The sequence below is a fragment of the Pedobacter heparinus genome, from assembly GCF_032678725.1.
GTDB classification, from domain to species: Bacteria; Bacteroidota; Bacteroidia; order Sphingobacteriales; family Sphingobacteriaceae; genus Pedobacter; species Pedobacter heparinus_A.
This window is the reverse complement of sequence record NZ_JAVTSC010000010.1, coordinates 57,672-173,014: the sequence shown is the minus strand read 5'-3', so window position 1 is coordinate 173,014 and position 115,343 is coordinate 57,672. Positions and strand designations below refer to the sequence as shown.

98 protein-coding genes (2 of these 98 cut by a window edge) are annotated in these 115,343 nt (G+C 43.7%); 74 read left to right on the top strand and 24 right to left on the bottom strand.

Translation table 11 applies throughout. The annotated features are described in order from the left end of the window. From R2Q85_RS15995 to R2Q85_RS15980, 4 genes are all read left to right on the top strand, one after another. Window positions 1-394, top strand: the 3' portion of a protein-coding gene (locus R2Q85_RS15995) for a 4'-phosphopantetheinyl transferase family protein (protein ID WP_316812808.1). It extends 248 nt beyond the left edge of the window; 394 of the gene's 642 nt are visible here — the last part of the coding sequence; its start codon lies beyond the left edge, outside the window; its stop codon occupies window positions 392-394. A gap of 10 nt (window positions 395-404) precedes the next feature. Beyond that, window positions 405-1,100, top strand: coding sequence for a lipoyl(octanoyl) transferase LipB (gene lipB, locus R2Q85_RS15990; RefSeq protein WP_316812807.1), 696 nt, complete (start codon window positions 405-407; stop codon window positions 1,098-1,100). Window positions 1,101-1,182: 82 nt separating this feature from the next. After that, the gene (locus tag R2Q85_RS15985; protein ID WP_316812806.1) at window positions 1,183-1,668 is read left to right on the top strand and encodes a DUF5684 domain-containing protein; all 486 of its coding nucleotides are present in this window, start codon (window positions 1,183-1,185) and stop codon (window positions 1,666-1,668) included. Next, window positions 1,669-2,010, top strand: a complete 342-nt coding sequence (locus tag R2Q85_RS15980) for a DUF2752 domain-containing protein (protein ID WP_316812805.1) — start codon at window positions 1,669-1,671, stop codon at window positions 2,008-2,010. 12 nt (window positions 2,011-2,022) lie between these two features. Here the strand turns inward: R2Q85_RS15980 and R2Q85_RS15975 are convergent, their stop codons facing one another. Continuing rightward, window positions 2,023-2,766, bottom strand: a complete 744-nt coding sequence (locus R2Q85_RS15975; RefSeq protein ID WP_316812804.1) for an RDD family protein — start codon at window positions 2,764-2,766, stop codon at window positions 2,023-2,025. Window positions 2,767-2,859: 93 nt separating this feature from the next. Here R2Q85_RS15975 and R2Q85_RS15970 point away from each other — a divergent pair, with 93 nt between their 5' ends. The 6 genes from R2Q85_RS15970 to R2Q85_RS15945 are packed head-to-tail and all read left to right on the top strand — an operon-like array spanning window position 2,860 to window position 8,932. Further along, entirely contained in the window at window positions 2,860-3,810 is a 951-nt protein-coding gene (locus R2Q85_RS15970; protein WP_316812803.1) for a stage II sporulation protein M, read from the top strand. 1 nt (window position 3,811) lies between these two features. Further along, window positions 3,812-4,684, top strand: coding sequence for a hypothetical protein (locus R2Q85_RS15965; RefSeq protein WP_316812802.1), 873 nt, complete (start codon window positions 3,812-3,814; stop codon window positions 4,682-4,684). Between the two features lies 1 nt (window position 4,685). Further along, window positions 4,686-5,414 carry a DUF4129 domain-containing protein gene (locus R2Q85_RS15960; RefSeq protein WP_316812801.1) on the top strand — a complete coding sequence of 243 codons (729 nt, stop codon included), beginning with the start codon at window positions 4,686-4,688 and terminating at the stop codon, window positions 5,412-5,414. After that, on the top strand, window positions 5,411-6,592 hold the full coding sequence (locus R2Q85_RS15955; protein ID WP_316812800.1) for a DUF4350 domain-containing protein: 1,182 nt from the start codon (window positions 5,411-5,413) through the stop codon (window positions 6,590-6,592). Before R2Q85_RS15960 ends, R2Q85_RS15955 begins: the two co-directional genes overlap by 4 nt. Before the next feature lie 3 nt (window positions 6,593-6,595). Next, window positions 6,596-7,573 carry a MoxR family ATPase gene (locus R2Q85_RS15950; protein WP_316812799.1) on the top strand — a complete coding sequence of 326 codons (978 nt, stop codon included), beginning with the start codon at window positions 6,596-6,598 and terminating at the stop codon, window positions 7,571-7,573. Between the two features lie 12 nt (window positions 7,574-7,585). Continuing rightward, window positions 7,586-8,932: a DUF58 domain-containing protein gene (locus R2Q85_RS15945; protein WP_316812798.1), complete on the top strand. Its 1,347-nt coding sequence runs from the start codon at window positions 7,586-7,588 to the stop codon at window positions 8,930-8,932. Here the strand turns inward: R2Q85_RS15945 and R2Q85_RS15940 are convergent. The 11 genes from R2Q85_RS15940 to R2Q85_RS15890 all read right to left on the bottom strand — a co-directional run bounded on the left by R2Q85_RS15940 (window position 8,929) and on the right by R2Q85_RS15890 (window position 25,206). Then, window positions 8,929-10,356, bottom strand: coding sequence for an L-serine ammonia-lyase (locus R2Q85_RS15940; protein ID WP_316812797.1), 1,428 nt, complete (start codon window positions 10,354-10,356; stop codon window positions 8,929-8,931). The genes R2Q85_RS15945 and R2Q85_RS15940 overlap by 4 nt on opposite strands. Window positions 10,357-10,372: 16 nt before the next feature. Next, on the bottom strand, window positions 10,373-11,029 hold the full coding sequence (locus R2Q85_RS15935) for an MgtC/SapB family protein (protein WP_316812796.1): 657 nt from the start codon (window positions 11,027-11,029) through the stop codon (window positions 10,373-10,375). Between the two features lie 55 nt (window positions 11,030-11,084). After that, window positions 11,085-12,113, bottom strand: coding sequence for a PorP/SprF family type IX secretion system membrane protein (locus R2Q85_RS15930; RefSeq protein ID WP_316812795.1), 1,029 nt, complete (start codon window positions 12,111-12,113; stop codon window positions 11,085-11,087). A gap of 2 nt (window positions 12,114-12,115) precedes the next feature. Beyond that, entirely contained in the window at window positions 12,116-18,091 is a 5,976-nt protein-coding gene (locus tag R2Q85_RS15925; protein WP_316812794.1) for a PKD domain-containing protein, read from the bottom strand. A gap of 127 nt (window positions 18,092-18,218) precedes the next feature. After that, window positions 18,219-19,859 (bottom strand): chaperonin GroEL, encoded by a 1,641-nt coding sequence (gene groL, locus R2Q85_RS15920; RefSeq protein ID WP_316812793.1) that lies wholly within the window; start codon window positions 19,857-19,859, stop codon window positions 18,219-18,221. Window positions 19,860-19,902: 43 nt separating this feature from the next. Then, window positions 19,903-20,193 (bottom strand): co-chaperone GroES, encoded by a 291-nt coding sequence (groES, locus tag R2Q85_RS15915; RefSeq protein ID WP_012780423.1) that lies wholly within the window; start codon window positions 20,191-20,193, stop codon window positions 19,903-19,905. Window positions 20,194-20,406: 213 nt separating this feature from the next. Continuing rightward, entirely contained in the window at window positions 20,407-20,751 is a 345-nt protein-coding gene (secG, locus tag R2Q85_RS15910) for a preprotein translocase subunit SecG (protein ID WP_316812792.1), read from the bottom strand. Window positions 20,752-20,765: 14 nt separating this feature from the next. Continuing rightward, on the bottom strand, window positions 20,766-21,872 hold the full coding sequence (locus tag R2Q85_RS15905) for a hypothetical protein (RefSeq protein ID WP_316812791.1): 1,107 nt from the start codon (window positions 21,870-21,872) through the stop codon (window positions 20,766-20,768). A gap of 33 nt (window positions 21,873-21,905) precedes the next feature. Then, window positions 21,906-22,412, bottom strand: a complete 507-nt coding sequence (locus R2Q85_RS15900; RefSeq protein WP_316812790.1) for an LptE family protein — start codon at window positions 22,410-22,412, stop codon at window positions 21,906-21,908. A gap of 2 nt (window positions 22,413-22,414) precedes the next feature. Continuing rightward, window positions 22,415-23,650 carry a sigma-54 interaction domain-containing protein gene (locus tag R2Q85_RS15895; protein WP_316812789.1) on the bottom strand — a complete coding sequence of 412 codons (1,236 nt, stop codon included), beginning with the start codon at window positions 23,648-23,650 and terminating at the stop codon, window positions 22,415-22,417. A gap of 20 nt (window positions 23,651-23,670) precedes the next feature. Next, window positions 23,671-25,206 carry a MiaB/RimO family radical SAM methylthiotransferase gene (locus tag R2Q85_RS15890; RefSeq protein WP_316812788.1) on the bottom strand — a complete coding sequence of 512 codons (1,536 nt, stop codon included), beginning with the start codon at window positions 25,204-25,206 and terminating at the stop codon, window positions 23,671-23,673. A gap of 197 nt (window positions 25,207-25,403) precedes the next feature. On the opposite strand from R2Q85_RS15890, the gene R2Q85_RS15885 reads away from it, so the two are divergent. From R2Q85_RS15885 to R2Q85_RS15840, 10 genes are read left to right on the top strand one after another with little or no spacing between them, the layout of a single operon-like run. Then, window positions 25,404-26,411, top strand: coding sequence for a glycosyl transferase (locus R2Q85_RS15885; protein WP_316812787.1), 1,008 nt, complete (start codon window positions 25,404-25,406; stop codon window positions 26,409-26,411). Further along, complete coding sequence (locus R2Q85_RS15880) at window positions 26,395-26,778, top strand: FdtA/QdtA family cupin domain-containing protein (protein ID WP_316812786.1); 384 nt, start codon at window positions 26,395-26,397, stop codon at window positions 26,776-26,778. The genes R2Q85_RS15885 and R2Q85_RS15880 overlap by 17 nt, the downstream gene beginning before the upstream one ends. Further along, window positions 26,775-26,948: a hypothetical protein gene (locus R2Q85_RS15875; protein ID WP_316812785.1), complete on the top strand. Its 174-nt coding sequence runs from the start codon at window positions 26,775-26,777 to the stop codon at window positions 26,946-26,948. Before R2Q85_RS15880 ends, R2Q85_RS15875 begins: the two co-directional genes overlap by 4 nt. 55 nt (window positions 26,949-27,003) lie before the next feature. After that, window positions 27,004-27,486: a CHRD domain-containing protein gene (locus tag R2Q85_RS15870; protein ID WP_316812784.1), complete on the top strand. Its 483-nt coding sequence runs from the start codon at window positions 27,004-27,006 to the stop codon at window positions 27,484-27,486. Between the two features lie 7 nt (window positions 27,487-27,493). Next, a complete protein-coding gene (locus R2Q85_RS15865) occupies window positions 27,494-28,102 on the top strand; it encodes an RNA polymerase sigma-70 factor (protein WP_316812783.1) in 609 nt (202 codons plus the stop codon). Window positions 28,103-28,112: 10 nt separating this feature from the next. After that, a complete protein-coding gene (locus R2Q85_RS15860) occupies window positions 28,113-29,111 on the top strand; it encodes a FecR family protein (protein ID WP_316812782.1) in 999 nt (332 codons plus the stop codon). Further along, window positions 29,092-31,650 (top strand): TonB-dependent receptor, encoded by a 2,559-nt coding sequence (locus R2Q85_RS15855; protein ID WP_316812781.1) that lies wholly within the window; start codon window positions 29,092-29,094, stop codon window positions 31,648-31,650. Before R2Q85_RS15860 ends, R2Q85_RS15855 begins: the two co-directional genes overlap by 20 nt. 1 nt (window position 31,651) lies before the next feature. Next, window positions 31,652-32,488 (top strand): hypothetical protein, encoded by an 837-nt coding sequence (locus R2Q85_RS15850; protein ID WP_316812780.1) that lies wholly within the window; start codon window positions 31,652-31,654, stop codon window positions 32,486-32,488. Between the two features lie 49 nt (window positions 32,489-32,537). After that, on the top strand, window positions 32,538-34,331 hold the full coding sequence (locus R2Q85_RS15845; RefSeq protein ID WP_316812779.1) for a hypothetical protein: 1,794 nt from the start codon (window positions 32,538-32,540) through the stop codon (window positions 34,329-34,331). A gap of 33 nt (window positions 34,332-34,364) precedes the next feature. Continuing rightward, entirely contained in the window at window positions 34,365-36,155 is a 1,791-nt protein-coding gene (locus R2Q85_RS15840) for a hypothetical protein (RefSeq protein WP_316812778.1), read from the top strand. 57 nt (window positions 36,156-36,212) lie between these two features. Here the strand turns inward: R2Q85_RS15840 and R2Q85_RS15835 are convergent, their stop codons facing one another. The 3 genes from R2Q85_RS15835 to R2Q85_RS15825 all read right to left on the bottom strand — a co-directional run bounded on the left by R2Q85_RS15835 (window position 36,213) and on the right by R2Q85_RS15825 (window position 39,702). Then, the gene (locus R2Q85_RS15835) at window positions 36,213-37,277 is read right to left on the bottom strand and encodes a branched-chain amino acid aminotransferase (protein ID WP_316812777.1); all 1,065 of its coding nucleotides are present in this window, start codon (window positions 37,275-37,277) and stop codon (window positions 36,213-36,215) included. A gap of 68 nt (window positions 37,278-37,345) precedes the next feature. Further along, entirely contained in the window at window positions 37,346-38,644 is a 1,299-nt protein-coding gene (locus R2Q85_RS15830; RefSeq protein ID WP_316812776.1) for an HAD-IB family phosphatase, read from the bottom strand. A 68-nt stretch (window positions 38,645-38,712) separates the two neighbouring features. Then, complete coding sequence (locus R2Q85_RS15825; protein ID WP_316812775.1) at window positions 38,713-39,702, bottom strand: NAD-dependent epimerase/dehydratase family protein; 990 nt, start codon at window positions 39,700-39,702, stop codon at window positions 38,713-38,715. A 121-nt stretch (window positions 39,703-39,823) separates the two neighbouring features. On the opposite strand from R2Q85_RS15825, the gene R2Q85_RS15820 reads away from it, so the two are divergent. The 3 genes from R2Q85_RS15820 to R2Q85_RS15810 all read left to right on the top strand — a co-directional run bounded on the left by R2Q85_RS15820 (window position 39,824) and on the right by R2Q85_RS15810 (window position 42,955). Continuing rightward, on the top strand, window positions 39,824-41,005 hold the full coding sequence (locus R2Q85_RS15820; protein ID WP_316812774.1) for a formimidoylglutamase: 1,182 nt from the start codon (window positions 39,824-39,826) through the stop codon (window positions 41,003-41,005). Window positions 41,006-41,100: 95 nt separating this feature from the next. Further along, a complete protein-coding gene (locus R2Q85_RS15815) occupies window positions 41,101-42,249 on the top strand; it encodes a TlpA disulfide reductase family protein (RefSeq protein WP_316812773.1) in 1,149 nt (382 codons plus the stop codon). Between the two features lie 211 nt (window positions 42,250-42,460). Further along, window positions 42,461-42,955 carry a DinB family protein gene (locus R2Q85_RS15810; RefSeq protein WP_316812772.1) on the top strand — a complete coding sequence of 165 codons (495 nt, stop codon included), beginning with the start codon at window positions 42,461-42,463 and terminating at the stop codon, window positions 42,953-42,955. 76 nt (window positions 42,956-43,031) lie between these two features. Here R2Q85_RS15810 and purD read toward each other — a convergent pair whose 3' ends face one another. The 3 genes from purD to R2Q85_RS15795 form a co-directional block, all read right to left on the bottom strand. Next, window positions 43,032-44,306 carry a phosphoribosylamine--glycine ligase gene (gene purD, locus R2Q85_RS15805; RefSeq protein ID WP_316812771.1) on the bottom strand — a complete coding sequence of 425 codons (1,275 nt, stop codon included), beginning with the start codon at window positions 44,304-44,306 and terminating at the stop codon, window positions 43,032-43,034. Window positions 44,307-44,734: 428 nt separating this feature from the next. Next, window positions 44,735-45,676 carry a YeiH family protein gene (locus tag R2Q85_RS15800; RefSeq protein WP_316812770.1) on the bottom strand — a complete coding sequence of 314 codons (942 nt, stop codon included), beginning with the start codon at window positions 45,674-45,676 and terminating at the stop codon, window positions 44,735-44,737. Between the two features lie 68 nt (window positions 45,677-45,744). Then, complete coding sequence (locus tag R2Q85_RS15795; RefSeq protein WP_316812769.1) at window positions 45,745-46,641, bottom strand: LysR family transcriptional regulator; 897 nt, start codon at window positions 46,639-46,641, stop codon at window positions 45,745-45,747. A gap of 165 nt (window positions 46,642-46,806) precedes the next feature. Here R2Q85_RS15795 and R2Q85_RS15790 point away from each other — a divergent pair, with 165 nt between their 5' ends. The 9 genes from R2Q85_RS15790 (at window position 46,807) to R2Q85_RS15750 (ending at window position 57,376) form a co-directional block, all read left to right on the top strand. Next, window positions 46,807-47,106, top strand: coding sequence for a hypothetical protein (locus R2Q85_RS15790; protein ID WP_316812768.1), 300 nt, complete (start codon window positions 46,807-46,809; stop codon window positions 47,104-47,106). Between the two features lie 129 nt (window positions 47,107-47,235). Beyond that, window positions 47,236-50,544 (top strand): preprotein translocase subunit SecA, encoded by a 3,309-nt coding sequence (secA, locus tag R2Q85_RS15785; protein ID WP_316812767.1) that lies wholly within the window; start codon window positions 47,236-47,238, stop codon window positions 50,542-50,544. Between the two features lie 65 nt (window positions 50,545-50,609). Then, window positions 50,610-51,056, top strand: a complete 447-nt coding sequence (locus R2Q85_RS15780; RefSeq protein WP_316812766.1) for an SPOR domain-containing protein — start codon at window positions 50,610-50,612, stop codon at window positions 51,054-51,056. Beyond that, window positions 51,053-52,240 (top strand): M20 family metallopeptidase, encoded by a 1,188-nt coding sequence (locus tag R2Q85_RS15775; protein WP_316812765.1) that lies wholly within the window; start codon window positions 51,053-51,055, stop codon window positions 52,238-52,240. The genes R2Q85_RS15780 and R2Q85_RS15775 overlap by 4 nt, the downstream gene beginning before the upstream one ends. Before the next feature lie 10 nt (window positions 52,241-52,250). Further along, window positions 52,251-53,198, top strand: coding sequence for a hypothetical protein (locus tag R2Q85_RS15770; RefSeq protein WP_316812764.1), 948 nt, complete (start codon window positions 52,251-52,253; stop codon window positions 53,196-53,198). A 41-nt stretch (window positions 53,199-53,239) separates the two neighbouring features. Further along, a complete protein-coding gene (locus R2Q85_RS15765; RefSeq protein ID WP_316812763.1) occupies window positions 53,240-53,902 on the top strand; it encodes an SGNH/GDSL hydrolase family protein in 663 nt (220 codons plus the stop codon). Window positions 53,903-53,951: 49 nt separating this feature from the next. After that, complete coding sequence (gene dnaG / locus R2Q85_RS15760) at window positions 53,952-55,937, top strand: DNA primase (protein ID WP_316812762.1); 1,986 nt, start codon at window positions 53,952-53,954, stop codon at window positions 55,935-55,937. Between the two features lies 1 nt (window position 55,938). Then, on the top strand, window positions 55,939-56,301 hold the full coding sequence (locus tag R2Q85_RS15755) for a YraN family protein (RefSeq protein ID WP_316812761.1): 363 nt from the start codon (window positions 55,939-55,941) through the stop codon (window positions 56,299-56,301). After that, entirely contained in the window at window positions 56,282-57,376 is a 1,095-nt protein-coding gene (locus R2Q85_RS15750; RefSeq protein ID WP_316812760.1) for a glutaminyl-peptide cyclotransferase, read from the top strand. The genes R2Q85_RS15755 and R2Q85_RS15750 overlap by 20 nt, the downstream gene beginning before the upstream one ends. A gap of 41 nt (window positions 57,377-57,417) precedes the next feature. Here R2Q85_RS15750 and R2Q85_RS15745 read toward each other — a convergent pair whose 3' ends face one another. After that, complete coding sequence (locus R2Q85_RS15745) at window positions 57,418-57,945, bottom strand: DUF4251 domain-containing protein (RefSeq protein ID WP_316812759.1); 528 nt, start codon at window positions 57,943-57,945, stop codon at window positions 57,418-57,420. 106 nt (window positions 57,946-58,051) lie between these two features. Further along, on the bottom strand, window positions 58,052-59,698 hold the full coding sequence (gene pgi / locus R2Q85_RS15740; RefSeq protein ID WP_316812758.1) for a glucose-6-phosphate isomerase: 1,647 nt from the start codon (window positions 59,696-59,698) through the stop codon (window positions 58,052-58,054). A gap of 59 nt (window positions 59,699-59,757) precedes the next feature. Here pgi and R2Q85_RS15735 point away from each other — a divergent pair, with 59 nt between their 5' ends. The 3 genes from R2Q85_RS15735 to R2Q85_RS15725 all read left to right on the top strand — a co-directional run bounded on the left by R2Q85_RS15735 (window position 59,758) and on the right by R2Q85_RS15725 (window position 62,364). Continuing rightward, entirely contained in the window at window positions 59,758-60,261 is a 504-nt protein-coding gene (locus tag R2Q85_RS15735) for a hypothetical protein (protein ID WP_316812757.1), read from the top strand. Between the two features lie 115 nt (window positions 60,262-60,376). Then, a protein-coding gene (gene prfB / locus R2Q85_RS15730; RefSeq protein ID WP_316812756.1) for a peptide chain release factor 2 occupies window positions 60,377-61,451 on the top strand; the annotation gives its coding sequence in 2 pieces (ribosomal slippage) (window positions 60,377-60,436 and window positions 60,438-61,451; 1,074 coding nt in all). Between the two features lies 1 nt (window position 61,452). Beyond that, window positions 61,453-62,364, top strand: coding sequence for an alpha/beta hydrolase (locus R2Q85_RS15725; protein WP_316812755.1), 912 nt, complete (start codon window positions 61,453-61,455; stop codon window positions 62,362-62,364). Here R2Q85_RS15725 and R2Q85_RS15720 read toward each other — a convergent pair. Beyond that, window positions 62,359-63,228 (bottom strand): transglutaminase-like domain-containing protein, encoded by an 870-nt coding sequence (locus tag R2Q85_RS15720; RefSeq protein ID WP_316812754.1) that lies wholly within the window; start codon window positions 63,226-63,228, stop codon window positions 62,359-62,361. The genes R2Q85_RS15725 and R2Q85_RS15720 overlap by 6 nt on opposite strands. A 34-nt stretch (window positions 63,229-63,262) precedes the next feature. Between R2Q85_RS15720 and R2Q85_RS15715 the strand changes: the two genes are divergently transcribed. Beyond that, window positions 63,263-64,045 (top strand): O-methyltransferase, encoded by a 783-nt coding sequence (locus tag R2Q85_RS15715; protein WP_316812753.1) that lies wholly within the window; start codon window positions 63,263-63,265, stop codon window positions 64,043-64,045. Between the two features lie 12 nt (window positions 64,046-64,057). Here R2Q85_RS15715 and R2Q85_RS15710 read toward each other — a convergent pair whose 3' ends face one another. Next, window positions 64,058-65,188 (bottom strand): polymerase, encoded by a 1,131-nt coding sequence (locus R2Q85_RS15710; RefSeq protein ID WP_316812752.1) that lies wholly within the window; start codon window positions 65,186-65,188, stop codon window positions 64,058-64,060. 112 nt (window positions 65,189-65,300) lie between these two features. Between R2Q85_RS15710 and R2Q85_RS15705 the strand changes: the two genes are divergently transcribed. From R2Q85_RS15705 to R2Q85_RS15630, 16 genes are all read left to right on the top strand, one after another. Then, window positions 65,301-66,281, top strand: coding sequence for a deoxyhypusine synthase family protein (locus R2Q85_RS15705; RefSeq protein ID WP_316812751.1), 981 nt, complete (start codon window positions 65,301-65,303; stop codon window positions 66,279-66,281). A gap of 253 nt (window positions 66,282-66,534) precedes the next feature. Then, a complete protein-coding gene (locus R2Q85_RS15700; protein WP_316812750.1) occupies window positions 66,535-67,833 on the top strand; it encodes a c-type cytochrome in 1,299 nt (432 codons plus the stop codon). 46 nt (window positions 67,834-67,879) lie between these two features. Next, window positions 67,880-70,963, top strand: coding sequence for a TAT-variant-translocated molybdopterin oxidoreductase (locus R2Q85_RS15695; RefSeq protein WP_316812749.1), 3,084 nt, complete (start codon window positions 67,880-67,882; stop codon window positions 70,961-70,963). Window positions 70,964-70,987: 24 nt separating this feature from the next. After that, entirely contained in the window at window positions 70,988-72,460 is a 1,473-nt protein-coding gene (gene nrfD / locus R2Q85_RS15690) for an NrfD/PsrC family molybdoenzyme membrane anchor subunit (protein ID WP_316812748.1), read from the top strand. A 2-nt stretch (window positions 72,461-72,462) separates the two neighbouring features. Beyond that, window positions 72,463-72,999 carry a DUF3341 domain-containing protein gene (locus R2Q85_RS15685; RefSeq protein ID WP_316812747.1) on the top strand — a complete coding sequence of 179 codons (537 nt, stop codon included), beginning with the start codon at window positions 72,463-72,465 and terminating at the stop codon, window positions 72,997-72,999. Beyond that, complete coding sequence (locus tag R2Q85_RS15680) at window positions 72,983-73,594, top strand: cytochrome c (protein ID WP_316812746.1); 612 nt, start codon at window positions 72,983-72,985, stop codon at window positions 73,592-73,594. Before R2Q85_RS15685 ends, R2Q85_RS15680 begins: the two co-directional genes overlap by 17 nt. A 15-nt stretch (window positions 73,595-73,609) precedes the next feature. Further along, entirely contained in the window at window positions 73,610-74,824 is a 1,215-nt protein-coding gene (locus tag R2Q85_RS15675; RefSeq protein WP_316812745.1) for a quinol:cytochrome C oxidoreductase, read from the top strand. A gap of 68 nt (window positions 74,825-74,892) precedes the next feature. Next, window positions 74,893-76,119 (top strand): cytochrome c oxidase subunit II, encoded by a 1,227-nt coding sequence (locus R2Q85_RS15670; RefSeq protein ID WP_316812744.1) that lies wholly within the window; start codon window positions 74,893-74,895, stop codon window positions 76,117-76,119. A 20-nt stretch (window positions 76,120-76,139) separates the two neighbouring features. After that, entirely contained in the window at window positions 76,140-78,029 is a 1,890-nt protein-coding gene (locus tag R2Q85_RS15665; RefSeq protein WP_316812743.1) for a cbb3-type cytochrome c oxidase subunit I, read from the top strand. A gap of 85 nt (window positions 78,030-78,114) precedes the next feature. Next, a complete protein-coding gene (locus R2Q85_RS15660) occupies window positions 78,115-79,179 on the top strand; it encodes a COX15/CtaA family protein (RefSeq protein ID WP_316812742.1) in 1,065 nt (354 codons plus the stop codon). Between the two features lie 11 nt (window positions 79,180-79,190). Further along, window positions 79,191-80,090: a heme o synthase gene (gene cyoE, locus R2Q85_RS15655; protein WP_316812741.1), complete on the top strand. Its 900-nt coding sequence runs from the start codon at window positions 79,191-79,193 to the stop codon at window positions 80,088-80,090. A 20-nt stretch (window positions 80,091-80,110) separates the two neighbouring features. Then, complete coding sequence (locus tag R2Q85_RS15650; protein WP_316812740.1) at window positions 80,111-80,689, top strand: cytochrome c oxidase subunit 3; 579 nt, start codon at window positions 80,111-80,113, stop codon at window positions 80,687-80,689. Between the two features lie 30 nt (window positions 80,690-80,719). Next, on the top strand, window positions 80,720-81,427 hold the full coding sequence (locus R2Q85_RS15645; protein WP_316812739.1) for a cytochrome c oxidase subunit 3: 708 nt from the start codon (window positions 80,720-80,722) through the stop codon (window positions 81,425-81,427). Between the two features lie 19 nt (window positions 81,428-81,446). After that, window positions 81,447-81,806: a cytochrome C oxidase subunit IV family protein gene (locus tag R2Q85_RS15640; RefSeq protein WP_316812738.1), complete on the top strand. Its 360-nt coding sequence runs from the start codon at window positions 81,447-81,449 to the stop codon at window positions 81,804-81,806. After that, window positions 81,806-82,513, top strand: coding sequence for an SCO family protein (locus R2Q85_RS15635; RefSeq protein WP_316812737.1), 708 nt, complete (start codon window positions 81,806-81,808; stop codon window positions 82,511-82,513). Before R2Q85_RS15640 ends, R2Q85_RS15635 begins: the two co-directional genes overlap by 1 nt. 12 nt (window positions 82,514-82,525) lie before the next feature. Further along, window positions 82,526-83,062: a DUF420 domain-containing protein gene (locus R2Q85_RS15630; RefSeq protein WP_316812736.1), complete on the top strand. Its 537-nt coding sequence runs from the start codon at window positions 82,526-82,528 to the stop codon at window positions 83,060-83,062. A gap of 121 nt (window positions 83,063-83,183) precedes the next feature. Here the strand turns inward: R2Q85_RS15630 and R2Q85_RS15625 are convergent, their stop codons facing one another. Both R2Q85_RS15625 and R2Q85_RS15620 read right to left on the bottom strand, forming a co-directional pair. Then, entirely contained in the window at window positions 83,184-83,627 is a 444-nt protein-coding gene (locus R2Q85_RS15625) for a hypothetical protein (RefSeq protein ID WP_316812735.1), read from the bottom strand. A 64-nt stretch (window positions 83,628-83,691) separates the two neighbouring features. Next, window positions 83,692-84,459 carry a helix-turn-helix transcriptional regulator gene (locus tag R2Q85_RS15620; RefSeq protein WP_316812734.1) on the bottom strand — a complete coding sequence of 256 codons (768 nt, stop codon included), beginning with the start codon at window positions 84,457-84,459 and terminating at the stop codon, window positions 83,692-83,694. Window positions 84,460-84,669: 210 nt separating this feature from the next. Between R2Q85_RS15620 and R2Q85_RS15615 the strand changes: the two genes are divergently transcribed. The 22 genes from R2Q85_RS15615 to R2Q85_RS15510 form a co-directional block, all read left to right on the top strand. Then, window positions 84,670-84,924: a hypothetical protein gene (locus R2Q85_RS15615; RefSeq protein WP_316812733.1), complete on the top strand. Its 255-nt coding sequence runs from the start codon at window positions 84,670-84,672 to the stop codon at window positions 84,922-84,924. Continuing rightward, the gene (locus R2Q85_RS15610) at window positions 84,908-85,306 is read left to right on the top strand and encodes a DUF983 domain-containing protein (RefSeq protein ID WP_316812732.1); all 399 of its coding nucleotides are present in this window, start codon (window positions 84,908-84,910) and stop codon (window positions 85,304-85,306) included. Before R2Q85_RS15615 ends, R2Q85_RS15610 begins: the two co-directional genes overlap by 17 nt. Continuing rightward, window positions 85,303-85,965 carry a DUF2461 domain-containing protein gene (locus R2Q85_RS15605; protein WP_316812731.1) on the top strand — a complete coding sequence of 221 codons (663 nt, stop codon included), beginning with the start codon at window positions 85,303-85,305 and terminating at the stop codon, window positions 85,963-85,965. The genes R2Q85_RS15610 and R2Q85_RS15605 overlap by 4 nt, the downstream gene beginning before the upstream one ends. Window positions 85,966-85,985: 20 nt before the next feature. After that, entirely contained in the window at window positions 85,986-86,828 is an 843-nt protein-coding gene (locus tag R2Q85_RS15600; protein WP_316812730.1) for a flagellar motor protein MotB, read from the top strand. Between the two features lie 109 nt (window positions 86,829-86,937). Further along, the gene (locus tag R2Q85_RS15595) at window positions 86,938-87,513 is read left to right on the top strand and encodes a sigma-70 family RNA polymerase sigma factor (RefSeq protein WP_316812729.1); all 576 of its coding nucleotides are present in this window, start codon (window positions 86,938-86,940) and stop codon (window positions 87,511-87,513) included. 81 nt (window positions 87,514-87,594) lie between these two features. Further along, window positions 87,595-88,764: a FecR family protein gene (locus R2Q85_RS15590; protein ID WP_316812728.1), complete on the top strand. Its 1,170-nt coding sequence runs from the start codon at window positions 87,595-87,597 to the stop codon at window positions 88,762-88,764. Between the two features lie 113 nt (window positions 88,765-88,877). Continuing rightward, the gene (locus R2Q85_RS15585; protein WP_316812727.1) at window positions 88,878-92,243 is read left to right on the top strand and encodes a TonB-dependent receptor; all 3,366 of its coding nucleotides are present in this window, start codon (window positions 88,878-88,880) and stop codon (window positions 92,241-92,243) included. 11 nt (window positions 92,244-92,254) lie between these two features. Then, the gene (locus R2Q85_RS15580) at window positions 92,255-93,727 is read left to right on the top strand and encodes a RagB/SusD family nutrient uptake outer membrane protein (RefSeq protein WP_316812726.1); all 1,473 of its coding nucleotides are present in this window, start codon (window positions 92,255-92,257) and stop codon (window positions 93,725-93,727) included. A 55-nt stretch (window positions 93,728-93,782) separates the two neighbouring features. Beyond that, window positions 93,783-97,166: a SusC/RagA family TonB-linked outer membrane protein gene (locus R2Q85_RS15575; protein ID WP_316812725.1), complete on the top strand. Its 3,384-nt coding sequence runs from the start codon at window positions 93,783-93,785 to the stop codon at window positions 97,164-97,166. Window positions 97,167-97,195: 29 nt separating this feature from the next. Further along, on the top strand, window positions 97,196-98,797 hold the full coding sequence (locus R2Q85_RS15570) for a SusD/RagB family nutrient-binding outer membrane lipoprotein (RefSeq protein ID WP_316812724.1): 1,602 nt from the start codon (window positions 97,196-97,198) through the stop codon (window positions 98,795-98,797). 11 nt (window positions 98,798-98,808) lie between these two features. Next, entirely contained in the window at window positions 98,809-101,016 is a 2,208-nt protein-coding gene (locus R2Q85_RS15565; protein ID WP_316812723.1) for a VCBS repeat-containing protein, read from the top strand. Window positions 101,017-101,241: 225 nt separating this feature from the next. Beyond that, on the top strand, window positions 101,242-104,250 hold the full coding sequence (locus tag R2Q85_RS15560) for a heparinase II/III family protein (protein ID WP_316812722.1): 3,009 nt from the start codon (window positions 101,242-101,244) through the stop codon (window positions 104,248-104,250). A gap of 173 nt (window positions 104,251-104,423) precedes the next feature. Further along, window positions 104,424-106,535 carry a PVC-type heme-binding CxxCH protein gene (locus tag R2Q85_RS15555; RefSeq protein WP_316812721.1) on the top strand — a complete coding sequence of 704 codons (2,112 nt, stop codon included), beginning with the start codon at window positions 104,424-104,426 and terminating at the stop codon, window positions 106,533-106,535. Between the two features lie 63 nt (window positions 106,536-106,598). Continuing rightward, a complete protein-coding gene (locus tag R2Q85_RS15550) occupies window positions 106,599-106,967 on the top strand; it encodes a high-potential iron-sulfur protein (protein ID WP_316812720.1) in 369 nt (122 codons plus the stop codon). Window positions 106,968-106,979: 12 nt separating this feature from the next. Beyond that, window positions 106,980-108,212 carry a RidA family protein gene (locus tag R2Q85_RS15545; protein ID WP_316812719.1) on the top strand — a complete coding sequence of 411 codons (1,233 nt, stop codon included), beginning with the start codon at window positions 106,980-106,982 and terminating at the stop codon, window positions 108,210-108,212. Then, the gene (locus R2Q85_RS15540; RefSeq protein ID WP_316812718.1) at window positions 108,203-109,348 is read left to right on the top strand and encodes a plastocyanin/azurin family copper-binding protein; all 1,146 of its coding nucleotides are present in this window, start codon (window positions 108,203-108,205) and stop codon (window positions 109,346-109,348) included. Before R2Q85_RS15545 ends, R2Q85_RS15540 begins: the two co-directional genes overlap by 10 nt. A gap of 4 nt (window positions 109,349-109,352) precedes the next feature. After that, window positions 109,353-110,861, top strand: a complete 1,509-nt coding sequence (locus tag R2Q85_RS15535) for a hypothetical protein (RefSeq protein ID WP_316812717.1) — start codon at window positions 109,353-109,355, stop codon at window positions 110,859-110,861. Further along, window positions 110,858-111,787: an amidohydrolase family protein gene (locus R2Q85_RS15530; protein ID WP_316812716.1), complete on the top strand. Its 930-nt coding sequence runs from the start codon at window positions 110,858-110,860 to the stop codon at window positions 111,785-111,787. The genes R2Q85_RS15535 and R2Q85_RS15530 overlap by 4 nt, the downstream gene beginning before the upstream one ends. 18 nt (window positions 111,788-111,805) lie before the next feature. Beyond that, entirely contained in the window at window positions 111,806-112,741 is a 936-nt protein-coding gene (locus tag R2Q85_RS15525) for an amidohydrolase family protein (RefSeq protein WP_316812715.1), read from the top strand. 15 nt (window positions 112,742-112,756) lie between these two features. Continuing rightward, complete coding sequence (locus R2Q85_RS15520) at window positions 112,757-113,731, top strand: amidohydrolase family protein (RefSeq protein ID WP_316812714.1); 975 nt, start codon at window positions 112,757-112,759, stop codon at window positions 113,729-113,731. Continuing rightward, window positions 113,721-114,527: an amidohydrolase family protein gene (locus R2Q85_RS15515; RefSeq protein ID WP_316812713.1), complete on the top strand. Its 807-nt coding sequence runs from the start codon at window positions 113,721-113,723 to the stop codon at window positions 114,525-114,527. Before R2Q85_RS15520 ends, R2Q85_RS15515 begins: the two co-directional genes overlap by 11 nt. A gap of 9 nt (window positions 114,528-114,536) precedes the next feature. Further along, window positions 114,537-115,343: the 5' portion of a hypothetical protein gene (locus tag R2Q85_RS15510; protein WP_316812712.1), read on the top strand. 1,188 nt of this gene lie beyond the right edge of the window; the window shows 807 of its 1,995 coding nt (coding positions 1-807); its start codon is at window positions 114,537-114,539; the stop codon falls past the right edge of the window.

Sequence of the window (115,343 nt, the reverse complement as noted above, 5' to 3'; positions counted from 1 at the left end):
TAATTTTGATTACCACATTTCTTTAAGCCATTCTTACGATTATGCTGCTGTGATTATCGGAAAGAAGAAAAAGGTTGGGGTGGATATTGAACTGATCAAACATAAAATAAGGAGCATTAAGCATAAGTTTTTATCTGATATTGAACTGGCCCAAAAACAGATCGGGGATAACATCAACGGCCTGTATGTTTGCTGGTGTGCCAAGGAGGCTATTTATAAGTGGAACGGCAGGAAAGGTTTGGAGTTTAAGCAGGACATCCATATCAAGCCTTTCAGATTAAAAGCAGATGGAAAGTTAAATGCGCTGGTTGATTTGCCGGAAGGCAGTTTGGAACTTACCGTTCATTATTTTAAAATGGACGATGGATATATGCTGGGCTATGTAGTTGCTTAATTTTCGCAAAATGAACAAGAAAGTAGAATTTTTGGATTGGGGCCTTACGGATTACCAGGAGGCATGGAATAGGCAGGAGGCTATTTTTGAAGGCACTGTTGCGTTAAAAACACAGAACCGGACTAATAATACCCAGCTGGAAACCCCCAACTATCTTGTGTTTTGCGAACACCCGCATGTATATACCCTGGGAAAAAGCGGGCATCCTGAAAACCTGTTGCTGGATGAGCAGGGCCTGGCCGATAAAAAGGCAAGGTATTATAAGATTAACCGGGGTGGCGACATTACCTATCACGGGCCCGGACAGCTGGTGGGCTACCCTATTCTTGACCTGGACAATTTTTTTACGGATATACACCTTTACCTGCGCACACTGGAGGAGGCTGTTATTTTAACCCTGGCGGATTTTGGGATTGAGGCGGGGCGCTATGAAGGTTTTACCGGGGTGTGGCTTGATGCAGACAACGATAAGGCCCGCAAAATTTGTGCTATGGGCGTAAGGTGCAGCCGCTGGGTAACCATGCATGGCTTTGCCTTCAATGTAAATGCTGACCTTGACTACTTCGGGAACATTGTGCCTTGTGGGATTGACGATAAGGACGTGACCTCTATGCAACGGGAGCTGGGTTATGAAGTTGATATGGAGCAGGTTAAAGAGAAATTAAAATTTCATATCGCTGTGTTGTTTAAAATGGAAATCCAGTAAGCTTAAACAAAAAAACATCCTTGCGTAATTCTTGTTTTTTATAATTAGTACTATATTTATATAAACTACTAAAAAACAAACTATGGATTACAACTCAGAGTACGCGGCAGCCGGTGCCGGAATTGGAGCCGGTATGGTAATTTTTTGGCTGGCAGTTTTGGTGCTGGTATATGCTTCATTATGGAAAATCTTTGTCAAAGCCGGAAAGCCGGGCTGGGCGGCCATCATTCCAATTTATAATGCGATAGTATTAATTGAAATTGTAGGTAAACCTACCATTTGGATACTTTGGCTGATCATCCCATGTGTGAATATCGTATTTGGTATCTGGCTGACGAACCTGCTGAGCAAAAGCTTTGGCAAAACTGAAGGTTATACCGTAGGCTTGATTTTACTGCCCATTGTATTTTATCCTTTGCTTGGTTTTGGAGATGCCAGGTATTTAGGGCCATCAGCTGCTGAGGCACAACAGGGCTTTAACAATCCGAACAATCCGTTTGGCGCAAATAACCCTTTTAAAAATCCTAATGATCCGTTCAATCAACCACCTACAACACCAGGAGTTTAATTGCTGATCATTAACCTATATATACTATCCGCCTGGTCTGCTTTTGCTGGTCAGGCGGATATTTTTTTGCTGCCCTGTCCTTTTAAATGCCTTACGGGCTTTGATTGCCCAGGTTGCGGTTTCCAGCGCTCCTTGCTGGCACTTTTAAGGGGAGATTTGCAGGAGAGCTTTCGGCTGTACCCACCTGCCATTCCTATCCTGATTACACTTGTAGTGGCACTTTCTGCCCGATATTTAAGCCAGAGAGATCAGCCTTTGCTGATTAAGACTTTATTTTTAATTACCGGCTCCATCATTATGGGAAGTTACCTGGTTAAGGTTTTCCATCCGCAGGCACATTGACCTGGGTTTGTGTTAATATACCAGGGAGGTCTGGTGGTTGTAATCTTTAACCACTGTTTTCAGGAAATCCATTTCGTTCATGCCGGCAGGTATGCTTACGGAAAGCAATGCGGACACCTTTCCTGACATCACATAGATCAGTTCTGGATTGTACGTTTTATAATAGGTGGAGATGACTTCATGGATCAGTTCTACGTCCCTGTCGTTGAGCAGGCTGGTATTGTTAAATACAGGAGTGTATGCTTCATCTGCCGGATGAAAGGCAATGTGTTCAAAATCTGTGCGCGGAACGGTTTTGATAACTGTTGTTCCGGCTACAATATCGCCGATCCTTTGTTTTTTTTCTGATACCGCAATACAGATCAATCCTCCAACCTGGGCTGTCAGGAGGAAATCGACCAGGCGGAACAGCCAGCGGATGAAGTACTGACCTATGGTTGGCTGGCCACCGTCCAGGCTGATTACTTTTATTTTCATGATGCGTTTACCCACACACTGTCCGTTCATAAAAATCTCGCAGATGAGATTATAGAAGACATAACTGACGGCATAGATACCGATCACTATGGGGATAAGATAGGTGGTGCTTTTTATCATACCGGAAATACCTGTTACCGCAACAAGCAGGACAAAAATGATATATAAACCAAAGAATATCCCCAGATCTATGAGCCTCGCTGCAATGCGCTCGCCCAGACCGGCAACCGGATAGTCAATGTCTACGTGCTGACTTGTATTTACCTTTATTGTTTCCATAGCTATTCAAATATAATACTGATGTTGAATTAATTGTTGTAAAATGTTTTTTTGTCGCTATTTTAACAGAAAATTACATTCTTACCAAAATTTATGAGAGAGGCGTTGTTTGTTAAACAGAATTCTGGGAAGTGGAAGTCCTATGAGCAGTTGAAAACAAGCAATCCTGACGAACTGGCTGCGCGTTTTATAGATATTACCAATGATCTGGCTTATGCCAAAACGTTTTATCCGACGTCTAAAACCACGGCTTATTTAAATGGACTGGCATCGGTACTGCATCAATCTATCTATAAGAATAAAAAAGAAGATGCCGGACGCTTTATCAGGTTCTGGAAATTTGAACTGCCGGTTTTGTGCTATACCTATCGCCGGCAATTGCTGTATTCGCTCCTGTTTTTTGTGATCTCCTGTGCCATCGGCGTCTTGTCGGCTAAATATGATGATGCCTTTGTAAGACTGATTATGGGAGATAGTTATGTAAATATGACCAATGAAAACATTGCAAAAGGCGATCCTTTCGGCGTTTACAAACAACAGGGCCCCGTATCTATGTTTCTGCAGATTGGCGCCAATAACATTTATGTTTCTTTACTGATGTTTGTAAGTGGAATATTTCTTGGTATTGGTCCTGTTTTTATGCTGTTGAGAAATGGGATTATGCTGGGCTCATTTCAATATTACTTTTTTAGCAAAGGTCTTGGTGCTGCATCTGTGCTGGTGATCTGGATCCATGGAACTCTTGAAATATCCTCCATAATTATGGCGGGGGCTGCAGGACTTGTGCTTGGTCATGGCTTGCTTTTCCCCAGGACCTATACCCGTTTGCAGGCTTTTAAAAACAGTGCAAAAGACGGCACCAAGATGGCGCTGGGCATTGTACCCATTCTTGTTGCAGCCGCATTTTTTGAGGGTTTTGTTACCCGTTATACCAGTATGCCGTTGTGGCTAAGCATAAGTATTTTAAGTGGATCTTTGCTCTTTGTCATCTGGTACGTAGTTATTTATCCATCACAATTAATTAAACGCAATCCAATCATTTAAGATGTCAGGAAAAATCGAATTTAAAAAACTTAGGGATTTCGGTGAGGTTATCAACGACACCTTCCTTTTCATCAGGGAAAATTTCAGGCCGTTAATAAAGATGTTTATTTACCTGTGCGGGTTCTTTATCCTGGCAGGTATCATCGCCGCTGTGATGCAGCAGCTGAACTTACAGGCTATAGGTGCAAACCCAAACAATCCATTTGCGGGAGGTATCAATAATCTGTTCACCTGGAATTATTTCCTGGTAATTTTTATTTCTATGGGAACCTATACCGCAATTACAGTGTCAACGCTGAGTTTTATTGCGCTGTACATTCAAAAAGGTAAGGTTGCTCCCAATCCGGAAGAAGTATGGGCCTACTTTAAATATTATTTCTTCAGGGCGTTCTTTAGCAGCATCGGTGTAGGGTTATTTCTGACTTTTGCTTTTATACTTTGTTTGTTGCCAGGGATTTATGTGTTCCCGGCAATGTCTTTGTTCTTCCCTGTCATGATTTTAGAAAATGCCGGTTTTATATATACGTTTAACCGGTCGTTTAAGCTGCTTAAAAACCAGTGGTGGTTAACTGCCGGCGTAATACTGGTGATCTGGGTGATCGCCTATTCCTGTATGATGTTTGCTTCAGCTCCCGGGTTTATTTTAACCATGGTTGGTACTTTTATACCGGGTGCGAAAGAATGGAGTAAAGTGATGGTGATTGTGGGCACGATCCTGCAGTACATCAGCTATGCATTTATGATGATTCCGGTAATTGGCGTTGCCTTATGCTATTTTAACCTGGTAGAGGTGCAGGAAAGTTCAGGTTTGATGGACCGTATCAATCAATTTGGTGAAGAAAAGAACGGGGATACCAGTTTAGAGGAATATTAGCATGCAAAGAGCGCTCATTGTATTCTTCCTTACTGTTCTTTCTCTCCATTGCTTTTCAGCCTTTTCGCAGGGGCCTGCCACGATCTTAAAAAAGGCCCCGCTTAAAAATGACAGTTCAGCTGTAGTACAGAGGAACTTTGACCTGCAGAAAATAAAGGATTACAGTGTACAGAAGGACTTTCAATACGATGAACAGGCACCAATAAATACCAGTTGGTGGGACAGGTTCTGGAGATGGTTCTGGGATTTACTGAACGGGGCTTTAACAAACAAATATTCTGGTGGTTTTATCAAATACCTGGTTATCGTAATTGTGGCTGCCTTAGTGATCTTTGCTGTGGTTAAGCTGATTGGACTTGACCTGAAGATCTTTGCCCGGAAATCCAAGGCTGTTGATGTACCCTATGATGAGTCATTGGAGAATATTCATGAGATCAATTTTAATGAGGAGATTGAAAAAGCCGTTGCAAATGGCAATTACAGGCTTGCGGTACGCCTGCTTTACCTGCGTTCCCTTAAACTTCTGAGCGATAGGGAGCTGATCAGCTGGCAGCCTGAAAAAACCAATCAGGCTTATATAGATGAACTTATTGATCTGGAAAGAAAGCAGCAATTTACGGTGCTTACCTTACAGTTTGAATATATATGGTACGGTGATTTTTCTATTGATAAAGAAAGTTTCAAGGGGCTTAAAGGCAGTTTTGAAAGATTTAATGTGAAAGCGCTATGAAGGGACTGAGATTATACCTGATAGGGAGCGCTGTAGTGATGCTGGTATATTTAATTGCGCAGTACTATAAACCCAAGCCTACAGACTGGACGGCGACTTATTTAAAAGAAGATAAAATCCCAATGGGGACCTATATCCTGTACCAGGAGCTGGGAAGTATCTTTCCTGAAGCAATGATCAGTCCCTCAAGATTACCTGTTTACAATACCTTAAAGGATAAGGAGTTCAGGCATAGCATTTACCTGTTTATTGCGGGTGAGGTAAAAATGGATGAATATGATTACCAGGAACTGGTTAAATATATGGAAAAGGGAAACAGTGTGCTGATTGCAGCTTATCAATTGAGTGAGCTCTTAACGGATACACTGAATTTGAGAATGAACTCTGTACTTAACTATGCGGGTAAGAAAGCCACCAGGATTAATTTTGTAGCCCCGGCTTTAAAGGATAGAAAAGGTTATGCCTTTAACAAGGGCCTGGGCGATCAGTACTTTAGCAGGGTTGATACATCAAGGGCAAGTGCTTTGGGAAGAAATGCAAATGGAGATGTTAATTTTGTAAAATATACTTATGGCAAGGGAGCACTGTATATCTTGCCAAGTCCGCAATTGTTAAGTAATTACAATCTGTTGAATCCTGTTGGGGCCAATTATATGGCTAAGGCACTTTCCTGCTTGCCTCCTGCGGAAAAAGTGATCTGGGATGAAAATAACACTAAAGGGAATGTTGATGACGCATCGGTTCTGCGCGTTTTGTTCAGGAACGACCGGTTGCGATGGGCTTACTACCTGGCCCTGACAGGATTATTGGTATTTGTGTTTTTTGAAATGAAACGCCGTCAGCGTATCATTCCTGTCATAGACCCGTTAAAAAATACTTCTGTTGATTTTGTTAAGGTTGTGGGTAAGGTTTATTACCAGCAGCGGGACAACCGGGACATTGTACAAAAGAAGATTATTTATTTTTTAGAACATGTGCGGACCAATTACCGCCTGAAGACCACAAAGCTGGATGAAATGTTCGTATCAGACCTCGTGCTTAAGTCTGGAGTAACCGAAGAAGTGACACGACACCTGATAGAACTGATAAACAAGCTTAATAATGCGGTTGTGATCAATGACAATGAGCTCATTAAGCTGAATAAATTAATAGAGAAATTTTACAAACAAGCCCAATAAATTATGGAAGCGGAAATGTTTAACCAAAGAACCGACCTTACACAGCTAAATACTGCGGTAACGCAGATCAGAGAAACGCTAGGCAGTATTATTGTTGGCCAGAAAGATACCATTGATTTTTTAATTGCAGGTTTACTGGCGGATGGGCACGTTCTTTTGGAAGGGGTACCAGGGGTAGCCAAGACGTTAAGTGCAAAGCTGGTTGCCAAAAGCATTGCAGCTTCATTTTCACGTATTCAGTTTACACCGGATCTGATGCCTTCAGATGTAATTGGTACTTCTGTTTTTGATCCTCGCTCAGCCACTTTTGAATACCGGAAAGGCCCCATATTCGGGCATATTGTATTGGTTGACGAGATTAACCGCGCGCCGGCAAAAACGCAATCGGCCTTGTTTGAGGTAATGGAGGAACGACAGATTACGGTTGATGGACATACTTACCTGATGGATGAACCGTTTATGGTGCTGGCCACCCAGAATCCGATAGAACAGGAAGGAACTTATAGATTGCCTGAAGCGCAATTGGACCGTTTTCTGTTTAAGATAGAGGTTAAGTATCCAACGCTTGAGGAGGAAACAACCATTTTGCTAAATCAGCACCACCGCAAACTGGAAGATGAACTGAATGCGGTTAAGGCGGTGTTGAGCATTGAACAGATCAAGGCTTGCCGGGGCATTATAAAAGCATTACATGTAGAACCGAAGCTGATTGAATACGTGGCAAAGATTACGCATGAAACACGCCATAATAAATCACTTTATCTGGGGGCATCTCCACGTGCTTCGCTGGCAATGATAAACGGGGCTAAAGCGTTTGCTGCCATGCAGGGGCGTGATTTTGTAACACCTGAAGACATTATTAAAGTGGCGCCACCAGTTTTGTCGCACCGGATCATGCTGACCCCGGATAAGGAAATGGAAGGCCTGACTACCAGTGATATTGTAGGGCAGATCATTCAAAAAATAGAAGTACCCAGATAAACAGCAGAAATATTGAGACCATTCTTTATAAAATATTACAAAGACCTTTTTCTGGGCAAAAGATTTTTTGCCGGAATTGGCCTTTGTGTAAGTTTATTTCTTTTTTCTTTCTTTCTGCCCTGGCTTGGAGACCTGCCTTATATTGCTTTTTGGATATTCATTTTATTGGTACTGATTGACGGGATTTTATTGTACCGGACAGAGCGGGATGTTTTTTTGCGCAGGGCTGTACCGGAACGGCTGAGCAATGGAGATGACAACGAATTGCAGATTTATGTAGAGAACTTCTATTCCTTTGGTATTCACATCGGCATTATTGACGAAATCCCTTTTCAGTTTCAGAAAAGAGACCTTTGGTTCAAAAGCAGTTTAAAGCCAGGTGAGCGAAAAACCATAACTTATAGCTTAAGGCCAACTAAGAGGGGAACATACGTTTTTGGCCTGGTACGTTTGTATGTACAGTCCCCATTGGGGTTGATTATCCGAAGATTTAATTTGGGCGAAGAAACTACGGTCTCGGTTTATCCTTCTTTTTTGCAGTTGCGGAAGTATGAGCTGATGGCGATATCGAACCGGCTGAGTGAATTTGGTATTAAGAAGATCAGACGGGTGGGACATAGTATGGAGTTTGATCAGGTTAAAAGTTATGTACAGGGAGATGATTACCGTACGGTAAACTGGAAAGCGACAGCCCGCAAAGCTGAACTGATGGTGAACTCATTTACTGATGAAAAGGCACAACATGTGTACTGCATCATTGATAAATCGAGGGCTATGAAAATGCCCTTTGAAGGCTTAAGTTTATTGGATTATGCGATTAACGCAAGTCTGGTACTGTCGAATGTGGCATTGGTAAAGCAGGATAAAGCAGGGCTGATTACCATCGCTGAAAAAATCGGGAGTGTGGTTCCTGCCGATCGCCGGCCCGCACAGCTCGGTAAGATAATGGAAGTGCTGTACAAAGAAAAAACACGCTACCTGGAACTGAATATGGAAGCTTTGTATACGAGTGTCCGGGGTACATTAAGACAACGCAGCCTGGTGGTATTGTTTACCAATTTCGAAAGCATGTCTGCTTTAAACAGGCAGTTGCCTTTTTTAAAACGTATCGCTAAATTTCATTTATTGCTGGTCGTGTTTTTTGAGAATACAGAACTGAAAACGATTACTGAAAAACCGGTGCAGGATGTGGAAGATATCTATATCCAGACCATTGCCACCAAATTTGCTTACGAAAAGAAACTGATGGTTAGGGAACTGGCAAAAAATGGCATTCTCAGCATACTTACCCCGCCCGAAAAACTAACTGTAAATGTGGTGAACAGGTATCTTGCCATTAAAGCCCAGCAAAAAATTTAGCATTCCGGCAGGCTGATCGGGATATTGGTAGCCAGGCCGCCATCAGACGTTTCCTTGTACTTGGAGTTCATGTCCAGGGCCGTTTCCCACATGGTATTGACTACGGCATCCAGGCTCACTTTCGCCTTGTCAGGATTGCTTTGTAAGGCCAGCTGACTGGCTGTTATGGCTTTGATGGCGCCCATGGTATTCCGTTCTATGCAGGGGATTTGAACCAGACCACCGATGGGATCGCAGGTTAAGCCCAGGTGGTGTTCCATGGCAATCTCTGCGGCCATTAATACCTGACGTTGTGAGCCACCCAGGCATTCTGTTAAAGCGGCTGCTGCCATTGCTGAGGATACCCCGATCTCTGCCTGACATCCGCCCATGGCCGCCGATATGGTAGCCCCTTTTTTAAAGATGCTCCCTATTTCGGAAGCACAGGCGATAAAGCGGGTAATCTGCTCTTCTGCAAAACCATCGCAAAAAGTGATATAATATTGCAGCACCGCAGGGATCACACCGGCTGCACCATTGGTTGGGGCTGTTACCACCCGGCCAAACGAGGCATTTTCTTCGTTAACGGCCAGCGCAAAACAGCTTACCCAGTCTAAGATATAGTTAAAACTATTGCCTCCCGCCCTGATGGCCGTTACCCAGCTGGCATAGTCATTGTAAGTACGGTCTTTGATCAGTCTTTTATTTAAAGCGGAAGCTCTCCTGGCTACATTTAAGCCCCCCGGTAAAAAACCTGCGGTATGGCAACCCCTGTAAATGCAATCCTTCATGACGATATAATGTTGCATAATGCCTTTGCGGGTTTCTTCTTCCCTGCGCCAGGCCAGCTCATTTTCGAGGACGATCTCGGATACCTTTAAGCCGGTAGATAAACACCAGTGCAACAGTTCGCTGGCTTTTTCTATCGGGAAGGGCAGGTCTACCTGATCCTTTTCCTTGCCGGAATCGCCTTCTTTTACCACAAAGCCACCGCCTATAGAATAATAGGTTTCGGACACGGCCTTGCCATCGTTTAGAAATGCCTGAAAAGTCACGGCATTGGGATGAAAAGGCAGACTTTCAAAGAAAAGAAAGACCATGTCGTCGTTGTAATTAAAACTGATCAACCTTTCGCCGGAAAGAGACAATGCCTGCTCATTCTTTATTGCTGCAATGGTCGTATCGATGGCATTTACATCAAATGTAACCGGGTCTGCGCCGCTAAGGCCCAGCACAATGGCCACATCGGTTCCATGGCCTTTTCCCGTTTTGGCCAGCGAACCGTATAAAAGCACTTTTACCTGGATCACCTGCTCCAGTACATTTCTTTGCTTAAGCGAAGCTGTAAATTGCTGTGCTGCCCTCCAGGGCCCCAATGTATGTGAGCTGGAGGGGCCTATGCCTATTTTAAAAATATCGAATACCGAGATCTGTTCCCTTTGCATAAAACAAAGCTAAACACTAAAAATCAAAAGCGATGATGTTTTTATCCTGAAGCATGCGGTCTACAAATGATTTGTGGTTTTTGGGGCTGCCGATGGCGATCCAGGTACCGCTGATGATGCCGTTTGCGAGTTCCTGTTTCCCCCTGGATAGTTTTAATTTAGAGGTTTTGATGTCTTGCTCGTATTTTTCGAGACTCTCGCCTTCATAGCGTTTTACAATCCGGTATACTCTTTTGGTGAAGCGGCGTTCGGCCATGTCTTCCAGGAAGGGAAAGATCAAAAGGGCCAGCAATACCACCAGGGTTACGCCAACCGCCTGTTCATAATAGCCCGAACCAATGGCCATGCCGATGGCAGCAACAATCCAGATCACACAGGCGGTAGTAAGGCCTTTAACCTGGTTGTCTTCTTTAAAAATAACTCCTGCACCAAGAAAACCGATGCCGGTAACAATGTTGGAAGCAATACGGTCATGACTGCTTAAGCCTATTTTAATGGAGAGGATGGTAAAAAGGGTGGAACCCAGGCCAATCATGATCATGGTTTTTAAACCCGCCTGCTTACTTCTGAACTCCCGTTCTGCACCGATCAGGCCACAAAGGAGGGTGGCCAGTAAAAACTTGTTCACTTCACTTTGGGTAAGGAAGTGGTTGCTGTCAATAATATTCTCCATGGGTAATTAAATGATCTAATATAACAAAGATTTCCTTTGGATTGTTATTTAGTCATCAATAGAAATCGTAACACCTGAGACCGTTGAATTTGTTGTATCCGGAGCTGTTGGGGAAATATTTTTCATAGCCGATGCTGGCTTCGGTTGTACCACTGGTATTGGTATAGTTAATTTTTGAAGTGGTGGCGTCATGGCTGATGCCCAAACGTAGCTTTTCTCCATTTTTGCTGCCTTTAAAAAGATCGAATATCAGGGAAACCACGATGGCATCTGGTCCGCCCTGGCTGGCGCTGCGGTACCAGAGCCCGGTATTTAAACCCCTGTATTTGAACTGGGCGCCCGCACTGATAGAGCTAGAGCTGGCCTGTTTGTAATAAACCACCGAAGGGATCAGCGCAGCACCTTCATCCTGGTTATAATCGTAATAGGAGCTTAAAGGGATCTTATAGCTTGCGTTTGCGGTGATCCGCATGGGCAGTTTGGCTACGGTGCCACTAAAAGATTCGTCCGGTTTATTGATGTGGTGAACAGAAACACCTACCATCAGGTTGCGGAACACCATATTGGTGCCTGCCGCGGCATCAAAAAAGAATTTGCTGTCCTGGTCTGGAGGTTGTGCCGCGGATACACTTCCGGGGATATAACCCAGGCGCATGTCGATCTGGTCTGCAAATACCAGCTTGCTCCAGTCGATCTGCCTGTTGGTAAAGCCTGCCTGTATGCCAAATGAGGCTACGAAATCATCGCCGCCTACGCTATAAGAGTACGTTGCTGCTGCATTATTCTTAACCAGGTAAGCGGTTCCTTCGCTGCTGCGTGTAAACATCAGGCCAACTCCGCCTGCAAACTTAGAAATGTTCAGGTCTGCTGAAGCGGTAATATAAGTCAGATCGCCGCTCAATCCGGTCCACTGGTTCCGGTAAATGAGGTTCATCCTGATATCGCCCTCAAACTGGCCGGTTAAGGATGGGTTCAGGTAAATGGGCGCATTAAAAAACTGGGAATAGATGTGGTCCTGTCCGAAAGCCCCAAGGCTTACCAGCATGATTAACAACACAATTATTGGTCTTTTTCTCCCGCGCATAACTATCTGATTAAATGTATTGGTCCTGTTCGTTTAGGTGGAGATTTGTCGTAGGTCATGCCTTTCCATTCCGAGCCGTTTACCAGCTGCACGTCGATTTTCCAGAAATAAACACCCTGTGGCATGGGTTGTCCTTTAAAACTGCCGTCCCAGCCTTCGGCAGGTCTTCCTTCTTCCAGCTTGGTGGTTTCCCATAGCAACTGCCCCCATTTGTTAAAGATACTGAACCTCCAGGTTGCAATTCCAGATCCCTTGGCTCGGAATTCCCGCAGCTCCGGACGGGTATCGCCCGGTATAAAGGAATTGGGCACAAATAAATAACCTGGCACACCTTTAATGGTTACATCTTTAAATGTAGTACTAAAACAACCCTGCTGGTTAATGGTTTTTAGCGTTACCCTGTAAGTTCCCGTATCCAGATAAGTATGGCTTGGGTTTCTTAATGCGGAACCCGTGCCATCGCCGAAATCCCATTCCCAGATGGTGGGGGTGTTGGTGCTCTGGTCTTCGAAATTAAAGGTATAATCAGGGATATTGATGACTGTTGAAGGGTTAACGTTAAAGGCGGCAACAGGAGGTTGTACGATGTGGATGAAATTGGTTTTGGTAACCGTCATTGGGCAACCCAGGTTATTGGTTGCGGTGAGGGTTACGGTATAATATTCCTGTGTTGCGGTATAGGTATGTGTGGGTTCAAATTCGCTGGAAGTTGGAGAGCCATCGCCAAAATCCCATAGGTAGCTAACCCCGTTTTGCGTGTTGTTGGTAAATTTAACAGCCAGGCCGGTACAACCGAGTCTGGTTAGGGCGTCAAAATCGGTGAGGGGTTGTGCGCGTACAACGATGGTTTCAGAAGTGGTATCTGTTGAGCAGCCATTGGTTGCGGTTAACAGTACTTTGTAAGTTCCAGGATTTGTAAAGGTATATTGGAACCTTTCTGGCGAGATGATAGATTGTCTGGGCTGGGTACCATCGTTAAAATCTATGATATAACTCGTTGCGCCTGTGGTATTGTTATCGAAAGTTACGGTATGCGGTGCACAGCCCACCAATTGGTTGCCATCATTTACCACCAGCTCTGCATTTACTGTGTTTGGCCGGACGATAATGGTATACGGGGTGGTGGTAACGGTGCTGCATTCATTTACAGCTGTAAGTGTTGCGTAATAAGTTTGTACTGTTGTCCTGATTGGATAAATATGGGTCACCGGACTCCTGTCATTAGTTGTTTCCTGGGTGCCATCACCAAAATTAAAAGTATAAGTAACGCCGGCCTGCAATGGAGAATTGTTGGTAAACGTAATAGGAGTAGGTGAACATACATTGGTAGCACTTGGTGAGAATACCGGTCTTGGGGGTGATTTTACAAGGATATTGACTTTTGCCGAATCGGTTCCGCAACCGGTGATGGAATATAGGGTGACCACATAGGTGGTATCTTTCCCTGAGGCATCTGGCTGGAAGGTAACGGTTGGGGGATTGGTATCGTTTGAAGTTTGTCCGTTTCCAAAGTTCCACCTGAATGTGGCGCCGGCATAAAGATTGGATGTATTTACAAAATTGGCAGACACAGGCCCGCAGTTACTTGAAGTACTGTGCGTAAATGAAGCCGGAACTGCCTGGTTGGTGCTGAACACATGCTGTAAGGAGTCGCTGGCACAACCGAAGCTGCTGGTTACTACTAATTTAATGGTAACCGACTGGTTGCTGGCATTTATGGCATAACCCGGGAACGTTGCTCCTGTACCAATCTGAACATTGTTTGCATACCAGGTATAAATCCCGTTCCTTTCCGGATGTTCAACTACAGTAATCGGTAAACTGAAAGGAAAACAGTCGATATCGTGCGTCCATGTAAATTCTGCATGTGCATTGGGGTTAACGGTTATTTTTACACTGTTGCTGTAAATATAAGCAGACCCACAGTCTGCAGTGGTTACGCCTCTTCTGTAAAAAGTGGCAGCAGTAAGTGCTGGGGGCTGGTAGCCAGGGGTATTGGTTGCTGGAATGTTTGTCCATGTTGCATTGTCGGGACTAGATTGCCATTGGTAGGTAAATGATCCATCACCACCTGTTGGGACAGGACCTGTGAGTGCCACAGGTGTGCTGTCATTACAGATGGTCTGGTCTGCGGTAATGGAATTACCGGTTATTGCCGGGCGAACGGTAATCGGGTACACATTGCTGGTATCTATACATCCACCACTGGTTACAATCCTGCGGAAGTTTACTGTTCCCTCAGTGTTCAGGGTTATGGTAAGGGTTTCTTCATCTCCGTCACTCAATTGTGGCAACCAGGCCCCACCATTTACCTGGCTTTCCCATTGGTAGGCGTATGTTCCACCCCCACCCGTAGGAGCAGCTACGCTGGTAAGTATTACGTCCTGGCCGTTGCAAACCACGACACTGGTGCTGGTGATGCTTTGATTGATGGGTGCGTTGTTGGTGACAATAACAGTATCTGTAGTTGGCCCGCAGGCGCCGGTTCCTGTAATTGTCCATACGAAGCGATAGGTTTGACCGGCAATTAAATTTCTGATCTCGGTTGTTGCGCTGTTTGCATTAACAAAATCAGCAGATGGTGCTCCGGCAGGAATGGACCATAGGCCGGTTTCGTTTTTAGCCGGGTCTGGCATGTTGCCTGCTAACATTGAAGTTCTTTCATCGCACAACACCTGATCAGGGCCGGCAGCAGCGATAGTCGATGCAGGAGAAACGGTAATCATTGTTGCAGTGGATGGCATGTCATTACATTGCCCATTCTGAACTATGGCCCTATAGTAGGTAGATGTAGTGAGGTTGCTAAATGTATAAGTGGTACCTGTATTTGTTCCTGGCACTGCTGTCCAGTTGGTTGTTCCATCGAGGCTGTATTCCCACCTGATCACTGATCCCAGATAACCGCTAAGGGTGATCGTACCTGAATTGGTTCCGGCACATACTGTAGTAGGTGTTCCTGCGGTGGTACCAGGTACAGTAGGTTCGTTAACAGTGACAGTCACTGATGACGAGGAAGAATTACATACTCCCGGTGCAGAAATTGTCCAGGTGAATACATAAGCCTGCCCTGCAACCAGGCCTTCTGCTATAGCATTTGGCGAATTTGGATTCTGAATCGTTACCCCACTTTGTCCGCTGCCGGGTACCCAGGCCCAGGTACCGGTTTCATTTGATTTGGGTTGATTGCCCCCTAATGTATAAGTGCCGGTATTACATATGTTGGCAGCAGGGCCCGCTATTGAGGAAGTTATTGCAGGATCAACAGTTATGGTAACGGGTACCGGTATTCCAGGACATCCTGCAGGAGAATAAGGCGTGATGGTATAGGTTACGCTGACTGGAGCCGTGCCGGTATTGGTCAATACATCGTTTATTGAGGTAATTGCTATTTGCGTTGCATTGTTAGTATTGCCATGTACGCCTGGCGCTGGCGTACTGGTCCAGGTATAGGTTGTGGCGCCCGTAGTATTAGTAACAGAAAGTGCAATTCCTGATGATTGACCACTACAAATAGTTGTGGCTGCAGCTGTTGCAGTAAGTATTGGTAGTGGGTTGACTGTAACAGTGAATTTGAACGGTACCCCATCACATCCATTTGCTTCCGGTATTATTGTATATTCTACAATGGCTGGTTGAGTAGTGCTATTATTGGTTAAAGCCTCATTGATACTACCTGTTCCCGAAGGGCTGAATCCTGAGGCGCTTCCCGATGTGTTTACAGCAGTCCATCTGAAAGTACTTCCATTAACACTTGATGTAGGGTTGAATATCGCATTATCTCCTGAACATATACTTTGAGAGCGTGACGAAATAGGATTCGTCCCGGTATTATTTGGATATATTGTTACGGCGATATTAGCAAAAATTACAGCGCAGGTTCCGGTAATGCCTGTTGATACACGAAGCCTGATGTTGGCTACGCCAGCAGTTCTTTCAGCCGGGGTGGGTGTATAGATTGTGATCAGATCGTTGGTTGGTAAGAAAGACCCTGCTCCCAACCATTCAAATGTGGTACCGGGAGTAGGATTATTGATTACTCCTGTCAGGTTAATGTTGTCGTTATAGCAAATAGCGTTTGGAGTCGCTGATATGCTGGCTGTTGGAGATTGGGTGAAGGTTAATACTTGTGAATCACTTACTGTAGTACAATTATTCTTATGTGTCAGTGTAATGGTATATGTGCCGAAGTCTTGAAAATTAATGGTAGGATATTGTGAATTTGGTGTGCTTGGTGATACAAATGTATACCCACCAGGGCCTGAGACCGTCCAGGTATAGGTGTCCGCTAAAATTTCTGTTGTTCCGCTAACGGTGGTATTTGTTGCTGAGCCATTTGGGCCAAATGTATAATCGCCCCGGGCACATAAATTTATATCGTCTGATAAGGATGCCTGTGGAGGGCTGTTTACCACTACCCTTTGTGGTGCTGTGGTAACGGAACAGGTACCGGTTTGAATGGATAATGTGATATTATATATTCCTGTTTGCGCAAATGTGAAATCAGGGTTTAGGTCATTTCTGTTAAATGTAACTCCGGCTGACGGCGTTACAGCCCAGGTATAAACGGGCGTATTCGGGCAGGTGTTGTCTAGTACAGAAGTCGAACTGTTCGCATTAATTGTGGGAGAAGATAAACAGACCAGGTTATTTGAAACTGTGAATGCTGGCCGCGGCGGATCCTGCACACAGACAATATGCTCTATGGGGTCAGCCTGGCACTCTCCATCGCTGTTAGATGTTAGACGAACGACATGGTTTCCTTTTGTTAGGAAGGTGTATGTGAAGATAAAACTTCTCGGTACATCTATTGCGGAAGGAACGGCGACACCATCAACCCACCAGGTATAAGTAACTTGATTATCCGTGCAACCATTACTGGTTGAATTAGGTCTGTCCCCCGCTATAGATTCATTCACAAAACTTGCCTGGTCGCCCAGACAAACGATAGGAGGATAAGTAAAAATATTAATCGGTCTTCCTACAACACGGGCATTTGCAAATAAAGGAGATCCAATTTCCCCGCAGTTAGGGAAAGGGCTTAATGCCTGTACATTGACTTGAAAGGCATTATATATCGAACCGTTAGAAACACCACAGGAAGATCTGTCATAAGTATGACTGACTTTATTGTTTAACTTGATGATATCACAGAATGTGTAGAGGTCTTCCCGTCCATCTCCCCATCTTATTCTATATAGGTTACCGGGAAAGTTTACAGCGATACTATTAGGCCCATCAACTGTAACTGCATACTCAAACGTCCCCGTTGGAAAGCAAACAATTTCAGATCCGGTTGTCGCAAATGCTGTAACAACTCTATTATTTACGAGAAAATAGGCTCGGGTGCCCACAGTACCATCTGGCATTTGGGCTTTTACAAAAATCGTATAATGTGCAAGTCCGGCAGGAAAACTTTTTAGTTCACCTATGGTGCTGTAGGTTAATGTAGCTGCGGTTTCTGAATTGAGCTGATTATTAATGACTGCCGATACATTTCCAGTATTTGAAGCATTCGTGAAATTATATGATCCCTGAACGCCATTACATCTTCCAAAAGTTAAAGGGTTATTGTTTATGACTGTACTACTTGATAGGGCTGCATTAGCAGGGGTCGTTCCAGGCGATATTATAAAAGGAGTAGAGAGACCGGTTTCAAATACCGGGCTGCTAGATCGGATTTTAACGCTATAAGTACCAGGAGCTGTACCTGCCGGAATCGTACCATTTACAAAAGCAGCATAAAAGCCAGTATAAGAGCCAATAGGAGTTTCAACATTGCTGGGAGAAACTAAAATCAGATCGAAAACATTATTCTGGGCAATACAATTACCTGTAGTGCCAATCGAAAACATTGCCGCAATGCTCGACCCCGGCGTATACGGCCCGGCGTCAACAGTACCAATGTTTATCTGAGAAAATACCTCAGATATCTGGAAAAAAACGAGAGCAACTGTAAAAATGAGTAAACGTTTTACCATATACGCGGGATGCTGTATAAAAGTAAATAATTTTTTGATTTAATTAATTATTTTGTAGTAAAACGGTCTAAAATAAAAAAAGCCCCAGGAACACTCCTGGGGCTCTATATTGTTATGGACTAATGAATTACATCATTCCGCCCATGCCGCCGCCGCCCATTGGAGGCATACCGCCACCAGCAGGAGCTTCTTCAGGATCGTCAGCCAATACAACTTCTGTTGTTAACAACATCGCTGCGATAGAAGCTGCGTTCTCTAATGCTACACGACCAACTTTAGTAGGGTCGATTACACCAGCTGCAATTAAGTTTTCATAAACATCTGTACGTGCATTGTAGCCAAAGTCAGCTTTACCTTCTTTAACTTTCTGTACCACGATAGAACCTTCGATTCCAGCATTCTGGCAGATCTGACGTAAAGGCTCTTCGATAGCACGACGAATGATCTGGATACCAGTAGTTTCATCATCGTTAGCGCCTTTCATGCCTTCCAATGCCTCAATGGCACGGATGAAAGCAACACCACCACCAGCAACAATACCTTCTTCAACCGCTGCGCGAGTTGCATGTAAAGCATCATCAACACGGTCTTTTTTCTCTTTCATCTCTACCTCAGAAGCCGCACCTACATAAAGAACCGCAACACCGCCAGCTAATTTGGCCAAACGTTCCTGTAATTTTTCTTTATCGTAATCAGAGGTAGTCGTCTCGATCTGAGCTTTGATCTGGTTCACGCGCGCTTTGATATCTTCAGACTGACCAGCACCATTGATGATGGTAGTATTGTCTTTGTCAACCAAAACTTTCTCAGCAGTACCTAAATAACTAAGATCAGCATTTTCTAATTTAAAACCTCTTTCTTCGGAGATCACAGTTCCACCAGTTAAAATGGCGATGTCTTCCAGCATTGCTTTACGACGGTCACCAAAACCTGGAGCTTTAACCGCAACAACTTTCAGTGATCCACGGATCTTATTAACTACCAAAGTAGCCAATGCTTCACCGTCTAAATCTTCAGCAATGATCAATAATGGCTTACCAGTTTGAACTTGTTTTTCCAAAACAGGCAGCAATTCTTTCATGTTGCTGATTTTTTTGTCATAGATCAAAATGTAAGGGTTTTCTAATTCCGCTTCCATTTTGTCAGCATTGGTTACAAAGTATGGAGATAAATAACCACGGTCAAACTGCATACCTTCCACTGTTTTTACTTCAGTTTCAGTACCTTTTGCTTCTTCAACAGTAATTACACCATCTTTACCAACTTTACCCATTGCTTCTGCAATTAAAGCACCAATAACTTCATCATTGTTAGCCGAAATAGAAGCTACCTGTTTGATTTTGTTATTGTCCTCACCTACAGTTTGCGATTGGGTTTTTAAATTCTCAACAATTGCAGTAACCGCTTTGTCGATGCCACGTTTCAAATCCATTGGATTTGCACCAGCAGCTACGTTTTTAATACCAGCGGTAACAATTGCCTGCGCCAATACAGTTGCAGTAGTAGTTCCGTCACCTGCAATGTCTGCAGTTTTAGAAGCCACTTCTTTAACCATTTGAGCACCCATATTTTCAATCGGGTCTTTCAACTCAATTTCTTTTGCTACAGTTACACCATCTTTAGTGATCACTGGTGAGCCAAATTTTTTATCGATAATTACGTTACGGCCTTTAGGACCTAAAGTTACTTTTACTGCATTGGCCAACGTATCAACCCCTCTTTTCAGGGCATCACGGGCTTCTACGTTATATTTTACTTGTTTTGCCATTTCTTAAATGTGATTAAGTTTTAATGTTTAAATGTTACTCCAATTATCCTACGATTGCGTAGATGTCGCTTTCGCGCATGATCAAATAGTCTTTGCCATCGATAGGAAGTTCAGTGCCGCCATATTTACCATAAAGCACTACATCACCAACTTTAACTGCTGGTTTCTTACCTTCTGAATCTTCTTCTGAAACCGAAACAACAGTTCCTTTTGATGGTTTTTCTTTTGCAGTGTCAGGGATATAAATTCCTGAAGCTGTTTTTTCTTCTGCCGCAGCAGGTTCAACAATAACTCTGTTTGCTGTACCTGAAATTGGTTTAAGGTTTAAAGCCATAACTTGATATTAATTTATTTTTTAAGTTAAAATTTAAATTCGTATTGTACCTCAGTAACTACATCAGTTTTTATGCCAATGCAAAGATGCTTGACAAATTTGCACTGCATTGTCAGCTAAGGGATTTTGCGGAAGTATTTTTGTGTCAGAGTGGCAGAACATGAAAAAGCCCGGTACGTTTGTACCAGGCTTTTCTGTATAAACCATGAGGTTTTATTTCTTTGTGGTATCGGCAGGTGCAGGCACAGCAGCTGGAGCAGTTCCGTTACCTATTGGAGATGGTGTCGGGGTTTTGTCCAGGTGTTCCTGTATTTTTGAAGCGCCACCGGTAGCTGAACCACCGGATTTGGCAATTGTGGTGATAGATAAGGTTATGACAACAATTAACGTTAATAAAACCCAGGTGCCTTTTTCCAGCACATCACCTGTACGCTGAACACCGAACATGTTACTGCCAGCGCCACCGGTAGCCAAACCACCACCTTTAGGGTTTTGTATCAAAACAAACAGGCCTAAAGCAACGCAAATAATGATCAATAAAATAATTAAAAAAAGCATAATATGTTATATCGTTAAATTTTCTTTTCTATAGATTGGATAAGGTCGGCAAAGTAACGGCTTTTTTCTGGAAACTTCAAACTTAATTTTTCGTAGGTCTCAATAGCTTTGTCGTACAGCATCTGCTCGATGTAAATTTTAGCTAAAGTTTCTGATACCAGGTCGTTATGGTCTTCTGCACTCTTTTTGGCTTTGTTCTCATTGTCGATCTGCTCGGGTTTTGGCGGACTGATCTGTGGATCATTCTTAATAAAGCTTTCTATAATTTCGGCACCCTTGGCAGGCTTCCTGAAACCTTCGGTTGTATATTCCTCCCCTTCATCAAAGGGGCTTTGGATATGAAATATGTGCTCTACGTATTGGTGTTGGAGTTCACTCGGTCTGTGTTGTCTGCCGGGTTGATCAGATTCATCAGTTTCCTTTTTTTTTGGCGAGGCGTAAGGCTGGAAAATCTGCTGATGCTCTTTTCTGGTCTTGGCCAGCCACCATAAGAAAGTATAAGGCAACTGATCATCATCATATTTGCTGACCACTACAGGCTCTTCCTGTTTTACAGTTTCAACAGGTTGCGCTGCGGCCGGTGCTTCATCTTCTTCCGTTGAAGGTTCTACCTTAAAATTATCCTGGAAAGCAAAAAAGTCGGATGAAACGATATTTTCTATCACAAAATCATCTTCCGGTTTTGGGGAAGGATCAGGCTGTTTAAACTCCTTGATGTCTACCTCTCCGATCTCTTCGAAAACTTCCTGCTCATCTGTATCAGTTAATTGCTCCTCTGGATCTGCGGGTACTTCATCAAGGGTATCCGCATCAATCAATTCGGGCTGGCTCCCTGTCGGATCAACAAGGTTTACCACCGTAAATTCTTTTTGGATCAGTTGTTCAGGAGTATGGAGTAAGTGATGAAGTACAGCGCCATTGGTATATAAAGCAGCGGTGGCCAGGTTACTGTGCTGTTCCGGGCTTTCCAGCGTTGCTTTGGCAAGCAACAAATGCAAGGGCTGGAAATAGGGGTAGCGCACTGTTAAATCTTTTAACAGGACTGCATTTTCCCCGCTTACCTTTTCAGGCGCTGCAAGCCATGCTGCCAGTTGTTGTTTGATATCTAGTTCCTGCTCCACGTTGCTAAGTTAATCATTGAAACGCCAAATTGGCTACCAATTTGCAAATGCCCGGTTAAAAATGTCTTCTGTAAGCTGTGCGGTAACATCTTTAATCAAACCCTGCTCAATACTTTGCAGGCTTTGTCCCTGCAATTTGAAATCTTTAAAGCGTTCAAAAGATTCTTCAAAACTTAATTTAGGGTTCAGGTTATTGGTATATTTTACATTGATCCTGATGCTCAGTCTGTTGGCGCCTGCTGTAGCCTGGCTGTTACTCTCCTGTAAAGCCACCGGGGTGATGGAGTAGCCGGAAATGTTACCGGAAAAAACAGCATGCGCATCATTCTGGGTAATGCTCAGGCTGGTCTGGTTCCTGATCCTGGTTTTCAGTTCCTCAGTAAACTGCGAACTTAAATAAGGAACAACCAGGGGGGCATTGTTTTCAAAAATAAGTACATTAACCGTTTTCATTTCTGGAGGTATGGAAGCCCCGTTTAAAGCGATTTTACACCCGCTCAGTACAAAGGGCAACAGTACAAGTATCAATAGTTTCTTCATCACTAATTTAAGTTCAGTTCCTTAATTTTCCTGTATAATGTGCGTTCCGAGATGCCGAGTTCCTGTGCCGCAAATTTACGTTTGCCCTTATGCTTTTTTAACGCTTTTTTGATCAGGTCGGATTCCTTGTCAATTAACGACAATGATTCTTCAACTTCCTCTACATCCTGGGTGTAATTGTATTCTGTCTGAGAATTTTGTGAAGGGTTTTTAATGGTAAGGGTCGCATCGTGGTTCAGTGTCTGGTCTACATCCTGGTAAAGTTGGTTGATGTAATGCGGATTATCTGCAATCACATGTGAGGTATTGCCGCCGCTCTGGATGATCTCGGCAACTAGCTTTTTCAGGTCCATCATGTCCTTTTTCATGTCAAAAAGTACTTTGTACAGAATATCCCTTTCAGAAAAGTCTTCTTTACCGTTGCCATTGTTAATGGCCATGGGCAAATTGCTCCCGCTTTCGTTCGGAATGTAATTCAATAAAGCTGATGCAGTTACATTCCGGTCTTTTTCAAGTACGCAAATCTGTTCTGCTATATTTTTCAATTGTCTTACGTTTCCAGGCCAGCTGTAATTGCTCAGCATCTGTATGGCATCAGGTTCCAGTTGAATGCCCGGACTCCGGTATTTGTCGCTAAAATCGGCAGAGAATTTTCTGAACAACAGGTAAATGTCCTCCTTACGCTCGTGCAAGGCCGGAATACGCAAAGGAACAGTGTTTAGCCGGTAATACAGGTCTTCACGAAATTTGCCGGATTTTACCCTGTTGTAAACATCCACATTGGTGGCTGCAATGATCCGCACATCTGTTTTTTGCACTTTAGATGAGCCCACCCTTAGGTATTCACCACTTTCCAGTATGCGCAGTAAACGCGCCTGGGTGCCCAGCGGCAATTCGGCCACTTCATCCAAAAAGATCGTACCGCCATTGGCCACTTCAAAATAACCCTTGCGGGCCTCATGGGCGCCGGTAAAAGATCCTTTTTCATGACCGAATAATTCCGAGTCAATAGTGCCTTCTGGTATGGCACCGCAGTTTACGGCAATAAAGGCGCCGTGTTTGCGGGTACTCAGCTGGTGGATAATATGAGAAAAAACTTCTTTACCACTGCCGCTCTCGCCGGTAATCAGCACAGACATATCGGTTGGTGCAACTTGTCTGGCAATATCTATCGCCCGGTTCAGCAGCGGAGAGCCCCCTATAATCCCGAAACGGTTTTTAATGTCTTGTATATCCATTGGTAGGTATTCTTTAATGCTTAAACCACGTGTCCTATTAAAGTTGCCGATGTACAGCGCGCTATATAAACATTTGCATATGCGCCCGGTTTCACCTGATCGCTTACGGGGAAAACCACCATCGCGTTTTCGTCGTTACGTCCCCTGTATTCCTGGTCAGATTTTTTAGAGAAGCCCTCGATCAGGACCCTCACGGTCTTGCCTACAAATTCTTCCAGGCAGGCCAGCGAATCTTCCTGTTGTTTTTTGAAGATCTCTGCAAGTCGTCTGGCTTTTACCTCTTCCGGAACATCATCTTTGTATTTACGCGCAGCCAAGGTGCCGGGCCGTTCCGAATAGGAGAAGGTATAAGCGAAATTGTACCTGGCATAATCCATAATGCTCAGCGTATCCTGGTGTTCTTCCTCAGTCTCGGTGCAGAAACCGGCAATGATATCGGCCGAGATGGCACAGCCGGGGATGATGCGCCTGATGGCATCGATCCTGTTCATATACCACTCACGGGTATAGGTGCGGTTCATCAGGGCCAGGATTCTCGAGTTTCCGGATTGTACCGGAAGGTGTATGTAATTACAAATGTTGTCGTATTTCTTAATGGTGTACAATACCTCATCGGTAATGTCTTTCGGGTGCGAAGTGGAAAAGCGGATCCTCAGTTCAGGACTGATCTCTGCAACCATGGCCAGCAATTGTGCAAAATTAACACCGGTATTGTCTAATCCGGCTTTTAACCGGTGCGTAGGTAATTCGCTTTCCCTGCTCAAAGCATCCAGTAGGGCATCACCGGTCAGGGTATTTATATCGTCGCTGAGGCTGTCATTTTTCGGGTCTTCACCTTTGGCAGCGCTCCAGTGGTAAGAATCTACATTCTGCCCCAGCAGCGTCACTTCCCTGTAGCCCCGGTCAAATAAGTCCCGTGCCTCTGCAAGTATGGAATGCGGATCGCGGCTTCTTTCGCGGCCTCTTGTAAAAGGTACCACACAAAAAGAGCACATGTTATCGCAGCCCCGCATGATGGAAATAAATGCAGTAATGCCATTTCCGTTTAAGCGTACCGGACTGATGTCGGCATAGGTTTCCTCGCGTGATAAAAGCACGTTAATTGCCTTTTGGCCACTTTCTACCTCAGTTAGCAACTGTGGAAGCTCGCGGTAGGCATCCGGGCCAACAACAACGTCTACCAGCTTTTCTTCTTCGAGGAATTTCGACTTCAGCCTTTCAGCCATACAGCCCAGCACCCCAACAATAAGTTTTGGATTTCTACGCTTCTCCACACCAAACTGCGAAAGCCTGTTGCGGACCCTTTGTTCGGCATTTTCCCGGATAGAGCAGGTATTGATGAACACCACGTCAGCTTCTTTATAGTCTCCCGTAGTTTCAAATCCCTGGTCTAACAAAATAGAGGCAACAATCTCACTATCTGCAAAATTCATCTGGCAGCCATAACTTTCAATGTACAGCTTCCGGCCATTGCGCACTAAAGGTGCATCAATAACCAAAGCCTCACCCTGGCGCTCTTCATCATGTTTCTTGTCTGTCAGCTGTAAATCAATCATAAATATTAAACTTTTAAGGGGCTTCAAAAATACGGAATAATATTTACAAATGACAAATTGGCAGAAATATTAATTGAAATAGCGTTGAAGGGGATTTAAAAAAAAATACTTAACCCTATAGGACCTTTTTGATAAAGTCTTGTCTTGTATCAAAAGATTAGTTAAAAGGGGTTTTTACTTGGTTAATTTCTTGGTGTATGCTTAAATTTTGCACTTTATTTAATTCCGCCTATTTATCACGTGGCCTGGCTATGTACCATTCGCTGGCAAAACACTGTGATGATTTTCACTTATACATTGTGGCCTTCGATGAAGACTGCTGCGATGCGCTCCTGGCACTTCAGTTGAAGCACGTAAGTGTAATCGCGCTCAAAGATTTTGAAAATGAAGCCTTGCTGGCTGTAAAAATGGGCAGAACACCTACAGAATATTGCTGGACCTGTTCCTCATCCACGATTAAGTATTGCATAGAAACCTATCAGCTTGATCATTGCACTTATGTTGATGCGGACCTGTTATTTTTTAACAATCCTAAGGTTTTGTATGAGGAGATGGGCGATCAGTCTGTGCTGATTACCAGTCATAGATTCACGCCCTGCTTTGACCAGTCGGCAACCAGTGGTATCTATTGCGTACAATACCTTACGTTTAAAAACACGGCAGAGGGCATGACCGCCTTAAACTGGTGGGTTGATGCCTGCCTGGAATGGTGTTTTTGTAAAATGGAAGACAATAAGTTTGGTGATCAGAAATACCTCGACGACTGGACTACAAGATTTAAAGGCGTTCACGTTCTGGAACACCTGGGCGGTGGGGTTGCACCATGGAACATCCAGCAATATTCCTTTAAACTGAAGGGGGGGAAGGTACGCGGAACAGCGCTTTCCGGCAAAACTGATTTTGACCTCATTTTTTACCATTATCATGCCTTTGCCTATACCTGGAACAACAGTTACAGGTTAACCGATGAAACTTATCCCCTAACCAAAAGCCAGATCAAGCTGATCTACAAGCCTTTTGTGCTTGCGCTTTTAAAAGCTGAAACGGAAGTAGAGGCTTTGGGAGAGCATGTAAGAGCGTATAAAAGAACTGAAGAAGGAATATGGATCAACCGGGTGATTGGCCGGGCGCTGGTGTTTTTCCTCAGAGGGTTTTATAAACAATATTATTCTAAACGCTTTTTTCAATATGGCATCTTTAATTAACTTAAAAACGTTTACCGATAAACGCGGTAATCTTACAGTTATCGAAAAGGCAGTGCCTTTTGATATCAAGCGGATCTTTTACATTTACGGGGTCGACGATTCTGAACGCGGTGGCCATCGCCACCATAAAACCATTCAGGCGGCCATTTGTATTCGCGGAAATTGTACCATCTATAATGACAATGGCCGCGATGAACGTACTTTTGTGCTGGATTCACCAGATAAATGCCTGCTTATCGGGCCGGAAGACTGGCATACCATGTATGATTTTAGTGAAGATGCCATTTTAATGGTGCTGGCTTCAGAATATTTTGATGCAAATGATTATATCAGCACCCCGTATTGCTATGAATACAGTCGCGTATGAAAACCGCTTACCCGGTTCCGCCACATCATCAAAATGTACTAAAGACCAGGCTAAAAGGGGCCTTTCCAATCTCAGAACGCATTCACGAAACTACTTTAAGCCTGCCGGTTCGTACAACCATATCCCCCTGGCAAATTGAGCCGGTGGTTGAAGTAATGAATGCTTTTTAACTAAACGTAAAAAAAGCGTAGAATTTAGTATTTTAGTCCTGGTTAAAATACGGAAATGGGCAAAAATATAATCAGGGGATTAACATCAGGAATAATAGCTGTCTGCGTACTGTTTTGCGGTCTGGGCTGCAAAAAAGTAGACGGTATAGCGGATACAAAGATTAAGCCCCCGATCAGAACATATATTGTAACGGCAAGAATTGACAAGAAAGGCACCAACAGTAATTCTGAAGGTACGGCAGTGCTGAAAGGCACTTATGATGAAGGGACAAAGGCTTTGAGCTATACGCTGGAGTATAAAAACCTGGAACCCCTGCTCATTACCCTTAGAAGCGGAGCTAAAGGATCTGTAGGGGCGTTGATCAGTGAAATTTATAAAAAAAGTGATGCAAAGGCGGGTACATCACCAATAAAAGGCGGTTTTACCTTAAATCCTTTACAGGAGCGCTACTTGCTGAAGGGACAGTGGTTTGTTGCGATTGCAACTTTAACGTTAAATCCTGAAATTTCAGGAATACTTACACTAAAGCAAAAATAGCAGCTTAATGGACCGGGGCAATACACACCTTAACGAGGAGGATTTAAAGCTGGTTAATGCCATTGTGCAGCGCGATAAAAAGCTGTTTGAAGTACTTTATAAGAAATATTACCAGCAGCTGTTTGCTGTAGCCTATCGTTACGTAGGGCAGGCAGAAATTGCAGAAGAGATTGTTCATGATGTGTTTATAACCATATGGAATAAGGCAGATCAGTTAAATATTCAACATTCAATGAAAAGTTACTTATTTAAATCGATTGTGAATTCATCACTGAACTTTATAAAAAAAGAGAAAGTTCAGGCAGAAAAGCAGCAGGTATATATGGCTGTGCTGGATAAGGCGCCTGCTGATGAAGCAGATACCGATGCTGATGAAGCTTTACTGAAGGTTCTTGAAGAGGCACTTGAACTGCTGCCTGCAAAATGCAGACAAGTAATGTACCTGAGCCGTTTTGGAAAACTGAAACAGCAGGAGATTGCGGCACAAATGGACATCTCTATCAAAACAGTAAAGAACCACCTGACCTACGGTTTTCAAAAGTTAAGGGAACATCTTGAAAAACGAAAACATATAGCGACTGTCCTGTTCCTGCTTTTAAATTTTTTAACACCTTAATTCTCTCCATATGAAACAGTTTGAAACCAATGAAGAATTGATATACGCCCTGATCATCGATGATCTGGACGGATCAATTACACCCGAAAATAAGGAGCTCCTGGAACAATGGAGAGCAACAGGACCAGACCAGGAAAAAACGTACCAGGATTTTTTAAGTGTCCAGGTAAGTATGGATAAGCTGTACCATAAAAATGGGTACGACCCGCAGGTATCCTGGGATTCACTCGACAGTAAAATAACAAGGCAGGACAATGAATCCCTTCCAGCTGTTAAGCCTATGCGCAATCCGGGCCTGTGGTATAAGGTTGCAGCTGCGGTGCTCATTACCTGTGCATTGGGCTATTATTTTATAGACCAGTCCAGGTATGTGCTGATCTCGACAGCAGACAATGCTGCCATAACGCGTGTTGTGCTGCCCGACGGAACCGAGGTAAACCTGAATGCAGCAACAAAGATAAGGTACAGGAAGAATGATTTTGAAGAGAACAGGAAACTCGAACTGTTAACCGGTGAAGTGTTTATTCAGGTTACAAAGCATACCTCATCGCAGTTCAGGGTTGAATTAGGAGACATTGAGGCAGAGGATATAGGAACCAGTTTTAATGTGAATAGAAATGAGGAGAAAATAACCGTTGTTGTTGAAGAAGGAAAAGTAGCTTTAAAGCACCTGGATCTCCATCAGGAAATTTTGTTAACAGCTGGAAAGCAGGGGGTATACGATACCAAGAGAAAACACCTGCTTGCTGCCGATAATTTAAATGTCAATTATAAAGCCTGGCTGGATAAAGACTTTGTTTTTCAGGAGATCCCGGTAAGCCAGGTAGCTGAACAATTACAGCAGGCATACCAGTTTCCTATTGATATTAAAGGAGCCCGGTTGAAAGACCGGAAGTTAACCGCCAGGCTGCATTACCAGACGCTGGATAGTGCGCTCGCTGTAATTTCTGCATCCCTGCAATGCAAAGTAACCAAGGAGAAGGACACTTATGTTTTATCGGATAACTAAAAAACAGTTTTTTTTATTAGTTCTTTTTTTATGTTTAGTACCCCTGAAAAGCGTATTTGCCCAACAGAGAAAACTGCTTGAAACTCAGGTTACGATAAATCTGCCTGCAGATTCGCTGATAAAGAACCTGCTGAGGCTGGAACAGAAAACCAGGAGCAATTTTGCATTTGATCCCGATCAGCTCCGCTCCGTAAAAACACCTGCCCTGCACTTTGTACAAACTGCTTTAGGTACTGTACTTGAAAAAATACTATCAGGCACCAGGCTGGGATTTAGCCAGATTGGCAATGACATTGTAATTGCTCCCAGAAAAGAACTGACCTGGACCATCCACGGACATGTACGCGATAAATCAACGGGAGAAGAATTGATTGGCGCAACCCTGCAGATCGAGGCCCTGGAAGTCGGGGTAAATACCAACCAGTACGGTTTTTATTCCATTTCTGTTCCGGAAGGAGCGTATGTGATCCAGGTTTCTAATCCCGGCTATCAGAATTTTGAACAGCGGGTGATATTAAACGGAGACCGGCAGGAAGAAATAGAATTGTCGCTTAAAGAACGGCAGCTGGAAGAGGTGGTCATCAGACAATCTGTCCTAAGCCCCAATCCCATCTTGAGGAATGAATTGAACTTTGCCGCTAAACACCTGAACAATGCCACTTATTATGCCGGTGAGACTGATGTATTGAAAAGGCTGCAAATGGAAAATGGGATTAAAGCCCTAACCGAAGGTAGTTCGGGCCTGTTTGTAAGAGGGGGCAATGCCGATCAGAACCTGATCCTGCTGGATGAGGCCATAGTTTACAACCCTTCACATTTGTACGGCCTGGTTTCTGTTTTTAATGCAGATGCCGTTAACAGTCTGCAGGTTTACAGAGATTATATGCCGGCCAATTTTGGTGGCAGGCTTTCCTCTGTAATTGTAAACAGGATGGCAGAGGGGAACAGCAAAGAATTTCATGTAAACGGGGGGCTGAACCTGATGTCGGCACGAATAGCCGTTGAAGGGCCAATTGTGAAAGATAAAGGTTCATTTATTGTCGCTTACCGCCGCAGTTTGCTGGATGTTTTTCACAGTAAGTTTAAGCTGTTTAACCCAAATTCCGTCTATTACGACATCAATGCAAAGGCAAATTATAAGTTGGATAAAAGCAATAGCGTATTCTACTCTGTTTACCTGGGTAAAGATCACCTGCTTTCGGAAAATTCGTATACCAATGACTGGGGCAACTTAACCTCTACATTGCGCTGGAACCATATTTTTAATTCCAGGGTATTTTTGAATGTTTCGGCCATTTACAGCAATTACAGTAACCTGCTAGACCTGAATGCCGATACCTTATCGCAGAAAAGCCAGTGGAGTACCGGGGTAAAGGACCTTACGGTTAAGGCGGATTATACCTATTACCGGACCCCAGCCAACCAGATTAAATTCGGCCTTTCCAGCATTTATCATCAGTTCTCGCCTGGAGAGATGTTTAATCAGGAGGGTTTTGAGTTTAATATATCCAGGGATAAATCCTTTGAGTCTGCGCTTTATTATTCCCAGCAGATCTCTTTGAATAAATCATTTGAGCTGAACTATGGTTTAAGGCTCGGGTTTTTCAGGAATTCTGAAGAAAAAAGGAATATTTTTGACGAGCAGGGAAATCCGCTAAAGCAGTATGACCATGAATTTTTTGTGAAGCCCGAGCCAAGGCTGAACATCAGCTACCTGCCCTCGGTAAATCAACGTGTTTTCCTTACCTATAACCTCAATTACCAATACTTGCAACTGATCCAGAACAGTACCCTGGCTTTTTCTTCCCTTGAACCCTGGGTTCCCGCTTCAGCCATGATCAAACCCCAGCGCTCCAATCACTTTGCATTGGGCTACCGCTATTCGCCTGCCAACTACCTTTTTACCGCAAATGTTTATTATAAAAAGCTGGATAACCAGCTGGACCTGATCGGTCATGCACAGATCATCAGGAACCCCGAAGTAAGGAGCCAGTTGAGGGCGGGAACATCCAGTGCTTATGGCATGGAAGTGGAGCTGAACAAAACAGCAGGTAAATTTTCAGGAACCATGGCTTACAGTTATTCCAGGGCCTACCGGAAAATTGCAGATATCAATTTTGGGGAACGCTTTGTGGCCAATTATGACATCCCCCATGAGCTAAAGGTAAAGGCCCGGTACGAGTTTAACAATAGTTTTTCGTTCCAGTCGTTTTTTACCTATTCTACCGGACGGCCACTTACCCTCCCAGTAGGCTATTACCAGCATGATGGCTTAAATGTACCCATCTTCGAAGGCCGGAATACCTCCCGTTTCCCCGACTTTAGCCGCCTGGATATTTCCGCACAATATCGGCTGACCAGCCGTTTATCGGACAGCCGCAGCCTGCACCATACCATTTCAATTGGTGCTTATAATTTATATAACCGAAAAAACCCCTTATATTACCATTTAAATTCATCTTCGTTTGAACCAAAGAAGGGTACCGTTGAGTATGGATTTGGCTTTTATCCCTGGATAGCTTATAGTTTTAAAATTTAATATGAACTCTTTTAGGCTTAGTTTAATGGTGCTGATGTGTTTGCTGTCCCTTACTGGCTGCAATAAAAGTTCAATGGAAAATGATGCCTTTTTAAAACCCCGACGTATTTATGATCTGGCTGTTGAAGGCGGTTTCAATACCCAGGGCTCCGCACAGTACATCAGGCTCACCAAACCGGCACTTCATCCTGATTCGTTACCTTCGCCTATTGTAAAAGCATCAGTAGTGGTAAACGACAGCCGGGTAAATATTGTATTTAAAGAAACTTCACCAGGCATTTATATGGGGCTTAATAAGAGTGATCCCAACTATAACAAGGCATATACCCTGACAATTAAATACAATGATAAAACGTATACTGCAGTGGATACCTTAAGACAGGTCGTAAATATCGTAGACGATTTTTTACCCCTGTCTACGCGGTCCAAGGCCGATAAGGTCATCGAGGGAACCATTCCGAAGCATACATTCGGGTACCTTAATCCCAATAAATGGTTCATTTCTTACCTGGATATCCCAGCCTGGAACCCCGCTAAGTTTGATCAGACCAAATATTATAGCTATACACACCTTTTGGGCTCACCAAATTCGCTTTATCCGCTCAATAACCTGAAAAGGACGTTCAGTATTGGGCAGGATGATTTTATCACCATCTATAAAATCTCCCTCTCCGAAAATTATGCACGTTATTTGTATTCTGTATTTATGGAAACCGATTGGAGCGGACTGTTTTCAAGTGTACCGGTAAATGTAGCAGGCAATATTTCCGGGAATGCCCAGGGATATTTTTCTGTAAGTGACGTGGATGTCAGGAGATACAGAGCTAAAGAATTGTAAATTTGAACATTGTAGCCCTGCTTTTGTTATTATTTAATATCTCAATTGGATGACAGATCATAAACCCCGAAAATATAAAGCCTTGAAATGGACTGCCGGCATTTTAGCCGTGCTGTTGCTCATCGGTACAGGCGCCGGTTTGTACCTGAGCGCAAGATGGAAACCCATCTTATCGGAGAAATTAAAAGACGCAGTCAGCAACCGCAGTTACCACTTGTATAAGCTTGATTTTAAAGATATCAGTTTAAACCTGCTAACGGGGAGCGCTGCATTGCACGAAGTGTTGCTAAGCCCTGATACCGCTGTTTACAATCAAATGAAAACTGCAGGCCTGGCCCCTGCAAATATTTTCCAGGTAAAACTGAAAAAACTGCAATTGAGCAGGATCGCACTTTTAACCGCCTATTTTAAAAGAAAAATAGAAATGAATGCGATTATACTGGAAAACCCTTCCATCAACATGATCCATTACCAGGTGAAGCCCAGGCCCGAGCTGGAACAAGAAAAGCCTACATTGTATGAAATGATCTCCAACCGCGTACGGGCTATCGATGTTAAATCCATCAGGATCATTGATGCTGATTTTGATTACATCAACGGAGAAACATCAAAAAAAATGAACTCCGTTAAACACCTGAGTGTTCATGTGCAGCATTTTCTGGTCGATTCCCTGTCGCAGTTTGATACGACACGCTATTATTATGCAAAGGACATTGGTTTTGAATTAACCGGGTACCGCTCCCTGAGCAAGGATAAAATGTATACCATGAAAGTGGATTCCGTAAAAGGTTCAGTCGCAGCGCAAGCTATCGCGATTACAGGTTTTCAGATGATCCCCATGTACCCTGATCTTCAATTTTCCCGTAAGTACACTTATGGAAAAGACCGTTATGACCTGCTCTTCAATAAGATCAGCTTTACCGGTGTTGATTTTACCCGGCTTGACGATAAAGGGGAGCTTCATGTCAAAGCCCTGAAGATCGGCCCTGCAAAAGTGGATATTTTTGTGAACCGGGAATTGCCACCACCTCCGAATTTCGATAAAGTGAGAAATTTTCCGCATATCGCTTTAAAGCGGCTGCCGCTACCAACCCTCATCGATACGGTACTGTTAAAGAACATTGATCTGGCCTATACGGAGTACAATCCCATCAGCCAGAAGCGGGGTACTGTGTATTTTAAAAATCTTGGAGGCGATATGCTTAACCTGACCAATGATTCTGTACGGCTCGCTAAAAATAACCATGCAGTAGCTAACCTGCATGCCCTGGTCATGAAGACCAGCAAAATCGCCGTCCGGATCGATTTTAACCTGACAGATAAAAATGCTGCCTTTCATTATAAAGGAAATGTTGGGCCGATGAACATGAAAGTATTAAACCCTATGGCCAGGGATATGGGGCTGGTAGAAATTGAAAGCGGGCAGATGCAAAGTGCTGGTTTTGATATCTATGCAAATGCTAAAGGTTCTTCCGGCAGCGTAAACTTTCTTTACAGCAACCTGAAAATAAAATTACTGAAAGAAGGGGAAAACGGTGAGCCGGCCAAGAAAAAAGGATTGCTTTCTTTCCTCGCCAATAGTTTGCTGATCAAGAACGATAACCCTGCAAAGGGAGAAGCCCCGCGTACAGCGAAGGTTAATTTTCAAAGAACGCCTGCCGCTTCTTTCTTTAACCTGATGTGGAAAAGCTTTTTTGTGGGCATGCGTGAAATTGTCGGCATTGGTGTAGTGCCGGTAAAAACACCCGAAGAGGCCATGGAAAAAGTAAAGGACAAAAAACAGGAACGCAGGGAAAAAAGAGCGGAAAGAAAAAAGGAGAAAGCAAAGAAAGCTAGCCAATAAAAATGTATATTAGGCTAAACTACGTTATTGCCTATGACCTTGAAAGTCAGCAAAAAGTTCATGATCCTGAAATGGTTCGGCATCGCAACACTTTTTAGCGCCTTGCTGCTGGCGGGCATAACCTGGTACCTTAGCGTTAAGTTGAAGCCCATTCTTACTGCAGAAATAAAGGAACTGGTACTGGAATCAACCGATAGCCTGTACCGCATAGAGTTCAGCTCCATCCGCACCAATGTATTAACTGGTATATCTGCGCTTGAAGATGTAAAAATCAGTCCGGATACCACTATTTATCATAAACTGATTGCCTTAAAAAAGGCACCGAATAACCTTTACAAAATAAAACTTAAAAAACTTGCGGTCAGAAATTTTCATCCTTTCAGGATGTGGCGGCACAAGAAGCTGAACATAGACCTGCTGTTGTTTGATAACCCTTGCGTGGTGATGACCAACAGGCAGTTCGATTTTAATGAGGATAAACCTCCTTTTCCGAAACAATCACCTTATGACTACATTTCCAGGTACCTGAAGGAGTTGCGCATAAAGACGATAGAATTTAAAAATGCGAGTTTTAAGTACATCGATAACAATGCCTCAAAACCAGAAATAGACTCGGTAGCCAACCTGAACGTGACCTTGAAAGACTGGCTGATCGACCCTACCTCGGCTGACGATAAAAGCCGGCTTTATTTATTAAAGGACGTGGTGATCAACCTGAATAACTATCGTTTCGCCACACCAGACAGCCTGTATGACCTGAACCTGAACCAGCTGGATTTTTCGGCTTCATCCGGCAAGCTCAACATTAAAAGTTTTAACCTGACACCCCGTTATGAGGAGATGAAATTTGCCGACACTGCGGGTTACGCCAAAGACAGGTATAACATCCAGATGAGCAACATCAATTTATCGGGCATCAATTTACCGTTGTACATTTTAAAGCAGGAGCTTTTTGCGAAGGAAATGAACATTGCAAATGGAACTTTATCAGTATCGAGTAATAATGCATTCCCTAAAAAAGTAGAAGAAAAAACAGGACAATATCCGCATCAGTTGTTACAGAAATTAAATGCACAGCTCCATATTGAAAAATTAAACCTAACTAACGTGGACATCAGTTATGCAGAGTTTAATCCAAACAGCGGGCAGAAAGGCATCATTACCTTTGAACAAACCTCGGGCTCGGTTAGCAACGTAACCAATGTGGAAAAAGCAAAGGCAAAAAACCCATTGATGGTTGCAGGTTTAACTTCCAATATGATGGGTGCAGGGAAGCTGGATGTTAATTTTAAGTTTAACCTGGCGGCAAAAGATGGCTCCTTCTCTTATTCCGGAAGCCTGGGAAAAATGGATGGAAAGGTTTTAAACCGGATTACCAAGCCTCTGGGAATGGTTCGGGTAAACAGTGGCGATATCAGGAAACTGGAGTTTAACATTGAAGCTAACGATGAGCTGGCAAAGGGCCAGGTCAATTTTGCCTATAATGACCTTTCGGTGGCCCTACTTAAGCGGGTAAAAGGAGAGGATCGGCTGGTAAAAAAGGGACTGATGTCATTTTTAGCCAATGCACTGATCATCAATTCGGACAACCCAAATGCGGCGGGGGTATTTATCACTGCCCCTGTTAACCGTAAGCGGGTTAAGACCGCTTCATTTTTCAATTTCATTTGGAAAACCCTGTTCGAGGGGGTAAAATACAGTGTGGGCCTTACTCCTGAAAAAGAACAGAAAGTGAAGGATCAGATTGCCAAATTTGAAAAGATGAAAACAGACAGGGAAGAGCGGATCAAAAGGCGGGCTGAACGTTCAAAACGCAAAAAATAAAAAGGGCACCCGATGAGGGTGCCCTTTGCTATAAATTTCCTGGCTTTTCTGTATACATTAAACGATCCAGTTCCAGCCGAATTCGTCCGGAGCAAGACCGTAACGGATATCGTTCAGGGTTTTGGCGATGCCCGCAGAAATACTGCGGGTTGCGGGATCACTCAGCTGGTAAGTTTTACCCTGATAACCAATTTCTCCAATCGGGGTAACTGTTGCTGCGGTACCCGCTGCAAAAGCATCAGTAAGGCTTCCATTTTCAATACCTTCAATGATTTCCTTTACGCTGATGCGTCTTTCTTCTACCTCAATCCCGGCTTTTTTAGCCAGCTGGATAATGGTGTCACGGGTTACACCGTCCAAAACCGTACTTCTTACAGATGGGGTAACCAGTTTACCATTGATCACAAAGATCAGGTTTGCTGTTCCCGCTTCTTCAATGAACTCGTGAGTAGCCGAATCTGTCCAGATCAGCTGGTCAAACCCTTCTTTCTGCGCTTCTGCAAAAGGGTATAAGGAACGGGCATAGTTTCCGGCGGTTTTGGCATAGCCAACACCACCATCATCTGCACGGGTATATTCAGTCTCGATCTTTACTTTTAAAGCGCCGCTGTAATAAGGGCCTGTGGGCGTAGTTAATAACGCAAAAATATATTTGTCTGATGGCCTAACGCCCAGATACGGATCGGTAGCGAACATTACCGGGCGGATATATAAAGAGTAACCATCCTGTGCAGGTATCCATTTTTCATCAATTTCAATCAGCGCCGCAATCCCCTGCATAAAGATCTCTTTAGAGATCTCTGGCATAGACATCCGCACAGCGGATTTATTGAAACGTTCAAAGTTTTTTTCTGGTCTGAAAACACTGATTTTTCCATTTGCCTGACGATAGGCTTTCATCCCCTCAAAAATTGCCTGTCCGTAATGCAGTGCAGAAATTGCCGGGCTCATTGGAATAGGTCCGTAAGGAATGACCTGCAGGTTACCCCATGTTCCATTATCATATTCCGCAATAAACATATGGTCAGAAAATACCTTCCCAAATGGCAACTGAGAAAAATCAGTTACCGTAAGCCTGCTCTGTTCGGCCTTAGTGATCGTCATATCAAGTGTATCATTCATTGTAGTAATAATTACCTGCAGCAAATTTACGATAAATATCTATGTTGTAGGTAAGATGAGGGCAAATATTAATACAATACCCTGAATTTTATCGTGTGTTCAATTTTTTTCAAAGACTTGAACAGCTGCTTGTCGTATTGTGCGTTGATGTCGGTAATTACGTAGCCAATGCTAGGATTGGTCATCAAAAACTGGCCTACAATATTGATGTCATGCTTGGCGAAAATGGTATTTACCTTAGCCATAATGCCCGGCACATTTTTGTGAATGTGTATCAGGCGGTGCGATTTGTCGATCCTTGGCAGTTGCAGATTCGGGAAATTGCTGCTCAGGTAAGTGGTGCCGGTATTCATGAAATCGATCATCCTTTTGGGGATAAAATTCAGGTTTCTGGGGTTGTGCTTTACATCGTCAAACACCACTATGCCCTGTTCAGTACAGGTATTGATGTCCACTTTTCCTTTTGCATTGCCCAGGTAACCCAGCGTTTTTAGCTTTACTGCCCTTTTTAGTTTTTCCAGCTCCAGCTTTTCTCCATCGGCCAGCAGCATCATGTGCACATCAGCAACATATTTCTCTTCAAAAGTAGTTTTGTGGCGGATAGAAAAACCGTCTTTTTTAAGCAGTTCGATACTCTGCGCATCCACCTCACCAATAACCAGGCACAGGATCCTGTTTTTTGGATAGGATATCGCCCTTGGCAGGTTGTTTACATATAAAAACTCGTCAAAACTTGGGGTAACGTGATCGGCCTTGAGTACGATGCTTTCTCTCGAAATGTTTTCTGTAAAGGCGTAAAACTTCTTGATCAGGCCACTTTCCCGCAGCTGAAAATCAGAATAACCATCACCAATACCATAAAGGTCTCCTTCAAGATTCATCTGCTGCATCAGTTTTACTTTTCCACCTTCTTCACTCAGCGGATTGGAATGGTCATAATCTATAATTTTGCCATCTCCCGTAGTGACAAAGGTATTGGCATAAATGTTCTCTTTTTTGATGTGGTACTGGCTCACCACCGGGGTGATAAATTCCTTAAATCCTCCCGAAACAATCAAAACCTCGTCGGCATGCTTCTTAAAAAATGCCGCGTTACGTGAAAATGAAGCCGATACTTTTTTCTTTAAAACCTTTATCAGCTGCTTCAAATGGTCTTCACTGGCTTCCAGCAATTTTACCCTTTGGGCCAGACTTTCACCAAAAGAAAGCTTACCTTCCATAGCAAGGTTGGTATAATCTTCAATTTTCTGGAAAATAGCCTCTTTCTCAGGGTGTTTTTTCAGGGAAATACGGGCCAGCTCATCTAAAGCTTCAACTTGTGTAAAGGTGCTGTCAAAATCAATGATGTAAAAGTTCTTTTGCTTCATCCTTGTAGGAGTAATGGTATTTTTAGGTGGTGTTCAGGTTGTCAATAATTGGGTCAAAGATATAAAATTCAATATTGCCGTTTGCAGATTTCTTCAATACTTTGTTTCAGGGGTTTAAAGCTGATGTCTATTGCCTTTTTTATCTTTTCATTGCTGTACAAACTCTCGTTTAAACTGCTTCTGGCAGCGTCACTGGTTAATGAAGCCGGTTTCCCGGTAAATATGGAAGCCAGTTTGGCGGCCCTCCAGGCAATACCCAGCATCCAGGGTTTGGCCTCTTTTGCGGGTGCCTTTATCCCATAACCTTTGGCTATTTCGGCAAAAAACTGCTGGTAATGGTAATTTTCTGAGGATAGGATAAAACGCTCGGCTGTTTCGGTACTGTTCATTAAAGCGATCATACTTTTCGCTACATCTTCGACATCCACCAGGCCGGTAGCGCCCCTGGTGTAAAACGATAAGCCCTCTTTAACCAGTTTGAAAATCGCCCCGCTGCCTTCAAAGCCTGCAGCTGCACCTATGATGACCGAGGGATTTACGATTACCGCATCCAGGCCTTCTGCAATGCCCCGCCATACTTCCATTTCTCCTTCATATTTAGAAATGGCATAAGCATGCGCTTTCGCATCATATTCCCAAAAATCCTTCTCCGTAATCAGGGCGCCTTTTTTGGCATTGCCCAGGGCTGCCACCGAACTTACGTGCAGCAATCTTGTGCCAAATGCGGCACAAAGGTTTACGATGTTGCTGGTGCCCTCGATGTTGATGCGTAGAAGTTTTTGCTTGTCTTTAGGGTTGAAAGAAACCAGGGCTGCGCAATGGTACACCTGTTCAATTCCTTCAAAGGCATCTTCCAGCGCAGAAATGTTGTTGATATCGGCAATAACCCATTCCACAAGGGCATTATCTTTGATCAAATCAGGAACAACGGAAGCCTCCCGTTTCAATGCCCTGAGCTTTCTGCCTTGCCTGGTTAGCTGGTTTATCAATGTTGAGCCTAAAAAACCAGTGGCACCCGTAACCAATATCATTTCATCTGTTTTTTTTTTTGTTGCCATTTTTCAGATGGAGCTTACCATGTTTAAAAAAATTAAACACGGACGGTTCATTTTTTTTAGGATGTTCATTAAAATATGCGCTCAAAAATAGATATTTGATGGCATACATTTACATTACAATATGTCTTTATCAGATTTTTTTTCTCCGGTCAGTGCTGACAAATTTACGCCAAAACAGGGATTTTATACCAGTCAGCTAGGTTTAAAGGCAGGGTTTTTTACAGATAAGTTCCCTGATCTGGAAGATAAACAATACGATATTGCCATTTTTGGCGTGCAGGATGACAGGGCTGCAGTAAACAATGAGGGCTGCGCACTGGCCCCTGATTATTTCAGAAGCCAGTTTTACAGCTTAAATGAAGGCGCTTTCCATACCAGGATTGTTGACCTGGGTAACATCAGGGCAGGAGCATCTATTTCAGACACCTATGTTGCGGTTAAAACTGTTGTTTCTGAACTGATCAAACTTGGTATGCTGCCGGTAATTATTGGTGGCGGACAAGACCTTACCTATGCCCAGTACCTGGCTTATGAACACCTGGAGCAAAAGGTAGACCTGGTGGTAGTGGACAGCAAGTTCGACCTTGATGAGGAAGATGAGGAAGGGCTGGCCGCTAAATCTGATACCTATCTGAACAAGATCCTGCTGCACCAGCCCAATTACCTCTTCAATTTCAGTAATGTTGGCTATCAGACCTATTTTGTAAACCAGGACAGCCTGAAGGTAATGAGCAAACTCTATTTTGATGCGCACCGTTTGGGTGAATTTGCTGATGACATTACTTTAACCGAGCCCATCATCCGCAACGCGAGCATGATCAGCTTTGATATCGGGGCCATCCGCTCCTCAGATGCCGGTGCCAATGCGAATGCCAGCCCGAACGGTTTTTATGGTGAGCAGGCCTGTGCCATTACGCGTTATGCAGGAATGAGTGATAAGTTAAGCTCTATAGGTTTCTACGAATTCAATCCTGCATTTGATCAGAACGGGCAAACTGCCATGTTGCTGGCCCAGATGGTATGGTACTTTGTGGATGGTTATTATAACCGCAAGAAAGATTTTCCACTGAGCCCGAAATCGCAATACCTGATTTACAGGGCCAGCTTAAGCGATGGCTCTGCAGAAATGCTTTTTGTAAAGAGCAAAAAATCAGACCGCTGGTGGATGCAGGTGCCTTATCCAACAGGAATTTCCAAAAATGAACGCTATCACCTGGTGCCTTGCCGTTACGATGATTATACCACAGCTGTGAATGGTGAAATGCCCGATCTGTGGTGGCGTACCTTCCAAAAGCTTTTATAATATTACATTCCTCCCTGCGTTATAATTTGGGCAATTGGTACATTTGGAGCGGAATAACCATTTGTAAAAATTATTCTATAAAAAAAACGGAAATTATGAAGAAGATCATGCTGATCGTGTGCTGTTTGTTGCCTGTAGCTGTTATGGCACAGCGTAAGTTTACCATTAAAGGCAGGCTGAATAAGCTGGACAGTACAGCAAAAGCTTACCTTTATTATGCTGCAGGGGGTGAAAAAATAACTGATTCTACAAACATTATTGCTGGTAAGTTCGCCTTTTCCGCTGTACTGGATGAAATTACTCAGGCTACGATAAGCATACAACATGACAATGCCCCTGTTAAACCGGGTATTGCACCTGATCTGCTGGTCGTATTCCTGGAGCCGGGTAAAACGCTGAGCCTGAGGGCGGCAGGTGATTCTGTAAAATATGCCCTAGTCAAAGGATCTAAGGTAAATAGGGATAATGCAAAGTTCAAATCGCTTACTAAAGCTGTAAATGAGAAAAATATGGCTTTAATGAAGGAATATTACAGCAAATCTCCTGAGCAGCGTAACGATGAGGCTTACATGCAAACGGTAATGAGCCGGGATGCGGAAATCAGGGAAGAGATGGCTGCACTGAGCAAACAGTTCTATACTGCCAATCCTGATTCTTACATCAGCCTGCTGGTTTTTGGAAGTGTTATGAACGTCGATCGTGATCCTGAAGGTACCGAGGCTCAGTTCAATAATTTTTCATCCGCGGTAAAAGCTACAGAGATGGGTAAAGCGATTGCCCAGAAAATCAATGCGGGTAAAGTAAACGGGATCGGCCAGCTCGCCCTGGATTTTACGCAGAATGATGTCAATGATAAACCGGTTAAATTGTCTGATTTTCGTGGAAAATATGTATTGCTTGATTTCTGGGCGTCCTGGTGCGGACCGTGCCGTGCTGAAAACCCGAATGTGGTAAAAGCATATCAGACTTATAAAGACAAGAACTTTACCGTACTTGGTGTTTCCTTAGATCAGCCTGGAAAAAAAGCCGACTGGCTTGCCGCTATCGAGAAAGACGGTTTAACCTGGACACAGGTATCGGACCTGAAAGGCTGGGAAAATGCGGCTTCAAAAATGTACGGTATACGGGGTATCCCGGCAAATTACCTGATCGACCCTTCTGGTAAGATCATTGCTAAAAACGTGCGGGGCGAAGAATTGCAGCAAAAGCTTGCGGAAGTTTTGGGCTCAGGAGCGAGTAAATGAAAAATTATTGATCTGTTTTCGGGCTGCATTAATCCCGGTGAAGAACCGGGAAGAACGCTATGCCCTCTTCCAGACAATGAATTTTGTTTGTCGGGATTGGCCCCTTAAAATGGCGTTATGACACCCTGTTTGCCGGTGGATATATGCTTAACTTTAATTACGGATAAACCGGCGCAGCTGAATGGATTGGCTGCCTTTAAATTAAAAGCATATGGAAACGAAAACAGTTAGCAGCAAGATGCATTCCCTGGTGATCTTATACGACATGCATACGGATTTTTTTATCAGGGCTTTGGATGGGATTTCTGATGAAGATGCCCACAACCGTTTAAATACAAAGGCCAATCATGTGGCCTGGCTTACCGGAAGTCTGGTGCAGCAACGCTATGAAATGGCAAAGGATTTCGACATTAAACAGCAGCAAAGTGCAGATGAGTTGTTTAAAGACCATAAGGGCATTCAGGATGGAGTAAATTACCCTTCGCTGGAAGTCTTCAAAAAAGACTGGAAAAGCATCAGCCCCCTGTTGAGGGATGCGCTGGTCAATGCAACAGAAGAAAAGCTGAGTACGATGGTGGAGATGCCGGGCATGAAATACAGTCTGTACGAGTTCATTAATTTTTTAATCTACAGGGAAGCAAATTGCATTGGTCAGATTGCCTTATGGAGACGCTTACTGGGTTATGAGGCTTTAAAATATGAATAAAAAGGCAAAAGAGGGACCATACCTATGGTCCCTCTTTTGCCTTTTTTTATAGGAACAGCTGTTCCTTTGAAGAAACTTAGGAAATCAGATCGAAACCGATATCTTCCCTGAAATATTTCCCATCGAAATAGATGCGCGCAGCATCGGCTGTTGCCGATTGTAAAGCCTCAAACTGGCTGTCCTGTAAACTGGATACGGCAAGTACACGGCCACCGTTGGTTTTGATTACCCCGCCTTCCAGCGTGGTACCGGCGTGGAATACTAAAGATTGGCGTACATTTTCTATACCAGTAATGGTTTTGCCTTTTTCATAGTCACCTGGATAGCCACCCGCAACGATCATTACAGTGGCCGCATTTTTATCACTGATGTTTAATTTGTAATCTTTCAGTTTTTTCTTTGACGCAGCGATGAAAAGATCTACCAGGTCATTCTCCACCCTTGGGATCACGCTCTCCGTTTCCGGATCGCCCATGCGGCAGTTGTATTCGATGACCAATGGTTTTTCATTTACTTTGATCAGTCCGAAAAAGATGAAGCCTGTATAATCGATGTTGTCTTTCTTTAGGCCCTGGATCGTTGGGATAATGATGTCACGTTCTACTTCCGCTAAAAATGCTTTGCTGGCAAAAGGAACAGGAGATACCGAGCCCATGCCACCAGTGTTCAGTCCGGTATCGCCTTGCCCGATACGCTTGTAATCTTTCGCCTCTGGCAGAATCACATAGTTGTCACCGTCAGTAAGTACAAATACGGATAGCTCTATGCCACTTAAAAACTCTTCTACCACAACGGTTGTTCCGGCATCGCCAAATTTGCCGCTCAGCATCAGTTTAAGCTCTTCCTGTGCTTCGGCGGTCTGGTCTAAGATCAACACGCCTTTACCTGCTGCAAGTCCGTCTGCCTTTAACACAATAGGAAGTGCATGCGATGCCAGATAAGCCAGACCTTCTTCCAGTGTTTCTTTGGTAAAAGAACGGGAACCTGCAGTAGGGATGCCATGACGGGCCATAAACTGCTTCGAGAAATCTTTGCTGCCTTCCAGGATGGCGCCTTCTTTTTTAGGGCCGATAACTGGTATGCCGGCAAGTTCTTCGTCGCTGACAAAAAAATCGTGTATGCCGTTTACCAGAGGTTCTTCAGGGCCAACAACAACCAGTGTTATATTTTCTTTAAGTACCAGGGCTTTTACAGCCTCAAAGTTATTGGGATTAATGTTTACATTTTTGCCGTAAGCATTTGTACCGCCATTACCCGGTGCGATAAACAGTTGCGAGCATTGCGAAGATTGACTGATCTTCCAGGCAAAAGCACTTTCTCTGCCACCGGAACCTAATAGTAAAATGTTCATCTATGTTTGATTTCTTGTTTTGATTGTGGGATGGAATCTCCATCGTCAGCAAATATACCGCTTTAGCTAAATTATACACAGGAAAAATGACCATTCTCCTCTGCGGCTGCATAATAGTGAAAAATAACTGTTCTCTTCAGCGTCTGCATATTTTTAGTTTTTTCTGCTGAAAAAACTAAAAAGACGCTATGCCGCCTCAGAGAAGGTAATTTTTCTTTCAAGTGGGGGGCATCAGAGGAGGTAATCTTCTTTCCAGGGGATCTATTGTGGACGAATTTCAGTATAGGACAGTTGAAGAATGCACCGGTATTAGGCAGGCGTTGAGTAAGGGTTGGTAAGGCTAAAGGATATACCAAGGGTTAACCAACCCCTATCCAATACCCTACCAACCCCTAATCAACCTCGTGTGCACTATGGCTATCTTCAACTCAGGTCAGTGTCACAATGGCATAAAGACTTAAAACTGATATGATCATCCACAGGGCGGTTCCCTGGATCAAGGGGCCTGGACCTACACTTTTCAGGCTTTTAAAGGAGAGACTGGAGCCGATGAGAAATAAGGTTAAGCTTAAACCACCCTTAGCCAGGGTAGTCATGTGATGGCTGTTTTTTGAGATAAACGGAATATAGGTGCTGGCCAGCATCGCCAGTACAAACAGCATAATGAAATAGGGAAACTGTAATTGGTTTTTGCTGGTTTTGAAAAAATAAGCTGTGGCAATAGACACAGGGATGATCCAGAGCGCGCGGGCAAGTTTTACGGTTGTGGCAATTTGCAGTGCCTGATCGCCATATTTACTGGCTGCACCCACCACAGAGCTGGTATCGTGTATGGCGATGGCGCACCATAGTCCAAATTGCTGCTGTGTGAGGTGGAACCAGTGGCCGATAGCTGGAAAAAGAAATAAAGCAAGGGAGTTCAGGATAAAGACGGTGCCCAGGGCAACGGAAATCTGTTTTTCGCTGGCTTTCATAACGGGAGACAATGCGGCGATGGCACTTCCGCCACAGATGGCAGTGCCGGCAGAAATGAGTGAGGCGGTTTTAAAGTCTATTTTGAGTCGCCTGCCAATGAAGTAACCCAGGGTTAAAACCCCGAATATTGAAGCGATGGTAAATAGCAGGCCTTCTTTGCCGGCCTGGATAGCGCTGAATGCATTCATGCCAAAACCCAGACCAATAACGGATAGCTTAAGCAGGATGTGGGTAGCCTTTTGGCTGGATTGGGGATAAGGATGTGCTATTGATTGAGCCAGGACAATTCCGATCAATAAGGCAGTGGGTGCTGCGGAAATTAAGGCAAAGGCAGCGGCGGTTAAAAAAATAACTTTACGGACAATAAGATGGGTTTGCTGACTGTACATGATCATTGATGTATTTCTAATACAAAACTACCTGGTCAGAGCCGCCGATTCTTATTCCGGATGTTTATCAGTCATTACTTCAGGTTATAATGTAGTTTGGCAAAGCGCATTAGTTTCTCTGATAACGGGTCTGGTTGACCCTGAAGGTGAATGAAATAGAAACTTCTGGTTATGCTAAGTCCTTTAACATCGATCACCCTGAGCTCGCCGTTCATCAGCTCTTTGTTAATGGAATGTATGGATAAAAAGGCGATAGCTGCGGAGTGCATCAGGTAAGATTTGATGCTTTCTGTATTGCCCAGTTGAATTTCGACCGGGAGGTCTGCTATTTTAAGGTCCACCGTTCTTAAGGCATGGTCGATCACCTGCCTGGTGCCCGATCCCTGTTCGCGTACCACGAATTGATGATTGCCGAGTGTGTGCGGATCAATTTCTGCTGTTTTGGCTAATGCATGATTTTTATTGCAGACCAGTACGATCTCATCCTGTATAAAATCAGAATAGCTGATCTCCTGGTTTTTAGAACGGCCTTCTACAATGCCCAGCTCAATTTCTTTAGCTATCAATGCTTTTTCCATCTGTTCGGTGTTCCCGGTAACCAGTTTCAATTCGATTTCATTAAATTTCTTTTTGAAACCTGCAAGAATAGGCGCAATGAGGTATTGCGAGATGGTGGTGCTGGCACCAAGATGCAGCAAGCCTTTGTGTTTTTGGAGCAGGGCGTTCATGTCAAAATCTATGGCCCTGTAAGTGCTAAGGAGCGCTTCGGTATGGTTCAACAAAACCTGGCCCGCAGGGGTAAGCTGTATCTTGTTTCCATTGCGGTCGAACAGTTTGCTGTTGTATTGCTGTTCCAGTTCGCGGATGTGTTTGGTAACAGCGGGCTGGCTGATGTATAATTCTTCGGCGGCTTTGGTAAAGCTGAGTCTTTTGGCTACCGTATAAAAAACATTTAAGCGAAAGTCGGCCATAGGTATTTGGGTTTTTACAGCAATTTAAGGGCAATATCTGCAATATTTATGCTAATTGTAAGGTTTCTTCTCAGAATTTAACGGCCCTGGATTTCTTTATGTAAAAGATTAAATTTAGCTTTGGCCTCTTTAGTATTGCATGTTAAAAGATTTTTGCAGCCAAAAATGAGACATATTGTTACCTTATCGTTAGTTTTTTTTAGTCTGACCCACCTTGCAAAGGCGGAGCGGATGGAAAGCCTGCGCGAGGTGACGAAGTACTGCAACACGCAGCAGTTGGATAAGAAAACTGCCGCTGTCCGGCTCATGCAGCCAGATGACCAGCATCATCCTTTCTTTTTGTCTTACAGTGCATTGACCGCTATAGGTTTATTGCCAGAGAAAGGTATCGAGAAACATAGGATCAATAACTATGTGATTGTCGACCTCACCATAAAGGAGCAGACAAAGAACAACAGCCCTTAAAGCTTCCATCTTACAAATAGACCCGGTATAGCATACCAACCGCAACTGCCATTGTGGCTTATATAGCCATGTGGCCTGGTTGTTGTAATTTCATCATTTTTATTAAGAATATAAACACAATAATAGTATATGTTAGGATTTTTAACCAAGGTATTTGGAAGCAAATCAGAAAGAGATATCAAGGCTTTACAGCCTATAGTTGTCAAGATAAACCAGGAATACGAGAAGTTAGCTGCATTGAGCAATGACGAGCTGCGTAATAAAACAGTATATTTTAAAGATGTTATCGCTAAAGCGTTAGCCGATATTGACGCTAAGATCAGCGGGCTGAAAGCCGATGGCGAAAGCCAGAGCTTATCCCTGCCGGAAAAAACAGCTTTATATGATCAGATTGATGCTTTGATCAAAGATCGGGACAAGGAACTGGAAGCAGTTTTACAGGAGATTTTGCCACAGGCTTTTGCCGTGGTGAAGGAAACTTCGAGACGTTTTTCTGAAAACGAAAGCCTGGAAGTTACGGCAACAGCTTTTGACCGTGATTATGCGGCACGTAAGAAAAATGTAGAGATCAAAGGTGACAAGGCTTACTGGGCCAATCGCTGGGAAGCTGCCGGGGTAGAAGTGTTGTGGAACATGGTACACTATGACGTACAGCTGATCGGTGGTATGGTATTACACAGCGGTAAAATTGCCGAAATGGCTACAGGTGAGGGTAAAACATTGGTGAGTACCTTGCCTGCTTACCTGAACGCTTTGGCCGGACAGGGGGTGCACATTGTAACGGTGAACGACTACCTGGCCAGACGTGACTCGGAATGGAACGGACCGTTATTTGAGTTCCATGGCATTTCTGTGGATTGTATTGATAAACATGAGCCAAACTCCCAGGAGCGCAGAGATGCTTACCTGGCCGATATTACTTATGGTACCAATAATGAGTTTGGTTTCGATTACCTGCGTGACAACATGTCGCAGACCCCTGACCAGCTGGTACAGCGCAAATTGCATTTTGCGATGGTGGATGAGGTCGATTCGGTTTTAATTGATGATGCCCGTACCCCATTGATCATTTCAGGGCCGGTCCCTTTTGGAGATCAGCATGAATTCCATGAATTGAAACCAAGGATTGAACGTTTGGTGACCGCGCAGAAAGACTATGTGAGCAGGGCTTTAAATGAAGCCAAAAAACTGATCAACGATGGTAAGGCAGGAACAGAAGAAGGCGAAGGCGGTTTGGCCTTATTGCGTGCACACCGTGGCTTGCCTAAAAACAAGGCCCTGATCAAGTTTTTAAGTGAGGGCAGCGTAAAGCAGACCTTATTGAAAACGGAAAACCATTATATGGCAGATCAGTCGAAAAATATGCCTAAGGTGGATGCAGAGTTGTTTTTCTATATCGATGAAAAAAATAACCAGGTCGAGCTGACAGAGAAAGGTATTGAGCTGATCACCAAATCGGGTGAAGATCCGCATTTCTTTGTGTTGCCTGATGTGGGTACTGAGATTGCTGATATTGAAAAATCAGCCTTGAGCAGTGAAGAAAAGATTGCGCAGAAAGATGCACTGATGCGTGACTATTCGATCAAAGCGGAACGCATCCACTCTGTGAACCAGTTGCTGAAAGCTTATACCTTATTTGAGATTGATGTGGAGTACATCATTGATGAAGGAAAGATCAAGATTGTAGATGAGCAGACGGGCCGTATCATGGATGGCCGCCGTTATTCGGATGGCTTACACCAGGCGATCGAGGCTAAGGAAAATGTAAAAGTGGAGGATGCTTCGCAGACTTATGCTACAGTTACTTTACAGAACTTTTTCAGGATGTACCACAAGCTGTGTGGTATGACGGGTACCGCGACTACTGAAGCGGGTGAGTTCTGGTCCATCTATAAACTGGATGTGGTAGAAATTCCGACCAACAGGGTGATCACGAGGAAAGACCAGCAGGATTATGTATACCGGACCATCCGTGAAAAATACAATGCGGTAGCAGAAGAGATCGTATCCCTGACGCAGGCCGGAAGACCGGTACTGGTGGGTACAACTTCAGTAGAGATCTCGGAATTGCTGAGCAGGATGCTGAAACTGCGCGGGATCAAGCACAACGTACTGAATGCGAAGATGCACCAGAAAGAAGCGGATATTGTGGCGGAAGCCGGACAGGCAGGCCAGGTAACCATTGCCACCAATATGGCAGGTCGTGGTACGGATATTAAATTGGGCCCTGGTGTGAAAGAAGCCGGAGGTCTGGCCATTGTAGGTACGGAGCGTCATGAGTCTCGCCGGGTAGACAGGCAGCTGCGCGGTCGTGCAGGTCGTCAGGGTGATCCGGGTTCTTCTCAGTTTTTCGTGTCGCTGGAGGATAACCTGATGCGTTTGTTTGGATCGGAAAGGATCTCTAACATCATGGTGAAAATGGGTATCGAGGATGGGGAGGTGATCCAGCATTCGATGATCACCAAATCCATTGAGCGTGCCCAGAAAAAAGTAGAAGAGAACAACTTTGGTATCCGTAAGCGTTTGCTGGAATACGATGATGTGATGAACTCCCAGCGTTCTGTGATCTATGCCAAACGGAGAAACGCCTTGTTTGGCGACCGTCTGGATGTGGACATGAGCAATATGGTGTTTGATGTTGCCGAAGATATTGTTACAGAATACAAGGAAGAAGGCAATTACGAAGGCTTTAAGCTGGAAGTGATCAAGAATTTCTCGGCTGATACGGCAATTGATGAAGCGGAATTTACTTCGAAGGGCATTCATCATTTAACCGATAAACTGTTTGAAGAAGTGACGGCATTTTATGCCAGGAAATCGGATGCCATTGTGGCACAGGCAATGCCGGTACTGAACCAGGTATATGCAGAGCGTGGTGCGCAGATTGAACAGATTGTGGTGCCGTTTACAGATGGCCTGCGTAGCATCCAGGTGCCTGTCGGCTTGAAAAAAGCGATAGACAATGGTGGCCGTGAGATCAATAAATCATTTGAGAAAACAATAGTGCTGGCCCTGATCGATGAATCCTGGAAAGAGCATTTGCGGGAGATGGACGAGTTGAAGCAATCGGTACAGAATGCGGTTTATGAGCAGAAAGATCCGCTGATCATTTATAAAATGGAAGCCTTTAACCTGTTTAAGAACATGCTCAATGCGGTAAACAAAGAGGTGGTCAGTTTCTTATATAAAGGTGGGATTCCGGTACAAACGGACCCTAACGATGTAAGGGAAGCTCAGGCACCCAGACCAGCACCGAGCCGGTTAAAAATGTCTAAACCGGAGTTCGGTCAACAAAGCAGCAGTGCGGATGTGATGGAGGATACACGTGAACTTGCACCTCAGCAACCCATCCGTAAAGAGGTAAATGTAGGCAGAAATGAGCCTTGTCCATGCGGCAGCGGCAAGAAATTTAAAAATTGTCATGGCGCAGGATTGTAATTTGTAATAAACATATAGAATGCCGAGTTTTGTAAAAAATTCGGCATTCTTTTTTTTACCCTTTCATGAAGAAGTTATTAACTGTTGTATGGTGTTGTTGTTCTGCTGTTGCATTTGCCCAGAAAAAGGGGATGGTATCAGTAATAAAAGACCCTATGATAGACAGTTTAATTGCCAAACGTATTGAACTGAGTACAAAAGCTGCGGTTAGCCCTGCGGTAAGTACAGGAAAACCGGGTACAGCCATTGTATCACAAATGGGCTACCGGGTACAGGTTTTTTACGGATCGGACAGGCGGGAGGTTTTTAATGAACAGAGCAAGTTTAATTCCAGCTTCCCGGAATACAATACCTACATTACTTATAAGCAACCAAATTATTATTTACGGGTTGGCGATTTCAGAACGCGGCTGGAAGCCCAGCGGTTTCTGAATGAGCTCAAACCAATTTTCCCTACTTTATTTATTTTCAGGGAAAAGATTAATGCACCTAATTTAGAACCACAGCAATGATAACCAAAGACAAGATCCAGGCACTTTCCGGTAATATATTTGAGCAGATTGTTGGCTACCGCCAGCATTTACACGCCAATCCGGAACTTTCTTTTAAGGAATACCAGACTTCTGCTTTTATAAAAGGCATCTTAACTGAATGGGGCATCCCTTTTACCGAGATGGCGGATACGGGAGTGGTGGGGCTGATCCAGGGAGGACAACCTTCAGATAAGGTTATTGCCCTGCGGGCGGATATGGATGCTTTACCGATTATGGAAGCCAATGTGAAGCCTTATACTTCAAAAAATCCGGGTGTGATGCACGCCTGCGGACATGATGTGCACAGTTCTTCTTTGCTGGGTACGGCTTATATTTTAAATCATTTAAAAGCAGAGTTTGGGGGTACGGTAAAACTGATATTCCAGCCTGCTGAGGAAATTTTGCCAGGCGGGGCAAGCATTATGATCAGGGAGGGTGTGCTGGAAAATCCAAAGCCACAGCATATTATCGGGCAGCATGTGATGCCCCTGATTGATGCAGGCAAGGTGGGCTTCCGTTCGGGCATTTATATGGCTTCTACAGATGAACTTTATGTAACGGTGCGTGGTAAGGGCGGGCATGGTGCGCAGCCGCATCAGAATATCGATCCTGTACTGATCACTTCACACATCATTGTGGCTTTGCAGCAGATTGTAAGCAGGAATGCAGATCCGCGTTTGCCTTCGGTACTTTCCTTTGGAAAGGTTATTGCCAATGGGGCTACGAACATCATTCCAAATGAGGTGAAGCTGGAAGGTACCTTCAGGACATTGAACGAGGACTGGCGTAAGGAAGCCAAGCGCCTGATGAAAAAGATGGCCGAAGGTATTGCGGAAAGCATGGGTGGAAGCTGTGAGTTTACCATTATGGATGGTTATCCTTACCTGATCAATGAAGAAAAGCTAACGGCAAATACGCGTGCTTTTGCAGAAGATTACCTGGGCAGGGAAAATGTACTTGACCTGGACATCTGGATGGCAGCCGAGGATTTTGCCTATTATTCGCAGGTTACAGATGCCTGCTTTTATCGTTTGGGTACGGGCAGTAAAGAAAAAGACACCTGTTACTCGGTGCATACACCTAATTTTGATATTGATGAAGATGCCCTGAAGGTATCGACGGGCTTAATGGCTTATGTGGCCTTGAAGCAGCTGGGCAATTAAGTTAATTTTAATGAGGAAGACGGTAAGCTTGCTGATCCTGTTGCTGCTGTTTTTGAATGGCTTTACACAGGAGATCCAACGTTTTAATCCCGATACGATCAGGACCATTCAACTGGATTCGACGGTAAACATCAGGGCACAGAGATTTGGGGTGGAAACCTTTATCAATGCAATTATTACGGATAAAAGCTTTTACCAGGCCTTCCGGAATATGAAACGTTATAACTTTATTGCCGAGAACCGCATTTATACCTATAACAAAAAAAACAAAGTAGAGGGCAGGATTTACCGGAAGATCAGGCACCATAATGCAGGGCCGGACAAAATGGTTTTCCTGGCCAGGCAGGATACCGGAAAGGTGTATAAGAAGAATGGCAAATATCAGCTTTATACCATTGAGATGTTCGATTACATCTTTATGAATGCCTATAAGACGGACTTTGTGAAGGAGGGCGAAATGACTGCAGGAAAAGCCGGGGATAGCAACGAGAGCTATAAGGATAAACTAAAAACCTTAATTTTTGCACCGGGAAGGCCGATTAAGGGTTTGCCTTTTATTGGCAGTAAGACCCAGATATTTACCGCAAACATGCGCCAGTATTACGACTATGCTTACCATAGTGGCACTTACCTGGATTCCATACCTGTTTACCGGTTTAAAGTTACGGTGAAGAAGGACCTGAGTAACGGCACCAAAGATGGCCTGATGATCAAAGAGCTGACCACCATTTTTGATAAGCGTAATTTCGAGATCCTGGGTCGTTATGTGGATATGAAATACAGCAATATGCTGTTTGATTTTAATGTGCAGATGAATATTGAAACCAGCTATTTCGGGGAAGACAAACTACCTACAAAGATCAGTTATCAGGGAAACTGGGATTATCCGTTTAAGAAAGAGGAGCGGGCCAGCTTTCTGATTGTGCATAAAGACTATCAGCTTGAAAAGGGCAAGTAATTTTTTAACTTAGTTGTCATAAAACACAAACAATGAATAGGATGAAAAGAATTAAATTATTATTGCTGTTACCGGTATTGATGATGGTAATGTTGTTCTCTGCCATGAAAATTAAACCTAAAAGAATTATTTTTTTTGGAGATTCCATTACCCAGGCCGGTATAAAACCGGGAGGTTATGTTGATCTGTTAAAAAAAGACCTGGATCCTGGTAAATACGAAGTGATCGGTGCCGGGATAGGCGGAAATAAAGTATATGATCTGTACCTGAGGATGGAGGATGATGTGCTGAAGAAGCAGCCAGACCTGGTGGTGATTTATATCGGTGTAAATGATGTTTGGCATAAACTATCGTCTAAAACGGGTACAGATTACGATAAGTTTATTAAGTTTTACCAGGCCCTGATCAATAAAATTCAGGCTAACGGAGCTAAAATAGTGCTTTGTACACCTGCTGTAATAGGAGAAAAAAAGAATGGTGCCAATGAAATGGATGCAGAGCTGGATAAGTATTCGGGGGCTATAAGAGACCTGGCGGCAAGAAATAATCTTCCGCTTGCTGACCTGAGGAAATTGTTTATAGCTTATGATCTGGCCAATAATCCTGACGATTTAGCGAAGGGTATTTTAACAACGGATGGCGTGCATTTAAATGAAAAAGGGAATCGTACACTGGCAGACACTTTGCTGCCATTTGTAAAATAAGGATCTGAAATGCTGAAGGCAAGGTAAAACAGGATAGGGAAAAGAAGAAATGATTAATCAGGATACCATAAACAAGATAATGGACACCGCCCGGATTGAAGAGGTGGTGGGTGATTTTGTTGCGTTAAAAAAGCGGGGTACCAGTTTGATCGGTAACTGTCCTTTTCACAATGAGAAAACGCCTTCCTTTAATGTTTCGGTAACCAAAGGGATTTATAAGTGCTTTGGCTGTGGCAAGGGCGGGGATGCGGTCCATTTTATTATGGATCACGAAAAGTATTCTTATCCGGAGGCGCTGAAATACCTGGCCCAGAAGTACAATATTGAAGTCGAGGAAACGGTACAGTCGCCCCAGAACATGGAGGCCCAGAATGCCCGTGAAAGCTTGTACATTGTATCAGAATATGCGGCGGATTATTTTGCCAATGAACTTTGGACCGGTAATGACGGCAGGGCCATAGGCTTGAGCTATTTTAAGGAACGGGGTTTCAGGGAGGATATTTTAAAGAAGTTCCAGCTGGGCTATTCACCTGATGTATGGGATGCCCTGATCCAGCATGCGGTTGGCGCCGGGCATAAGGAAGAATACCTGGAAAAGACCGGTCTGGCCATCAGGAATGATAAAGGCAAGCTGTATGACCGTTTCAGGGGCCGGGTAATGTTCCCGATCCATAACTTTACCGGAAGGGTAATTGGTTTTGGGGGAAGAACACTTAAAACAGATAAAAATGTCCCTAAATATGTAAACTCACCGGAGAGTGACATTTACCATAAATCCAATGTGCTGTATGGCTTATACCATGCCAAGAAAGCCATCAGGGATTTGGATAATTGTTACCTGGTAGAGGGTTATGCAGATGTGCTGGCCGTACACCAGGCGGGGATTGAGAATGTAGTGGCTTCTTCAGGTACTTCATTAACCACAGAGCAGATCCGGCTGATCGGAAGGTTTACGCAGCATGTGACCATTCTTTATGATGGAGATGCTGCGGGGATTAAAGCTTCGCTGCGTGGACTGGACATGATCCTGGAAGAAGGGCTGAATGTGAAGGTGGTACTGTTCCCGGACGGCCATGATCCGGATTCCTATATGCACCATGTCGGTTCGGGCGGGTTCAGGAAATACATAGAGGAAAACCGAAGGGATTTCATTTTATATAAAGCCACTATTTTACTGCAGGAGGCTGGTACTGACCCGATAAAAAGGGCTGGTATCATCAGGGACATTATAGAAAGTATTGCGAAGATCCCGGATGACATCAAAGCCGCGGTATTTATCAGGGAATGCAGCAACCTGTTGCAGGTTGAAGAAAGGATTTTACTTTCTGAACTCCATAAAATGCGTGCCGCGAAGCTTAAAAAAGCTGCTGGTGCCAATCCAAGCCCACAGTCCGCTTCTTTTCAGCAGCACCAGCAGGCCCGGCCATTTGATGCAGATGGTCCTCCGGATAACCTGTTTGAGAATCCGGGCCCCTATGAAGAGCCGGGGCCGGAAAGTACGGGCAACAGTGATTTAATACAAGAGCAGGAAATCGTGCGCTTATTGCTGGCATTTGGACATGAGCTGGTGAACTGGGATGGTATAGATAACATGTACATCGGTTCATTTATCATCCAGAACCTGACAGATGTGGTATTTGAAGATGAGCTGTGCAGCAGCATTATAGAAAATTACAGGGAAGAAATTGAGAACGGGCATTTGCCGGTGGCCAGTCAGTTTATCAAAAGCCCTGACCGTAAGATTTCCGAACTGGCGATTACGTTGTCTACATCGCCTTATATTTTGAGTGAAAACTGGGAAAACAAGCACAATATTTATGTAAGGGATGAGACGGTGAACCTGAAGGCGACCATTTTGGGCGGACTGTTCCATTTAAAGAAAACGAAGATCGCGGGGATACTGTCCAGTATTGCCAGCGAGATCAAAACGGAAGGAGATCCGGTGAACCTGGAGATCCTGATGCAGCGCTTTGTAATGATGAAAGGGGTGGAAAAGGAAATATCCAGACACCTGGGCATAACAATTTTAAAATAGAATGGCTACACACAATGACCTGGGCTGGCGCGGAGAACAGATCGCCGTTGATTATCTGGAAAACCTGGGTTACCGCATTTTAAACCGGAACTGGAAATGTGCCCGGGCAGAGGTGGATGTGATTGCAGACCAGCAGGGGACGCTCATTTTTGTAGAAGTGAAAACCCGCAGTTCTGTCGATTACGGACAACCTGAAGAATTTGTAAGTTATCAAAAGGAACGGCAACTGGAATTTGCTTCTTCCGCTTATATTGAGCTAAAGAACCACCAGGGCGAGATCAGGTTCGATATTATTGCAATTGTTTTTGAAAATAAGGACATTTATAAAATTAATCATATAGAAGATGCATTTTGGCCAAGTTAAAAATACAGCGGGCAAGGCGGTACTGCCGCTTTTTCTGCTGTTTAGTTTAGTGTTTGTTATTTCCTGTAAGGATAAGGCATCCTCGCCCGGATTTGGATTTAAGTTTCCTGATCAGGGCCAGGCTTTTGGGCTTGGAGAGGAAGTGAAAATTGGACTCGAGGTTCCTGAAGGGACCTCAGTTGCTACTGCTACTTATTTACTGGATGGCAAAGAAGTTGCGGTAAAATCCAATGCTGATGCGGTTTCTGTTAGTACCAGTGGCCTCTCTCTGGGCTACAAGCTGATTACAGCAGTGGTGGATGACGGCAGTAAAAAAGACACGCTGACCATCAATATAGAACTGAAATCGGCCGTTAAGCCTGAATTGTATGGTTATGAAGTGATAAAAACTATGCCACATGATACGGCTGCGTATACCCAGGGCCTGGAATACCATAACGGGCGGTTTCTGGAAAGTACGGGCCAGGAGCAGCATTCTACTCTAAGGTGGGTTGATGTGGCGTCTGGAAAGGTTTTACAGCAGATTAAACTGGAAGATCAATATTTCGGAGAGGGCTCCAGTCTGGTTGGGGATAAAATCGTCATGCTGACCTGGCAAAATAAGCTTGGGCTTATATTTGATGCAAAATCATTTAAGCAATTGTCTACGTTTCCTTATCAGGCGAGTATGGAGGGTTGGGGCTTGTGTTTTGATGGAACACAGCTGATCAAATCGGACGGCACCAATAAAATCTGGTTCCTGAATAAAGACAATTATAAAGAAGAGCGTTCGATAGAAGTTTATGACAACAATGGGCCTGTAGATTCACTGAATGAGCTGGAGTACATTGACGGAAAGATCTATGCGAATGTATATACCAAGAACATTATCGTAGTGATTGACCCTAAATCAGGAGTGATAGAAAAACAGATTGATTTTTCAGGCCTGCTGCCCGCAGGTTATTTTAAAACAGAGGACGAGCGTGGCAACAATGTCCTGAACGGAATTGCCTGGGATAAGACAGGTAGGCGCTTGTTTGTGACGGGTAAAAAATGGCCGCACCTGTTTGAGGTGAAACTGGTTGCTAAGAAATAGGCATAAAAAAAGCCTGGCAACATGCCAGGCTTTTTTTATGCCTATTTCTTTTTCTCTTTAGGTTCGCTTATGGTACCGTTAAAAGATATGGGCTGCCTGTTGTTGCTGTTTACATTTAAGGTTGCATAACCGTTCTCAGAAACATTGAGGGTCAGCGACTGGACATCTTTGGCATCTTTAGGTTGAATGGTAATCATCCAGCCTTTTTTCTTTTGCTCTGCTTTATATTTAAAATCCTTAGACTTGAATTTAATGCCCGAGTCATCAGGGTTCATGGTGGCGGTATAGGCCCTGCCGTAATAAGGCAGGTAGGCTTCCACACTGTCTTTGCTAACCTGGAGCTGATATTGGGAACCCGTGAGCTGTATCACACCCGAACTGCTGCCCCCGGGCATTCTGCTCAGGACTTTGTTGACATCCATATTGGCCATAGGCATAGCTGAGCTGGCATTAAATACATAATGCTGTGCATTGATGATTTTAAGGGTTGTTTCCTTATCGGTCTGGGCACTCAGCTGTGTTGTGATGAGCAAGGCAGCGAATACCAGCATGTTTTTAATTGTTTTCATCAGCGTATTGTTTTTAGCGTTTTAAAATTTTAAAGCTATGATGCGGACATCAGCTGTTTTCCATAAACAACATACTTAAAGATAAGAAAATCAAAGGACAATACGGCTACCTCCAGCTTTTATATTGATTGATGAGCCCGTTGGTGGAGCCATCATGTGAAGAGACTTCCTTATCTCCGTCCAGTTCCGGTAATATGCTTTTGGCCAGCTGCTTGCCGAGTTCTACACCCCATTGGTCAAAACTAAAAATGTTCCAGATGATGCCCTGAACAAAGATCTTATGCTCGTATATCGCAATGAGGCTGCCCAGGCTGAAAGGTGTAACCTTTTTTAGCAGGATAGAGTTGGTTGGCCTGTTTCCTTCAAATACTTTAAACGGGGCAAGTTTTTCGATCTCTTCAGCGGTTTTGCCTTCTTTTTTAAGTTCTTCTGTTACCTGAGCTTTGGTTTTGCCATTCATTAAGGCTTCAGTTTGTGCAAAAAAATTGGACAAAAGGATGGGGTGGTGATTGCCTATTGGGTTTAAGCTTTGGGCCGGGGCAATAAAATCACATGGGATGATGCGGGTTCCCTGGTGGATGAGCTGGTAAAATGCATGCTGTCCGTTGGTACCCGGCTCGCCCCAGATGATCGGGCCGGTTTCATAGGCCACATCGTTTCCGTTACGGTCTACATGCTTGCCATTGCTTTCCATATCGCCTTGCTGAAAATAGGCCGCAAAGCGGTGCATGTATTGATCGTATGGTAAAATGGCCTGTGTTTCTGCATCGAAGAAATTGATATACCATATGCCGATTAAGGCCAGTATAACAGGTACATTGATCTCAAATTCTGCCTGTTCAAAATGTTCATCGGCTGCATGTGCGCCTGCAAGTAATTGTTTGAAGTTGTCGTAGCCTATGCTCAAAGCGATGGGCAGGCCTATCGCACTCCATAAAGAATACCTGCCACCCACCCAGTCCCAGAACTCAAACATGTTATCGGTATTTATACCAAAGGCAGAAACGTCTTTGGCGTTGGTAGATAGTGCTGCAAAATGTTTGGCAATGTCTGCCTGCACAGCGCCGTTTTCCAGGAACCATTCCCGCGCTGTATTGGCATTGGTCATGGTTTCCTGCGTGGTAAAAGTTTTGGATGCAATCAGGAACAGTGTGGTTTCCGGATCAACTTTTTTTAAGGTTTCTGCAATATGTGTTCCGTCGATATTGGACACAAAATGCATATTCAGGTGATTTTTATAGGCTTTCAATGCTTCGGTAACCATTACCGGTCCAAGATCTGATCCCCCGATACCAATATTGACCACATCGGTGATGGCTTTACCGGTATATCCTTTCCAGCTACCCGAGATGATCTGGCTGCTGAATTTTTCCATTTTATCGAGAACCCTGTTTACCTCTGGCATTACATCTTTGCCTTCCACGAGGATCTCTTTGTTACCTTGGTTGCGCAGGGCGATGTGCAATACTGGTCTGCCTTCGGTCTGGTTGATGGTGTCACCGCTAAACATGGCTTTGATGGCCTCGTCAAGCTTGCATTCCCGGGCCAGCTGGATCAGCAGGGCAATGGTGGTATCATCGATCCTGTTTTTGGAATAATCTACCAGGATGTCCTCAAATAAAAGGGAGAATTTCTCGAAACGGGACTCGTCTTCTGCAAAAAGTTCTTTCAGGTTTTTGTTATTGATGTCGATGAAGTGATCGGCAAGATATTTATACGCAGTGGTTTCGGTGAAATTTATTGTAGGAAGCATAATTAAAATGTTATATTTATTCAACGATACAAGATAGTAAAACCTTTAAAAAAACACCTATGTTAGAAAATTTAAATCAACTGGTAAAGGAAAATGTTCAGGATACTATTGTGAACAATAGTGAGGTGCCTAACGAACAAAATGAAGCCGCCATCAGTGCCGCTTCAGGCTCAATTATTGACGCGCTTAAACATCAACTGTCATCAGGGAATATTGGCAGCCTGGTAGATGCTTTTAAGGGCGGGAACGCAGAGGGGAGTACTGTTGCTCAGGAGGCGACTACGGGATTTTCCGAGAAACTGGCTGCAATGGGTATCAATATGGAGACCGCAAAAAACATTGCAGCATCAGTCATTCCGTCGATTGTAGGGAAGTTTGTGAACAAGACGAATGATCCCGGCGACAGTTCTTTTAATATTCAGGATGTGATTTCCAAGGTTTCAGGACCGGATGGAAAATTTGATCTTTCTGATGTGACCAGGATGTTTACAGAAAAGACGGATGTAAACGGAGATGGTAAGGATGATGGTATTATTGATAAATTAAAGGGACTTTTTAGCTAGGGTAACCGCATAATTTTTTAAAAGGGGGCTATTTGACAGTGTTGAGTAGCTCTTTTTGCAGGTATAATTTCCTGGTGTTCATGGATACTTGCATAAAATAATTAAGTTTGTGCTTATGACAAAAGAACAAATTCAGGATTTAAGGGACAGGGTAACGTCGCTGAGGAGGTATCTTTGACGTCGAAAACCGACTAGAAGACATCCGTATTGAACAGGAATTAACCTTGCAGCCGAATTTTTGGGATGACCCCAAAAAGGCAGAAAAACACATCGCAGAGATCAATTCGAAAAAGGTGTGGACAGACGCCTGGCAACAAGCCAACAGCTTGCTGGAGGATACACTGGTGCTTTTTGATTTTTTGCAGAGCGGAGATGCTACTGAAGAAGAAATGCAGGAACAGTATGATGCTTGTCTGAAGGCGATAGAGGATCTGGAGCTGAAGAACATGCTGAAAAATAAGGAAGACCAATTGCCTGCGGTGATGCAGATCACGGCTGGTGCAGGAGGTACGGAGAGTTGCGACTGGGCCTACATGCTGATGCGGATGTACATGATGTGGGGAGAGAAGAACGGGTATAAACTGACGGAACAGGATTATCAGGAAGGGGAGATTGCAGGAGTTAAATCGGTTACGCTACAGTTTTCGGGTGATTTTGCTTATGGTTATTTGAAGGGGGAAAATGGCGTGCACCGCCTGGTGAGGATTTCTCCTTTTGATTCCAATGCGCGCCGGCATACTTCTTTTGCTTCGGTTTATGTTTATCCCCTGGTGGATGATACCATAGAAATAGAGATTAAGGATGCTGATATCGAGTTTGAAACCTTCAGGTCTGGTGGTGCGGGCGGGCAGAACGTAAATAAAGTGGAAACTGCTGTGCGTTTGTACCATAAGCCATCGGGCATTATCATCAAGAACCAGGAGTCGAGATCACAGTTGCAGAATAAGGAAAATGCGATCCGTTTGTTGAAATCGCAGTTATATGAAGCGGAAATGCGCAAACGCATGGAAGCGACAGCATTGATAGAAGGCAATAAAAAGAAAATAGAATGGGGTTCCCAGATCAGGAGTTATGTGCTGGACGACAGGAGAGTAAAAGATCACCGGACCAATTTCCAGTCTTCAAATCCTCAGGCGGTACTGGATGGGGATTTGAACGACTTTTTGAAAGCATATTTAATGGAATTTTAAAATGAAATATTTAAGCGGATTATTCATGACAGCAGTATTGTCGGCCAGCAATCTTATGGCACAGGAAGTATTACCTGTTTATCCCGGCGCTGTTCCCGGGGCAAAACCAACTCCTGCAACTTACCAGGAAACGACGGTGATGCGCGAAGGCAGAGGAGCGAGCATCACCAAGGTTTCGGTACCTACACTTACGGTTTACCGGGCGGCGAAAGATAAGGCAAATGGTACAGCAGTGATCGTTTGTCCGGGGGGTGGTTATTCCGGACTGGCTATAGGCCATGAAGGTTATCCGGTTGCGGAGAAATTTGCCGCAATGGGCGTTACCGCATTTGTGTTGAAATACCGTTTGCCAAGCGATGAGATTATGACCGACCGCTCGGTTGGTCCTTTGCAGGACGTGGAGCAGGCGATTTATAACGTTAGAAAGGATGCAGCGAAATGGGGGATTAACCCCTCAAAAATAGGCATTATGGGCTTTTCAGCAGGTGGACACCTGGCTTCCAGTTTAACTGTACACTATAAAGACGTAAAAATTGAAAACAAAGAAGGATTGAGCTTACGTCCTGATTTTTCTATTTTAATTTATCCTGTAATTTCATTTACAGATTCGGAGCATAAGGGATCTGCACAGAACCTGGCAGGCACTGATGCGAAGCTGCGCGAATATTTCTCTAATGACAAATCTGTAAATGCGGAAACCCCGCCTACATTTTTAATTCATGCCAATGACGATAAGACGGTTCCGGTACAGAACAGCATTTTGTTTAACCAGGCCCTGGTGAAGGCAAATGTAAAAGCGGAAATGCACATTTACCAGGCCGGCGGACATGGCTTTGGTTTAAAAAATAAGACCACGGCGGAAGATTGGTTTAAAACCCTTGAAAACTGGATGCGAGGCAACCAGTTGCTATAGGTTATCGCTGCTCAGGATGTCCTGCAGTTGCTTTAGCTCTGCTACTTTCTCTGCAGAACCAAGATTTTCGTAGGCGGATATCAGGTTACGGATGATGCGCCTGATGATTTCAACATTACTGCAGGGGGCGTAAAACCCAGGCAATGGGTCCAGGTTTAACTGGCGCAGGAACTGGTCTACATCATGTTTGCCAAAAATGGCACCTTTGTTAAAGGCATTGATGTAAAAAAGTACACCAAACTCCTGCTCTTCACGCTTGCTTTCGTCTATATAGCCCAGGATAAAATGCTGGGGCAGGTTTACGCCATAAACCGGGACGTCAAGTTTCTGGGCAAGTGTAGCATAAATGATGGCCAGTGAGATCTGGTTTCCCTTTTTGCTTTCCAACACCTGGCTGATATAGGAGTTTTGAGGGTCATGGTGGTTCTTGGTATTTCCGCTAAAGCCATATACATTGTAAAATACATGGTTAATGAGCTTGATTTTTTCAATGGAACTCATTTCGTATTGCAGGCCCAGCCAGATCTCTCTTTTTATTTCCTCTATCTGCAGGATCATCTTTTCTTCATCCAGATCGGGATATTGGTAGCGGTTAATGACCAGGGCGCCTTGCAAAAGGTCAAAAGCACCGCTCTGGTACCATAGGTTAAGATCTTCTTTTACGGTACGGAACTGGATCTTGTGTACGATGTTTTCAATGCGTTCCTGGAGTAAAGTGTCTAAGGAGTGTTCCCATTCGCTTTCCAGAAAGCTGACCACTTCCGTTCCGTATTCCAGCAGGCGTTTCTCCACGTGTTCATAAATTTCCAGATCAGGATCATCCAGTAATTTAACCAATGCACTTATTTCTTTACTATTTTCCATTAAACATGCCAATTGAAAGCCTATTTTTGCGGCTATGGTTTTTAATTTTATCCGTGATTATTTAAAGCACCGTTTCACTGCAAAAAGCAGGCATGGCACGCATTCCCCATTTGTATACAAACTTACTGATGAGGTAATTTACGATTTTAACTCCAAAACTGATTACAAAAGTATTGAAGCACAGCGAAAAAAACTTTTCAATGACGAATCATTCCTCACTGTAACGGATCTGGGCGCAGGTTCTCATCTGAACAAGAACAGGACCAGGCAGGTAAAACAGATTGCTAAAAATGCATTAAAAAGTCCGGCGCTGGCCCAATTGATCTACCGTCTGGCTAAGGAGAGCCATCCTTCCAATATCATTGAGCTGGGTACCTGTTTGGGTATCACCACTGCTTACTTTTCAAAGGCTTGTCCGGATGCAGATGTGATCACTGTTGAAGGCTGCCCGGAGACCGCCAAGGTTGCTCATCGGAATTTTCAGGAACTGGGGTTGGATAATGTAGAACTACAGGTAGGGAATTTTGATGTGTTGTTGCCAGCCATTATTGCCGGCCAGGAAAAACTGGATTTTGTTTATATAGATGGTAACCATAGAAAAGACGCAACGCTGAACTATTTTAACTGGTGTTTGCCTAAAGTACATGAGGGTTCCTTGCTGATCTTTGATGACATTTACTGGAGCAAGGGGATGAAGGAAGCCTGGGAGGAAATAAAAAACCACCCGGACGTAACAGTAACGGTTGATCTCTTTTGGATAGGACTGGTATACTTTAGAAAAGGCCAGGCTAAAGAACATTTTAAGCTAAAGTTTTAAAATTCCTGGGACTTAAAATGCTTCGGCCAGGCTGATGTAAAAGCCGCTCTGGCGTTTTTCATTGGGCCGTTTTTCGCCAATGCCATAATCTAAACGTACGCTCAGACCTTTTTCAGGGTCGAAGAAATACCGCCCTCCGGCACCATAGGATGGTTTGAAGTTTTTGACTTCAAAGCCCCCGTTCTCAAAAACCTGGCCGGTGCCGGCAAACAGCACTGCACCGAAGCGGTTATTGTAACGGTACCTGAGTTCGGCCTGAGCGGCCAGCAGGTTCCTGTCTCGGTAACGACCGGTATAATAGCCCCGCATCATTTCATCATTTCCCAGCTGCGGTAACAAGTAGAAAGGGGTGTTTTTGCCTTGTATGGTATGGAAGAGGCCGTTTACCCCAATAACAAATTTAGGAGAAAGCGACCAGAAGTTACGGATGTTGGCTTTGATCAGGCTGCCTGTAAAATTTTCCTTTCCCCAGAAATCGGGGGCATACTGGAAGGAAATTTTTGCCATCATTCCTTTTGTGGTGTAATTGTTGGAGTTCCTGGTGTCGTAAGTCTGGGATATTCCGGCATAAATTACTGAGCCCCCTGTTTTGTCCAGAATAGAGGGATCGGTTGTAAATATACCCCCAGCTTCCTTATCGGTAAAATGATAATTTTCAAATCCAACAGAAAAACCGGTATACATGTTTGGCCAGAACCTCTTTTCTGCTTCCATCATTACTTTTACATAGCCTTGAACAAGTCTGTCCTTATCGGCTTCATCTGTTTGGTTGCCTATGCCGTAGAAATTAAAGGGCATGCGTTTGAAGCGGACCTCCGAAATGTAATGGTGTGTATTTTTTTTGGTCCAGATGTCGCCTTTTAAAGATACATTGTACTGGCCTTTGGTAGATGCTGAAACCACACCCGAGAAATTGGAACTGCGGTTGCTGAGGTCTTTTCTGTCTAAATAGGTAGAATAAAGCAGCCCGGCGCCAAATTCAAGACCTATTTCCTGGGTGTACCGGAAAATGGGTACAGGCATAAAACTGGGCCGTCTGGAGGAATCTGTTTTGTTGGATAAATAACGTTCTATCAATTTTTTTTGTGCTAAAGCATTTGCAGTGATCAATACAAAAAGGGTACAAATGGACAGTTTCTTCATCGGCCTAAAATAGGGGAAAGGATTTAATTCCCGGTGTCTTTATCAACTTTAAGGCCAAATGGCTTTAAATAATAATATTTGCCTATTTTTGCCGCAACAAAATTAGATCAAGATGAGTACTACAAGAGGACCGATATCTCAGTTTATGGAGCGCAATTACCTCCATTTTAATGCGGCGGCCATGATGGATGCAGCAAAAGGATATGAAACACATTTGGACGAAGGGGGTAAGATGATGATTACCCTTGCGGGTGCAATGAGTACAGCAGAGCTGGGCATTTCACTGGCAGAGATGATCCGTCAGGATAAAGTTTCCATCATTTCATGCACAGGAGCTAACCTGGAAGAGGATATTATGAACCTTGTTGCGCATTCACATTATAAACGTGTGCCTAACTACCGTGACCTGAGCCCGCAGGACGAATGGGGCCTGTTGGAAAATCATTACAACAGGGTAACAGATACCTGTATCCCGGAAGAAGAGGCTTTCAGAAGATTGCAGAAGCACATCAATAAAATCTGGAAAGATGCAGAAGAGGCCGGTGAACGTTATTTTCCGCATGAGTTTATGTATAAGATGTTGCTGAGTGGCGACCTGGAACAATATTATGAAATTGATCCTAAAAATTCATGGATGCTGGCGGCAGCTGAAAAGAACCTGCCGATTGTAGTGCCGGGATGGGAAGATTCGACCATGGGGAACATCTTTGCTTCCTATGTAATGAAAGGTGAAGTTACTGCGACTACGGTTAAAGGTGGTATAGAGTATATGGGCTATTTAGCCGACTGGTATATCAGGAACAGCGAAGGTAAAGGGATTGGCTTTTTTCAGATTGGTGGTGGCATAGCAGGTGATTTCCCGATCTGTGTGGTACCGATGCTTTACCAGGACATGGAGATGCCCAATATCCCTTTCTGGAGTTATTTCTGCCAGATCTCGGACTCGACGACTTCTTATGGTTCTTATTCAGGTGCGGTACCGAATGAAAAGATTACCTGGGGTAAACTGGACATCCATACCCCTAAATTTATTGTAGAATCTGATGCAACAATAGTAGCTCCGCTGATGTTTGCATGGATATTAAAAATGTAATTTAAAATAACAAATCCGGCAGGAAGATGTCGCCGGTAGAGGGTCACCAATTTTTTATAAAAATTGGTGATTTTCTTTGTTTAAAGCATCAAAATGACATTATTTAGATTGATTATAAATTGTATTTACTGTCATTTCTTTGTCATTGGTACGTTAATAAATTTTACTTTTGTGGACGTTTTGGTCAAGGACTCAAGTTTAAACATCAATTACGTTTATAAAGTTTTTTAAAAAATAGCATAAAATACTCATTATGAGGGATATCTCATTGATCATTAGAAGAGTTTGGAAGTCGGCGTTCATGTTTACGGCTCTATCTGTTTTAATCGTTTCTGCAACACAAGCGCAAGATGTAGTGGAGGGAAGAAAAATATTTAAGGATAAATGTGCTTCTTGTCACCAATTAGACCGCAACAGTACAGGTCCTGCTTTAACACCTAAGCTGACCGAACTGGATGAAGCCTTTGCCATCAAATGGATCAGGAACTGGAAGGCCCTGGTTGACGCGGGTGATCCAACTGCGGTTGAAGCTGCAAAGTTCTCTCCGGCAGAAATGACCACTTTCCCTACTTTGACTGATGAGCAGATCAAAAGTGTGATTGCCTATGCAAAAGCAGGCGAGCCAAAAAAAGCGGAAGATCCGAATGCAGTTAAAGCAGGTGCAGGTTCTGACGAAGTTTCCAATTTCTCTATTACAGGTATTGCTTTAATTATTCTGATCTCTATAGCGGTATTGGTTGTTTTAGGGCGTGCAGTGAAAATGCTGGAGCGTCTGATCCTGCAGAAACAAGGTGTGGAGATTGTTGAAGAAGACAGTGTGTCTTTCGGAGTTGGTATCCGCAGGTTGTTTAAAAACAAAAAATTCATTTTGTTCTTTATCCTGTGTATCGTTGTCGCTTTAGGTTCGTTTGGATGGATGGGTATGTGGAATACAGGTGTGCATACAGGTTACCAGCCGGTGCAGCCAATCAAGTTCTCGCACGAACTGCATGCTGGTGTAAACCAGATTGATTGCCAGTATTGCCATGCCGGAGCGTTTAAATCGAAAAACGCAACAATCCCGTCTGTGAACGTTTGTATGAACTGTCACAAATCTGTACAGGCTACAGAAAAATATAACGGGGAGATTTCTCCGGAGATTCAGAAGATCTATACCGCTATCGGTTATGACCCGAATACAATGACTTACGATAAATCGAAAGAAAAACCGGTAGAGTGGGTTCGTGTACACAACTTGCCTGACTTTGCTTACTTCAACCACTCGCAGCACGTTGTTGTTGGTGAGGAAGCGATCAGAAAAGAAAAAGGTTTGCAGCCAAACGAGCCGGTATGTTTTGCTTGTCACGGCCCGGTTGATACCATGGAAGAAATTTATCAATATTCTCCGCTAACCATGAAATGGTGTATCAATTGCCATAAGGACGCAGAGATTTCGGGTAAAGACAATGCATTCTATGCCAAAGTGATTGAAGCCCATGAGAAAATCAAAAAAGGGGAAAAAATCACGCCTGCATTGTTAGGTGGATTAGAGTGTGGTAAATGCCACTATTAATAGAGTTTAATAACAAAGAACGTTCGATAACAGTAATATAGCTTAAATGGAAAGCAATAAAAAATACTGGAAAGGCTTAGAAGAGTATAACAATACTCCGGATTTTGTTGAAAACAACAAGAACGAATTTGCTGAGCCTCTTCCAATAGAAGATGTTTTAAATGAAGCAGGGTTAAGTACAGTAACTCCACGTCGTGACTTTTTAAAGGCTTTAGGCTTTGGGTTAGGCGCGGTAACACTTGCGGCTTGTCAGACTGCCCCTGTTCATAAGGCAATTCCTTATGTAATTAAACCTGAAGAGGTTGTTCCGGGTATCCCTAATTATTATGTGTCTAGTTTTAACGGACAGCCGGTACTGGTTAAAACCAGGGAAGGAAGGCCAATTAAAATAGATGCAAACCCTAATGCTGGTGTATTTAACCGGGGTACTGATGCACAGGCACAGGCTTCGGTATTGGACCTTTATGATGTATCTAAACTTAAATCTCCTGTATTAAAAGAGAACGAGACTACCTGGGCAAAAGTAGATGAGTTTGTAAAGGGAGAGTTGAACAAGGCGCAGGCTTCGGGTAAAAAGATCAGGATCGTTTCCTCTTCTGTAAACAGCCCTTCAACTAAAGCTGTTGTCGCTGATTTTACTGCGGCTTATCCAAATACCAAACATGTACAATATGATGCGGTTTCTTATACTGGTATCATTAAAGCAAACGAAAGTACCTTTGGTAAGGCGGTTGTTCCAAAATATAAATTTGACAAGGCTGAACTGATCGTAAGTTTTGGTGCAGACTTTTTAGGTACCTGGATCAGTGGGGAGGAGTTCACATCCCAGTATGTAGCTAACAGGAACCACACTTCGCTGAAAAGCGGGAAAATGTCCCGTCACTTCCAGTTTGAGGCGGGAATGAGTTTGACCGGTACCAATGCAGATACCCGGATCCCGGTTAAATTATCGGAAGAAGGACCAGCATTGATTACCTTATATAATGCGATCACTGGAGCCAATTTAGCTGGCGGGGCGTTGCCAAACAACGTAACTGCGGATAAGGCGTTGAAATTGGTTGGTAAAGAGTTATTGCAGAACAAAGGAAAATCTTTGGTAATTTCTGGTTCCAATGATATTTCTACCCAGATCCTGGTAAATGCAATCAACGCGGCAATTGGCAGCTACGGCACTACAATTGATTTGGATAATCCTAACAGACGTTATGCAGGTAATGATGCAGAATTTGCGGAGTTCATTAATGAAATGAGCAGAGGCGAAGTTGCTGCAGTGTTTTTCCTGGACAGCAATCCAGCTTATGATGTAGCAAACACCAAAGCGTTTACTGAGGCTTTGGCTAAAGTTGCTTTAAAGGTATCTTTCTCTGACCGTAAGGACGAAACTTCGACTTTGTGTGATGTTATTGCGATCAATCACAATTACCTGGAATCATGGGGTGATGCCAGTATATACGAAGGATATTACTCTATCGTACAACCTACTATTAACCCGGTATTCAATTCACGTCAGGCAGAAGAAAGTTTATTGACCTGGTCTGATGGCCCGGTTAAAGAGTATTACCAGTATGTACGCAACAACTGGGAGAAAAATATCCTGCCTGCTTTTGGTAAAGGATGGAAAGATGTATTGCAATCAGGTGTATTTGCTGCGGCAGAGAAACCAGCAGGCGCCTATAGTGTAGGTTTGTCACTGGATGCAGCGGTAGCAGCCATATTGAACAACAGCAAATCGCTGGCTAAAAATAAAGTAGAGCTGCAGGTATATGAGAGCATCCCGATGCGTGACGGTAAACATGCAAACAATGCCTTTTTACAGGAGCTGCCTGATCCGGTATCTAAAGTTACCTGGGACAACTACATTGCCCTGGCGCCTAAATATGCAGAAAAGCTTGGGTTCAAAGAGTTTGATATTGTTACGGTAAAAGGCGAGAATGGTTATTCCATTGATCTTCCGGTATTGATCCAACCTGGACAAGCTATAGGAACCGCTTCTATTGCTTTGGGATACGGACGTACCAAGGTTGGTAAAGCTGGTGATAATGTGGGAAAAAATGCTTTTCCTTTTGTAAGTATCGTTAATGGAACTGCGAAATATACGACTACTGCAGAGCTTACCGCAACCGGTGGAAGAGAGGAACTGGCACAGACCCAGACACATTATTCTTTTGAAGGCAGAAATGTGATCCGCGAGGCTACTTTTACAGAATATAAGAAGAATCCTGCGGCCGGTTCTGGTAATGAACACGGGAAACATAAAACTTACGATTTATGGGATAAGTTTGAGAAACCAGGTAACAACTGGGTGATGGCAATCGATCTGAATGCCTGTACAGGTTGTGGTTCTTGTGTTGTGGCCTGTAACGTAGAAAATAACATTCCTGTTGTAGGTAAAGACGAAGTACGCAGACGCAGGGAGATGCACTGGATCCGTATTGACCGTTATTACAGCTTCAACCAGGAAGGTGATGCACATGCAGAACATGGCGCACATGATGGTCATGGCAATGGCATCAACGCGGTAACGAAAGAGAAAGAGATTGCACACCTGGAAGAGAACCAGATGAACAATGTTTCTGTGGTACATCAGCCAATGCTTTGTCAGCATTGCGACCATGCACCTTGTGAGACAGTTTGTCCGGTACTGGCAACGGTACACTCTTCGGATGGGTTAAACCACATGGCTTATAACCGTTGCGTAGGTACCCGTTATTGTGCAAACAACTGTCCATATAAAGTACGTCGTTTCAACTGGTTCAATTACTGGAATGACTCACGTTTTGACAACTACCTGAACAATGAATTTACACAGCTGGTACTTAACCCTGATGTAACTACCCGTTCAAGAGGGGTGATGGAAAAATGCTCGATGTGTATTCAGCGTATCCAGGCAGGTAAACTGCAGGCCAAAATTGAAAAACGTCCGTTGAAAGATGGCGATATCAAAATGGCATGTCAGCAAGCTTGTTCGGCAAATGCCATCATATTTGGTGATTCCAATGATCCGGAATCGGAAGTTTCCAAAGCACTACGTAGTGAGCGTATTTACTATGTTTTAGAGGAGATCAACGTTCAGCCGGGTATAGGTTATATGACGAAAATTAGAAATACAGATACAACAGTACAAGCGTAAGCTGATATTAAAGAAATATAAATTATGTCAGGACATAACGAATCAATATTAAGAGAACCATTAATCACCGGCAAGGATATCACGTATGCAAAGATTACGGATGATATTTTAATGCCGGTTGAGAACAAGCCGAACAGGGCATGGTGGATAGGATTTACCGTTGCACTTTGCGGAGCCTTACTTTGGGTAGTAGCAGTTAGTTACACCTTCTGGTTTGGTATAGGTGCCTGGGGGTTAAATAAAACAGTTGGATGGGCATGGGACATCACCGGTTTCGTATGGTGGGTAGGTATTGGTCACGCAGGAACACTGATCTCTGCGGTACTGCTGCTTTTCCGTCAGAACTGGCGGAACTCCATTAACCGTTCGGCAGAGGCGATGACGATCTTTGCGGTTATTTGCGCAGCAACCTATGTTGTTTCCCACATGGGCAGGCCATGGCTGGCTTACTGGGTACTTCCATTGCCAAATCAATTCGGGTCTTTATGGGTTAACTTTAACTCCCCGCTGGTTTGGGATATGTTTGCGATCTCTACTTACTTCTCCGTATCACTGTTGTTCTGGTATACAGGTTTACTGCCTGATATTGCAACCATCCGCGACCGTGCTACAGGCGTGAAAAGAAGAGTATATTCTATATTGTCATTTGGATGGGCGGGAAATGTGAAAACATGGCAGCGTTTTGAAGCGGTCTCGCTGATCCTTGCTGGTATTTCTACTCCACTGGTACTTTCAGTGCACACGATTGTATCCATGGACTTTGCGACCTCGGTTATACCGGGATGGCATACGACGATCTTTCCTCCATATTTCGTGGCCGGGGCGATTTTTTCTGGGTTTGCGATGGTACTGACGCTATTGTTGGTAGCGCGTAAGGTACTGGGCCTGGAAAATTACATCACAATGTTCCACATTGAGTCGATGAACAAGATCATCATCTTAACAGGATCAATCGTAGGTGTGGCTTATCTGACAGAATTTTTTATTGCCTGGTACTCAGGTTCAGAATATGAGCAATATGCTTTCATCAACCGTTCAACCGGCCCTTACTGGTGGGCATACTGGATGATGATGACCTGTAACGTGATCTCTCCGCAGCTGCTGTGGTTTAAAAAGATCCGTACCAGTATTCCGGCTACCTGGATCCTGTCTATCGTAGTAAACATCGGTATGTGGTTTGAGCGCTTTGTAATTATCGTAACTTCATTACACCGTGATTATATTCCTTCAAGCTGGGCCATGTTCTATCCGTCATGGGTTGATGTGAGCGTGTTTGTGGGATCGATAGGTCTGTTCTTTACTTTGTTCTTATTGTTCTTAAGGGTTTTACCTTCAATTGCCATTGCTGAGGTTAAACTGTTGCTGAAAAGTGCAAGTGAGCAGGCTAAACTGGAGCAGATTAAAGATGGACATCTGGATAAAGAACATGTATCGGAATACATAGAGTCTTTAGAAAAATTTGATAGTGTTAAACAAGAAGAATACGCAAAAATATAACAATGAATAATATCAAATATATTTTAGGCAGTTTTGGTGATCCTGACGAAATGATGCATGGCATCGATAAATTGCAGGAAAATAACATTAAGATACATGATGTGTATACACCAATGCCTATTCACGGCATAGAAGCTAAATTAGGGGTTAAACGTTCAAGATTAGATATTGCTGCTTTCTTTTTTGGGATAACAGGTACTTGTACGATGCTGACCTTTGTATATTTTGCAGCCGCTTACGATTGGCCGATCAATATTGGGGGCAAGCCACATTTTGCCCTTCCGGACTTTATTCCGATCACATTTGAGTTAACCATATTGTTTTGTGCTTTTGGTTTGGTGGGTTCTTATTATGCATCATCTCATTTATTTCCGGGAAGAGCACCAAGGGTAATGGATTTAAGGGCAACGAATGACAGGTTTGTCATTGCGATTGATGCAAAGGAAAATACCGAGCACGGTAAGATTGATGATTTATTAAAGCAAGCGGGTGCTTTGGAAGTAAAGCATAATGAAAGGAAGTATGTTAGCTATGAATAAGAATAAAGTAGTTTTAGCCTCATTTTGTATTCTTGCGGGTGCTGTGATCTTCTCAGCATGTAAGGACAAAACAAGTACGGGTTTAGAATACGCCAGGAATATGTACGATCCGATTGCGCTTAATCCGGATCAGCCAGTTTCGACCACGAATGACTATTTAAAGAGTTTTAAAGGTCAGACAGCCCAGACACCACCAGCGCATACAAGTCCGGTAGGATTTGATAAGTATGATTATCCGAACACTAAGGAGGGCTATGAAGCTGCCGGTGCGGCTTTGGTAAACCCGCTGGAAGCTTCGGAAAAGAACCTGGAAGCAGGTAAGCACTATTTCAAGGTATTTTGTTCTCCATGTCATGGAGAACAAGGTGACGGACAAGGCCACCTGGTAAAAATTGAAAAAATCAGTGGAATTCCCTCTTATCACGGTGATGCAGCATCTTCGCGCGGAGGTCTGATGAAAGACCTGACAGCAGGAAAAATTTATCATACGATTATGTATGGTTTAAATAATATGGGATCACATGCCTCTCAGCTATCTCCTGAAGAAAGGTGGAAAGTTGTGATGTATGTTCAACAATTACAAAAAATACAATAGAAAAGCACAATATAAATGGGAACTCACAATTATAATTTAACTGAGCAGTTTGAGTTTACAGGTAAAGCTAAAACTTTAAGCATAATTGCTATTGTAATAGGCATAGCAGCTATAGTTTATGGTTTTTCAGCGAAGGAGCTTCATGAGCGTACCTTTGCAAACTTGTTGCTGATGGCTTATTACTTCGCATGTGTATGCATGTCGGGCGCATTTTTCCTTGCTGTTCAATTTGTAGCACAGGCGGGTTGGTCTGCTTCTATACTACGTGTACCACAGGCCATGGCAAAGGTTTTGCCGATTGCCGTAATCATCTTGCTTGCCATAATCGGTGCAGGTTTATACACACACAATTTATATCATCACTGGCATGCGGATGGATTAACAGATCCTAACAGCGCCAACTATGATAAACTGATAGATGGTAAATCATCTTTCCTGAATGTTCCTTTCTTTATGGGACGTCAGGTGATCTTTTTAGCGATCTATAGCGCTTTTGCTTTTTACCTTGCAAAATGGTCAAATAATGAGGATCTGGAAGGTGGTTTGAATTCTTACAGAAAGAGCTTTAAATACTCTTGTATCTTCCTTGTAATTTATGGTTTTACAACCCCGATCTTTGCTTTCGATACGGTAATGTCTTTAGAGGCACACTGGTTCTCGACCATGTTTGGCTGGTATAACTTTGCCGCCATGTGGGTAAGCAGTCTGGCTACCATTGCGATCATCATTATCCTGTTGAGAAAAGCAGGTTATATGAGCTGGGTGAATAACAGTCACCTCCATAACCTTGGACAGTTTATCTTTGGGTTCTCTATTTTCTGGACTTACGTATGGTTTGCACAATTCCTGTTGATCTACTATGCGAATATGCCGGAGGAAACCGTATATTTCTACAAAAGGTTTGAACACTATGAATTCTGGTTCTACCTGAATTTGATACTGAACTTTTTAGCTCCTGTATTGCTATTGATGGACAGGGACAACAAAAGACAGGAGAATATATTATTGATCGTATCAATCGTAGTATTGTGTGGCCATTGGGTAGATTATTACCAGATGATCATGCCAGGTACAGTGGAAGAGCATCACGGATTTGGCCCGATTGAGATTGGTACTGCAATAGGTTTTGTAGGTTTGTTTACTTTTACTGTTTTAAATGCATTGAGCAAGAAACCATTAATTGCAAAGAACCATCCGTTTTTACAAGAGAGTTTAAATCATCACTTGTAGCAGGCGGCTTTATAGCGTATAATAAAATAATAGTATAATAGAAGTACATCGTTACTACTTTTAAGGAAATGAGTTTAAGAAAATTTATAAGTAACAAAACAATAGCGGCACTGGCAGTAATCATGACTGCATTTGCAAATACCAGCGCATTTGCACAGGCTGCAGCTGCTGAGACCGCTAAGAAGCCGGTAGATATGGGGCCGGTTTATAAATCGGCAATATTTTATGCCATGGGCTTCCTGTTGCTATGTTTGTTCATAGCTATTATCGGAAAGGCCTTAAAGGTTTATGAATTGACCAGAGAAGCTCAGGATAAACCTAAGGGCATCAACTGGAATACTGTGAACGGAGTAATTTTTGCATTGTTCCTTATTGTAGGTTTATATGGTGTATATTGGGAGTATACGGTTCATGGCAACATGATCCTGCCCGATGCAGCATCAGAACATGGAGAAAAAATTGATCAGATGTTTAACATTACGCTGATCCTTACCACCATCGTTTTTATCGCTACACACATTCTTTTATTTGGTTTCGCTTATGTATACAAGTATACGAACAAGAGAAAAGCATATTACTATCCGCACAACAATACCATTGAGCGCATCTGGACCATCGTTCCGGCATTGGTTTTAACTGTGCTGGTACTAATGGGTTTCCTTACCTGGAGATCAATTTTTTATAAGATCGAAGATCCGAATAACAAACCGATCAGCATCGAGATCACTTCTTCACAATTTGCCTGGGCGATCCGTTATCCGGGAGCAGATGGAATTGTTGGTTTAAAGAACTATAAACTGATCAATTCTATCAATGGATTGGGTATCGATTTCAAAGATAAAAATAACCTGGATGATCAATCTGCGGATGAAATGGTTATTCCTGTGAATAAACCGGTACGTTTGATTCTGACCAGTAAGGATGTGATCCATAGTTTTTTTATGCCGCATTTCAGGGTTCAGCTGAACACTGTACCAGGTATGACCTCTTACTTTGAGTTTACACCAACCATTACTACAGAAGAGATGAAGGCTAAGACAAATGATCCTACTTTCAAATATTTGTTCCTTTGTAACAAGATTTGCGGAGATGGGCACTATAAAATGCAAAAGGAAGTTAAGGTTGTTTCTCTGGCTGAGTATGAGAAATGGGTGAAAGAACAGCCTGCTTATTTAACTGACGATTTGAGGAAAGAATTTAACCTGCCGGTAGCCGCACCTGTTACTGCGCCTGCAGATACGGCAGCGAAAGATACTGCCGCAGTTAAAACCAATCAATTAGCTTTAAAAAATTAATAATACTGGAATAGCACATTATGTCAACTATATCATTACACGATACACATAACCACGATAACCATGATGATCATGGGCATCACAAAGAGACCTTCTTAACGAAGTATGTCTTTAGTCAGGATCACAAAATGATTGCCAAGCAGTTCCTGATCACGGGTATTATTATGGCTGTGATTGCAATGGGCCTGTCGATCCTGTTTCGTTTGCAACTGGCCTGGCCTGATAAGGATTTCCCGATTCTGGAGACTTTCTTAGGAAAATGGGCTGAAGGAGGACGGATCAAACCGGACTTTTATCTTGCACTCGTTACCATTCATGGTACGATCATGGTGTTCTTTGTATTAACAGCTGGTTTAAGTGGTACATTCAGTAACTTATTGATCCCGCTTCAGATTGGGGCAAGGGATATGGCCTCGCCATTCCTGAACATGCTTTCTTACTGGTTCTTCTTCATGGCCTGTGTGATCATGATGAGCTCATTCTTTATCCAGACAGGACCTGCAAGTGCCGGATGGACGGTTTATCCGCCATTGTCTGCTTTGCCTACTGCAATCAGCGGTTCGGGTTTGGGTATGACACTCTGGTTAATCAGTATGGTACTTTTCGTGGCTTCTTCTTTAATGGGTGGTATCAACTATGTAAGTACGATCTTAAATATGCGTACTAAAGGTATGGACCTGTGGAAAATGCCTTTAACCATCTGGGCGTTTTTCCTGACGGCTGTTCTGGGTATATTGTCATTCCCTGTTCTGGTGGCAGGTGTGGTACTGCTGATCTTTGATAGAAGTTTCGGTACCAGTTTCTACCTTTCTGATATTGTTATGGGTACCCAGATCCTTCCAAATGAAGGCGGATCCCCGATTTTATGGCAACACTTATTCTGGTTCCTGGGTCACCCCGAGGTATATATCGTAATTATGCCGGCGATGGGCTTGTCTTCAGAGATCATGTCTGTAAATGCAAGAAAACCGATCTTCGGTTACCATGCGATGATCTATTCCCTGATCGGTATTACGATTTTATCATTTATCGTATGGGGCCACCACATGTTTGTGACCGGGATGAACCCACTGTTGGGTGGGGTTTTCATGATCACTACACTGATCATAGCAGTACCTTCGGCAGTTAAGACCTTTAACTGGCTGGCTACATTATGGAGGGGTAACATCAGGTTTACACCGGCGATGTTATTTGCCATTGGTATGGTGTCTTTCTTTATTTCTGGTGGTTTAACAGGTATTTTCCTGGGTAATGCTTCTTTGGATATTAACTTACACGATACTTACTTTGTGGTAGCTCACTTCCACCTGGTAATGGGATCTGCGGCTATATTTGGTATGCTTGCAGGTGTATATCACTATTTCCCTAAAATGTTCGGAAGATTGATGAGCAATAAATTGGGATACCTGCATTTCTGGATTACTTTTGCCTGTGCTTACCTGGTATTCTTCCCATTGCACTTCTTAGGTCTTGATGGGGTGCCTCGTCGTTACTATGCCTTTACGGAGTTTGAGTTTATGCACAAATGGGTTACCGTTAATATTTTGGTTACCTGGTCTGCAATTATTGCTGCGCTGGCACAGGTTGCTTTCTTATTCAACTTCTTTTATTCCATCTTTAAAGGCAAAGTCTCTTCACAAAATCCTTGGGAGGCAAATACATTAGAATGGACTACTCCTGTTGAACGTTTACACGGTAACTGGCCTGGAGAGATCCCTACCGTTTACCGTTGGCCTTATGATTACAGTAAGCCAGGTGCAGAAAAGGATTTTATCCCGCAAACTGTTCCGTTCTCACAAACAATGGGCTCGAATATGCCTCATGATTTTGAAGGCAACAGTGAGTCGGAACGCATACAAAGGGAATGGGAAACACAGAACGCTCCCGAAGATGCGCCAAAATTAGATTAGTACGTAGTAGCTATATACAATGGGGTATCTGCAGTAGGTAAGTACTTACAACAGGTACCTCATTTTTTTTAATCAGACACATACCATGGTTCCTAAATCTGAAAAGAGATTTATCAGGCTAAACCTTATCACAATCGTTGTAACCTTACTGCTTATTTTAGCAGGAGGGATCGTACGCAGCACTGGTTCTGGTATGGGCTGTCCGGACTGGCCAAAGTGTTTTGACCGTTATATTCCACCTACTTCTGTATCGCAGCTTCCTCCCGGTTATAAAGAAAAATATGTTGCCGAGCGCCTTGCTAAAAATGAGCGTTTTGCCAAAACACTGGATAAGATGGGCAAGGGGCATCTGGCGGACAGCATCAGGCATGATGAATCTATTCTGATGCCGGAAACGTTTAATGCAGCAAAAACCTGGACAGAATACCTGAACAGATTGATGGGGGCCACAACAGGTTTCCTGTTATTGGGGCTCACTGTACTGTCGTTTACTTATAAGAGTAAAGCAAAAAGGATCATTGTACTGAGTGTGCTGAACCTGGTAGTAGTCGGTTTTCAGGCCTGGCTGGGCTCGATTGTGGTTTCTACCAATCTGATGCCCTGGATTGTTACGATACATATGTTATTTGCATTGGTGATCCTTGGGATCCTGGTTTATACGTATAATTATGCGGTTCAGCTGGATAAGCAGCCAACGGTAATTATGGGTAAACTGCTTTGGCTTAAGGGTTTGATTTTCAGTGCTATTGTATTGACTGTAATACAGATTATACTGGGTACGGAAGTAAGAGAGGCTATAGATGCCATTTCGAAACAGCTGTTGTACAATGCACGCCATAGCTGGGTATCAAAAGTAGGTGAGCTGTTTACTTATCACCGGGATCTGGCCATATTGGTTTTGATCTTAAACGTTGTTATTTATAAGGTTGTTAAGGATAAGTTTAATGGCAGGGCTATTGCTTTGAGGGTTGGCAGTGCTATCGGAATTGTTTTGATCATTCAGCTGGTAACCGGATTATTATTGTCTAACTTTGCGCTCCCACCATATGCACAGGCTATGCATATTTTGTTTTCAACGCTTTTATTTAGCCTACAATATTACTTGTATTTGTTGGTTTACCGAACGGATACGTACAAACAACAGGATTAATTAGATATAAATTGAAACATTTTTTCTCAGATTTCTCTAAACTCATCAAATTCAGGCTTACCTTCCTGGTGGTGTTCTCTGCGTCAATTACTTTTTTGATTGGACAGAAAGCGCAGATCTACAGGGGAGAACTGGCAGGGATCAACTGGGTGAACTGGCTGATATTGGTTGCGGGAGGTTTTTTAGTTACCGGAGCCGCCAATTGCTTTAATGAGATCATAGAGAAAGACCTGGATAAGTTAATGACCCGTACCAGGGACAGGCCAATGCCCGCAGGCAGGATGACTACCGGACAGGGCCTGGTGCTGGGCTTAATTATGGGAATGCTGGGTACCTGGCTTTTGGGTAAACTGAACCTGGAGACGGGTATTTTATCGGTGTTTTCCATTCTGCTGTATGCATTCGCCTATACCCCTTTAAAGCGAAAATCTCCGGTAGCCGTATTTGTTGGCGCAATCCCCGGGGCTTTACCTCCATTATTGGGATACCTGGCCTCATTCGGCAGCGCTACGCATTTTGTGCCGATGGATTATACGATAGCGGGTATTTTATTTTTGGTGCAGTTTGTCTGGCAGTTCCCCCATTTCTGGGCAATTGCATGGGTGCTGGATGATGATTACAGCAAGGCGGGTTTCAGGTTGTTGCCCACCACCAGAAGAGATAAAACAAGTGCTTTTATTACCTTTTTGAGTACTTTGATATTAATCCCGGTTACTTTACTGCCAACGTTTTATGGTTTTGGCGGATACTATATTGGCGGGGTTTCCTTAATTGCAAGTCTTGTTTTTGCATGGCTTGGTTTTAAGTTGTGGATGGATCTGGATCTGGCTAGCGCAAGAAAAGTGATGTTCTGTTCCTTTTTTTACCTGCCACTGGTGCAGTTGGTTTTATTATTTGATTTTTTAGCATAATATTTTAAATGGTACATACATTGAAAGAGCAAGATTTAAAGATGGAGACGGACTTTAATGCAAAACCTAAAAAATTCGTCCTTTGGTTATTCGTGGTTTCCTCAACCATTATGTTTGGAGGCTGGACGAGTTATTATATTGTATTTTCCGCGTCAAAGGGTAAAGGACACGGGCTGGTATTGCCTGATGTTTTTATCTACAGTACCGCTGTATTGGTTGCGAGCAGCATCTGCCTTTTTTTAGCTTCAAGCGCATTGAACAGCGGGAAGACATCGGGCCAGAAATTGTTTTTATGGGCCACATTCGCTTTGGGCTGTGTGTTTGCTTACCTGCAGTTTGATGCCTGGAGTGTCCTGTTCCAGACAGGGGCTGCTATGGTAAACAATAATGCGGCAATTTCCATGATCTACATCGTGTCCGGCTTTCACCTGCTGCATATTTTTGCAGGTTTATGTATTGTATTGAATGCCCTTATCGGGGCTTATAGAGAGATGCCCTTGGCAAAGCGCAAGTACCGGATGGAAATCGCAGCAATATTTTGGCATTTTATAGATATATTATGGATATATCTGTATGTTTTTTTACTTTTGAACAGTTAGATTTTTTAACAAACTATTACTATTTACAAAATGAGTTCATTATCACAATTAGATCAGGTAAAAACTACTCCATGGAGTGGAGGCCGCTCGCCGTGGTCGGTAGAGTACGGCAAAATTATGATGTGGTTTTTTCTGGTTTCTGATGCATTCACATTTTCTTCATTATTGGTTTATTATGGTTCGCAGCGCTTCAGCAAATTTACCTGGCCTGATCCGGATCTGGTTTTCCAATCTGTTCCGGGCTTAGTGGATGGCGGTTATCCGCTTGTATTTGTGGGTATCATGACCTTTATCCTGATCATGAGCTCTGTTACTATGGTATTGGCCGTTGAGGCCGGACACCGGCGCTCTAAAAGAGAGGTGATCTGGTGGATGGTAGCTACCATTATAGGTGGATTGATGTTTCTTGGCTGCCAGGCTGCTGAATGGACACATTTGTTCCATGAAGGTTTTGGATGGGGTAAAATTCCTCCAATGGAAACCTTACACCATTTGTTTACCGGTGAGGTTTCTACGGTATCTGCATTACAATTCTCGAACTTGTTTTTTACCATCACCGGATTTCACGGATTTCACGTATTCAGTGGGGTGATCATTAATATCATCATTTTATGTATGACCATTAATGGAACCTTTGAAAAACGCGGGCACTACTTAATGGTAGAGAAGGTTGGTTTATACTGGCACTTTGTAGACCTTGTTTGGGTATTCGTATTTACATTCTTCTATTTAGTTTAATTTTTCTCAATAAGATATTATGTCAGAATTACATACAGATCACGCGCATGCTGAGCATGCACATGGGGCACATGAAGGCTTAAGCAAAAAGAAAATCTGGCAGGTGTTTGGTATCCTGCTTGCGATTACTGTAATTGAGTTTATCATTGCGCTCTGGGCCATTCCGGGAGGGCACATGTCTCAGCACATTGGCAATTATGTTTACATCATTTTAACCTTGTTTAAAGCATTTTACATTGTAGCCTATTTTATGCACCTTAAATACGAGAAAATCGGGCTACAGCTTTGTGTATCGGTAGTTTTTATCTTTATCCTGTACTTTATTGTACTGATGCTAATTGAAGGCGGATACTTACACCTACACATGCCGTTGGTTTAATGAAGGCCGCTTCCATAAAGAAAGTATTAATCCTGGTCACCATTTTAGCGGTACCAGGATTTTTATATAATTTACTAGTGGAAAAAGGCAAGAACCGTTACAAGCCATTGCCTGTTTTTGGGCCTAAAAAAGTAGCCGGAACTTTCCATTCTGTCCGGGGAAAACAAGTGCCAGATACCATTTATCACCAGATTGGGGATTTTAAACTGTTGAACCAGCAGGGAGATACAGTGACTACAAAGACTTATAGCGGGAAAATAGTGGTTTTAAACTTTTTTTATACCAAAGGTGACACTTACAGTGTTCAATTGGCAAATAAGGCCATGAAGGCATTTACAACTACTTATCACAAGAATAAGGTGCTCAGTTTTGTGGGCTTAAGCATAGACCCCAAACACGATACCCCGGAAGTACTCCACAAGTATGCGGCAACACTTTCTGCAAAGCCCGGTAAATGGGATTTGTTAACCGGAGACAGCACTACCCTCTACAACCTGATCAATAAGGGACTATTTATAGATGCCCATAAAGAGGTACTGAAGGGTGAACCGAAGTTTGTATACAGCAATATGTTTGTTTTACTGGATTATCAGCACCGGATCAGGGGTTATTATGAAGCCAGCAACCAGGAAGCTTTGGCTAAACTGGATGATGAAATTAAGGTATTGATTACCGAAGAACTGAGAAATAACGAAGATGGAAGATAGTGCGTATTAAATATGACAACAAATAACAATTCAGTTGAACAGAAATATAACAAATGGATCATCCTGTTATCCGTTGTTATCCCGCTGGCTGTGGCGGTATTATTTTATGTTAAAATCCCCAATGCAACCCCGCTGCCTTTTTTACCTCCTATTTATGCTACAATAAATGGCTTTACCGCTGTTTTACTGGTTATAGCCGTAATCGCGGTTAAGAACGGAAAATTAAAGTTACATGAAAACTTAATGAAACTTGCCATAGGCTGTTCGTTATTGTTCCTGGTGATGTACATTGCTTATCACATGACAACTCCCTCTACAAAATTTGGTGGAGAAGGGAACATCAAATACCTTTACTATTTCATTTTATTAACACATATCCTTCTGTCCATTGCGATCATACCTTTGGTACTGATTACCTATGTAAGGGCTTTGGCCGAACGCTTTGACAGGCATAAAAAGATCGCTAAGATTACTTTTCCGCTTTGGTTATATGTAGCGGTTACGGGGGTGGTCGTTTACCTGATGATCTCTCCTTACTATATTTTTTAGGTCCTGGTTATTGTTGCTTTTATTGTTTGATCAGTAGGTTACACAATTGCGATTTTCACCAGATACACACTGGTACTAACTATATTGTCCTCTTCTTTGACACTTTTAATTTCTAGCTGGATCATTCAATAGGCTTAACCGGCTTCGGAATTTCCCGTACCTCTACTTTCCCACCGTATAAAAGAATAGGGCAGGATTTTGCAAGCACTAAAGCCTGTTCTATACTTTCTGCCTGAAGAACCAGGTTACTGACCACTTTGAGGTTGCCGGATAAAACCGTTTCTTTTTTGATCAGCTGCTCCTTTCCTGATACCGTGTAGCTTTCTCCCGGAAAAGCGAAGCTCAATACATAAACGCCTTCCGCTTTCCATTGTTCCAGCAATTTCTCCCATAGCGGGCCCACTAATTTTGCCTGTGCGGTACTGTAAGTGTCGGGCACTCTTACCAATAAACTGTACTGTTTCATTTGATCTTTTTGCTGGTGATGATTACTATTTGTCTGGGCATAAATTTTGCCGGCTATGAGTGCGAGGCAAATAAAAGCTGCGAATAAACCTGATTTCATTTATCTTCTTTTTGATACAAATATCAATCTGTTGGTTATCCGGTCATTGTAAAAAATCATTGATTTACCAATACAGGCCCGATTTGAAAAATTCTGTTGGTGTCTGTCCTGTAAAAAGTTTAAAATCCTTATTGAAGTGGGGCTGATCGTAGTAGCCATGTTCAAGTGCAACCTCAGTAAAGGTGGATAGTGCAGGGTTTTGGTCAATAATGGTTTTGATTTTTACTATGGAAGAAAACTGTTTGGGAGTAGCGCCAACCACTTTTCTAAACCGTTTCTCAAAAGCATCATTGCTGATGCATAAACTTTGGGCTAAGTCCTTAATCTTAATTATTCCATGATTGGAATGAATTCTGGCTATAGCTTCTGATACAAGCTTGTCGGGTTTGCTGTGGCGCAGCTTTGAGTATAAAAATTGCTCCACAATGGCAATTTTTGTCAGATCGGTTGTTGCTTCGGTTAAGCCCTCTTCTACAATTGAAATTTCTGATGGCGGGAAGAAGTTGTCTAATGAGATGCTTTCCTCAAATAACGCATGAAGCGGTTGCCTGAAAAATGCCGTTACGCCCGTTTCTTCAAACTGTACAATTAAAGCCGCTGTTTGGGCTGCATAACTGATCAGCCGTACAGATTTTCGCAAACCCGAAAATGTTGCGGCGGGTAAAGCTGTTTTGCCTGTTTCAGTGATGTACGAAATTTGCCCCCTATAACGAAACGCAAGCGCAAATGACGTATTTGGTACAACCCTGTTGATCCGTTCATCCCCGCTCTCTATAATTTTGTAAGCTTTGATGAATGGCCGTAATAATACAGTTGGTGTGTACGTTTTCATTGCAATTTTTTAGGTATTGAAGCCAACCTAAGTTAATAAATTTGGATTGAATACAAAGACTCCGTAAACTTTACCCATTACTCATCTTCTCCCTTTCCCCGGAGATCATGCTGCCTTTGTTCCCAAAAGGCACCTTTTCTCAGAAGCGGGACAGAACCAGCCCATAACCATTGCCTACCAAAGCTGCTAAACTTTCCTTATCTTTGCCCCATGAAAAGGATTGCATTTGTCTTCATTTTTATAGTGCTGTCGGCCATAGCCCTAAGCAATACAGCCAATGCACAATGTGCCATGTGTTCAGTTAACGCAGAACAGAGCGTTAAAAACGGCAATACCCAGGGTAAAGGATTAAATTCCGGAATCCTCTATCTTTTATCGATCCCTTATCTTTTAATTACCGGGATTGGGGTATTATGGTATGTGAAATATCGTAAAAAGTCGGTAAGTTATGGCCAAAACAACTAAGCTTTATGCGCTAGTTAAGGGCAAATGCCCGCATTGCCGTCGTGGCGATATCTTTACCGGAAGTTTATATGGCTTTAATGTACAGCGGACCAATACAGTTTGTCCGCATTGCGGACAACGGTTTGAAATAGAACCAGGTTATTTTTATGCGGCTATGTATGTGAGTTATGCCATGAACTGTGCAGAGATGATCACCTTAGGTGTAGCTACCTATGTATTATCGGGCGGAAACCTTGAGTTTGATTCTCTTTGGCTTTATCTTACGGTAATTTTTACAGGATGTTTACTTTTAGCGCCTTTAAATTATCGCTATTCACGAGTGATTTTATTACATTGGCTTTCACCAAAAATAAAGTATAACGCCTATTACGATAAACCATGATTAAGTCTGAAACATTTGCTTTTATAACCGATGTAGCCCAAAATAACAACAGGGAATGGTTTGCTGAAAACAAAGAAAGGTATGAAGTTGCCAAAGCTGATGTGCTGGCTTTTGTTGAGCAGATCATTCCGGGGCTGGCTGCTACAGACCCTCAGTTTTCTATAGATACCCCTGCTAAAAAATGTTTACTGCGCATTTACAGGGATGTGCGTTTCAGCAAAAATAAAGATCCCTATAAAAATAATTTTGGGATTTCATTTAACGTTAAAGGCAATGATATACATGGTCCGGGTTATTACCTGCACATACAACCTGGGGAATGTTTTTTTGCGGCAGGGTTCTGGATGCCCGAAGCTGCTGTCCTGAAAAAGATCAGGGAAGAAATTGATTACAATGCCACCGAGTTCCTGGAAATCATCAATGATAAAAGCTTTAAAAGTATCTACCACTTAAGCAAAGAGGATACGCTCAAAAATGCACCTAAAGGCTATGAAACAGATCATCCCCAGATCGAATTTTTAAGGTTGAAGAGCTTTATCGCGATTTACCCTTTAAAGGATGAAGACTTTTTAAAACCAGGAATCGTTGATAAGTTGAAAACTGCTTTTGAAAGTGTTTATCCATTTCTCCTATTTTTGAGGAAAGCTGTTGATCAGTAAAATAACCTATATACACACAAATGAAGAAAATCCTTTTATTTTTATTTGCCGGATTGCTGGCCAGTGCTTTCAGTTCCTGCGTGATCCTCTCTCCAAAAAAATACAAGTCTTTGCTGGCCAAACAGGATTCCCTGAACAAGGGCTGGAATGAATCGCAGTTGATGAACGAGAACCTGGAGGGCCTGATTGCTAAGCTCAGAAAAGATACTACCGGACTGAGCAGCGCATTGAATGACATGAAAGGCAGGTATTCAGAAATGGACAACAACTATTCAAAGCTGCGCAGCAACAGCTCTACGGAGATCAACAAGTTGTCTGCCGATCTGAAAAAGCGCGAACAAAGGCTAAAAGAAGTAGAAGAGATTTTGCGTAAAAGAGATGAGGCAACCAATAAGCTTAAAGAAAAGCTGCAGCAGGCCCTGCTTGGATTTACCCAGAGTGGTTTAACGGTAGAGATTAAAAACGGTAAGGTATACGTTTCTTTAACCGATAAGTTACTGTTCCCTTCGGGAAGTATCATTATCGATGAAAAAGGCAAACAGGCCTTAACGCAGCTGGCCAATGTACTGAAACAACAGCCGGAAATAAATATTGCGGTTGAGGGGCATACCGATTCCCAGAAGATCACCAATCTTGGGCAGATCAAAGACAACTGGGACCTGAGTGTATTGAGGTCTACCTCAGTGGTGAGGTTCCTGACAGAGATCTGTAAAGTACAACCCGTTAGAATGACGGCTACAGGCAAAGGAGAGTACCAGCCACTTGGGCCAAATACCAGTGCCGAAAGCCGCAGTAAAAACAGAAGAATTGAAATTGTACTTTCTCCGAAACTGGATGAACTGTACGATTTAATCAAACAGTAAAACTGCCATTGACTTACAGATGGGCCGGTGAAGTTTTTAAAGCTTTTCACCGGCCCATTTTTGTTTTATCTGATTTGTTTTCTTATATTCGGGTACGTAACCAATCAACATGACCAGATCTACGTATGCTGATTTAAGTGACAGGCAATTGCTGGATTTATTACAGGAAGGTAATGAACAGGCCCTGGCTGAAATATATGAGCGCTACTGGTCTAAATTATATTTACAGGCTTACAATGTCATCAGGGACCGGCAGGTCTCGGAAGATATTGTCCAGGAAGTAATTGTACAGTTGTGGATCAGAAGGGCCGTAAATAAAATCGATTCCTTAAAAGCATACCTCTATACCTGTATAAAATACCAGGTCTTTAAGGCCCTGCCACTGAAAAAGAAGGTTGTAGCGATTCCATACGCTTTCTCTGTTGTAAACGATACCGATAGCCCGCTGATCATGAAAGATCTTCAGCACCTGCTGGACAATGCGGTGGCACAATTGCCTGTAAAATGCCGGGATGTATTTAACCTGAGCAGAAAAGACCATCTTTCTACCAAAGAAGTAGCCATGCGCCTGGGAATCACTCCAAAAACAGTTGAAAACCAGCTGACAATTGCATTAAGGCGCATCAGGTTTGCACTGGATAAAGTGCTGTTGCTTGTCCTGGCCATTTGTGGTGCCAGCCTGTAACAATTTCCTCCATCAGTTGTAAAAATATTTTAATTCTCTTTTGGGGGTACAGCCCATTATTTAGTACTTACAATAATAACCATGAACAGAACCGAATTTGAGCATTTAGTGAAAAAGTTTCTTGAGGGCGCGATCAGTCCCGAAGAAGAGCAGCTTTTATCTGCCTATTACGATAGTTTGCAGCAAAGTGATATTTCCTGGGATGAACACAAGATGGGCCTGAAGGAAGAGGTAAAAACGGAACTCTATCGCAGGGCATTAAACGAAATTGCTGCTTATGAAGGATTGCCGGAAAAAAAGAGTATCCTGTTGAGGCTTTTTAACTGGCGCGTTGCGGCAGCACTGTTGCCACTGATCGCCATTGCCCTATTTTTTTTTATGAAAGAACCGGCCAGACAAATTACAAAAAATAACAAGCCTGCTATTGAGGATGTGGTACCCGGCAGGAACAGGGCGGTGCTTACGCTGGCCGATGGGTCGGAAGTGGACCTTGATGATAGCGGCGATGGCGTTATTGGCACACAGGGGAATGTTATCATTGATAAAAGCAAAGACGGACAACTCATTTATCGCTTTAAAGCAAATAACGATAAAGATATGCAGGGTAAACTGACTTACAATACGATCAGGACTCCGCAAGGGGGACAATACCAGCTGGTGCTTTCTGACGATAGCCGGGTTTGGCTGAATGCCGGGTCTTCTATTGAGTTCCCTACAGTTTTTTCTGGTGCAGAAAGGCGCGTAACTGTTAGGGGTGAAGCTTATTTTGAAGTCGCAAAGGATAAAAAGCGTCCTTTCAGGGTATCAACAGATCAGCAGTTGATAGAAGTTTTGGGCACCCATTTTAATGTTAATGCTTATAGCGATGAGGATGAAGTGAAAACAACACTGCTGGAAGGTGCTGTAAAGATCGTTTATGGCGGTAACTTAAGCCGCGTCATTAAGCCCGGGCAGCAGGCCCGTCTGTCTGGCAGCAAGGGCATTATGGATGTTGTAAAAGTGGATACAGAAGAGGCCGTGTCCTGGAAAAACGGATATTTTTTGTTTGACAATGAAGATATTCATAGTGTGATGCGTAAGATATCGCGCTGGTATAATGTGGAAGTCGTTTTTTTAAATGATCAGCTCAATGAAAGATTCGGAGGTTCGGTGTCGAAATTCGAAAACGTATCGCAGGTGCTTAAAATACTGGAAGTAACAGGAACCGTTCATTTTAAAATTGAAGGAAGGAGAATAACCGTTATGCAATGAAAAATATACGCTAAAAACCTGGGAAAAAAACAGGGGCGGTTGCAACGCCCCTGCTGAATTGAGTTCCCATTAACCTAAGCATTAGTAATTACAAACTCAAACTATTCAAATGTATGAAATTTAACTTATTACACCTATCGGGTGAAGGCTTGCCCGTGTACCATAAATTTCTTTTAGTGATGAAACTTACAATGATCTTATTCCTGGCCGCATTTATGCATGTACATGCAGCTGGTATTGCTCAGAAAATCACTTTGCTTAAAAAAGATGTACCACTTACCCAAGTGCTGAAAGCCATAAGACAGCAGAGCGGATATAATTTTGTCTACAACCAGAAGAGTTTAAAAAACGCCAGGAATGTGAGCATCAATGTAACAGCTGTTAACATTGAAGAAGCACTGAGGTTAAGCTTTGCTGAACAGCCCTTTACATATGAGGTGCTGATGAAGACCGTAATTATCAAACCGCTTAAAATGAGTGATACTGAAGCGGCTGATGTCAAAGTTTCCGGCCTGGTTACCGATACAGAGAATAATCCCTTACCGGGCGTTAGCGTGAAATTAAAGGGCAGTAATACCGGTGTGTCTACAGATCCCTCAGGACGGTACCTGATCAGCGCTCCGGAAAAAGGCATTTTGACATTTTCTTTTGTAGGTTTTGTAACGCAGGAGGTTGCCATAAATAACCGTACCAGTATCAATATAAAGCTGCAGGAAGACTCAACATCACTTGACGAGCTGGTAGTTGTAGGTTATGGTGCTGTCAAAAAAAGCTCGCTTACCGGGGCCGTATCTAAAATAGAGAACAAGAACCTGGACCAGATTCCGGCCGGACGCTTCGAAACAGCCATAGTTGGACGCATGTCGGGCATCAATATCTCGACCACACGGAGCAGGCCTGGAGAGGCACCTATTATCCGCATCAGGGGAGCATCTTCGCTGGATGCCGGAAACGATCCCTTAGTTGTGATCGATGGTTTTCCGGGAGGTAGCCTGGATAATGTGAATATGAATGATGTAGAGTCGATGGAGGTGTTGAAAGATGCTTCTTCAGCTGCAATTTATGGGTCAAGGGGATCCGGAGGGGTAATTATCATTACCACCAAAAAAGGAAAGACGGGGAAACCAAAACTAAATTTTAATGCTTATACAGGGCTTGCGAAGGCAAGAGGGCATGATGACTGGATAAGTGGTCAGGAATATTATGATTATGTAGTACGGTATCAGAACAGGGAATATGTATGGGCCGGAGGTGACCCTACTATCCCGGTATGGGATGATGCCCGCCGGCCGGCAGCATACCAGGTAAATCCCGTGATCAAGATCGGTAATGTGAACTGGCAGAACGAGGTATTGCAGACTGCTCCTATACAAAATTATAACCTGTCGGTTTCCGGCGGTACGGAAAATGTTAAGTATTACGTGTCGGGCACATTTAAAGACGAGCAGGGAACGATTAAAAATACATCATATACCAGCTATGCCGTTCGTGCCAACGTGGACCTGAAAATAAACAATGCCATAACTACAGGCTTTATGCTGAGCCCGAACTATAATAAACGCAGGAACCTGGGGCTGGGTATTGAAGCCATGGTAAAATATCCGCCCTTTGTGGCGGTAAAGAATCCCGATGGGACTTATCCAAAAGCTAAGGATTACTGGGGCGTTGTCGTGAGCGGAGGGATAAATCCCATGGCGGTATTAGATGCGACCAAGAATTATACCAATGCAATGAACAATGTGGGTGAGATATATGTGGGTTTGGATATATTAAAGGGACTAAAATTAAGGTCTTCGGTGGGGGGCAATATCACCTACACGACAAATGATGTGTACCAGGCCCGGTATGGCAATGCCGCAAATGCTGCAAGCGGATCGGCAGCAGACGCCAGGAACTTTAACCTGATCAACGAAAATGTACTGAGTTACAACACGAGTTTCAATGATGCACATCATTTAAGTGGAATATTAGGTGCTTCTTATCAGAAATCCAGCACGCGCACTACGGCGATGGGTATAGTTGCGGGAAGTTACAGCAACGATGTCATAGAAACGCTGAACAATGCGGTTATTTCCCCAACCCTGACCCGGACACTCAAAAGCAGCTGGGGGCTGGCATCTTATTTTGGCCGGTTGAATTATGATTTTAAAGAGAAATATTTGTTTGCAGCCTCTATCCGTACTGATGGCAGTTCCAGATTTGCCCCGAACAACAAATGGGGCTTTTTTCCCTCAGCTTCGATTGCCTGGCGTGTTTCAGAGGAAGACTTCCTTAAAGGCAACAAAGTGATCAGCAATTTAAAACTGCGCAGCAGCTATGGGGTAACCGGTAATTTCAACATTCCCGACTTTGCCTATTTAGGGGTTATCAATGATGTATATTATGCGCCTGATGGTGTGCTTGCCAAAGGACAGGCACAGACTACTTTTGGTAATAAAGACCTGAGATGGGAAGAGAACAAAAGTTACGATGTAGGCATGGAACTGGGGCTGCTCAATAACCGGATCAACCTGGTTGTTGATTACTATAATAAAAACACGAGTGATTTATTATACCTGGAATCTGTGCCAGCTACGCTCGGGTTCACTACCTCTTTGAGGAATACGGGAGAAGTGAACAACAGGGGGATAGAACTTGAACTCAATACCAAGAATTTAACCGGTGCTTTTAAATGGGAAACTTCTTTTAACCTGACCAGGAACCGGAATAAGGTAGTGAACCTGGGTGGGGTAAACGAAAGAATAAATACCGATACTTTTGGAATGAGCTGGATATTGCGGGTAGGTGAGCCGATGTTCTCTTATTACGGTTTTAAAGCTATCGGAGTATTACAGGATGCCAGTGAGGTAGCAAACTCTGCGGTTTTAGCAGGTTCCCTGCCAGGAAACACCAAATATGAAGATGTGGTTAAAGACGGGGTGATCAACTCTTCCGACCGGGTTGTTTTAGGTAGTTTTCAACCTAAACTGTTTATGGGCATGGTCAACGATTTTTCATGGAATAATTTTGACCTGAGTGTGGTTATGCAGGCCTCGTTCGGCGCCAAAATGTACAATTTTGAAAATGAATATTATCAGGGCGCACTTGCCGGTGCCATGCGCCGCTCTTTGGTAGAAACCCAATGGTGGTCGGCTGCTGAACCCGGCGATGGCAGGATGCCTGGCGCTGCTTTAAGTAAACTGACCTGGCAGGCCAATTCGGATATTTATATTGAAGATGCATCTTTTTTAGCGGTAAGAAACCTGAACCTGGGCTATACGCTCCCCAAAAAGATTGCTGAAAAACTGCGCATGCAAAACTGCCGGATCTATACATCGGTAAGCAACCTGTTTATGCTGACAAAAGATGGCTTTCATGGCTATAACCCCGAGGGCTATACAATGGGCGAGATCAATGGCCTGGGTAGCAGACCGGGATATAATGGTGGTTCTGAGCCAATAAACAGGATTTATACGCTGGGTTTGAACGTGAACTTTTAATTGCCAACATCATGAAAAGAAACATATATATTGGAATGAGCATCGTATGGCTTGCTTTAAGCACCGTTGCCTGTAATAAAGAACTTACCGAAATTACTCCGGATTCGTCATTGACTACAACAGATTATTACAAGACTGCCAAAGACATTGATCTGGCTGTACTGGGGGTTTACAGCAGCTATCAGACCAGAAAACCAACGGATTATATCCTGTTGGAATTACCTGCCGATAACCTTTACCGGACAACCTATACCCTGTCTGCAGGTGCGGATGATGTAGATAACATGGCCATCACATCGGCAAACCCATTGTTTGGCAATTTCTGGGAAGCCAGTTACGGCGGTATATTCAGGGCCAATGCTGTACTGGCCAATATTGATAATCCTACGGATTATAAGGCAAAGCAAAAAGACCAGTTTACTGGAGAGGCCAAATTTATGCGTGCACTTTACTATTTTGATATGGTAAGGTTGTTTGGAGGTGTGCCAAAAGTAACCAAACTGCTGACTATTGAAGAAGCCAAATCATTACCAAGGGCAACAAAAGAAGAGATCTATGAGCTGATCATCAGCGATCTCAAAGACGCGTTGACGGCATTACCACCAAAAGCCGATATGGCAAAAGGAAGAGTGAGTAATGGTGTAGCGGCGGCTTTGCTGGGGAAAGTTTATGTTTATTTAAAGGATTGGGCCAATGCCAAACTTTATTTAGATATGGTACCCGGGTATGGTTACACGCTGCAAACGGATTTTGCTTCCCTGTGGAAACTGGAAAATGAAGACAATGCCGAGATCATTTTTGCCATTAAATATATAGAGGGTACAAATGGCCATGGCCTGAGCACTGCATTTTTGCCATTTCCCGGAAAAGCAAATATTGCATCTGCAGGCCTGGAATCGGTATTTCCATCCTGGGATTTGCATAAGCTTTATGAAACCGGCGACACCAGGAAGGCTGCATCCATTACAGAGTTTTACAAAACACCTACACCGGCAAATTCACCTACCATATGGTTTCCCCATGTGAGTAAATATGAAGTAAAGCATACCGTAGGCTCATCAGGAATAGACCTGCCTGTTTTGCGGTATGCAGATGTTGTTTTACTGATGGCAGAAGTGCAGTATGGGCTAAACCATCCCGACCTGGCCCTGATAGAGCTCAATAGGATCAGAGCGCGTGCCTTCGGAAATGTCTCAAAAAATTATACGCAGGCAGATATTGCAACTCCGGAGACCTTTACGGATAAAATTTTACTGGAACGCCGCCTGGAATTTGCTTTTGAAAATGAAAGATGGTTTGACCTGGTAAGGACCGGAAGGCTGCTTACCGAGCTGGCTTTTGAGGAACGCGGCTATAACCCGGCAACCCAGACGGCACTTAAATTTACGCTGCAGACCAAACCGAATTATGTGCTGTTCCCAATACCTCAGCGGCAGATAGAAGTGTATAATCCTGGGGTGCTGCAGCAGAACAAAGATTATTAATGCTAAACCATGATCAAATACTTTATTCATTTTTAACCCCAAATTATTGAAATGTATGAAATTTTATCTAATACACTTATCGGGTGAAAGGTCTCCCGTATACCGTAAATTTCTTTTAGTGATGAAACTGACAATGATTTTATTTCTGACCGCGTTTATGCATGTACATGCAGCGGGCTATGGGCAAAAAATCACTTTGTTTAAAAAAGATGTGCCGCTTACCCAGGTATTGAAGGCCATCAGACAGCAGAGCGGATACAACTTTGTGTACAATCAGAAGAGTTTAAAGGCCGCAAAGAACGTGAACATCAATGTCAGGGAGGTTGACATTGAAGAAGCCCTCAAATTAAGCTTTGCTGACCAGCCCTTTACTTATGAGGTGCTGATGAACACCGTGATTATCAAACCTTTTAAAAGCGGGGCTGTAGTGGTTGCCGACATCAGGGTATCGGGAACGGTTACCGATGCAGCAGGCGGTCCTTTACCTGGGGTGAGCATCAAGGTAAAGGGAAGTACTGCAGGCGTATCAACTGATCCTTCCGGTAAATATCAGATCAATGCGCCTGCAGATGGAACGCTTGTGTTCTCTTTTGTTGGGTTTACCACAAAGGAAATTGCGGTAAACAATCAAAGTACCATTAATGTGAAGATGGAGGAAAGCTCGGGTGAGCTGACGGAAGTAGTGGTTACCGCCCTTGGATTGACCCGCCAGAAAAAAACACTGACCTACAGCACACAGAGTGTAAGTACCAAAGAACTTACACAAAGCCGCGATCTGAATGTGGTGAATGCACTGCAGGGCAAGGTAGCAGGTTTAAACATCGGGTCGGGATCGAGCGGCGTAGGTGCTGCGGCCCGGGTGATACTGAGGGGAAACCGGTCTATAAATGGCAATAGCCAACCCCTGTACGTAATAGACGGGGTACCTGTACGGGGGAATCCGGCAGATCTGAACCCGGATAATATTGCTGCCATTAACGTACTTAAGGGTGCGAATGCTGCGGCACTGTATGGCAGTTCCGGACAAAACGGGGTAATCATTATAGAAACCAAAAAAGGCAGACAGGGTCAAAAATCTGCTGATATCAGCTTGAGTACAACTTATATGGGCCAGGAACCGATCCAGTCTATCCCTTTTCAGTATGAGTACGGGCAGGGAGCAGGTGGCATATATAACCGCTCTTCAGAAGAGTCCTGGGGCCCGGCGCTTGATGGTACTTTGGTGACTACCTGGTCTTTGGATCCGCAGAAAGCAGGCAGTACTTACCCGTTTCTTGGGCAGAAAAATGTGCGGGAAGGGATTTTTCAGACCGGCCATAATTCGGCAACCAATCTTTCTGTCGCCACTTCAGGCGAAAAAACCCAGACCGCTTTTAATTATACCTATACAGATGCTACGGGTATTATACCAAATAATGCTTTGCAGCGGCATAACATTACGGTAAGAATGACAAACCAGCTGTCTAAAAGGTTAAGCCTGGACAGCAAACTGGATTACGCAAAACAGAATATCGACAACAGATTGGATGAAGGAGAATCAAGTTACAACCCCATCCGGCAGATTTATACCATGCCCCCAAATATACGGCAGGAAGATGTAGAGGATTTTGAATACGTTGATCCTTCTCTGGGTGTAACCAAACAGGACTACTGGGCGCCAGGCTCGGTTACCAGTGCCAACCCCTACTGGGCACTGTACCGTAATTTACGCTACAATAAATCTGATCGCGTCATTGCACTGGCCTCGCTTTCCTACCTGTTTACAGATGACCTTAAGCTGATGCTCCGGGGTTCGTATGATGGTGAAACTACCGGTAATGAGGAGAAATCATATTACGGAACCTACCGAGATCCCTTGGGGCGCTATGCTTTAGGTGCCGGAAATTCTCAACAGACCATTGGCGATTTTCTGCTCAGTTATACCAAAAAACTTCATGCCAACTGGTCGGTACAGGCCAATTTTGGTGGGGAGATCAGAAGTAACAAAAGCGGTTCGGTTACTGCTTCGACAGGTGCCGGTTTGAATGTGCCCAACCTGTTCGCACTGAGCAATACCAGCTTGCCCACCGCGGTGAATACTTTGAGTAAATTTGAAACACAGTCGCTTTATGCCAATGCACAATTTGGCTGGAAAGACCTGCTCTTTTTAGACCTGAGTGCGCGCAATGACTGGAACTCTACGCTACCAGCAGCCGACAGGTCTTATTTCTATCCGTCGGCAGGTGTTAGTGCCATCATTTCCGAAATGCTGAAACTACCAGAGGCTATTTCCTACCTGAAGTTAAGGGGATCATGGGCGCAGGTAGGCAATGGGGCGCCGCCTTATCAGTTGCAGCGTTACGGGACAGGAATGGCCGGAGGTCCGCTTGGGTATATCCTGTTGAATTCTGTATTGCCAAATACCAAGTTGAGGCCTGAAAAAACGACTTCAACAGAGTTGGGACTAGAGATGAGCATGTTTAACAGCCGGGTTGGTCTGGACCTTACTTTGTATAAAACCAATACAAACGACCAGTTGTTTCCGCAGGCCTTACCTGTTGGCTCCGGTGCGGCCAGTTTTTTTACCAACGGGGGTGATGTACAAAATAAAGGCATAGAAGTGATCTTAACCACAACCCCGGTAAAATCCGGTGACTTTACCTGGAACCTGAATTTTAATTATGCGATAAATGAAAATATCGTAAAGGAACTGTCAGACGATATCCCGAGGCTGGTAGTTGGCAGCGACTCCTATATGCGTGAATTTGTTTTAGAAGAAGGGAAACCTTTCGGACTGATCTATGGCAAGGGCTATATGCGCAATGCCCAGGGAAATGTACTGATCGCAGCAAATGGCCTGCCGCAGTTTACCGCAGGAAGGACCGTATTGCTGGGCAATATCAATCCTAAATGGACAGGTGGACTATCCACATCTTTGTCTTACAAAAACTGGACTGCCAATTTTGTGATCTCACATAAACAGGGTGGGGTTGTCGCTTCATTTACCGATGCCATTTTGTATGGAAACGGACTTGTTGAGGAAACCCTGCAGGGTAGGCAAGGCGGATTGATCTTTGGACAGAATATTTTTACAGACATTACTGCAGTAAAAGCGAGCGATGGCACACCCAATAACATACCCGTAAATGCGGAGACCTTGTGGAAAGGCATGGGCTCGAGGACAGCACCCGTGGGAGAGGTTTTTAGCAGAAGTGCTACCAATACCCGTTTAAGGGAAATGAGCATTGGTTACAAGCTGCCGCAATCCTTATTTAAACGCCTGCCGTTTTCTGCAGTAGAAATTTCTGTGGTAGGCCGTAACCTATTCTTTTTATACAGAAAAGATTCAAATATAGACCCTGATTTTACCCAAGGTATAGAAACGATATCTGAAGGCTTCCAGTCGTTCGCTCCACCCACTACCCGTTCCTTCGGGGCAAACCTGAGAATTAACTTTTAAGTCAAATGTTATCCTTAAAATTTAAGCATATGAAAGAAATATTGAAACATTATAAATCCACGGTGATTGGTGCATTGCTGCTCTTTATTACTGCGTTTGTTGGCTGTACAGATAAATTTGATGAATTGAACACGCCTGAAAATCAACTGCCTGAAGAGGAAATCAACTCTGGAACAGTTGGACAGGCTTTTGGTTATGCACAATACTACGGCCTGGGTGCTGCTTTTGTTCAGGTACAGGAAAACCTGCATGCCCACCTGTTTGCTCAGTATTTTACCACTAATGTGGCTACCTTTAGTACAGAACGTTATGTTCCTAATGGTACCTGGGTAGATCTTTTCTGGAAAGATTTTTACACCAAACCTGCGCTCATGCAGTTTACAACCGAAAATGTAACCAAAGCCAATAACATGACACTGGCCAATGCCATAGCAAAAGTTTGGCGTGTAGTGATTTATCACCGCATGACTGATTATTTTGGACCGGTGATCTATTCGCAGTTTGGTAACCAGCAAACCAGTGTGGCCTTCGATTCACAGAAGGACATTTACTATGATTTTTTTAAAACCCTGGACGAAGCTGTTGAAGTACTTAAACAAAATCCTTCGGGCAATGCATTTGGTACTTATGACCAGGTTTATGCCGGCAGTGCCGCAAAATGGTTAAAATTTGCCAGTTCTTTAAGGTTAAGGCTGGCAATGCGTCTGGCTTACGCAGACGCAGCCAAAGCAAAAACAGAAGCGGAAAAAGCCATAGTTGATGGTGTTATCTTAACCAACGCCGAAAATGCTGGGGTATTATCCACTCTTAACAGTACCAATATTCTCTCGCGCATCACTTATCTGGTAAATGATTTTCGTGCAAACAGCAGTATGCTAAGCGCGTTAAAAGGCTATAATGATCCGCGTTTAAGCATTTATTATTCTCCTGCCGCTACCGGCGGACAATATGCCGGGCTGCGCAATGGGTTGGCTGCTGCTGACAGGGGCGCGGTTGTAGCACCTACCACGTCATTTGTAGGGCCACAGTGGATAGGAAATCCGCCAAGACCTGGAACGGTAAACCCGACTCTGGTACTTACGGCTGCGGAAGTTGCATTTTTACGTGCAGAAGGTGCTTTACGGAATTGGAACATGGGTACAGGTACAGCCCAGAGTTTTTATAATGAAGGTATCAGCCTGTCACTTACACAAAATGTAACGGGTATCACCAATATACAGATCACAGCTTATCAGAATACCGTTGCCACACCTGCACCTCTGGCAGATAAATGGAATTCTCCGGCGATGAGCAATATTCCGGTATTGTACAATACTGCAGGGAGTTTTGAGTTTCAACTGGAACAGATCATTACGCAAAAATGGCTGGCCATTTACCCCGACGGTTATGAGGCATGGGCAGAACGCCGGCGTACAGGATATCCGAGAGGCTATGCACTCATCGGATCGGATAATCCTGACCTGTCTGCTACAGATCTGGCCAGGAGGGTAATTTACGCACCTTCAGAAGTTACGACCAATAGAGATGCTTATCAGGCAGCACTAGGCTTACTCGGTGGGGCAGATAACATGAAAACCAGGGTATGGTGGGATCAGAAGCCTTTAACAACCTATCCAACGCCAGTAAACTAAACCGTAATCTTATGAAAACACTAAATTTAACGATGAAATGTATTTTAAATGCATTGCTCTGCTCTGCATTATGTGTATCATTTAGTTGTAAACAGGCAGATCTCCAGGAGAAGAAAGGGTCTGAAATTAGCAGTACTCCAGCGGGGCCAATGGGCTTGTTATCTGTGGTGAACCCTGTTCAGCTCAAAAATTTCGATTATCCGGCAGGCAGTACCAACCGGCTTTTCAAGGGAGTAGCCTGTGGAAATTTTGATGGCAGTGGCATTGCCACCATGGCGATTATCAAAAGGGCAACCAGCCATGTAATATTTATGAGGTCGGCGAATGATGGCAGTCATTACCAGATTCCTTTCTCTTTCGATGTGACTTCCGGCAATGATTTTAAAGGGGTTGCTGCCGGAGATATGAATGGTGATGGGATTGATGAACTGATCATTCTGCGAAATGGTGCCGGAATCACCAATATCCTGGTTTACAAGATGCCGCTTAATTTTTCCGGAACAGTCACCTTGCTGGCTTCATTACAAGTGGGCTCAGGGCTTTACAATTTTAAAGGGATCGCGGCAGGAGATTTTGACGGAGATGGTAAAGCCGAAGTTGTAGTAGCGAAAGACGCGCATTCGCAATTTATTTTTTATGCCCTTTCCGGCAGTTCCCTTGTCCTGAAAGGCTATATCAATCTCCCGGATGACCCTACATTAAATCAATGGGGAGGCGTTGCAGCCGGCGATCTGGACGGTGATGGCAAAGCAGAATTTATGGCTGTCAGAAACGGTACTGGCAGTGATGACGATATCCTGGTGTACAAAGTTTCCGGGACGAGCACCTGGACCGTAAATGCAGCGGGGAGCTATAATTATGGAGGTGGAACCACTCATTATCCATGGCTGGGTGTTGCAATTGGTGAATTTGACCAGGATAAAACCAATGGAAAAGAATTTGTCCTTTATAAGAACAGCAGCGCTTATTTCAGCTACCATCATTACAACGGAACAGGTACTGCACCCAGCCTGCTCAGTACTCAGGATTTCTCCAGCGAGACAGCCTGGCCATGGACTGGTATTGCAGCCGGGCAAACCATTATCAACGTTGGCGGTGATCAACTGGTCGGTATAAGACAAAAAACAGGTGGCACTACTCTCGGTGTGTTCGGAGATATTTCAACCAGATTTAACGCTAAAAAACTTAGTTTATCCCGCAATGGTTTCAGTTTTGGCTCTTATTACCAGGCGTTTATGCGAAATGCTGATGGTAGCCTCAACGTGGCTGGCTTAAAGACATTCTGTGAAACTAATAAGATCTACACTTTTGCTTTTATGATGGCAGACCGCTGGATTGATCCTGCTACCGGCACATATTACCCAAAAGGGACAGAGTATAAGGCATTTATTGAATTTTTAGAGCTGCTTAAATCCAGTGGCTCAATTATTAAAGTCATCCCGGTATTGGTTCCTCCAAGTGAAAGTGCTACTGCTCCAAGCTACCTTCCGCAACCAGGCGATTCTCCTTATATTGGTAGTGCGGAACTCGGCTCGGGCATCACTGATGAACGTGCCTTGTTTTCAGGTGGAGCCAGTAATCCAAATGCAAATGATTTCCCGGCCTGGTTCAAGTTGCTTGGTATCCTGGCCAACAAATATCCCAACCTTGCCGGCATCAATATCGACGATTTCGACCACAATACCAATGAGGTCGGGTCTAAAATTTTTACCCGGGTAATGCTGGGTAAAATGATAAAGAACCTGCGTGATCAAAATGAAGATATTGCTTTTATCCCTACGGTTTATTATGCAGTTACCACAGGTCAGAACTGGGTAAGGGAATATACGGATGGTTTTACCTTTTACTTTAGAAATGAAAAAACAAAGAATCCAGCTACAATAGTCCCACCCGATGTGACTAGAACAGGAACTGCTTGGAACATGCATGGGGCGATTGTGCTCCCGTCGTCAGACATCGCCGGCGGATTAAACCTCATCAATACCGAGATTAACGATTTTTCGGCCTGGCAGGCCAATTCAAACCGACTGCTGTTTCTTGGAATTTATGCCTCCACGCATAGCCAGAGTACTACCGCACCAACAGCGTTTACAACGGATAAGATGATGGGTGCTGCAAAGTCGAACCCAAAGGTTCACGGGTTGATGATCTACACCACACAGCAGCCAGCTACACCGATTGGAACAGCTGTTTATTCCAGGTTTAATTCCTGGTGGTAATCAGATTTATATTCGCTATCAAGGGGTGTCCTGCTAAGGGCACCCCATTTTTTATGGTTTACGTACACGTTTTGTAACAATGTCGGTTTATTTTCAAAAGAAAAGTTCCGGAAGCCTTTGATTTTTAAATTATATGATTATTTTCGGTAACGTTAACGTATTTGGGTTAGGTAACAAATACAGACGTTTTATTGCGAATAGTTTATCATTTAACACACATATCAAATGAAACTAAAATTCAGCCTGATCCATGTATTCATGGTCCTGATGTTATTGGGGCAGCTTGAAGCCCATGCCAGCCGGATCTACGGTGGCTTTTATACTGCCGAAAAAATAGCCAATTTACGGAGCAATTGTGACAAGTATGACTGGGCTGCAAAACAAAGGGCCCGGTTTATTGCACAGGCAAAGCCCTGGTTGTCAAAAAGTGATGACGAACTCTGGGCCATGGTTCCCGGACAGGATTTACCTCGTTGTATTGATGTAACTTTTGATCGGCTTACAGATGGTCCAAAATTCCTGGGTTGCCTGAAATGCGGACATGAGATTTCCAAGTATGGAAATTATCCCTACAACCCTGATTTTGCGCATAAGCCATGGAAATTGACCTGTCCTTCCTGCAAATCGGTTTTTCCCACCAATGATTTCGGTAAATACTACCAGACTGCACTTGATGAACACGGATTGTTTAATCCGGCTAAAGGGGATAAAAGCCTGCTTTATAACCTGGCGCACCCTGATCCCAAAGACCCACTTCATAAATATGGTGTAGACGATGGTTTTGGTTATGTCAATGAACAAGGGCGGGCATACCGTTTTATTGGTTACTATACCTGGAAATATTGGAGAGAGCTCAACAACGGGCTAAATGCGCTTGCCGATGCTTTCTTATATACCGGAGATAAACGTTACGCACACAAGGCAGCCATTTTGCTGGACCGCATCGCCGACGTCTATCCTGATATGGATTGGGAACCTTATTCCAAAAGAGGCTGGTACCATTCCGATGGTGGCAGCAACAAAGGCAAAATAGAAGGTTCTATATGGGAAACAAATGTGGTACAAAGGTTTGCAGATGCATACGATAAGATCCTGAGTGGCACAACAGATGACCCTTCGCTTTATTTATTTTTACAAAAACAAGCCCGGAAATATCAGCTGCCCCAGGCCAAAGGAACACGGGAACTGTTTGTAAAAAATGTAGACAACGGAATATTACGTACAGCAGTTAAGGCGGTGTTTTCAAAACAGATCCGTGGCAATCAGGGCATGCATCAGTTAACTGTGGCCAGGTGTGCAATAGCTTTAAATATCCAGCCTGAAACCACCGAATGGCTCGACTGGTTATTTGTACGTGATGGGGGAGATATTCCGGGCCTGATGATCCGTAATTTTGACAGAGATGGAACTACGGACGAAGGTGCTCCTGGATATACCTTTATGTGGGGAAACCTGGTCTCCGAACTTGGGAAGTTGCTGGCCGATTATAAAGGTTATACCAAACACAATATTTTTGCTGAATACCCCCAGTTCAGTGCGACCTTTATGGCGGCCTACCGCATGTCTGTATTGGGCATTTCAGTGCCCAATATCGGTGACGCAGGTGCTACTGGTGAAGTCTCCAACAGCTATATCAATCCTAATTTTATTGCCCAGGGATATTTTTATACAAGGGATCCGCAGATGGCCATCGCTGCCTACCGGGCAAATGGCAATTCTGTTAAAAGGCTGGGAATGGACATCTATTCCAAAGATCCTGAATCACTCAGCAGGGAGATTAGCAATATTGTAGAAAAAAACAACCAAGGTGACGGGAGATCCGGGCTGATGACGGGATTTGGCCAGGCCTCGCTGGAAATTGGTAAAGGAACTTCTGGAATTGCACTGGCCGGTAATTTTGGACGTACCATCAAACATGCCCATCCTGATTTGCTCAATTTCGATTTACTGGCATTCGGCAACTGGCTGGCCCCGGATCACGGATATCCGGAATATGCAACCAGATGGCCAAGCAACAATGAATGGACCGGGAGTACCCTTTCGCATAACCTGGTATTTGTAAACGGACATCCCCAAAAAGAAGTATGGGGAGGCCATACCCGAATGTTTAAACAGCTGGGAGGGTTTGGGGCTTTTGAACTTGATGGGAAAAAAGCTTACCCGGATGTAAAGGACTACAGCCGTACCATGGTGTTGATCGGAGGGCCGGATACCAGCAATGCCTATGCAATAGACATATTCCGGGTATTGGGTGGCCAGGACCATGTGTACAGCTTTCATGGTCCACCCGGAACCATCAGCAACGAAGGATTAAATCTTACAGCCCAGGAGGGTGGAACTTATGCCGGTCCTGAAGTTGCAAAGGGTACACTTGCAAAGGGCTTTCCAATTGGCTATTCGCATTTATACAATGTTAAAAGGGATATCAAACCTCCCGGACAGTTTATGCTCGACTGGAAAGTGGCTGCCGGTTACAGAAATGTTAAGGAAGCGGATCAAGTGCATTTGCGCATGTACACGTTAAACCAGGCAGACGATGTAGCATTGGCCGATGGTGACCCACCACAAAATAAACCCGGTAATCCTAAAACGCTGGGTTATGTGCTCCTGCATCGTGCAGCACCGGTACTGAACAGTAATTTTGTCAGTTTATTTGAACCTTATAAACAAAGCCCTTTTATTAAATCTGTAAAACGTCTGGACGATGGCAAAAGCATGCAGGTATCGCTAAAAGTAGAGCATGTAAACGGAACGGTAGACTACATCCTCTATAATCCGGATTCCACGCAAACCATGAGAACCGCTGATGGCGTAAAAATGGACGGGGTTCTTGGATATGTAAGGCAAAAACAAGGCAAGCCCGTCAAAGGGGTTTTGCTGAACGGAAAGCAGCTCAGCTATGCAAATATGAACCTGACAGCTGCAGGACCGGTGAAGGGGAAAGTGGTGAAAATGAATAGAGAACTGAAGGGAGGGGGTTGGCTGCTGGTTGATAAAGCCCTGCCAACTGACGGAAGTATGAGCGGGGCGCAGCTCATCATAGATACCAAAGGTAACCGGGATGCCTGTTATTCCATCGTTGAAGTAAAACGGGAAGGTAATTTAACCAGGGTTTATTGTGGACCCATTACTTTTATCAGCGATTACAAGGGTAATGATTATCAAGGCGGGTACTTATATGATTTTGAAGAAGGAGCTGCATTTACGATCACCAGTCATGAAACATGGCAGTAAAAAAGCAGCAGAGGCTATATTTTCAGAAAATAAATTTGAAAATATAGAATATACTCCATACCTTACGGGTACGTTACCGTTACACCCATCTTTTAAGCTGTTAAATGCGCGTAAAATTAGGTGAGGAAATGGTTTATACGATATTTAACACATAAATAATTAAAACTAAAAAAATGAAGAGTGTTTTTGTTGGCAGACATGTCCGTTTATCCGTTCTGTTTACTTTATTCGGTGCAACTTGTCTGGCGCAGCGTTACCCAGGGCCGCTTTCTCCGGAACAGTCCATGGGCAAATTGAAAATTGCGAATGGTTTTAAGGTGCAGTTGTATGCTGCAGAGCCCCATGTCCTTGATCCGGTAGCCTTGGAATTTGACGAACAGGGCAATGCATATGTAGTGGAAATGCCCGATTATCCTTATGAAGTTGAGCCTGGAAAAGGAAAGGGCCGCATCCGTATTTTAAAAGATACCAATGGAGATGGCCGTGTAGATAAATCCATCATATTTGCAGAGAACGTTACTGAAGCAACCAGTATTTTACCTTGGAAAGGTGGCATTATTGTAACTGCAGCACCCAACATCCTTTATTTAAAAGATACTAACGGAGATGGAAAGGCCGACGTTAGGGAGATACTTTTTTCCGGATTTTTTCAAAACAATTCAGAAGCGCAGGTAACAAGTCTGCGATTTGGCGTAGACAACTGGATTTACGCCAATAACCGCGGACAAAGTGGAATGGTTACTTTTAGCAAAACCCCGGACGCAGCACCTGTTTCGGTAAGGGGAGCTGATTTCAGGTTCCGTCTGGACAGGAACCAGTTTGAACTGGAAACAGGACCAGGCCAATTTGGACAAACCATTGACGACTGGGGGCACCGGTTTTTTACAGAAAACTCTATTCACATTCAGCAATCGATCATTCCATGGAGATATACCCACAGACATCCTTATCTGGGCCTTTCTAAATTTGTAGTAAACATTTCTGATCATCAGGAAATCATGTTTAACGAAACCCCACCTCCATACTGGCGTGCCGAAAGAACCGCCAGGCGTAACAAAGCTTTCAAGGAGGCAAATATGAAAAATATAGAGTATGCAGAGGGTCGTTTCACTGGTGCTTCAGGTGGAACGATATATACTGGTGATGCTTTTCCTGCAGCATACCAGGGTAATTTTTTCGTAACGGATGTGTCTGGTAACCTGGTGCATAGAGATATACTTAGTGTGGTAGATAAGAGTCCTGTTATGGTTGCCAAACGTGGTGATCAGGAGAAAGATAAAGAGTTCTTATCTTCTACAGATACCTGGTTCCGTCCGATAACCTTTACAACCGGCCCGGATGGCTATTTGTATTTGCTGGATTATTACAGGCAACACATCGAAACGCCGGTTTCCATAGACGATGACCTTAAAGCAGATATGGACTTTATGGCCGGAAGTGACAAAGGCCGGATTTACCGTATTTTGCCTGGCAATGCCAGTGCTAAAAATGTAAAAATTGACCTGAAAAATACCAGCAGTGCTAAACTTGTTGCGGTACTTGAAAATCCAAATGGCTGGTGGAGAAGCCAGGCGCACCGCCTGCTGATTGAACGGGGCGATAAGTCGGTGATCCCTACGGTAAAGGCACTGTTTAATAACAGTAAAGATGCTAAAGCCAGACTCCGCGCTTTATATGTGCTGGAAGGATTAAATGCCTTAGATGCAGCGGTTGTAAAAAAAGCATTGCAGGATGCTGAGCCTGGGCTACGTGAAAATGCAGTGATGCTGGCCGAGCGTTTCCCTGAATGTTTGCCACAGGTGATACAAATGACCAATGATCCGGCAAACAGGGTAGCTTTTCAGGCAGCACTTAGTTTAGGCGAATTCAATGGCGCAACTGTTGCACCTGCGCTGGCAAAGGTAGTTGCCCAATACGGACAGGATTCCTGGTTCAGAACAGCTGTTTTAAGTTCAAACGCAGGTTCTTCAGCGGAGTTGTTGAAAGCATTACTGCAGCAGGATTCTTTTACGCAAAAAGAAGAGCCATGGAAACTTACTTTTCTTGAAGACTTGTCCGCAATCGTTGCTGCAAGAAATAAAAAAGAGGAGGTCAGTGCTTATCTGGAAACCTTATCACAGCCTGCTTTGGAAAAAGGCAGCTGGCAGACCTCCCTGTTAAAGGGCTTGAAAAAAGGCTTGAGCAAAGCTACAAATCCACAATTAAAGGAGGCAGCGGGCAGTCTGAAAACTGATTCGGCAGCAGACATTAAGGCTGCTATTTTAAAATTGAAAGCCTTGTATTAATTAAAATTTATAAATCACAGCAGCCAGTTTAAGCTGGCTGCTGAAAAATAAAAAACGATAGAGATGAAGGATAAAACTTGTTCCCGCAGAAAATTTATAAGTAAATCGTTATACCTGGGCTCGATGTTTTTTGGCGGGGCCCTTTTACTTGGATCCGGTGCAATAGCCAATGACAAAACTACGCCTGACCAGGACCCTAAGCAAGTAAAAAAGGACCCTTGCGACGACATGACAGGTGTGAGTCCGGCAGAGCTTGCCAAAAGAAAAAAACTGGCTTACGTAAACAAATCTCCAATAGAAGACAGCCATTGCAGCAATTGCGCGCTATACCTGCATCCGGCAAAAGGTAAGGCCTGTGGCGGATGTGTATTGTTTAAAGGCCCTGTTCGCCCTACTGGCTATTGTGCCTACTGGGCTCCGATTAGTGAATAGTATTTAACTCCTATGATGAAGAAAGTACTTTTAATGTTGTTTTTGAGTAGTGGCTATTTCCCGGGTTTTGCCCAAAATAACCGCTCGTCATCAGTTAATCCTAATAAACCTTTGGCTATTAAATATATAGGAGCTGCTAAAGCAACCGGCGGTTCTTTAGCAGTGGTGGTTAATGAACTCCCCCTGGCCCATACCTCACAGTTTTTGCCCTTAAACAAAAACGGGGTTTTGGTAGGTAAAAATGACCTGGACAAACAGATGAACCAGGTTTTTGAGAACGTGTCTCTTGCATTGAAAGCTGCAGGCAGCAATAGCGAACAGCTGGTTAAAATTAACATCTGCATTGCACAACCTGAATTGTTGGTTAAGGTTAAGGAAAATCTCAATACGCGTTTCAAGACCGGGAAAAAACCGGCAATCAGTTTTGTATCGGGCGATCTGATTCACCCTGATGCGCTGGTTGGCATGGACGTCATTGCGGTAGCCGCATCAGCTGCCGATAAAAAAGTGAAGTATTTAAAACCCGAAAACCTTGCCGGGCCTAAACAGCAGGCCCAGGTGGCCGTTTTACCGGCAGGAGGTGTGGTATACGTTTCAGGACAAGCTGCAAAAGGGAAAATGGCCGAGGCTACACGGGAGACGCTAAAACAATTAGGGGCCACGTTAGTACATTTAGGGTTGGATAAATCGGATATCGTCCAAATCAAATCCTTCATTTGTCCTGCCAGCGACATCAGGATTGTTGAGCAGGAAATGGCCACTTTTTTTGCCGGCCATACCATTCCGCCAACTGTATATGTCGATTGGCTCAGTAATGATCCTGTTATCGAAATTGAGCTGATTGCGGCATCTCCCAGCCCGCAAAAACCAGCGGCGCAAATGGACTTTATTACCCCTCCAGGCATGACGGCATCGCCTGTATACAGCAAGGTTACCAGGGTCAATTATGGTAAAAAAGTATATTTTTCCTCAATGTACGGTGAAAGTTCAGGCGATGCAAAGACCGAGGTAGCCGGGATATTTACAGAAATGGGACAAATTGCAAAACAAGCGGGTACAGACTTCAGTCACCTGGCCAAGGCTACCTATTATGTAGCCAACGATAGCACCAGCAACGAGTTGAACACCATCAGACCAAAATATTATAAAGCCGACCGTCCGCCGGCTGCCTCCAAGGCTAAAGTAAAGGGCGTTGGTTTAACAGGTAAAGGTATTTGTATAGATATGATCGGCGTATGTTTTTAACAAAGAAAATGGTGTTACTGTTGTTCCTATTGCAGGCCGGACATCTCCTGGCGCAAAGCAATGACCCAGCGATTAAAGTTGCGCTGAAAGTCATTCCCGGCTTACAGTTCGATGTGGTGAGGTTTACTGTAAAGCCCGGGGCCGCCGTAAAGCTGGACTTTACCAATACGGACGACATGAGCCATAACTTCTTAATTACAAAGCCCGGAACCAGGCTGGATGTCGTAAATGCTGCTATGCAGTTAGAAGAAAAGGGACCAGCTATGAATTATATCCCAAAATCTTCAAACATATTGTGGGCTATTCCAATCCTGACACCTGATCAAACCAAATCGCTGAGCTTTAAAGCGCCATTGCAGCCTGGCGCCTATCCTTATGTATGCACCTTTCCAGGGCATGGCTTTATCATGTATGGAGTAATGTATGTGAATGCGGATGGGAAAATGCCTGATCTTAAAAGCGATCCGAACATTCCCCCATCCCGGCAGGAAGATAAACAAATGGCAATGGGTAAAACCGATATGCAGCACATGCATCATAACGAAAAACCTGCAGCAGATCATCCTTATGCACTCATATCTCCCTATTTATACCGTATTTTTATGGATGATGCCGGCCCGGCAGCGATAGCCGTAAGCTTACCTCAAAATTTGTCCTATTGCTGGGATGCGGGGGTATGCAGGTTACGCTACGCCTGGAAAGGCGGATTTCTGGACAACGCCGCCATTTGGAAGGGGCATGCAGATGCCGCTGCAAAAATCATCGGAACAGTTTTTTACCGTGACAAAACTACCTATCCCTTGCGGATCGGAAATCCAGATGAAATTCCTGTTGCCGAATATAAGGGCTACCGGTTGATAGACAGGTATCCTGAATTTCATTATACGCTCAATGGTATAGATGTTTATGAACTTATTTTACCTAAACAGGACGGCAAAGGCTTGATCTGTAAGTTCAGGATACCTAATGCAAAGCAGGAAATCTGGTTTGCTGCGGGTACAAATGATGAAGCTGCGACATATGAAGTTTCCGCAGGGAGCTGGGAGCGGGAAAAGCTGCGGCTCAGTCCGGCGCAGGCCAGGGAATTCAGCATCACTATAACCAGCTATCCTTTAATTTACAGTAGAAAAAAATAAGCAGATGAAATTAAAGAACATAACCTGCCTGGTAAGTTTATTTGTTATAAGTGCTGTATCTGCTCAGGTTAAAAAGGAGAAGGAACCCTACACTGTGGAAACCATCCAGATGCCCGAAGGCCTAACCTGTGAAACCGGCGGACTTGATTTTTTACCGGATGGCCGCCTGGTGGCGTGTTTTATCCGTGGGGAAGTGATGATCTATGAGCCCAAAAGTAAAGCCTGGACCTTATTTGCGGAGGGCTTACATGAGCCCCTGGGTATTATGGCGGTCAGTAACACGGAAGTTTTAGTGATGCAGCGTCCGGAGCTTACCAGGATCAAAGACACAGATGGTGACGGAAAAGCTGATGTATATGAAAAGGTAACCGATGATTTTGGTCTTTCGGGAAATTACCACGAATTCAATTATGGTCCTGTAAAAGATAAAAAAGGCAATATTTTCATCGCCTTAAACACCGCATCCCCGGGCGGTGCAGTTAAGCCAGAGATCAGAGGGAAATTCAATCCCTTAGGTAGGGACATGCAGCCCGGCCGGTATGAAATGTATTCCGTAGTACCCTATCGTGGTTGGGTAATGAAGCTTGGCGCTGATGGCAAACTGGAACCTTATGCCTCGGGTATGCGCTCTCCAAATGGTTTAGGTTTTGATCAGCAGGACAACCTGTTTGTAACCGATAACCAGAGTGATTGGGTAGAAACCAGCACGTTGTACCATGTGGAACAAGGAAAATTTTACGGTCATCCGGCCAGCCTGGTTTGGAATAAAGACTGGAAAGCTGAAAATCCATTTGCGCTGCCTATAGAAGAACTGGCCCGGATGCGTACAAAAGCTGCGGTTTTATTTCCGCAGGGAATTATGGCCAACTCGCCCACACAACCGCTTTGTGATGTTACCGGAGGTAAATTCGGTCCTTTTAAAGGGCAGTTATTTGTAGGGGAAATAAACAGGGACCGCATTGTGCGGGTAATGCTGGAAAAGGTAGGCGGTCAACTTCAGGGTGCCTGTATCCCTTTTATCGATGGACATGGCTTGAGAAAGGGCAATAACCGGCTTGCATTTGCTCCGGATGGCAGTTTATGGGTAGGACAGATTGCTTATGGCTGGGGCGGAGATCTGGGCATACAACGGATTGTGTATAACGGAAAAGCACCGGTTGATGTGTACAGCATGAGCCTCACAAAAGATGGCTTTGACTTAACCTTTACCCAGCCTGTAAATAAAACCGAGGCCATGAATGCGGATAATTATAAATTCAGGCATTATTATTATAAATACCAGCGGAAAGACAAAAGTCAGGGAGTTGACAATTCCGATCAGAGAGATATTCAGGATGTTGGCGTTACTGCCATTAAAGTGTCTTCCGATCAAAAGAAAGTATCCGTAAAATTGGCCACATTAAAGGCAGGCTATGTATATGAACTGAAGCTTGGTAACCTGAGCAGCAAAGAAGGTACGCCTTTGGCCAACAAACTGATCTGTTATACACTCAATAAACTCATTACCAATTGAACCCAATCAACCGGCTTTCTTTTATTAAAAATACAGCTGTTTCAGCAGCCGGTGTTTTGCTGGGAAACCGGCTGGAGGGATTTGCGCCGGGCCATGAAGCTACCTCGTCCAGCTATGATGTAGTTCAGGAAATATTGAAATACCCTAAGATCGATGCCTATGCCCATGCCTATCTTCAGGATGCACAGGCAAAAGTACAAATGGGTTATGCAGATAACCTGGGCATCGAAAAGCTCTTTATATCGGTGCCTATTGCCAAAAAAATGGGCGAAACACCTGATGAGATCAGCGCTTATAACAACCTGGTGCTTAAGGCCGTGAAACGGCATCCCGACAGGTTGATCGGGCAGCTGACCATAAATCCTGTACATCAGAAAGAATCAATAGAAGAGATCAGGCGTTGTACCGGCGAGGGGATGATCGGCATGAAAATTTACAACCAGGTCAGGATCAATAACCCCTTATTTTATCCGGTAATAGAAAAGTTCATTGATTATAAAATGATCATCCATGTGCATGGTGAAAGCCAGCTTGGAGTTGGTGGCTACCGTATGAAATATGATGTGAAGACCACGCCTGATATCTCAGTGCCGGAGGATTTTGTGGACATGGCTGTAAGATATCCCGAGGCCATGTTTCAGTACGCGCATATCGGCGGGGGCAGCGACTGGGAGTATGCCTGTAAAGCATTTAAAAACTATCCTAATATTTATGTAGATACCGGTGGCAGCAATAATGAAGAAAACATGCTGAGTTTTGCCGTAAAAACGCTTGGTGAAGACCGGGTGTTATTTGGTTGTGACGGGGCCTATTTCCAGGGAGTGGCTAAAATTGTCGCTGCAGATTTAACAGCAGGCCAGAAGCAAAAGGTATTTTTTGACAATTACAACCAGATGTTAAAGAAGTCAGGAAGAAATATCAGGTAATTTATTGAACAGACAGCTATGATCAACCGAAGAAAATTTATCAATGCCAGTACCCTTTCTGCCGCAGGTATGCTGCTATCCGGAGCCTTACCTGCTAAAGCCGCTGTAACTGAAAAGGAGAGCTTCCTTGCTGGAGAAGGGGCGGCTTATGACCCCGTTAAAGAAATTTTAAAATACAAAAAGATAGATGCGCATAACCATGTGCACCTGTTTAACGGCGGCCCGGAAGAGAATATAGAATTTGCGGAGAAATTTGGCATTACCAAAATGATCATCTCCAGGCCAATAACCAGCGGAGAGGGGACCCCAAAAGATTTCAGGGGCTATAACGACCTGGTGTTAAAGGTGATGAAACAATTTCCTGACCGGTTTACCGGGCAGCTTACCTTAAATGTAAATTACCAGAAAGAATCGCTCGAAGAAATCAAACGCTGCATAGGCGAGGGGATGATCGGCCTAAAAGTATATCACCAGGTTAAAATTAATGACCCGCTTTTTTACCCCATTATAGAGAAATTTATTGAGCTGAAAATGATCATCCACATGCATGCCCATTGTCAGCTGGGTTTTGGAGGATACCGGATGAAATACGACACCAAAAGTAAACCCAATACTTCCATTCCTGAAGATTTTGTCGACATCGCCGGGAGGTATCCCGAAGCCATGTTCCAATATGCGCACATTGGCGGAGGTGGAGATTGGGAGTATGCCTGTAAATCATTCCGGAACCATCCGAACATTTACGTTGACGTTTCTGGCAGTAACAACCCTGAAAATATGGTGGATGCCGCCTTGAACATACTGGGAGAGGATAGGTTATTTTTTGGAACGGACAACTGTTATTACCAGAGCGTAGGAAAAATACTTTGTTCCAACCTGACAGAAACGCAGCGAAAAAAGATTTTTTTTGACAATTATAATAACATCCTGAGAAAATCGGGTAGAAATTTTTAATGTAAACACACACCAATGAACCGAAGGAAATTTTTTGCCAGCACCGGCCTGTCAGCAGCCGGGCTGATGGTATCAGAAAGCCTTTTCGGACTAGATCCAAAAGCAAGGGCCGGGCAGAACTGGACAGCGGAGTTGCCAGGTAAGTATGACCTCATGAAAGAAGTGATGAGGTATCCTAAAATTGATGCCCACGTACACGTAGATCTTGGCAACAGCAATCCGGAAGCACAAAAGAAGTTTGCTGAAATCCTTATCGACTATGCAGAGCGGCTCAACATCCGGAAACTGATCCTTTCCAAGCCGGTAACACGGCTGATTAAAGGGATACCCGATCCCAGCCCCGAAGCATTTATTGACCACAATAACATCATCCTTGGCGTGATGAAACACCATCCTGATAAGTTTACCGGGAGCTTTACCTTTAACCCTGTGCACTTGAAAGCATCTTTGGATGAGATCAAAAGATGTGTTGACCAGGGCATGGTTGGTGCCAAAACCTATTACCAGACTAAAATTAATAACCCTGCATTCTATCCGATCGTTGAAAAGATGATCGATCTGAAAATGATCATCCATACCCATGCCGAAACACAGTTGGGTGTGGGTGGCTACCGCATGAAATACAACGGCAGGAAACCGGAACAGGTATCCATACCGGAAGATTTTGTAGACATTGCCAAAAGATATCCTGAGGCCATGTTTCAGCATGCACATATCGGTGGTGGTGGTGATTGGGAATACATGTGTAAGGCTTTAAAGCACAGTCCAAACGTATATGTAGATACTTCGGGAAGTAACAATGAAGAGCACATGATTGACTTTGCGCTGCAAGAACTTGGTGAAGACCGCCTGTTGTTCGGCTCAGACAATTGTTACTACCAGAGCGTGGGTAAAATCCTGGCTTCAAACCTGACGGAGGCCCAGAGAAAAAAGATATTTTTTGAAAACTTTAACAATATTCTAAAAAAAGGAGGACATCATGTTGATTGATATTAATGCATATGTTGGCCACTGGCCATTTCAGCAGCTGAAATACAATACCTGTGAAGGGCTGCTGGGCCGGATGAATAAATTCGGTGTCGACGTTTCTGTCATCAGCAACCTGAATGGGATATTTTATAAAAACACAGGTTCGGCAAACGAAGAATTGTACGATGAGATCAGGTCTAACCGGAAGTTTAACGGCCGGTTTATTCCTTTTGGCGTAATTAACCCTATTTATGCCGGCTGGAAAGACGATCTGGAGGTTTGTGTAAAGAAATATGGTTTTAAAGGAATCAGGATCTACCCCAAATACCATGATTTTGGCATTACCGATCCGGCATGTATTGAGCTGGTAAAGCGGGTGCGCGACTATGGCCTGCCGGTAGCATTTAATTTTCGCATGGTCGATAGCAGGCAGCGTTCGTGGATGGACATTGATTATGTGGTGGGAACGCCAAAGCCGGAATGGAACCTGAAAAACATCTTGCCGATTATCAAGGAAGTTCCTGATGCCAAATACATGATCCTGAATTTTGCCAACAATACCGGGTTGAATGAAGAGGAAATGTCAATTGTAAAAAAAGCGGATCTGTTGTTCGATACTTCGGGCAGGGCCATTACCAACATGGCCGAATTTATAGGCAGATATGGTAAAGATAAGTTTGCTTTTGGCACTCATGCACCGATTTTGGATTACCTGAGCGGGCAATTGCGTATCGAATCATTAGAAGCCGCTGAAGCAGACGAGCAGACCAAGGAACTGCTGAGATCAGGAAATGCGAAAAAAATGCTGGGAATATAATTTTCTGATATGGAGCCTTCCCTGCCTTTTATACCACACCATGCCGCCAGCTGGTGGGTTACTTTAGCCGATCTTCAATGGTCCCAAAAGAAAATTGTTGATCAGATAAAGCGAAGGGCCGCGGCATTTGCTGAGGCGAAAATTGATACCGCCATTAATTTCGGCTTTCACGTGAGGTTTGATTTTTCAAACTATTTTGGACAGTTGCATGGATATTATGCCAATGTATGCGAAGAGTTGCATCAGTACGATATTAAGTTCATGGACCATTATTCCTGTAACCATGTAGCAAGGCCACGCGGTAGCGCTGAATTTAAGAAACTACATAAGAACCATCGCCACAGTATCCTGTTGTTTCAGGATCCCATTGCCGCTAAATATGCGCAGTACGAAGGCTATTATTTTAACGACATTTGTGAAGTTGATGTACGCGACGGAAGCCGGGGCTATGCAACAACCTATCAATTTGAGATTTTCTGCCACAACAATCCGGATTTCCTGGATATGCATGCGAAATATCTTAAAAGGTTAATGAATGAAGTTCCCTTTGATGGAATTGAAGTAGATGACATGTGTGATTACGGCGGGCCGACAACCTGCAGATGTATACATTGTCAGGAAAGGTTTAAGCGGGATTATGGACACGAGATCCCGGCTTTTGAGGATAAATCCTTTTTTGGGGATACCACAAAGTCCCCGCTTTTTTGGGGCAATTATCAAAATCCTGTTTTCAGGGACTGGATGCATATGAAATCTGATGTGGTGGCTGATCATGTGAAAATGGTTAAAGCTATAATTGGTAATAAACCGCTGATG

Excerpts from the sequence above, each read along its gene's own strand:
- R2Q85_RS15685 (WP_316812747.1), top strand. The coding sequence starts at position 72,463 with ATGAATAATATCAAATATATTTTAGGCAGTTTTGGTGATCCTGACGAA.
- R2Q85_RS15575 (WP_316812725.1), top strand. The coding sequence starts at position 93,783 with ATGAAATTTTATCTAATACACTTATCGGGTGAAAGGTCTCCCGTATAC.
- R2Q85_RS15540 (WP_316812718.1), top strand. The coding sequence starts at position 108,203 with ATGTTTTTAACAAAGAAAATGGTGTTACTGTTGTTCCTATTGCAGGCC.
- groL (WP_316812793.1), bottom strand. The coding sequence starts at position 19,859 with ATGGCAAAACAAGTAAAATATAACGTAGAAGCCCGTGATGCCCTGAAA.
- R2Q85_RS15985 (WP_316812806.1), top strand. The coding sequence starts at position 1,183 with ATGGATTACAACTCAGAGTACGCGGCAGCCGGTGCCGGAATTGGAGCC.
- R2Q85_RS15645 (WP_316812739.1), top strand. The coding sequence starts at position 80,720 with ATGAGTTCATTATCACAATTAGATCAGGTAAAAACTACTCCATGGAGT.
- R2Q85_RS15935 (WP_316812796.1), bottom strand. The coding sequence starts at position 11,029 with ATGGAGAATATTATTGACAGCAACCACTTCCTTACCCAAAGTGAAGTG.
- R2Q85_RS15600 (WP_316812730.1), top strand. The coding sequence starts at position 85,986 with ATGAAGAAAATCCTTTTATTTTTATTTGCCGGATTGCTGGCCAGTGCT.
- nrfD (WP_316812748.1), top strand. The coding sequence starts at position 70,988 with ATGTCAGGACATAACGAATCAATATTAAGAGAACCATTAATCACCGGC.
- R2Q85_RS15545 (WP_316812719.1), top strand. The coding sequence starts at position 106,980 with ATGATGAAGAAAGTACTTTTAATGTTGTTTTTGAGTAGTGGCTATTTC.
- R2Q85_RS15965 (WP_316812802.1), top strand. The coding sequence starts at position 3,812 with ATGTCAGGAAAAATCGAATTTAAAAAACTTAGGGATTTCGGTGAGGTT.
- R2Q85_RS15665 (WP_316812743.1), top strand. The coding sequence starts at position 76,140 with ATGTCAACTATATCATTACACGATACACATAACCACGATAACCATGAT.
- R2Q85_RS15525 (WP_316812715.1), top strand. The coding sequence starts at position 111,806 with ATGATCAACCGAAGAAAATTTATCAATGCCAGTACCCTTTCTGCCGCA.
- R2Q85_RS15675 (WP_316812745.1), top strand. The coding sequence starts at position 73,610 with ATGGGAACTCACAATTATAATTTAACTGAGCAGTTTGAGTTTACAGGT.
- R2Q85_RS15815 (WP_316812773.1), top strand. The coding sequence starts at position 41,101 with ATGAAGAAGATCATGCTGATCGTGTGCTGTTTGTTGCCTGTAGCTGTT.
- R2Q85_RS15940 (WP_316812797.1), bottom strand. The coding sequence starts at position 10,356 with ATGCAAAGGGAACAGATCTCGGTATTCGATATTTTTAAAATAGGCATA.
- R2Q85_RS15725 (WP_316812755.1), top strand. The coding sequence starts at position 61,453 with ATGAAATATTTAAGCGGATTATTCATGACAGCAGTATTGTCGGCCAGC.
- R2Q85_RS15830 (WP_316812776.1), bottom strand. The coding sequence starts at position 38,644 with ATGAAGCAAAAGAACTTTTACATCATTGATTTTGACAGCACCTTTACA.
- lipB (WP_316812807.1), top strand. The coding sequence starts at position 405 with ATGAACAAGAAAGTAGAATTTTTGGATTGGGGCCTTACGGATTACCAG.
- R2Q85_RS15615 (WP_316812733.1), top strand. The coding sequence starts at position 84,670 with ATGAAAAGGATTGCATTTGTCTTCATTTTTATAGTGCTGTCGGCCATA.
- R2Q85_RS15585 (WP_316812727.1), top strand. The coding sequence starts at position 88,878 with ATGAAATTTAACTTATTACACCTATCGGGTGAAGGCTTGCCCGTGTAC.
- R2Q85_RS15560 (WP_316812722.1), top strand. The coding sequence starts at position 101,242 with ATGAAACTAAAATTCAGCCTGATCCATGTATTCATGGTCCTGATGTTA.
- R2Q85_RS15840 (WP_316812778.1), top strand. The coding sequence starts at position 34,365 with ATGACCTTGAAAGTCAGCAAAAAGTTCATGATCCTGAAATGGTTCGGC.
- pgi (WP_316812758.1), bottom strand. The coding sequence starts at position 59,698 with ATGCTTCCTACAATAAATTTCACCGAAACCACTGCGTATAAATATCTT.
- R2Q85_RS15695 (WP_316812749.1), top strand. The coding sequence starts at position 67,880 with ATGGAAAGCAATAAAAAATACTGGAAAGGCTTAGAAGAGTATAACAAT.
- R2Q85_RS15700 (WP_316812750.1), top strand. The coding sequence starts at position 66,535 with ATGAGGGATATCTCATTGATCATTAGAAGAGTTTGGAAGTCGGCGTTC.
- R2Q85_RS15765 (WP_316812763.1), top strand. The coding sequence starts at position 53,240 with ATGAAAAGAATTAAATTATTATTGCTGTTACCGGTATTGATGATGGTA.
- R2Q85_RS15660 (WP_316812742.1), top strand. The coding sequence starts at position 78,115 with ATGGTTCCTAAATCTGAAAAGAGATTTATCAGGCTAAACCTTATCACA.
- R2Q85_RS15835 (WP_316812777.1), bottom strand. The coding sequence starts at position 37,277 with ATGAATGATACACTTGATATGACGATCACTAAGGCCGAACAGAGCAGG.
- R2Q85_RS15680 (WP_316812746.1), top strand. The coding sequence starts at position 72,983 with ATGTTAGCTATGAATAAGAATAAAGTAGTTTTAGCCTCATTTTGTATT.
- R2Q85_RS15880 (WP_316812786.1), top strand. The coding sequence starts at position 26,395 with ATGGCATCTTTAATTAACTTAAAAACGTTTACCGATAAACGCGGTAAT.
- R2Q85_RS15800 (WP_316812770.1), bottom strand. The coding sequence starts at position 45,676 with ATGATCATGTACAGTCAGCAAACCCATCTTATTGTCCGTAAAGTTATT.
- R2Q85_RS15535 (WP_316812717.1), top strand. The coding sequence starts at position 109,353 with ATGAAATTAAAGAACATAACCTGCCTGGTAAGTTTATTTGTTATAAGT.
- R2Q85_RS15635 (WP_316812737.1), top strand. The coding sequence starts at position 81,806 with ATGAAGGCCGCTTCCATAAAGAAAGTATTAATCCTGGTCACCATTTTA.
- R2Q85_RS15930 (WP_316812795.1), bottom strand. The coding sequence starts at position 12,113 with ATGCGCGGGAGAAAAAGACCAATAATTGTGTTGTTAATCATGCTGGTA.
- groES (WP_012780423.1), bottom strand. The coding sequence starts at position 20,193 with ATGGCTTTAAACCTTAAACCAATTTCAGGTACAGCAAACAGAGTTATT.
- R2Q85_RS15900 (WP_316812790.1), bottom strand. The coding sequence starts at position 22,412 with ATGAAGAAACTATTGATACTTGTACTGTTGCCCTTTGTACTGAGCGGG.
- R2Q85_RS15875 (WP_316812785.1), top strand. The coding sequence starts at position 26,775 with ATGAAAACCGCTTACCCGGTTCCGCCACATCATCAAAATGTACTAAAG.
- R2Q85_RS15845 (WP_316812779.1), top strand. The coding sequence starts at position 32,538 with ATGACAGATCATAAACCCCGAAAATATAAAGCCTTGAAATGGACTGCC.
- R2Q85_RS15610 (WP_316812732.1), top strand. The coding sequence starts at position 84,908 with ATGGCCAAAACAACTAAGCTTTATGCGCTAGTTAAGGGCAAATGCCCG.
- R2Q85_RS15820 (WP_316812774.1), top strand. The coding sequence starts at position 39,824 with ATGTCTTTATCAGATTTTTTTTCTCCGGTCAGTGCTGACAAATTTACG.
- R2Q85_RS15630 (WP_316812736.1), top strand. The coding sequence starts at position 82,526 with ATGACAACAAATAACAATTCAGTTGAACAGAAATATAACAAATGGATC.
- R2Q85_RS15715 (WP_316812753.1), top strand. The coding sequence starts at position 63,263 with ATGGTTTTTAATTTTATCCGTGATTATTTAAAGCACCGTTTCACTGCA.
- R2Q85_RS15770 (WP_316812764.1), top strand. The coding sequence starts at position 52,251 with ATGAGGAAGACGGTAAGCTTGCTGATCCTGTTGCTGCTGTTTTTGAAT.
- R2Q85_RS15895 (WP_316812789.1), bottom strand. The coding sequence starts at position 23,650 with ATGGATATACAAGACATTAAAAACCGTTTCGGGATTATAGGGGGCTCT.
- R2Q85_RS15855 (WP_316812781.1), top strand. The coding sequence starts at position 29,092 with ATGTTTTATCGGATAACTAAAAAACAGTTTTTTTTATTAGTTCTTTTT.
- R2Q85_RS15825 (WP_316812775.1), bottom strand. The coding sequence starts at position 39,702 with ATGGCAACAAAAAAAAAAACAGATGAAATGATATTGGTTACGGGTGCC.
- secG (WP_316812792.1), bottom strand. The coding sequence starts at position 20,751 with ATGCTTTTTTTAATTATTTTATTGATCATTATTTGCGTTGCTTTAGGC.
- R2Q85_RS15870 (WP_316812784.1), top strand. The coding sequence starts at position 27,004 with ATGGGCAAAAATATAATCAGGGGATTAACATCAGGAATAATAGCTGTC.
- R2Q85_RS15775 (WP_316812765.1), top strand. The coding sequence starts at position 51,053 with ATGATAACCAAAGACAAGATCCAGGCACTTTCCGGTAATATATTTGAG.
- R2Q85_RS15865 (WP_316812783.1), top strand. The coding sequence starts at position 27,494 with ATGGACCGGGGCAATACACACCTTAACGAGGAGGATTTAAAGCTGGTT.
- R2Q85_RS15625 (WP_316812735.1), bottom strand. The coding sequence starts at position 83,627 with ATGAAATCAGGTTTATTCGCAGCTTTTATTTGCCTCGCACTCATAGCC.
- R2Q85_RS15520 (WP_316812714.1), top strand. The coding sequence starts at position 112,757 with ATGAACCGAAGGAAATTTTTTGCCAGCACCGGCCTGTCAGCAGCCGGG.
- R2Q85_RS15590 (WP_316812728.1), top strand. The coding sequence starts at position 87,595 with ATGAACAGAACCGAATTTGAGCATTTAGTGAAAAAGTTTCTTGAGGGC.
- R2Q85_RS15640 (WP_316812738.1), top strand. The coding sequence starts at position 81,447 with ATGTCAGAATTACATACAGATCACGCGCATGCTGAGCATGCACATGGG.
- R2Q85_RS15850 (WP_316812780.1), top strand. The coding sequence starts at position 31,652 with ATGAACTCTTTTAGGCTTAGTTTAATGGTGCTGATGTGTTTGCTGTCC.
- R2Q85_RS15790 (WP_316812768.1), top strand. The coding sequence starts at position 46,807 with ATGAGACATATTGTTACCTTATCGTTAGTTTTTTTTAGTCTGACCCAC.
- R2Q85_RS15595 (WP_316812729.1), top strand. The coding sequence starts at position 86,938 with ATGACCAGATCTACGTATGCTGATTTAAGTGACAGGCAATTGCTGGAT.
- dnaG (WP_316812762.1), top strand. The coding sequence starts at position 53,952 with ATGATTAATCAGGATACCATAAACAAGATAATGGACACCGCCCGGATT.
- R2Q85_RS15860 (WP_316812782.1), top strand. The coding sequence starts at position 28,113 with ATGAAACAGTTTGAAACCAATGAAGAATTGATATACGCCCTGATCATC.
- R2Q85_RS15550 (WP_316812720.1), top strand. The coding sequence starts at position 106,599 with ATGAAGGATAAAACTTGTTCCCGCAGAAAATTTATAAGTAAATCGTTA.
- R2Q85_RS15925 (WP_316812794.1), bottom strand. The coding sequence starts at position 18,091 with ATGGTAAAACGTTTACTCATTTTTACAGTTGCTCTCGTTTTTTTCCAG.
- R2Q85_RS15975 (WP_316812804.1), bottom strand. The coding sequence starts at position 2,766 with ATGGAAACAATAAAGGTAAATACAAGTCAGCACGTAGACATTGACTAT.
- R2Q85_RS15580 (WP_316812726.1), top strand. The coding sequence starts at position 92,255 with ATGAAAAGAAACATATATATTGGAATGAGCATCGTATGGCTTGCTTTA.
- purD (WP_316812771.1), bottom strand. The coding sequence starts at position 44,306 with ATGAACATTTTACTATTAGGTTCCGGTGGCAGAGAAAGTGCTTTTGCC.
- R2Q85_RS15620 (WP_316812734.1), bottom strand. The coding sequence starts at position 84,459 with ATGAAAACGTACACACCAACTGTATTATTACGGCCATTCATCAAAGCT.
- R2Q85_RS15970 (WP_316812803.1), top strand. The coding sequence starts at position 2,860 with ATGAGAGAGGCGTTGTTTGTTAAACAGAATTCTGGGAAGTGGAAGTCC.
- secA (WP_316812767.1), top strand. The coding sequence starts at position 47,236 with ATGTTAGGATTTTTAACCAAGGTATTTGGAAGCAAATCAGAAAGAGAT.
- R2Q85_RS15780 (WP_316812766.1), top strand. The coding sequence starts at position 50,610 with ATGAAGAAGTTATTAACTGTTGTATGGTGTTGTTGTTCTGCTGTTGCA.
- R2Q85_RS15555 (WP_316812721.1), top strand. The coding sequence starts at position 104,424 with ATGAAGAGTGTTTTTGTTGGCAGACATGTCCGTTTATCCGTTCTGTTT.
- R2Q85_RS15950 (WP_316812799.1), top strand. The coding sequence starts at position 6,596 with ATGGAAGCGGAAATGTTTAACCAAAGAACCGACCTTACACAGCTAAAT.
- R2Q85_RS15605 (WP_316812731.1), top strand. The coding sequence starts at position 85,303 with ATGATTAAGTCTGAAACATTTGCTTTTATAACCGATGTAGCCCAAAAT.
- R2Q85_RS15810 (WP_316812772.1), top strand. The coding sequence starts at position 42,461 with ATGGAAACGAAAACAGTTAGCAGCAAGATGCATTCCCTGGTGATCTTA.
- R2Q85_RS15885 (WP_316812787.1), top strand. The coding sequence starts at position 25,404 with ATGCTTAAATTTTGCACTTTATTTAATTCCGCCTATTTATCACGTGGC.
- R2Q85_RS15955 (WP_316812800.1), top strand. The coding sequence starts at position 5,411 with ATGAAGGGACTGAGATTATACCTGATAGGGAGCGCTGTAGTGATGCTG.
- R2Q85_RS15755 (WP_316812761.1), top strand. The coding sequence starts at position 55,939 with ATGGCTACACACAATGACCTGGGCTGGCGCGGAGAACAGATCGCCGTT.
- R2Q85_RS15565 (WP_316812723.1), top strand. The coding sequence starts at position 98,809 with ATGAAAACACTAAATTTAACGATGAAATGTATTTTAAATGCATTGCTC.
- R2Q85_RS15960 (WP_316812801.1), top strand. The coding sequence starts at position 4,686 with ATGCAAAGAGCGCTCATTGTATTCTTCCTTACTGTTCTTTCTCTCCAT.
- R2Q85_RS15795 (WP_316812769.1), bottom strand. The coding sequence starts at position 46,641 with ATGGCCGACTTTCGCTTAAATGTTTTTTATACGGTAGCCAAAAGACTC.
- R2Q85_RS15710 (WP_316812752.1), bottom strand. The coding sequence starts at position 65,188 with ATGAAGAAACTGTCCATTTGTACCCTTTTTGTATTGATCACTGCAAAT.
- R2Q85_RS15750 (WP_316812760.1), top strand. The coding sequence starts at position 56,282 with ATGCATTTTGGCCAAGTTAAAAATACAGCGGGCAAGGCGGTACTGCCG.
- R2Q85_RS15720 (WP_316812754.1), bottom strand. The coding sequence starts at position 63,228 with ATGGAAAATAGTAAAGAAATAAGTGCATTGGTTAAATTACTGGATGAT.
- R2Q85_RS15735 (WP_316812757.1), top strand. The coding sequence starts at position 59,758 with ATGTTAGAAAATTTAAATCAACTGGTAAAGGAAAATGTTCAGGATACT.
- R2Q85_RS15570 (WP_316812724.1), top strand. The coding sequence starts at position 97,196 with ATGAAAGAAATATTGAAACATTATAAATCCACGGTGATTGGTGCATTG.
- R2Q85_RS15670 (WP_316812744.1), top strand. The coding sequence starts at position 74,893 with ATGAGTTTAAGAAAATTTATAAGTAACAAAACAATAGCGGCACTGGCA.
- R2Q85_RS15705 (WP_316812751.1), top strand. The coding sequence starts at position 65,301 with ATGAGTACTACAAGAGGACCGATATCTCAGTTTATGGAGCGCAATTAC.
- R2Q85_RS15745 (WP_316812759.1), bottom strand. The coding sequence starts at position 57,945 with ATGAAAACAATTAAAAACATGCTGGTATTCGCTGCCTTGCTCATCACA.
- R2Q85_RS15890 (WP_316812788.1), bottom strand. The coding sequence starts at position 25,206 with ATGATTGATTTACAGCTGACAGACAAGAAACATGATGAAGAGCGCCAG.
- R2Q85_RS15515 (WP_316812713.1), top strand. The coding sequence starts at position 113,721 with ATGTTGATTGATATTAATGCATATGTTGGCCACTGGCCATTTCAGCAG.